This window comes from Cedecea selenatireducens, from assembly GCF_042138895.1.
Lineage (GTDB): Bacteria > Pseudomonadota > Gammaproteobacteria > Enterobacterales > Enterobacteriaceae > Cedecea > Cedecea selenatireducens.
The window spans coordinates 57,672-172,150 of record NZ_JBHIKW010000001.1; the positions used below are offsets into that span (position 1 = coordinate 57,672).

Annotated in this window: 112 protein-coding genes, 2 tRNA genes, 1 other RNA gene and 1 riboswitch (2 of these 116 cut by a window edge); of the genes, 40 read left to right on the forward strand and 75 right to left on the reverse strand. The window is 53.6% G+C overall.

The features are described from left to right. On the reverse strand, positions 1–36 hold the beginning of the coding sequence (gene tdk / locus ACE38U_RS00240; protein ID WP_176983055.1) for a thymidine kinase. 570 nt of this gene lie to the left of the window's left edge; only the first 36 of its 606 coding nucleotides appear in the window; its start codon is at positions 34–36; its stop codon lies beyond the left edge, outside the window. Positions 37–592: 556 nt separating this feature from the next. Between tdk and hns the strand changes: the two genes are divergently transcribed. Beyond that, complete coding sequence (gene hns / locus ACE38U_RS00245; protein ID WP_008454242.1) at positions 593–1,000, forward strand: histone-like nucleoid-structuring protein H-NS; 408 nt, start codon at positions 593–595, stop codon at positions 998–1,000. Between the two features lie 760 nt (positions 1,001–1,760). Here hns and ACE38U_RS00250 read toward each other — a convergent pair. From ACE38U_RS00250 to rssA, 4 genes are all read right to left on the reverse strand, one after another. Beyond that, complete coding sequence (locus ACE38U_RS00250; protein ID WP_038482478.1) at positions 1,761–3,101, reverse strand: UDP-glucose dehydrogenase family protein; 1,341 nt, start codon at positions 3,099–3,101, stop codon at positions 1,761–1,763. A 24-nt stretch (positions 3,102–3,125) separates the two neighbouring features. Further along, positions 3,126–4,034: a UTP--glucose-1-phosphate uridylyltransferase GalU gene (gene galU, locus ACE38U_RS00255; protein ID WP_038482476.1), complete on the reverse strand. Its 909-nt coding sequence runs from the start codon at positions 4,032–4,034 to the stop codon at positions 3,126–3,128. A 202-nt stretch (positions 4,035–4,236) separates the two neighbouring features. After that, positions 4,237–5,250 (reverse strand): two-component system response regulator RssB, encoded by a 1,014-nt coding sequence (rssB, locus tag ACE38U_RS00260; protein WP_038482473.1) that lies wholly within the window; start codon positions 5,248–5,250, stop codon positions 4,237–4,239. An 81-nt stretch (positions 5,251–5,331) separates the two neighbouring features. After that, the gene (gene rssA / locus ACE38U_RS00265) at positions 5,332–6,240 is read right to left on the reverse strand and encodes a patatin-like phospholipase RssA (protein ID WP_038482471.1); all 909 of its coding nucleotides are present in this window, start codon (positions 6,238–6,240) and stop codon (positions 5,332–5,334) included. Positions 6,241–6,355: 115 nt separating this feature from the next. Between rssA and ACE38U_RS00270 the strand changes: the two genes are divergently transcribed. From ACE38U_RS00270 to arsA, 8 genes are all read left to right on the forward strand, one after another. Next, complete coding sequence (locus ACE38U_RS00270) at positions 6,356–6,811, forward strand: YchJ family protein (RefSeq protein ID WP_071843002.1); 456 nt, start codon at positions 6,356–6,358, stop codon at positions 6,809–6,811. A gap of 63 nt (positions 6,812–6,874) precedes the next feature. After that, positions 6,875–7,717: a formyltetrahydrofolate deformylase gene (gene purU / locus ACE38U_RS00275; RefSeq protein ID WP_038482465.1), complete on the forward strand. Its 843-nt coding sequence runs from the start codon at positions 6,875–6,877 to the stop codon at positions 7,715–7,717. A 157-nt stretch (positions 7,718–7,874) separates the two neighbouring features. Beyond that, positions 7,875–7,959, forward strand: a tRNA-Tyr gene (locus tag ACE38U_RS00280). A gap of 43 nt (positions 7,960–8,002) precedes the next feature. Continuing rightward, positions 8,003–8,133, forward strand: a non-coding RNA gene (locus ACE38U_RS00285) — RtT sRNA. Between the two features lie 25 nt (positions 8,134–8,158). Then, positions 8,159–8,243, forward strand: a tRNA-Tyr gene (locus ACE38U_RS00290). A gap of 518 nt (positions 8,244–8,761) precedes the next feature. Next, positions 8,762–9,307 carry a sigma-70 family RNA polymerase sigma factor gene (locus ACE38U_RS00295; protein WP_038482462.1) on the forward strand — a complete coding sequence of 182 codons (546 nt, stop codon included), beginning with the start codon at positions 8,762–8,764 and terminating at the stop codon, positions 9,305–9,307. Between the two features lie 74 nt (positions 9,308–9,381). Then, on the forward strand, positions 9,382–9,744 hold the full coding sequence (locus tag ACE38U_RS00300; RefSeq protein WP_375528936.1) for an arsenic metallochaperone ArsD family protein: 363 nt from the start codon (positions 9,382–9,384) through the stop codon (positions 9,742–9,744). 19 nt (positions 9,745–9,763) lie between these two features. After that, on the forward strand, positions 9,764–11,533 hold the full coding sequence (arsA, locus tag ACE38U_RS00305) for an arsenical pump-driving ATPase (RefSeq protein WP_375528937.1): 1,770 nt from the start codon (positions 9,764–9,766) through the stop codon (positions 11,531–11,533). A gap of 44 nt (positions 11,534–11,577) precedes the next feature. Here arsA and crcB read toward each other — a convergent pair whose 3' ends face one another. From crcB to ACE38U_RS00350, 9 genes are all read right to left on the reverse strand, one after another. Beyond that, positions 11,578–11,955 carry a fluoride efflux transporter CrcB gene (gene crcB / locus ACE38U_RS00310; protein WP_038482453.1) on the reverse strand — a complete coding sequence of 126 codons (378 nt, stop codon included), beginning with the start codon at positions 11,953–11,955 and terminating at the stop codon, positions 11,578–11,580. Between the two features lie 97 nt (positions 11,956–12,052). Next, a riboswitch (Fluoride riboswitch) is annotated at positions 12,053–12,122 on the reverse strand. A gap of 36 nt (positions 12,123–12,158) precedes the next feature. Continuing rightward, complete coding sequence (gene arsC / locus ACE38U_RS00315) at positions 12,159–12,587, reverse strand: glutaredoxin-dependent arsenate reductase (RefSeq protein ID WP_176983051.1); 429 nt, start codon at positions 12,585–12,587, stop codon at positions 12,159–12,161. A gap of 10 nt (positions 12,588–12,597) precedes the next feature. Next, entirely contained in the window at positions 12,598–13,887 is a 1,290-nt protein-coding gene (locus tag ACE38U_RS00320; protein WP_375529124.1) for an arsenic transporter, read from the reverse strand. Between the two features lie 69 nt (positions 13,888–13,956). Continuing rightward, positions 13,957–14,298: a metalloregulator ArsR/SmtB family transcription factor gene (locus ACE38U_RS00325; RefSeq protein WP_038482444.1), complete on the reverse strand. Its 342-nt coding sequence runs from the start codon at positions 14,296–14,298 to the stop codon at positions 13,957–13,959. Positions 14,299–14,431: 133 nt separating this feature from the next. Next, complete coding sequence (gene narI, locus ACE38U_RS00330; RefSeq protein WP_038482441.1) at positions 14,432–15,109, reverse strand: respiratory nitrate reductase subunit gamma; 678 nt, start codon at positions 15,107–15,109, stop codon at positions 14,432–14,434. Further along, positions 15,109–15,813, reverse strand: a complete 705-nt coding sequence (gene narJ / locus ACE38U_RS00335) for a nitrate reductase molybdenum cofactor assembly chaperone (RefSeq protein ID WP_038482438.1) — start codon at positions 15,811–15,813, stop codon at positions 15,109–15,111. Before narJ ends, narI begins: the two co-directional genes overlap by 1 nt. Continuing rightward, positions 15,810–17,348, reverse strand: coding sequence for a nitrate reductase subunit beta (gene narH, locus ACE38U_RS00340; protein ID WP_176983050.1), 1,539 nt, complete (start codon positions 17,346–17,348; stop codon positions 15,810–15,812). Before narH ends, narJ begins: the two co-directional genes overlap by 4 nt. Then, the gene (locus ACE38U_RS00345; RefSeq protein ID WP_038482432.1) at positions 17,345–21,091 is read right to left on the reverse strand and encodes a nitrate reductase subunit alpha; all 3,747 of its coding nucleotides are present in this window, start codon (positions 21,089–21,091) and stop codon (positions 17,345–17,347) included. The genes narH and ACE38U_RS00345 overlap by 4 nt, the downstream gene beginning before the upstream one ends. 345 nt (positions 21,092–21,436) lie before the next feature. Further along, complete coding sequence (locus ACE38U_RS00350) at positions 21,437–22,828, reverse strand: NarK family nitrate/nitrite MFS transporter (RefSeq protein WP_375528938.1); 1,392 nt, start codon at positions 22,826–22,828, stop codon at positions 21,437–21,439. A 309-nt stretch (positions 22,829–23,137) separates the two neighbouring features. Here ACE38U_RS00350 and narX point away from each other — a divergent pair, with 309 nt between their 5' ends. Then, positions 23,138–24,931: a nitrate/nitrite two-component system sensor histidine kinase NarX gene (gene narX / locus ACE38U_RS00355; protein ID WP_375528939.1), complete on the forward strand. Its 1,794-nt coding sequence runs from the start codon at positions 23,138–23,140 to the stop codon at positions 24,929–24,931. Further along, positions 24,928–25,578 carry a two-component system response regulator NarL gene (narL, locus tag ACE38U_RS00360; RefSeq protein ID WP_038482422.1) on the forward strand — a complete coding sequence of 217 codons (651 nt, stop codon included), beginning with the start codon at positions 24,928–24,930 and terminating at the stop codon, positions 25,576–25,578. Before narX ends, narL begins: the two co-directional genes overlap by 4 nt. Positions 25,579–25,584: 6 nt before the next feature. On the opposite strand, the gene ACE38U_RS00365 is transcribed toward narL, so the two are convergent. Beyond that, positions 25,585–26,985, reverse strand: a complete 1,401-nt coding sequence (locus ACE38U_RS00365) for a YchO/YchP family invasin (RefSeq protein WP_038482419.1) — start codon at positions 26,983–26,985, stop codon at positions 25,585–25,587. 162 nt (positions 26,986–27,147) lie between these two features. Here ACE38U_RS00365 and ACE38U_RS00370 point away from each other — a divergent pair, with 162 nt between their 5' ends. The 3 genes from ACE38U_RS00370 (at position 27,148) to ACE38U_RS00380 (ending at position 29,863) form a co-directional block, all read left to right on the forward strand. Beyond that, positions 27,148–27,501, forward strand: a complete 354-nt coding sequence (locus tag ACE38U_RS00370; RefSeq protein WP_176983046.1) for a DsrE/DsrF/TusD sulfur relay family protein — start codon at positions 27,148–27,150, stop codon at positions 27,499–27,501. A 107-nt stretch (positions 27,502–27,608) separates the two neighbouring features. Continuing rightward, positions 27,609–29,396: a methyl-accepting chemotaxis protein gene (locus ACE38U_RS00375; RefSeq protein ID WP_375529125.1), complete on the forward strand. Its 1,788-nt coding sequence runs from the start codon at positions 27,609–27,611 to the stop codon at positions 29,394–29,396. Between the two features lie 221 nt (positions 29,397–29,617). Then, on the forward strand, positions 29,618–29,863 hold the full coding sequence (locus tag ACE38U_RS00380; protein WP_038482413.1) for a DUF1883 domain-containing protein: 246 nt from the start codon (positions 29,618–29,620) through the stop codon (positions 29,861–29,863). 35 nt (positions 29,864–29,898) lie between these two features. Here the strand turns inward: ACE38U_RS00380 and ACE38U_RS00385 are convergent, their stop codons facing one another. Then, a complete protein-coding gene (locus ACE38U_RS00385; protein WP_038482410.1) occupies positions 29,899–30,594 on the reverse strand; it encodes a gamma-glutamylcyclotransferase in 696 nt (231 codons plus the stop codon). Positions 30,595–31,165: 571 nt separating this feature from the next. Between ACE38U_RS00385 and chaA the strand changes: the two genes are divergently transcribed. Continuing rightward, entirely contained in the window at positions 31,166–32,269 is a 1,104-nt protein-coding gene (gene chaA / locus ACE38U_RS00390; RefSeq protein WP_038482405.1) for a sodium-potassium/proton antiporter ChaA, read from the forward strand. A 173-nt stretch (positions 32,270–32,442) separates the two neighbouring features. On the opposite strand, the gene kdsA is transcribed toward chaA, so the two are convergent. From kdsA to hemA, 6 genes are read right to left on the reverse strand one after another with little or no spacing between them, the layout of a single operon-like run. Then, a complete protein-coding gene (gene kdsA / locus ACE38U_RS00395; RefSeq protein ID WP_038482402.1) occupies positions 32,443–33,297 on the reverse strand; it encodes a 3-deoxy-8-phosphooctulonate synthase in 855 nt (284 codons plus the stop codon). 24 nt (positions 33,298–33,321) lie between these two features. Next, positions 33,322–34,131, reverse strand: a complete 810-nt coding sequence (sirB1, locus tag ACE38U_RS00400; protein WP_038482399.1) for an invasion regulator SirB1 — start codon at positions 34,129–34,131, stop codon at positions 33,322–33,324. A gap of 2 nt (positions 34,132–34,133) precedes the next feature. Further along, entirely contained in the window at positions 34,134–34,523 is a 390-nt protein-coding gene (locus tag ACE38U_RS00405) for a SirB2 family protein (protein WP_038482397.1), read from the reverse strand. 20 nt (positions 34,524–34,543) lie between these two features. Continuing rightward, positions 34,544–35,374: a peptide chain release factor N(5)-glutamine methyltransferase gene (prmC, locus tag ACE38U_RS00410; protein WP_375528940.1), complete on the reverse strand. Its 831-nt coding sequence runs from the start codon at positions 35,372–35,374 to the stop codon at positions 34,544–34,546. Beyond that, positions 35,374–36,456 carry a peptide chain release factor 1 gene (gene prfA / locus ACE38U_RS00415; RefSeq protein ID WP_375528941.1) on the reverse strand — a complete coding sequence of 361 codons (1,083 nt, stop codon included), beginning with the start codon at positions 36,454–36,456 and terminating at the stop codon, positions 35,374–35,376. The genes prmC and prfA overlap by 1 nt, the downstream gene beginning before the upstream one ends. A gap of 36 nt (positions 36,457–36,492) precedes the next feature. Next, entirely contained in the window at positions 36,493–37,749 is a 1,257-nt protein-coding gene (gene hemA, locus ACE38U_RS00420) for a glutamyl-tRNA reductase (RefSeq protein ID WP_375528942.1), read from the reverse strand. Between the two features lie 202 nt (positions 37,750–37,951). On the opposite strand from hemA, the gene lolB reads away from it, so the two are divergent. The 4 genes from lolB to dauA all read left to right on the forward strand — a co-directional run bounded on the left by lolB (position 37,952) and on the right by dauA (position 42,316). After that, complete coding sequence (gene lolB / locus ACE38U_RS00425; protein ID WP_375528943.1) at positions 37,952–38,575, forward strand: lipoprotein insertase outer membrane protein LolB; 624 nt, start codon at positions 37,952–37,954, stop codon at positions 38,573–38,575. Next, positions 38,575–39,444, forward strand: a complete 870-nt coding sequence (gene ispE / locus ACE38U_RS00430; protein ID WP_038482384.1) for a 4-(cytidine 5'-diphospho)-2-C-methyl-D-erythritol kinase — start codon at positions 38,575–38,577, stop codon at positions 39,442–39,444. Before lolB ends, ispE begins: the two co-directional genes overlap by 1 nt. A gap of 125 nt (positions 39,445–39,569) precedes the next feature. After that, a complete protein-coding gene (gene prs, locus ACE38U_RS00435) occupies positions 39,570–40,517 on the forward strand; it encodes a ribose-phosphate diphosphokinase (RefSeq protein WP_008454180.1) in 948 nt (315 codons plus the stop codon). Between the two features lie 104 nt (positions 40,518–40,621). Then, positions 40,622–42,316: a C4-dicarboxylic acid transporter DauA gene (gene dauA, locus ACE38U_RS00440; RefSeq protein ID WP_375528944.1), complete on the forward strand. Its 1,695-nt coding sequence runs from the start codon at positions 40,622–40,624 to the stop codon at positions 42,314–42,316. A gap of 15 nt (positions 42,317–42,331) precedes the next feature. Here the strand turns inward: dauA and ACE38U_RS00445 are convergent, their stop codons facing one another. Then, positions 42,332–42,541, reverse strand: coding sequence for a tautomerase family protein (locus tag ACE38U_RS00445; RefSeq protein WP_038482375.1), 210 nt, complete (start codon positions 42,539–42,541; stop codon positions 42,332–42,334). 13 nt (positions 42,542–42,554) lie between these two features. After that, positions 42,555–43,295, reverse strand: a complete 741-nt coding sequence (locus ACE38U_RS00450; RefSeq protein ID WP_375528945.1) for an SDR family NAD(P)-dependent oxidoreductase — start codon at positions 43,293–43,295, stop codon at positions 42,555–42,557. 121 nt (positions 43,296–43,416) lie between these two features. On the opposite strand from ACE38U_RS00450, the gene ACE38U_RS00455 reads away from it, so the two are divergent. Further along, on the forward strand, positions 43,417–44,328 hold the full coding sequence (locus ACE38U_RS00455) for a LysR family transcriptional regulator (RefSeq protein WP_375528946.1): 912 nt from the start codon (positions 43,417–43,419) through the stop codon (positions 44,326–44,328). Here the strand turns inward: ACE38U_RS00455 and ACE38U_RS00460 are convergent. Both ACE38U_RS00460 and ychH read right to left on the reverse strand, forming a co-directional pair. After that, complete coding sequence (locus ACE38U_RS00460; RefSeq protein ID WP_375528947.1) at positions 44,285–45,337, reverse strand: MerR family transcriptional regulator; 1,053 nt, start codon at positions 45,335–45,337, stop codon at positions 44,285–44,287. The two genes, ACE38U_RS00455 and ACE38U_RS00460, sit on opposite strands and share 44 nt — an antisense overlap. 123 nt (positions 45,338–45,460) lie before the next feature. Continuing rightward, on the reverse strand, positions 45,461–45,739 hold the full coding sequence (gene ychH, locus ACE38U_RS00465; RefSeq protein ID WP_038482363.1) for a stress-induced protein YchH: 279 nt from the start codon (positions 45,737–45,739) through the stop codon (positions 45,461–45,463). Positions 45,740–46,013: 274 nt separating this feature from the next. Here ychH and pth point away from each other — a divergent pair, with 274 nt between their 5' ends. The 3 genes from pth (at position 46,014) to ACE38U_RS00480 (ending at position 49,006) form a co-directional block, all read left to right on the forward strand. Continuing rightward, positions 46,014–46,598 carry an aminoacyl-tRNA hydrolase gene (gene pth / locus ACE38U_RS00470; protein ID WP_008454164.1) on the forward strand — a complete coding sequence of 195 codons (585 nt, stop codon included), beginning with the start codon at positions 46,014–46,016 and terminating at the stop codon, positions 46,596–46,598. Positions 46,599–46,737: 139 nt separating this feature from the next. After that, positions 46,738–47,829, forward strand: coding sequence for a redox-regulated ATPase YchF (gene ychF, locus ACE38U_RS00475; protein WP_038482359.1), 1,092 nt, complete (start codon positions 46,738–46,740; stop codon positions 47,827–47,829). A 298-nt stretch (positions 47,830–48,127) separates the two neighbouring features. Further along, a complete protein-coding gene (locus ACE38U_RS00480; RefSeq protein WP_375528948.1) occupies positions 48,128–49,006 on the forward strand; it encodes a hypothetical protein in 879 nt (292 codons plus the stop codon). A gap of 167 nt (positions 49,007–49,173) precedes the next feature. Here ACE38U_RS00480 and ACE38U_RS00485 read toward each other — a convergent pair whose 3' ends face one another. The 22 genes from ACE38U_RS00485 to ACE38U_RS00590 form a co-directional block, all read right to left on the reverse strand. Further along, positions 49,174–49,668, reverse strand: a complete 495-nt coding sequence (locus ACE38U_RS00485; protein ID WP_038482356.1) for a LuxR C-terminal-related transcriptional regulator — start codon at positions 49,666–49,668, stop codon at positions 49,174–49,176. Positions 49,669–49,749: 81 nt separating this feature from the next. Continuing rightward, positions 49,750–50,664: a hypothetical protein gene (locus ACE38U_RS00490; protein ID WP_375528949.1), complete on the reverse strand. Its 915-nt coding sequence runs from the start codon at positions 50,662–50,664 to the stop codon at positions 49,750–49,752. Positions 50,665–50,729: 65 nt separating this feature from the next. Beyond that, entirely contained in the window at positions 50,730–50,978 is a 249-nt protein-coding gene (locus ACE38U_RS00495) for an acyl carrier protein (protein ID WP_038482350.1), read from the reverse strand. A 10-nt stretch (positions 50,979–50,988) separates the two neighbouring features. Further along, positions 50,989–53,070, reverse strand: coding sequence for a hypothetical protein (locus ACE38U_RS00500; protein WP_375528950.1), 2,082 nt, complete (start codon positions 53,068–53,070; stop codon positions 50,989–50,991). Positions 53,071–53,091: 21 nt separating this feature from the next. Continuing rightward, a complete protein-coding gene (locus ACE38U_RS00505; protein ID WP_375528951.1) occupies positions 53,092–53,559 on the reverse strand; it encodes a hypothetical protein in 468 nt (155 codons plus the stop codon). Between the two features lie 20 nt (positions 53,560–53,579). Next, complete coding sequence (locus ACE38U_RS00510; RefSeq protein ID WP_176982742.1) at positions 53,580–54,686, reverse strand: IpaD/SipD/SspD family type III secretion system needle tip protein; 1,107 nt, start codon at positions 54,684–54,686, stop codon at positions 53,580–53,582. A 63-nt stretch (positions 54,687–54,749) separates the two neighbouring features. Continuing rightward, entirely contained in the window at positions 54,750–55,994 is a 1,245-nt protein-coding gene (locus tag ACE38U_RS00515; RefSeq protein ID WP_176982743.1) for an IpaC/SipC family type III secretion system effector, read from the reverse strand. A 49-nt stretch (positions 55,995–56,043) separates the two neighbouring features. Continuing rightward, the gene (sctE, locus tag ACE38U_RS00520; RefSeq protein ID WP_038482342.1) at positions 56,044–58,095 is read right to left on the reverse strand and encodes a type III secretion system translocon subunit SseC family protein; all 2,052 of its coding nucleotides are present in this window, start codon (positions 58,093–58,095) and stop codon (positions 56,044–56,046) included. A 2-nt stretch (positions 58,096–58,097) separates the two neighbouring features. Further along, positions 58,098–58,649 (reverse strand): type III secretion system translocator chaperone SicA, encoded by a 552-nt coding sequence (gene sicA, locus ACE38U_RS00525; protein WP_038482340.1) that lies wholly within the window; start codon positions 58,647–58,649, stop codon positions 58,098–58,100. 132 nt (positions 58,650–58,781) lie between these two features. After that, complete coding sequence (locus ACE38U_RS00530) at positions 58,782–59,894, reverse strand: EscU/YscU/HrcU family type III secretion system export apparatus switch protein (protein ID WP_038482336.1); 1,113 nt, start codon at positions 59,892–59,894, stop codon at positions 58,782–58,784. 12 nt (positions 59,895–59,906) lie between these two features. Further along, entirely contained in the window at positions 59,907–60,671 is a 765-nt protein-coding gene (gene sctT, locus ACE38U_RS00535) for a type III secretion system export apparatus subunit SctT (RefSeq protein ID WP_038482334.1), read from the reverse strand. A gap of 12 nt (positions 60,672–60,683) precedes the next feature. Next, positions 60,684–60,938: a type III secretion system export apparatus subunit SctS gene (gene sctS / locus ACE38U_RS00540; protein WP_006820278.1), complete on the reverse strand. Its 255-nt coding sequence runs from the start codon at positions 60,936–60,938 to the stop codon at positions 60,684–60,686. Next, positions 60,935–61,606, reverse strand: coding sequence for an EscR/YscR/HrcR family type III secretion system export apparatus protein (locus ACE38U_RS00545; RefSeq protein ID WP_038482329.1), 672 nt, complete (start codon positions 61,604–61,606; stop codon positions 60,935–60,937). The genes sctS and ACE38U_RS00545 overlap by 4 nt, the downstream gene beginning before the upstream one ends. Continuing rightward, positions 61,596–62,519 carry a FliM/FliN family flagellar motor switch protein gene (locus ACE38U_RS00550; protein WP_375528952.1) on the reverse strand — a complete coding sequence of 308 codons (924 nt, stop codon included), beginning with the start codon at positions 62,517–62,519 and terminating at the stop codon, positions 61,596–61,598. The genes ACE38U_RS00545 and ACE38U_RS00550 overlap by 11 nt, the downstream gene beginning before the upstream one ends. Then, complete coding sequence (locus ACE38U_RS00555) at positions 62,516–63,526, reverse strand: SpaN/EivJ family type III secretion system needle length determinant (protein WP_038482323.1); 1,011 nt, start codon at positions 63,524–63,526, stop codon at positions 62,516–62,518. Before ACE38U_RS00555 ends, ACE38U_RS00550 begins: the two co-directional genes overlap by 4 nt. Next, positions 63,507–63,968, reverse strand: coding sequence for a SpaM family type III secretion system protein (locus ACE38U_RS00560; RefSeq protein WP_038482320.1), 462 nt, complete (start codon positions 63,966–63,968; stop codon positions 63,507–63,509). The genes ACE38U_RS00555 and ACE38U_RS00560 overlap by 20 nt, the downstream gene beginning before the upstream one ends. Beyond that, entirely contained in the window at positions 63,952–65,247 is a 1,296-nt protein-coding gene (sctN, locus tag ACE38U_RS00565) for a type III secretion system ATPase SctN (RefSeq protein WP_038482317.1), read from the reverse strand. Before sctN ends, ACE38U_RS00560 begins: the two co-directional genes overlap by 17 nt. A 17-nt stretch (positions 65,248–65,264) precedes the next feature. Then, a complete protein-coding gene (locus ACE38U_RS00570; protein WP_038482313.1) occupies positions 65,265–65,672 on the reverse strand; it encodes an InvB/SpaK family type III secretion system chaperone in 408 nt (135 codons plus the stop codon). Between the two features lie 12 nt (positions 65,673–65,684). Further along, positions 65,685–67,736, reverse strand: coding sequence for an EscV/YscV/HrcV family type III secretion system export apparatus protein (locus tag ACE38U_RS00575; protein WP_038482310.1), 2,052 nt, complete (start codon positions 67,734–67,736; stop codon positions 65,685–65,687). Positions 67,737–67,783: 47 nt separating this feature from the next. Further along, entirely contained in the window at positions 67,784–68,905 is a 1,122-nt protein-coding gene (sctW, locus tag ACE38U_RS00580) for a type III secretion system gatekeeper subunit SctW (RefSeq protein ID WP_038482307.1), read from the reverse strand. Between the two features lie 14 nt (positions 68,906–68,919). Continuing rightward, positions 68,920–70,701 (reverse strand): type III secretion system outer membrane ring subunit SctC, encoded by a 1,782-nt coding sequence (gene sctC, locus ACE38U_RS00585; protein WP_038482304.1) that lies wholly within the window; start codon positions 70,699–70,701, stop codon positions 68,920–68,922. Then, positions 70,694–71,524, reverse strand: coding sequence for a helix-turn-helix domain-containing protein (locus ACE38U_RS00590; protein ID WP_375528953.1), 831 nt, complete (start codon positions 71,522–71,524; stop codon positions 70,694–70,696). Before ACE38U_RS00590 ends, sctC begins: the two co-directional genes overlap by 8 nt. Before the next feature lie 456 nt (positions 71,525–71,980). Here ACE38U_RS00590 and ACE38U_RS00595 point away from each other — a divergent pair, with 456 nt between their 5' ends. Genes ACE38U_RS00595 through ACE38U_RS00630 form a run of 8 tightly spaced genes read left to right on the forward strand, consistent with a single transcriptional unit; the run spans position 71,981 to position 76,764 of the window. Continuing rightward, positions 71,981–73,255: a PrgH/EprH family type III secretion apparatus protein gene (locus tag ACE38U_RS00595; protein WP_375528954.1), complete on the forward strand. Its 1,275-nt coding sequence runs from the start codon at positions 71,981–71,983 to the stop codon at positions 73,253–73,255. Further along, the gene (gene sctF / locus ACE38U_RS00600; protein ID WP_038482295.1) at positions 73,248–73,511 is read left to right on the forward strand and encodes a type III secretion system needle filament subunit SctF; all 264 of its coding nucleotides are present in this window, start codon (positions 73,248–73,250) and stop codon (positions 73,509–73,511) included. Before ACE38U_RS00595 ends, sctF begins: the two co-directional genes overlap by 8 nt. Positions 73,512–73,561: 50 nt before the next feature. Beyond that, a complete protein-coding gene (gene sctI, locus ACE38U_RS00605) occupies positions 73,562–73,885 on the forward strand; it encodes a type III secretion system inner rod subunit SctI (protein ID WP_038482293.1) in 324 nt (107 codons plus the stop codon). Then, positions 73,885–74,655, forward strand: coding sequence for a type III secretion system inner membrane ring lipoprotein SctJ (gene sctJ, locus ACE38U_RS00610; protein WP_038482289.1), 771 nt, complete (start codon positions 73,885–73,887; stop codon positions 74,653–74,655). Before sctI ends, sctJ begins: the two co-directional genes overlap by 1 nt. A gap of 20 nt (positions 74,656–74,675) precedes the next feature. Continuing rightward, a complete protein-coding gene (locus tag ACE38U_RS00615; protein ID WP_235212897.1) occupies positions 74,676–75,206 on the forward strand; it encodes an OrgA/MxiK family T3SS sorting platform protein in 531 nt (176 codons plus the stop codon). Next, positions 75,187–75,867 carry a hypothetical protein gene (locus ACE38U_RS00620; RefSeq protein ID WP_038482283.1) on the forward strand — a complete coding sequence of 227 codons (681 nt, stop codon included), beginning with the start codon at positions 75,187–75,189 and terminating at the stop codon, positions 75,865–75,867. Before ACE38U_RS00615 ends, ACE38U_RS00620 begins: the two co-directional genes overlap by 20 nt. After that, positions 75,860–76,216, forward strand: a complete 357-nt coding sequence (locus tag ACE38U_RS00625; protein WP_052049052.1) for a hypothetical protein — start codon at positions 75,860–75,862, stop codon at positions 76,214–76,216. The genes ACE38U_RS00620 and ACE38U_RS00625 overlap by 8 nt, the downstream gene beginning before the upstream one ends. Positions 76,217–76,260: 44 nt before the next feature. After that, positions 76,261–76,764, forward strand: a complete 504-nt coding sequence (locus ACE38U_RS00630) for a lytic transglycosylase domain-containing protein (RefSeq protein ID WP_038482280.1) — start codon at positions 76,261–76,263, stop codon at positions 76,762–76,764. A gap of 180 nt (positions 76,765–76,944) precedes the next feature. On the opposite strand, the gene ACE38U_RS00635 is transcribed toward ACE38U_RS00630, so the two are convergent. The 10 genes from ACE38U_RS00635 to ACE38U_RS00680 form a co-directional block, all read right to left on the reverse strand. Further along, positions 76,945–77,709: a transcriptional regulator gene (locus ACE38U_RS00635; protein ID WP_081948213.1), complete on the reverse strand. Its 765-nt coding sequence runs from the start codon at positions 77,707–77,709 to the stop codon at positions 76,945–76,947. Between the two features lie 551 nt (positions 77,710–78,260). Further along, complete coding sequence (locus tag ACE38U_RS00640; protein WP_038482277.1) at positions 78,261–79,178, reverse strand: fimbrial protein; 918 nt, start codon at positions 79,176–79,178, stop codon at positions 78,261–78,263. Between the two features lie 17 nt (positions 79,179–79,195). Then, on the reverse strand, positions 79,196–79,756 hold the full coding sequence (locus tag ACE38U_RS00645) for a fimbrial protein (RefSeq protein WP_052049051.1): 561 nt from the start codon (positions 79,754–79,756) through the stop codon (positions 79,196–79,198). A gap of 9 nt (positions 79,757–79,765) precedes the next feature. After that, positions 79,766–80,290 (reverse strand): fimbrial protein, encoded by a 525-nt coding sequence (locus tag ACE38U_RS00650; RefSeq protein WP_038482274.1) that lies wholly within the window; start codon positions 80,288–80,290, stop codon positions 79,766–79,768. Between the two features lie 10 nt (positions 80,291–80,300). After that, on the reverse strand, positions 80,301–80,825 hold the full coding sequence (locus tag ACE38U_RS00655) for a fimbrial protein (RefSeq protein WP_081948211.1): 525 nt from the start codon (positions 80,823–80,825) through the stop codon (positions 80,301–80,303). Next, complete coding sequence (locus ACE38U_RS00660; RefSeq protein ID WP_375528955.1) at positions 80,818–81,438, reverse strand: fimbrial protein; 621 nt, start codon at positions 81,436–81,438, stop codon at positions 80,818–80,820. The genes ACE38U_RS00655 and ACE38U_RS00660 overlap by 8 nt, the downstream gene beginning before the upstream one ends. Before the next feature lie 5 nt (positions 81,439–81,443). Then, complete coding sequence (locus ACE38U_RS00665) at positions 81,444–82,196, reverse strand: fimbria/pilus periplasmic chaperone (RefSeq protein ID WP_375528956.1); 753 nt, start codon at positions 82,194–82,196, stop codon at positions 81,444–81,446. An 88-nt stretch (positions 82,197–82,284) separates the two neighbouring features. Further along, the gene (locus tag ACE38U_RS00670) at positions 82,285–84,801 is read right to left on the reverse strand and encodes an outer membrane usher protein (protein ID WP_375528957.1); all 2,517 of its coding nucleotides are present in this window, start codon (positions 84,799–84,801) and stop codon (positions 82,285–82,287) included. Further along, positions 84,801–85,358 carry a fimbrial protein gene (locus ACE38U_RS00675; RefSeq protein WP_176982546.1) on the reverse strand — a complete coding sequence of 186 codons (558 nt, stop codon included), beginning with the start codon at positions 85,356–85,358 and terminating at the stop codon, positions 84,801–84,803. The genes ACE38U_RS00670 and ACE38U_RS00675 overlap by 1 nt, the downstream gene beginning before the upstream one ends. A 54-nt stretch (positions 85,359–85,412) precedes the next feature. Further along, positions 85,413–85,949 carry a fimbrial protein gene (locus ACE38U_RS00680; RefSeq protein ID WP_038482265.1) on the reverse strand — a complete coding sequence of 179 codons (537 nt, stop codon included), beginning with the start codon at positions 85,947–85,949 and terminating at the stop codon, positions 85,413–85,415. 240 nt (positions 85,950–86,189) lie between these two features. Here ACE38U_RS00680 and ACE38U_RS00685 point away from each other — a divergent pair, with 240 nt between their 5' ends. Next, positions 86,190–87,398, forward strand: coding sequence for a coiled-coil domain-containing protein (locus ACE38U_RS00685; protein WP_176982547.1), 1,209 nt, complete (start codon positions 86,190–86,192; stop codon positions 87,396–87,398). A 64-nt stretch (positions 87,399–87,462) separates the two neighbouring features. Here ACE38U_RS00685 and ACE38U_RS00690 read toward each other — a convergent pair whose 3' ends face one another. From ACE38U_RS00690 to ACE38U_RS00710, 5 genes are all read right to left on the reverse strand, one after another. Beyond that, positions 87,463–88,851, reverse strand: a complete 1,389-nt coding sequence (locus ACE38U_RS00690; RefSeq protein WP_375529126.1) for a purine-cytosine permease family protein — start codon at positions 88,849–88,851, stop codon at positions 87,463–87,465. A gap of 354 nt (positions 88,852–89,205) precedes the next feature. Beyond that, positions 89,206–89,607 carry a DUF6515 family protein gene (locus tag ACE38U_RS00695; RefSeq protein ID WP_176982557.1) on the reverse strand — a complete coding sequence of 134 codons (402 nt, stop codon included), beginning with the start codon at positions 89,605–89,607 and terminating at the stop codon, positions 89,206–89,208. Positions 89,608–89,812: 205 nt separating this feature from the next. Continuing rightward, positions 89,813–90,448, reverse strand: coding sequence for a carbonic anhydrase (locus ACE38U_RS00700; protein WP_038482255.1), 636 nt, complete (start codon positions 90,446–90,448; stop codon positions 89,813–89,815). A 157-nt stretch (positions 90,449–90,605) separates the two neighbouring features. After that, a complete protein-coding gene (locus ACE38U_RS00705; protein WP_375528958.1) occupies positions 90,606–91,484 on the reverse strand; it encodes a cycle-inhibiting factor in 879 nt (292 codons plus the stop codon). Between the two features lie 130 nt (positions 91,485–91,614). Further along, positions 91,615–92,982: a formimidoylglutamate deiminase gene (locus ACE38U_RS00710; RefSeq protein ID WP_375528959.1), complete on the reverse strand. Its 1,368-nt coding sequence runs from the start codon at positions 92,980–92,982 to the stop codon at positions 91,615–91,617. A 107-nt stretch (positions 92,983–93,089) separates the two neighbouring features. On the opposite strand from ACE38U_RS00710, the gene hutC reads away from it, so the two are divergent. Next, positions 93,090–93,851 carry a histidine utilization transcriptional repressor HutC gene (hutC, locus tag ACE38U_RS00715; protein WP_176982559.1) on the forward strand — a complete coding sequence of 254 codons (762 nt, stop codon included), beginning with the start codon at positions 93,090–93,092 and terminating at the stop codon, positions 93,849–93,851. After that, positions 93,848–94,402, forward strand: coding sequence for a HutD/Ves family protein (locus ACE38U_RS00720; protein ID WP_375528960.1), 555 nt, complete (start codon positions 93,848–93,850; stop codon positions 94,400–94,402). The genes hutC and ACE38U_RS00720 overlap by 4 nt, the downstream gene beginning before the upstream one ends. Positions 94,403–94,444: 42 nt before the next feature. Here the strand turns inward: ACE38U_RS00720 and ACE38U_RS00725 are convergent, their stop codons facing one another. The 8 genes from ACE38U_RS00725 to ACE38U_RS00760 are packed head-to-tail and all read right to left on the reverse strand — an operon-like array spanning position 94,445 to position 102,207. Next, a complete protein-coding gene (locus ACE38U_RS00725; RefSeq protein ID WP_375528961.1) occupies positions 94,445–95,206 on the reverse strand; it encodes an enoyl-CoA hydratase-related protein in 762 nt (253 codons plus the stop codon). Beyond that, positions 95,199–96,092 carry a 3-hydroxyacyl-CoA dehydrogenase family protein gene (locus ACE38U_RS00730; RefSeq protein WP_375528962.1) on the reverse strand — a complete coding sequence of 298 codons (894 nt, stop codon included), beginning with the start codon at positions 96,090–96,092 and terminating at the stop codon, positions 95,199–95,201. The genes ACE38U_RS00725 and ACE38U_RS00730 overlap by 8 nt, the downstream gene beginning before the upstream one ends. A gap of 16 nt (positions 96,093–96,108) precedes the next feature. Further along, positions 96,109–97,305, reverse strand: a complete 1,197-nt coding sequence (locus ACE38U_RS00735; RefSeq protein WP_375528963.1) for a CaiB/BaiF CoA transferase family protein — start codon at positions 97,303–97,305, stop codon at positions 96,109–96,111. After that, positions 97,298–98,857 (reverse strand): HAL/PAL/TAL family ammonia-lyase, encoded by a 1,560-nt coding sequence (locus ACE38U_RS00740; protein WP_375528964.1) that lies wholly within the window; start codon positions 98,855–98,857, stop codon positions 97,298–97,300. Before ACE38U_RS00740 ends, ACE38U_RS00735 begins: the two co-directional genes overlap by 8 nt. A 9-nt stretch (positions 98,858–98,866) precedes the next feature. Then, positions 98,867–99,751: an ABC transporter substrate-binding protein gene (locus tag ACE38U_RS00745; RefSeq protein WP_375528965.1), complete on the reverse strand. Its 885-nt coding sequence runs from the start codon at positions 99,749–99,751 to the stop codon at positions 98,867–98,869. Between the two features lie 33 nt (positions 99,752–99,784). Beyond that, the gene (locus tag ACE38U_RS00750; RefSeq protein WP_038482225.1) at positions 99,785–100,465 is read right to left on the reverse strand and encodes an ABC transporter permease; all 681 of its coding nucleotides are present in this window, start codon (positions 100,463–100,465) and stop codon (positions 99,785–99,787) included. A 3-nt stretch (positions 100,466–100,468) separates the two neighbouring features. Beyond that, the gene (locus ACE38U_RS00755; RefSeq protein ID WP_154186794.1) at positions 100,469–101,113 is read right to left on the reverse strand and encodes an ABC transporter permease; all 645 of its coding nucleotides are present in this window, start codon (positions 101,111–101,113) and stop codon (positions 100,469–100,471) included. Further along, positions 101,110–102,207, reverse strand: coding sequence for an ABC transporter ATP-binding protein (locus ACE38U_RS00760; RefSeq protein WP_038482219.1), 1,098 nt, complete (start codon positions 102,205–102,207; stop codon positions 101,110–101,112). Before ACE38U_RS00760 ends, ACE38U_RS00755 begins: the two co-directional genes overlap by 4 nt. A gap of 495 nt (positions 102,208–102,702) precedes the next feature. On the opposite strand from ACE38U_RS00760, the gene hutU reads away from it, so the two are divergent. The 5 genes from hutU to gap all read left to right on the forward strand — a co-directional run bounded on the left by hutU (position 102,703) and on the right by gap (position 108,539). Beyond that, positions 102,703–104,379, forward strand: coding sequence for a urocanate hydratase (hutU, locus tag ACE38U_RS00765; protein WP_038482216.1), 1,677 nt, complete (start codon positions 102,703–102,705; stop codon positions 104,377–104,379). A gap of 51 nt (positions 104,380–104,430) precedes the next feature. Further along, complete coding sequence (gene hutI, locus ACE38U_RS00770) at positions 104,431–105,639, forward strand: imidazolonepropionase (RefSeq protein ID WP_375528966.1); 1,209 nt, start codon at positions 104,431–104,433, stop codon at positions 105,637–105,639. Further along, complete coding sequence (gene hutG / locus ACE38U_RS00775; RefSeq protein WP_375528967.1) at positions 105,632–106,429, forward strand: N-formylglutamate deformylase; 798 nt, start codon at positions 105,632–105,634, stop codon at positions 106,427–106,429. Before hutI ends, hutG begins: the two co-directional genes overlap by 8 nt. Before the next feature lie 40 nt (positions 106,430–106,469). Then, the gene (locus ACE38U_RS00780; RefSeq protein ID WP_375528968.1) at positions 106,470–107,450 is read left to right on the forward strand and encodes a GlxA family transcriptional regulator; all 981 of its coding nucleotides are present in this window, start codon (positions 106,470–106,472) and stop codon (positions 107,448–107,450) included. A gap of 78 nt (positions 107,451–107,528) precedes the next feature. Then, complete coding sequence (gene gap, locus ACE38U_RS00785; protein WP_375528969.1) at positions 107,529–108,539, forward strand: type I glyceraldehyde-3-phosphate dehydrogenase; 1,011 nt, start codon at positions 107,529–107,531, stop codon at positions 108,537–108,539. Between the two features lie 43 nt (positions 108,540–108,582). Here the strand turns inward: gap and ACE38U_RS00790 are convergent, their stop codons facing one another. From ACE38U_RS00790 to ACE38U_RS00800, 3 genes are all read right to left on the reverse strand, one after another. After that, entirely contained in the window at positions 108,583–109,893 is a 1,311-nt protein-coding gene (locus tag ACE38U_RS00790) for a serine hydrolase domain-containing protein (protein ID WP_375528970.1), read from the reverse strand. Positions 109,894–110,429: 536 nt separating this feature from the next. Beyond that, entirely contained in the window at positions 110,430–112,088 is a 1,659-nt protein-coding gene (gene mqo / locus ACE38U_RS00795) for a malate dehydrogenase (quinone) (protein ID WP_144244076.1), read from the reverse strand. A gap of 302 nt (positions 112,089–112,390) precedes the next feature. Continuing rightward, entirely contained in the window at positions 112,391–112,951 is a 561-nt protein-coding gene (locus ACE38U_RS00800) for an NADPH-dependent FMN reductase (protein ID WP_176983240.1), read from the reverse strand. Positions 112,952–113,048: 97 nt separating this feature from the next. On the opposite strand from ACE38U_RS00800, the gene ACE38U_RS00805 reads away from it, so the two are divergent. Then, the gene (locus ACE38U_RS00805; RefSeq protein ID WP_375528971.1) at positions 113,049–113,813 is read left to right on the forward strand and encodes a helix-turn-helix domain-containing protein; all 765 of its coding nucleotides are present in this window, start codon (positions 113,049–113,051) and stop codon (positions 113,811–113,813) included. Here the strand turns inward: ACE38U_RS00805 and ACE38U_RS00810 are convergent. Further along, positions 113,777–114,479, reverse strand: partial view of an MFS transporter gene (locus tag ACE38U_RS00810; protein WP_375528972.1) — the 3' end only. 719 nt of this gene lie beyond the right edge of the window; only the last 703 of its 1,422 coding nucleotides appear in the window; its start codon lies off the right edge, out of view; the stop codon is at positions 113,777–113,779. The two genes, ACE38U_RS00805 and ACE38U_RS00810, sit on opposite strands and share 37 nt — an antisense overlap.

Here is a 114,479-nt window from a genome sequence, read left to right on the forward strand (position 1 = left end):
ATTCATTGCTGAGTAGTAAAAATAGAGTTGAGCCATTGCACCTGTAGCCTGAATCAAAAGTGTAAATTATGTTTCGGCGGATTGTACCACACTGTACGGCGTCGGTGGATTGCCGATTACCTTGCTAAACATCCGGGTTAATGGCATCAGATATATTAATAAATCCTGCTTATACAGCGGGTAATAGTTGTATACGTGAAGATATGGAACCGCCACGGCAGAAGCCTTCCCGCACGTTTAACGCGCTCTCATGAAATTATTTAGCAGCTCAATTATTATAAATTGTAAACAGCCTGCAGTGGTCATAAACATTAATACCATCGCCCGATATTTGATGATTAATGCAAAATTTCTCTCTTTTTCTGCCTGCAACAAACCCTTTTGATGCCAGGGTTGTTGTCTAAAATTTGAGTCTTAAAGTGCCATTTCGCGTGCCCTGGGAGCCAGAAATTAAGTTAACGGTATTTAAACCGCCGCATATATATCAGCAAATTTTGAATTCCTTACATTCACGGCTATTGCAGAACTTAATATAACGCTCTATTATTAGCTCAAACGTCACCCCCCCAATAATAAGTTTGAGATTACTACAATGAGCGAAGCACTTAAAATTCTGAACAACATCCGTACTCTTCGTGCCCAGGCAAGAGAATGCACCCTGGAAACTCTGGAAGAGATGCTGGAAAAATTAGAAGTTGTAGTTAACGAACGTCGTGAAGAAGAAAACGCGGCAGCCGCTGAAGTTGAAGAGCGCACTCGTAAACTGCAGCAGTACCGTGAAATGCTGATTGCTGACGGTATTGACCCTAATGAACTGCTGAACAGCATTGCTGCTGTTAAATCTGCAGGTAAAGCAAAACGCGCAGCGCGTCCTGCTAAATACCAGTACATCGACGAAAACGGCGAAACTAAAACCTGGACCGGCCAGGGTCGTACGCCAGCAGTTATCAAGAAAGCAATGGATGAGCAAGGTAAGAAGCTGGAAGACTTCCTGCTGTAATCCTCTCAGTGCTGCTTATTAAGATCCCGCTCCGGCGGGATTTTTTATTTCTGACGATCTTCACTTTTCTGTCCCGCCATACCCTTGCCTCAGCAAAACAATCATAAAACAGCTTATTTTTCTTTATTAACGAATCGACTAAATATTTTAGATACAATACCTGTCCTTAAGTACAGTTAATTTCGCTCGCTAATCATCGGGTTAACCCTGCAATGGATTTATCTGACTTTGAGATAATCCTTTTCCTGGATGTATATACTCCATTAGCGTTATCAACAAAAAATGAGACATTACGCAAAGAGTTGAATCCACGCCTGGCATAATGGTTAACCCGGTATACAACCCTCACTCAGGGTGATTATTGAGCCTGCCTTATGTTCGTTTTATCCTCCCTTAAGTAACGCACGACACATTTACTTATCGACTCCACTAAGGCGTTTTATTACTGCCGCCGCCATCCCAATATCGACGTAAACAACCCCTGGGTCATTTTAATCACCATATCATCCTGCGTTTACCGACCAACACGCCCAATGGTCAAATAATGAACGCCACATATTCGTTCCCGGCTGCATTAAAGACAGCGGCTGGCCGTCTCCAGCAAAAACATACCTCGAGGCAGGCTAAAATACCGCGCAGAAACGCAGCTGAGCGGATTTAAGGAGTCAGGGAGAATACCAGAGAGGAAACGTGACCGGCAGCGTACAGGCTTGCTGAAAGCGCTACCGTGCCGGTCACCTTAAATAACCAGGGGGGTTATTTAGACGATATTAATAGATGCACCGCGACCGATGGCGTAATAGACAAAACCGCGCTTGTTGAGTCTTTCAGGATCATAAAGGTTACGACCATCAAAGATAACCGGCTGCTTCAGCGACTTCTTCATCAGATCGAAATCCGGCGCCTTGAAGCTCTGCCATTCGGTACAGACAATTAACGCGTCAGCGCCCTGTAGGGCAGCCTCTTTGGTCCCCATCAGCCTTAAATCGCCGCGGTGGCCATAAATGCGCTGCGTTTCGTCCATCGCTTCAGGATCGTAGGCCTGTACTTCGGCCCCACGTTCCCAAAGCGCTTCGATCAGCACCCGGCTGGACGCTTCTCGCATATCGTCCGTGTTCGGCTTGAAGGAAAGTCCCCAAAGTGCGAAGGTCTTACCTTTCAAATCTTCACCGAAGTGGCGAATCACAAACTCTGGCAGTTTCTGCTTCTGGGCGTAGTTAACCTCTTCCACAGCCTGCAGAATACGTGGCGTGTAGCCAATCTGCTCAGCGGTGCGAATCAGCGCCTGTACGTCTTTAGGGAAGCATGAACCGCCATAGCCGCAGCCTGGGTAGATAAAGCTGTAGCCGATACGGGAGTCGGAGCCGATCCCCATGCGCACTTTTTCAACGTCAGCCCCAAGCCGCTCGGCCAGGTTAGCAATTTCGTTCATGAAGCTGATTTTGGTTGCCAGCATGCAGTTGGCCGCATATTTGGTCAGCTCTGCGCTGCGGATATCCATCAGAATCATACGATCGTGATTGCGGTTAAACGGCTCATACAGCTCACGGAGCAGGTCAACAACCTCTTCGTTATCCGTCCCGATGACGATGCGTTCAGGACGCATACAGTCGGCAACCGCCGCACCTTCTTTCAGGAACTCCGGGTTAGAAACCACATCAAAGTTAATCTCCAGCCCGCGAGATTTGAGGGTTTCTTCCATCACCGCACGCACTTTATCCGCCGTGCCAACAGGTACCGTTGATTTGTCGATAACGACTTTATGCGAATCCATATACTGCGCGATGGTGCGCGCAACGGCAGTCACATATTTCAGGTCAGCGGATCCGTCTTCATCAGGAGGTGTCCCCACGGCAATATAGTGCATTTCGCCATGGTTAACGCCTTCTTCAGCGTTGGTGCTGAACTGCAGGCGCCCTTCTTCATAATTCTTCTTTACCAATGGCGCAAGGCCTGGCTCAAAGATAGGGATTTCACCTTTTTTAAGGTTTTCCACTTTCTTTGCGTCTACGTCGATGCACATGACATCGTGCCCTACATCCGCGAGCACGGCGGCCTGGACCAGGCCAACGTAGCCAATACCAAATACGGTAACTTTCATCTTACCATCCTGCGTTGAATTGACTTATTTCTTCGCGCCAACGGTGGCTTCAAGCCAGGTTTTAAAATCTTCACCCAGCGTTTTATGACGAATACCGTACTCAACAAACGCCTGCATATAGCCTAGCTTGTTGCCGCAATCGTGGCTCACGCCCTTCATGTGGTAAGCCTCAACGGTCTCTTTATCCATCAGCATGGCAATAGAGTCGGTGAGCTGAATTTCATCACCTGCGCCTGGAGGGGTTTTAGCCAACAGCGGCCAGATGTCCGCGCTCAGCACATAGCGTCCTACAACGGCCAGGTTTGACGGCGCAACGTCCGCTTTTGGCTTCTCAACGATGCCGACCATCGGCACGCTGTCACCGGCAGAGAGCGATGCACCCTGGCAGTCAACCACGCCGTAGGCGGTCACATCGGCAACAGGTTCAACCATGATTTGGCTGTTTCCGGTCACATCGAAGCGGCGAATCATTTCCGCCAGGTTGTCCTGGGAAAGATCGGACTCAAATTCGTCCAGAATAACGTCCGGCAGGATAACGGCGACAGGCTCATCGCCCACAACCGGGTGTGCACACATCACGGCATGGCCCAGGCCTTTCGCCAGACCCTGACGTACCTGCATAATGGTGACGTGCGGAGGGCAGATAGACTGAACTTCTTCCAGAAGCTGACGCTTAACGCGCTTCTCAAGCATCGCTTCCAGTTCAAAACTGGTATCGAAGTGGTTTTCGATGGAGTTCTTCGAAGAGTGGGTCACCAGGACGATTTCAGTAATACCGGCGGCGATACACTCATTAACGACATACTGAATCAGCGGCTTATCAACCAGCGGCAGCATCTCTTTTGGAATTGCCTTTGTTGCCGGCAACATGCGCGTTCCCAATCCCGCAACCGGGATAACAGCTTTAGTTACTTTAGAATTAATGGCAGCCATTGAAAAAACCTCCAGGACTGTTCAAGTTTCACACTTGTCGTCAATTTAAAAACGCGGTTGAGTATATCAGCTTAAAAACAAAAACCGCCCCACGTTTACCCCGGCAGCGGCTAATTTAAGACAAATACGATTAAGTTGGTCGCGATATTACCACCGCCCGAGAGCCAGGAAAAAAGCTAAATGTAATCAGTTGTTCCGTTGTTTATTCTGCAGACAACATCAGCCGTAAACGCCCACCAGAGCCCCAGACCTGGCACTGCCACGCCTCGCACCGCTGGCTGATTTGATTGAGGTACGCGTTGCCGAGCGTCCCCAGCGGAACGCCGTTGCTGACCTGAATTTGGTGCTCGCCGGTATTTAACGTGGCGTTAAGTCCGGCAGAAACAAGAATGAGGTTTTTTAAACCGCTGTGATAATAACCAACAATCAGCGGAAATTGCCCGCTCAGGTTTGCCTGTCGCAATAGCTGATTGACCTGTTTAAGTAAATTACCCAATTCCGGCAAACGCTGCCCATGATGGGAAAGTTGTTCCTGTAGCAGCCCGTTGAATAACGCTCGTAACAACAGCGCGGCTAATACACCGTTATCTCCGGCGCGGGTAACGTCGAGACAATAAAATGCCAGGTCATTATCTGAAAGTGGTGCAATATCGAGCACCAGGCCTGGCTGATCGACCGATATTAATTGACGATAATTTATTCGACAACGGGATATAACCTGCTGCACCGGCGGCTGAAGTTCCTGCAACAGCTTTGAGGCCGCCTGAGGATCCCGCGCCAGCGCATCCCAGTCCTGAAACAGGCGCTCCTCCTCTTCGACCCGCGAATTAAACATCGTCGGATAGATACAGGACAACACCGTCTCTTTTAATCGATTAAGATCTTTAATTGGTTTCAGCAAAACGTCCTGCACGCCAAGCCGTAAAGCCTGGGCGATATCGGACATATTTTCTGTCGCGGAAATGACTAAAATGGGCGTCTGGTTACCTTCATTACGCAGGTGCTCTACCAGCTCAAGGCCGTTCATTCTCGGCATCGCCAGATCGCAAATCAGAAGGTCCGGCACCGCCTGCCCCAGCTTTTCGAGCGCGTCTTTACCATCCCAGGCAAGCAGCGTTCCCGCCCCAAGGGAAGTCAGATAACTGTCCAGCAGGGAGCGGAAAACGGGCTCGTCTTCAACAATGAGGATTTGTTTTCCTTCCAGCGGGTAACTCATGCGTTTTCCTCTGCCTGGCAATAATTCAATAGTGGCACGGTATCGCAACGAGCGCCTGTCAGAAATCGTTTAAGTACAAACTTAAACATGTGTACGAACCAGAGGTAATAGCTCATCCATTTTTTTCTCAACCGCCAGACTGCCCGCCGCAATAGCTTCTGAGGCGCGGTGAAAGTCAAGCGTAGAGATTTGCGGGCAAAACGGTTGCAGAAGGATATCAGGAGGATCGCCAGCCATTCGGTTGCGCTTAAGACGATTTTCCAGCACCTGAATAGAGGTCGTCATGATTTCCATCGCGGTCGGCGTCACGTTAGCCCGGCGATGCGTCATTTTCCCCAGACGCTCGCGCAGGCGGCCGCGCCAGGAAGTAGCCTGCGCCAACGGCTCATCGGCCGATGGCGTCATGTTCACCGACAGCAAATCTTGCTGCATCAGGTGCGCGTCATGCTGCAAATCTACCGCAATAACGATATCCGCGCCCAGGGCACGAGTCAGGGAAATCGGCACAGGATTAACTATCGCTCCGTCCACCAGCCAGTAACCATTATGAGCAACCGGCGACAAAAGCCCCGGCATGCTGCAAGAGGCGCGAATAGCCTGATGTAAATCGCCGTCGGTAAACCACAGCTCTCGCCCGGTGCTGAGGTTGGTCGCCACGGCGCCAAATCTCAGGCCGCAGCCTTCAATAGCCGTTTCCGGGATGATTTTACGAACGTTGTTGAATACGCGCTCACCGCGAAGCAGGCCCCCGCGGCTCCAGGACAGGTCCATCAGACGCAGAACGTCCCAGTAGCTAAACGATCGTACCCAGCGTTCCATTACCGGCAACCGCTGGCTGGCATAGGCGGCACCGACCAGCGCGCCGACGGAACACCCTGCCACGACATCAATCTGGATCCCTGCTTTTTTTAACGCATTGATAACGCCAATGTGCGCCCATCCTTTTGCAGCACCCGACCCTAATGCCAGGCCGATCTTTACCTGTCTCATCACGCCTCGGTCAATCTTCCCCGGTAATCACTCCGTGACGCCAACGCCACTGCTCAGTTAACATAAGCGCTGCCGTAGTGTTATTGACGCCGTTTATTTTTTTCCTGGAGATGTAATGTTGCAACTTTGTCCCTGTGGCAGCGGTTTGGAGTATAGCTTATGTTGTCAGCCTTACCTAAGCGCCGGCCAGCATCCGCAACGCCCATCACAGCTTATGCGCTCTCGTTATACCGCTTTTGTGAAACAAGATGCCGACTATCTGGTATCGAGCTGGCATGAAAGCTGCCGCCGTCCGTCATTAAATTCAGAAATATCCAACGGTTTTGGCGAGACGGAATGGCTCGGCCTGACGATATACGAAGAGGCCGAAGGCAAAGATGCCCACGAAGGATACGTCAGTTTCGTTGCTCGTTTTCGTGAGAACGGCAAGCAAAGCGCCATCATTGAACGTTCCCGTTTCGTCAGGGAAAGCGGCCAATGGTATTATATCGACGGCCTCCGCCCGCAGTTCGGTCGTAATGACCCCTGCCCTTGCGGTTCAGGTAAAAAATATAAAAAATGCTGCGGGTGATAGCCTTCACTGCATAACAGCATTATTGTTTCGCAAACACCGTTCAACAGGATTTCTCTCTTCATGCAGGCATTACAACGTAAAGTTCTCCGCACAATCTGCCCCGATCAAAAGGGTCTCATCGCGCGAATCACCAATATTTGCTACAAACACGAACTCAATATCGTTCAGAACAATGAATTTGTCGATCATCGTACCGGCCGCTTCTTTATGCGTACCGAGCTTGAAGGCATTTTCAACGACAACACGCTGATGGCGGACCTGGACAGCGCGCTGCCGGAAGGTTCGATTCGTGAACTCACGCCTGCAGGCCGCCGCCGCATTGTCATTCTGGTCACCAAAGAGGCCCACTGCCTTGGCGATCTGCTGATGAAAGCCACCTACGGCGGCCTGGACGTAGAAATTGCCGCCGTCATCGGCAACCACGAAACGCTACGTACCTTAGTGGAACGTTTTGATATCCCGTTCCAGCTAGTCAGCCATGAAGGCATGACCCGCGAAGAACATGATATGCAAATGGCCGACGCGATTGACGCGCACAAGCCGGACTACGTGGTGCTGGCAAAATACATGCGGGTACTAACGCCTGAATTTGTCGCCCGTTTCCCGAACCAGATTATCAATATCCACCACTCGTTCCTGCCGGCATTTATTGGCGCACGTCCCTATCACCAGGCCTATGAACGCGGCGTGAAGATTATCGGCGCTACCGCGCATTACGTTAATGATAATTTGGACGAAGGTCCGATCATCATGCAGGACGTGATTCACGTCGATCACACCTACACCGCCGACGACATGATGCGTGCCGGGCGTGACGTAGAGAAAAACGTACTGAGCCGAGCCCTGTACGAAGTGCTGGCGCAGCGCGTCTTCGTCTATGGCAACCGCACGATCATTCTGTAATCACACGGAAAATGAATTGGTTAGCTTTAAGGCGCTGCGCGTAAAAAATCGGCAAACGATTCATTTTCTTAAAGTGAGTGCTTTACAGCGGCGCTTCATTTGATATGATGCGCCCCGCTTCCGCAGCGAAGCAGGCCAGTTAAAAGCATTACCCCGTGGTGGGGTTCCCGAGCGGCCAAAGGGAGCAGACTGTAAATCTGCCGTCATCGACTTCGAAGGTTCGAATCCTTCCCCCACCACCATTATTCACCACAGCGATGTGGTAATACCGATGAGATGAAGCAATGTTTTCACTTATCGGGAAGGGTGAGAACCTTCGACTAAGGTTCGAATCGAGCGAAAGCGAGATAACGCTGCTAACGCAGCGGCCCGAAGGGTGAGGAGTGAAGCGACGAATAATCCTTCCCCCACCACCATTTCAATATTCAAAGCACTACCCCTGGCGGGGTTCCCGAGCGGCCAAAGGGAGCAGACTGTAAATCTGCCGTCATCGACTTCGAAGGTTCGAATCCTTCCCCCGCCACCATCTTCCAGAACAAAATCCAGACCTTCAAATTCGCACTATCTTCCAGATTCCTGTTGGGGAAGGACGAGAAGCTTCGATTAAGGTTCGACTCACGCCAGTGAGAACGCGCGCCGCGCGATCATCCTTCCCCCGCCACCATCTTCAGAACAAATCCAAAGCCAAAAGCTTACACAATCCTCCAGATTCCCGTTGGGAAGGACGAGAAGCTTCGATTAAGGTTCGACTCACGCCAGTGAGAACGCGCGCCGCGCGATCATCCTTCCCCCGCCACCATCTTCAGAACAAATCCAAAGCCAAAAGCTTACACAATCTTCCAGATTCCCGTCGGGGAAGGACGAAAAGCTTCGATTAAGGTTCGACTCACGCCAGTGAGAACGCGCGCCGCGCGATCATCCTTCCCCCGCCACCATCTTCCAGAACAAAATCCAGACCTTCAAATTCGCACTATCTTCCAGTTTGCTTTCAGCCTCGTTCCAAACTGCGTTATGCTATTTCCGTCTTTATTGAGAGGGAAAAACATGCCTGCGATAAAAGCCTTCAACACCTGCATGACGCCGTTCTGGCTTCAGCATCAGGCAGAGCTTTATCACTTCCTGCTGGCAAAAACCGCCGATCCGGACAAAGCCGCAGACCTCCTGCAGGAGCTGTTTTTAAAAGCACGGGCAAACGCAGAAACATTTTGTGAGATGGATTACCCGCTCTCCTGGCTCTACCGTGCGGCCCGAAATCTGCTGATTGACGAGCATCGTCTGGGAAAAACGTTCGTTGAAATTCCCGCAGAGCTCACTCGCGAAGATACCGGAGATGAGCCGGTGTCGTTATTAGCACCATGCCTGCCGGAAACGCTCCAGGCTCTCCCGGCTGATGCGGCATGGCTGATTGAACAGTGCGATATTTCTCGCCGCCCTCAGCAGGAAATTGCCGATGAACTGAACCTGACGCTTAGCGCGCTTAAATCCAGGCTACTGCGGGCGAGACTCAGCCTGAAGGAAAAGTTGGTCGAGCTGTGTGGCATTGAAGCGGATGAAACCTCCCCCGTCTGCTGCCATAAAAAAATGCATTAATTTTTGCATCCTTTCCTCTCTTCGTTCGTTTACCTCAGTACCACGCTTTGTGGCTTACTCTTGAGGCAAACAACATGTCCAGAATTGAAATTTATGAAGCTGCCGGGTGCTGCGCGACCAGCAGCGTGAACGTGCAGCAAACAGACCTGCAGTGGAGCGCCGACCTCGACTGGGCGAAGCAAAACGGAATTGCTCTCCAGCGTTATAATCTGGCCAAAAATCCCGCCAGTTTTATCAACAATCCCATCGTGAAAAACATCCTGAATGACGTGGGTTCGAACGCGCTGCCCGTTGTCCTGGTGGATGGCGTCCTGGCGATGTCAGGCCAGCGTCCCGCGCGAGCGGATCTGGCCCGCTGGGCAGACGTTCCTTTTTCTCAGGACTGGGAGCAGCACGGTGCGGAGCCCGGCTGTTGCACAATTCCCCGTCTGCCATAATTTATTTCAGGAGCAAATCATGCCAATGTCTTTCTTAATCGACATACCCCAGTTTATTTTCTTTACCGGCAAAGGCGGCGTGGGCAAAACTTCGCTGGCCTGCGCTACCGCCGTCCGGCTTGCCGACAGCGGCAAACGCACGCTGCTGGTAAGTACCGATCCGGCTTCAAACGTGGGTCAGGTGTTCAATCAGCAGATCGGACATCGAATCGTTGCCGTGGCACAAGCGCCGGGCCTTGATGCGATGGAAGTCGACCCGCTCGCGGCCGCACAGGCCTATCGCGACAGGGTCCTTAATCCGGTACGAGACCAGATGCCGGCAGAGGTTGTGCGCAGCATAGAAGAGCAGCTTTCAGGCTCCTGCACGACCGAAATTGCCGCTTTTGACGAGTTCACCGCGCTATTGACCAGCGAAATATTGCGCGAGAAATACCAGCACATTGTTTTCGACACGGCGCCAACCGGGCACACAATCCGCATGCTCGAACTGCCGGGCGCATGGAGCGGTTATCTGGAGGCCAACCCGGACGCGGCGGCAAACCTTGGCCCGCTGGTGGGCCTTGAAAAACAGCAGCATCAGTATGCAGATGCTGTCACCGCCCTGGCGGATGAAAATTTGACTCGTCTGGTGTTAGTCGCCCGCGCACAGACCTCAACGTTAAAAGAAGTTTCACATACCCACGACGAGCTTTATCACCTGGGCTTAAAGCACCAGCATCTCGCCATCAACGGCGTTCTCACGCCTCGATCATCTGAGCACGACCCGCTGGCGCAAAGCATTCTGGCGCGAGAAGAAAAAGCCCTGAGCGAAATGCCTGCAAACCTGATGTCTCTGCCACAAACTAAGCTGCCGCTGAAGTCGTTTAACCTGGTTGGGGTGGGTGCGCTAAGGGCATTACTGAATCCAGAGGAAGAGAAGATCGCCGGTTTTAACGCGGCGGTTCTCCCGAACGATCTCGCCCTGCCTCCGCTGTCTACTTTAGTAGACGAATTAAGCCTCGCCGGGAAAGGCCTGGTAATGACGATGGGTAAAGGTGGCGTAGGAAAAACCACTCTTGCCGCCGCGCTTGCCGTCTCGCTGGCAAGCCGGGGGCACAGCGTACATCTGACGACCTCCGATCCGGCCGCGCATCTTTCTTATACCCTTGCGGATGCGATGCCCGGCCTCACGGTCAGCAGAATCGATCCTAAAGCAGAAACCGAGCGTTATCGCCGCTTTGTGATGGACAACCAGGGCAAAGATCTCGATGAAGCAGGACGCGCCGTGTTAGAAGAGGACCTTCGCTCCCCGTGTACCGAGGAAATTGCGGTATTCCAGGCTTTCTCTCGCGTCATTAAAGAGGCGAACGATCGGTTCGTTATTATGGATACCGCTCCGACCGGGCACACGCTTTTGCTGCTGGACGCCTCAGGTAACTATCACAAAGAGATGGTTCGCCAGATGGGCAGCACCGAAGAGCGATATCTCACCCCGATGATGCAACTGCGAGATCCTGAGCAAACGAAGGTGATTATAGTCACGCTGGCGGAAACCACGCCGATGCTGGAGGCCGCTAACCTGCAGGACGATCTGCGGCGAGCGGAGATTGAACCCTGGGCATGGGTGATTAATAACAGTATTGCCGCCGCGCAGCCTACTTCGCCGCTGCTCGAGGCCCGGGCCGAAAGGGAAAGGCCGATTATTCAGGAAATCCAAAACGTTCATGCGAGGCGCATCGCCCTTACGCCGCTTCAGCATGAGGAGCCTGTCGGCATTGAACGGCTGAAGAAGCTAACCGGCCAGAACTAACCTGATAAGGAAGAACGGACTCAGGCAGCCTGAGTCCGTATTTTTTACATCACGGCATTTATCACAAAAAAGCCCACCGCCGTCATCAGAAGCGAGCCAAACACGTGGGCAAAGACGGACGCCATCGCCCAGACATAATTTCCGCCCTGCAGCAGCGAAAATAGCTCAACGGAAAAGGTTGAGAAGGTGCTCATTCCGCCGCACAGGCCGGTGGTTATCAGCAGCTTCCAGGTGGGATCAAGCTGCGGCTGGCGCAGAAAGAAAGCCAGCGCGCCGCCAATGATCAACCCGGCCAGCAGGTTGACCGTCAGCGTGCCGAGAGGCAACTGAGGAAAAAGGCCGTTAAGACGTAACGCAAGCAGCCAGCGAATAACGCACCCCGCCGAGCCACCAACAATAACTGCAAAAAGTGGTTTAACCATATTTTCCTCAAAACTATCTTATCGATACGGTCAGGGAAGCATGCAGAGCCGGGGGGGTAAACGTTGACCAGCCTGACATGCCTCTTGGATTAAAAGAGTCATACCAGGCGTCATCAGCCTCCGAACGAGGCGGTTGGGGAAGGTGGAACGCCATCACCTTGCGAAGGCATTCTACCCTTTCCTTTTTCGGTTTCAAGCGGGTTTTATGGTTTCAGCCGCTGGCCGCGCACATCCACTACCTGCTCGCCGTCCTCTTTGCTGAACGCGCCCTGCTGCACTTCAGGCAGAATATCCAGCACGCGTTCCGAAGGGCGGCAAAGTCTCGTCCCCCGCTCAGTCACCACAATCGGCCGGTTAATTAACAGCGGGTACTGCACCATAAAGTCGATCAGCTGCTCGTCGCTGAATTTCTCTTCCTCAAGCCCTAACTTCTCATATGGCTCAACATTTTTACGCAGCAGATCGCGGGCGCTAATCGCCATGTCGGCAAGCAGCCCGGCAAGTTCCTCGCGGGACGGAGGCGTTTCCAGGTAATAGATAATCGTGGGCTCCGTGCCGCTGTTGCGGATCATGGCCAGCGTGTTACGGGAAGTGCCGCAGTCAGGATTGTGGTAAAGGGTAATTTTGCTCATAGTCGTTGGCTCAGTGAGAGAAAGAGAGACGCATGGCAAGCGCGGCCAGCGTCACCAGCAGCACTGGAATGGTCATCACAATACCGGTGCGGAAGTAGTAGCCCCAGCCGATAGTCAGCTTTTTCCGGGCAAGAACGTGCAGCCACAGCAGCGTAGCCAGACTGCCGATCGGCGTGATTTTAGGGCCAAGATCGCAGCCGATAACGTTGGCGTAAATCATCGCCTCTTTGATAACGCCGCCCGCGCTGCTGCCCTCAATGGATAAGGCCCCGACCAGCACCGTGGGCATATTGTTCATCACGGACGACAGGAACGCCGTGATAAAACCCGTGCCCAGCGTCGCCGTCCACAGTCCCTGCCCGGCCAGGGTGCTCAGGACGCCGGAAAGCTGCCCCGTCAAACCTGCATTACGCAGGCCATAAACCACCAGGTACATCCCCAGCGAGAAAACAACAATCTGCCAGGGCGCTCCGCGCAGAACCTTACCGGTATTAATCGCATGCCCTTTTTTCGCCACCGCCAGCAAAATCAGAGCCCCTACTGCGGCAATCGCGCTGACCGGGATCCCCAGCGGCTCCAGGGCAAAAAAACCCACCAGCAACAGCACAAGTACGATCCAACCCGCCTTAAACGTAGCCGGATCTTTGATGGCGCTGGCCGGCGTTTTCAGCAGCCCAAGGTCGTAGACCCGTGGAATATCTTTGCGGAAAAACAGATGCAGCATGGCAAGCGTCGCCGCTATCGCCGCGAGATTGACCGGCACCATCACCGATGCGTATTCGCTGAACCCAATCTGGAAGAAGTCGGCGGAGACGATGTTGACCAGGTTTGAGACGATCAGCGGCAGGCTTGCGGTGTCGGCGATAAAACCCGCGGCCATCACAAACGCCAGCGTAGCGCCAGGGCTGAAACCCAGCGCCAGCAGCATGGCGATAACAATCGGCGTCAGAATAAGCGCCGCGCCGTCATTCGCAAACAGCGCCGCCACGGTTGCGCCAAGCAGCACAATCCAGGTAAACAGCAGCCGCCCATGCCCTTTTCCCCAGCGGGCAACGTGCAGCGCCGCCCATTCAAAAAAGCCCGACTCGTCCAGCAGCAGACTGATAATAATCACCGCGATAAACGTCGCGGTAGCGTTCCAGACGATCGCCCACACGACGGAAATATCGGCCACCTGAACCACGCCGGTTGCTAACGCCAGCCCGGCCCCCAGCATCGCGCTCCAGCCTATTCCCAGCCCGCGCGGCTGCCAGATAACCAGCACAATGGTGAGAAGAAATATTGCCCCTGCTAAAAACATATGCACTCAGTCCCCATTAACATTGCAAAATTCATATGCGAAAAAACGAATGTGTTTAGTTAAATTTTTTTACTGACAAAGCGTCATCGACCCGCTCGCTTCTATGCGTTTCAAACGTTCCAGCATTTCATGCCCCTGGCTTTGCCAGGCTTGCTCAATGACCGCCGCCGCCCACGCAGGCATATGGGGCGAGAGTCGGTAGTAAATCCATTTCCCCTCTCTTCTGTCCTGCAGCAAACCGCCCTCGCGCAGCATAGCCAGATGTCGGGAAACTTTAGGCTGCGGCTGATCCAGCACGGCGGTCAGCTCACAGACGCAAAGCTCGCTTTTCGCCCTAAGCAGCAGGGTGATTGAAAGCCGGGTCTCTTCAGAAAGGTGTTTAAAAAGCTGTAATGGCGTTAACGCAGTCATGATTGAGTCCTGTGAATGAACTCCGCCATAGTAAAACTCAGGCCGATAAAGTCAATATACATATTCGAAAAAACGAATTTGTTTTCTGTAAAAAAAGCCCGGCATGAACCGGGCTTAAGATGATGCAGAAGGACTAGCGGCGGGCGCGAACAATCTGGTATTTGCGCGTCAGGTACTCTACCGGCGCGCTCCAGATATGCACCAGGCGGGAGAACGGGAACAGCAGGAACAGCGTCATTCCCAGCACCAGGTGCACACGGAAGATAAACGCCACGCCGTCCAGGTACTCCGAAGCACCGCCGCGGAAGGTCACCACGTGCTGCGCCCAGTTCACCAGTTTCATCATTTCGCTGCCGTCCATATGCTGAGCGGAGAACGGAATGGTGCCCAGACCCAGCGCGCACTGGACCATCAGCAGGCTCAGGATCAGAATATCGGCCCCGGTGGTGGTGGCACGAATGCGCGGGCTGAACAGGCGGCGCTTCAGCAGCAGCAGGCCGCCCACCAGCGTCATCACGCCGCTGGCACCGCCAGCAAACATGGCCATTTTCTGTTTAATTTCCAGCGGTAAAAACGACTCGTACATCCAGTGCGGCGTCAGCATACCGAGGAAGTGCCCGGCAAAAATACCGAGAATCCCAAGGTGAAACAGGTTTGAAGCCAGATTCATGCCTTTGCGATCCAGCATCTGGCTGGAAGCTGCCCGCCAGGTGTACTGCCCGTAGTCATAGCGAAGCCAGCTGCCAATGAGGAAAACGGCGCCGCAAAGGTACGGATAGATATCAAAGAAGAAGACGTTGAGAAAATGCATTATTTCCCTCCTGCTATATTCAGGTACTGCGGAGCCACCGCCCCGGCAAAACGACGCTGGTGCGCGGTAATTTCAGTCTCTCCACAGCTGTCATCGGCCATAAATTTCACCTGCTCCTCTTCCCACACTGCGTCCAGCGCCTGCGGGGTGTCATCACGTGCTTCATTAGCAATCTGCTGGCGGACGGTCTCCACGCTGACGCTGCTTTCAGAAAGGGCAATCAGCAGGTCGAACAGCAGCGCATAGTCGCTTTCACGCTGCTTCAGACGGGCGCTGAGCAGGGCAAGGATTGGCGCGATGTCCTGCAGCCCGCCCTGTGCTTCTGCCCGCGTGCGCTGGGACAGATATTCCAGGTACAGCGGCAGATGGTCCGGCAGCTCGTGGCTGTCTATTTCCAGCCCCGCCTGCTGATACTGGTTCATCAGGTTAACCATCGCCTGACCACGATCGCGCGATTCACCGTGAACGTGTTCGAACAGCAGCAGCGACGTTGCCCGGCCGCGATCGAACAGTTCGCTGTAGCTTGATTGCGCATCCAGCAGCTCACGGCGGCACAGCGAATCGATGAATCCTTTCAGGGCGACACGCTGCTCGCCCGTCAATGTTTCGCTCTGCGCAAGGGCTTCATGAAGTTCCTGGTGATGCTGCCACAGGGCAGAGTCCGGATACTCCAGCAGGCGGGAGATAATCAGCAATTCAATCATGGGTGCGGCTCCGTTTTGCTTGAGACGTCGATAGCGTCAATCCGGCGGCTGTTGAACAGATTGAATTTAGTGTCGCTCCCGTGGCAGCCGTCGCCGAAGCTAAAGCCGCAGCCGCTGTGCTCAGGGAAGGTCTCTGCCGCAAGCTCGCGGTGGCTGGTCGGCACCACAAAGCGATCTTCGTAGTTCGCGATAGCCAGGTAACGGTACATCTCCTGAGCCTGAGCTTCGGTTAATCCCACTTCTTCCAGCGCGCGGGTATCCACAACGCCTTCAACCGTTTCGGCACGTTTGTAGTGACGCATCGCCATCATGCGTTTCAGCGCCAGCAGTACCGGTGCCGTGTCCCCGGCGGTCAGCAGGTTGGCTAAGTACTCAACCGGAATACGCAGGCTTTCGACGTCAGGCAAAATACCGGTATGCGGCAGCTGGCCAGCATCGCTTGCGGACTGAATCGGCGACAGCGGCGGCACATACCAGACCATCGGCAACGTGCGATATTCCGGGTGCAGCGGCAGCGCCAGCTTCCAGTCCATCGCCATTTTGTAAACCGGAGACTGCTGCGCAGCCGCGATCACGCCCTGAGGAATGCCGTCTTTCAGCGCCTGCTCAATGACCGCCGGATCGTTCGGATCGAGGAACACGTCCAGCTGACGCTGATACAGGTCTTTCTCGTTTTCCGTGCTTGCCGCCTGCTCAATCGCATCGGCGTCATACAGCAGCACGCCGAGGTAGCGAATACGCCCTACGCAGGTTTCGGAACATACCGTTGGCATCCCGGCTTCAATGCGCGGGTAGCAGAAGATGCACTTCTCTGACTTGCCGCTTTTCCAGTTGAAGTAGATTTTTTTGTACGGGCAGCCGGTGATACACATCCGCCAGCCACGGCATTTATCCTGGTCAATCAGGACAATCCCGTCTTCCTCACGCTTGTAGATAGCCCCGCTCGGGCAGGTCGCCACGCAGGCCGGGTTCAGGCAGTGCTCGCACAGGCGCGGCAGGTACATCATGAAGGTGTTTTCGAACTGGCCGTACATCGCCTTTTGCATGTTGACGAAGTTCTGGTCCTGCGCGCGTTTTTCAAATTCTCCGCCAAGCAGCTCTTCCCAGTTCGGGCCCGCTTCGATTTTGTTCATTCGCTTGCCGGTAATCAGCGAGCGAGGGCGAGCCACCGGCTGCGCTTTGCTGCCTTCCGGCGCGGTGTGCAGGTTCTGGTAGTCGTAGTCGAACGGCTCGTAATAATCATCAATGCCCGGTAAATGCGGGTTAGCAAAGATTTTACCCAGCAGCATCGCGCGGTTCCCCATGCGAGGCTGCAGCTTGCCGTTAATTTTGCGGATCCAGCCGCCCTTCCATTTTTCCTGGTTTTCCCAGTCGTTCGGGTAGCCGAGGCCCGGTTTGGTTTCCACGTTGTTAAACCACGCGTATTCCGTTCCTTCACGGCTGGTCCAGACGTTTTTGCAGGTCACCGAGCAGGTATGGCAGCCGATGCATTTATCCAGATTCAGCACCATGCCAATTTGTGAACGAATTTTCATTTTACGCTCTCCTGTACCTGGTCATTGCCTTCGCCGTCTAACCAGTTAATGTCTTTCATCTTCCGAACCACCACGAATTCATCGCGGTTAGAACCGACCGTACCGTAATAGTTAAAGCTGTAAGCCAGCTGCGCGTAGCCCCCAATCATATGGGTCGGCTTCAGCGTGATACGGGTGACCGAGTTATGAATACCGCCGCGCTGGCCGGTAATTTCAGAGCCCGGCAGGTTCATGATGCGTTCCTGCGCGTGGTACATCATGGTCATCCCGGCCGGGACGCGCTGGCTCACCACCGCCCGCGCCGTCAGCGCGCCGTTTTTGTTAAACACTTCAACCCAGTCGTTATCGGCAATACCTATCTCTTTCGCATCGGCTTCGCACAGCCAGATGATCGGCCCCCCGCGCCCCAGCGTCAGCATCAACAGGTTGTCGCTGTAGGTAGAGTGGATGCCCCACTTCTGGTGCGGCGTCAGGAAGTTAAGCGCTTTTTCCGGGTTGCCGTTGGACTTGTGGCCCATCATGCCGTCCACGGAACGGGTATCAATTGGCGGGCGGTACACCACCAGGCTCTCGCCAAAGTCTCGCATCCACTGGTGATCCTGATACAGCTGCTGGCGGCCGGACAGGGTACGCCACGGGATCAGCTCATGAACGTTGGTATACCCGGCGTTGTAGGACACATGCTCATCTTCCAGGCCGGACCAGGTCGGGCTTGAGATGATTTTGCGCGGCTGAACCTGAATATCGCGGAAGCGAATCTTCTCTTCTTCTTTTGGTCGCGCGAGGTGCGTGTGGTCGCGGCCGGTAAATTCCCCGAGCGCGGCCCAGGCTTTCACCGCCACCTGGCCGTTGGTTTCAGGCGCAAGGCTAAGCACCATTTCGGCAGCGTCAATCGCCGTGTTGATCATCGGCTGGCCTTTGGCCGGGCCGTCGGTCTTCACGTAATTGAGCTTGCGCAGGAACTCGACTTCTTTCTCGGTGTTCCAGCTGATGCCTTTCCCGCCGTTGCCCATTTTTTCCAGCAGCGGCCCCACGGAGGTAAAGCGTTCATACGTCGACGGATAGTCACGCTCAACGGCAATAATGTGCGGCGCGGTTTTGCCTGGGATCAGGTCGCATTCGCCTTTCTTCCAGTCCATGACGCCGTACGGCTGAGCCAGTTCGGCGGCGGAATCATGCTGTATCGGCAGCGTCACAACATCGGTTTCTTTCCCGAGGTGGCCGACGCAAACTTCAGAGAATTTCTTCGCGATCCCTTTGTAGATTTCCCAGTCGCTCTTCGACTCCCAGCAAGGATCCACGGCGGCGGAGAACGGGTGAATAAACGGATGCATATCCGAGGTATTCAGATCCTCTTTCTCATACCAGGTGGCGGTCGGCAGCACGATGTCGGAATACAAACAGGTGCTCGACAGGCGGAAGTCCAGGGTAACCACCAGATCCAGCTTGCCGTCCAGGCCGTTATCGACCCATTCGACCTCTTCCGGCATCAGCCCGCCTTCCTGGCCCAGGTCTTTGCCCTGAATACCGTGCTCGGTGCCCAGCAGGTATTTGAGCATGAACTCATGCCCCTTCCCGGAAGAACCCAGCAGGTTGGAGCGCCAGATAAACATATTGCGCGGGTGGTTATAGCCGGAGTCCGGCTGCTCTGCCGCAAAACGAATGCCGCCAGATTTAAGCTGATCGACGGTGTAATCTACCGGCGACATCCCGGCCTCTTTCGCCCGGTCAGCAATGCGCAGCGGATTGGTCCCAAGCTGCGGCGCAGAAGGCAGCCAGCCCATACGTTCGGCGCGAACGTTGAAGTCAATCAGGTGGCCGGTATAGCGGGATTTATCCGCCAGCGGCGACAGGAATTCGTCCGCCGTGACCGTCTCATAGCGCCACTGGCTGGAGTGGTTATAGAAGTAGGAGGTGCTGTTCATGTGGCGCGGCGGGCGCTGCCAGTCGAGGGCGAATGCCAGCGGCATCCAGCCGGTCTGCGGGCGCAGCTTTTCCTGACCAACGTAGTGGCCCCAGCCGCCGCCGCTCTGCCCGATGCTGCCGCAGAAGATAAGCATGTTGATAAGCCCACGATAGGCCATATCCATGTGGAACCAGTGGTTCACCCCTGCACCGACGATAATCATCGAGCGGCCGTGGGTTTTGTCTGCGTTATCAGCAAACTCACGGGCAATCCGCACGATATCCTGGCGAGGTACGCCGGTAATCTGCTCGGCCCATGCCGGCGTGTAGGCCTTCATTTCGTCGTAGCTGCTGGCGCAGTTTTCATCGTTCAGGCCGCGATCCAGGCCGTAGTTCGCCAGGGTGAGATCGTAAACCGTTGCCACCAGCACGCTTGAGCCGTCCGCCAGCTGCAGGCGTTTAACCGGCAGTTTATGCAGCAGCACGTCTTTAAGTTTGACGTTGTCGAAATGCTCGGTGCTTTCACCGCCAAAGTACGGGAAGCCTACCTCGGCAACTTCATCGTGGCTGCCCAGCAGGCTCAGGCGCAGCGCGGTTTCTTCCCCGGTGCTGCCGTCGCGCTGCTCGAGGTTCCACTTGCCTTTTTCGCCCCAGCGGAAGCCGATGGATCCGTTTGGCGCAACCAGCTCACCGCTCTGGTCGGCCAGCGCAACGGTTTTCCACTGCGGATTATTTTCCTGGCCAAGACTGTCGACCAGGTCTGCCGCACGCAGCAAATTCGCTGGCGCATAGAATCCATCGCGCTCTTCCAGCGTCACCAGCATCGGCATATCGGTGTAGCGACGAACGTAGTCGGTGAAGTACTGGCTAGGGTTGTCGAGGTGGAACTCGCGCAGCATGACGTGGCCCATCGCCATCGCCATCGCGGCATCCGTCCCCTGCTTCGGCGCCAGCCACTGGTCGCACAGCTTGGAGATTTCCGCATAGTCCGGCGTCACGGCAACGGTCTTGGTGCCTTTGTAGCGAACTTCGGTGAAGAAGTGGGCGTCCGGGGTACGCGTCTGCGGGACGTTGGAGCCCCAGGCAATGATGTAGCCAGCGTTGTACCAGTCAGCAGACTCAGGCACGTCAGTCTGTTCGCCCCAGGTCTGCGGAGACGCAGGCGGCAGGTCGCAGTACCAGTCGTAGAAGCTCATGCAGGTGCCGCCGATAAGCGACAGGTAACGGGTGCCCGCGGCGTAAGAAACCATCGACATAGCAGGGATCGGCGAGAAGCCTGTGATGCGGTCCGGGCCGTAGGTTTTTGCGGTGTAGACGTTCGCGGCAGCAATCAGCTCGTTAACCTCTTCCCAGCTTGAACGAACAAATCCTCCGCGCCCACGGGCCTGTTTGTAGCTTTTTGCTTTTTCAGGATCGTTAATGATAGATGCCCAGGCGTCGACCGGATCGTTATGCTGCGTTTTCGCTTCACGCCACAGCTTGATCAGGCGTTTACGCATCTGCGGGTATTTCAGGCGGTTGGCGCTGTAGAGATACCAGGAATAGCTTGCGCCGCGCGGGCAGCCGCGAGGCTCGTGGTTAGGCATATCCGGGCGGGTACGCGGGTAGTCAGTTTGCTGGGTTTCCCAGGTTACCAGGCCGCTTTTGACATAAATCTTCCAGCTGCAGGAACCGGTGCAATTCACACCGTGGGTGGAACGCACAACCTTGTCATGCTGCCAACGCTGGCGATACCCTTCTTCCCAGTCACGGTTGGTATCGAGTAGTTGGCCATGTCCATTGGCAAAGGTTTCTCCCTTCTGCTTGAAGTAACGAAACCGGTCGAGGAACTTGCTCATCGGGATACTCCTGATGTGGAGCCTGGTGGCTCTTCTGGTGAAATCGACATTGCTTGATGCCCGAAACGTTAACCCTTAGAAAGGGTGGGATTTTTGATGGCGATCAACTGCTCCTGGTGTGGTTTTCTGGTAGCCCCAGGCATCTACCCCCAAAGTGTAACCCCTGCGATTTCCATAACTTACTGAATATAAATATGAAAATGGCAGTACTTGCCGTAGAGGGGTTATAGAAATGCGCGGTTAGGGTATTAAGGGGTAGACGACGAGCTCCCGGCCCTAAAATGGCTGCGGGCAAAAAAAAGCGCGACCGAAGCCGCGCAAAGGGATAACCCAAAGGTTAAAGCGTTAGCGTGTGGATTTACGGCCGTAAACGGCCCAGGTGATAACCACACACACAATATAAAAGACGAGGAAAAGCTTCATCGCCCCGGCCGGTGAGCCGGTGAGCGCCAGGGAGGTGCCGAAGGCTTTAGGGATAAAGAATCCGCCAATCGCGCCAATAGCCGAGATAAAGCCCAGCGCTGCGGCAGTATCCGTCGCGGCCTCGCGCATGGCGACTTCATCGCTGCCGCCGGCGGCTTTCACTCTGTCCATCGTCAACTTGCGGAAAATCACCGAGATCATCTGGAAGGTGGAGCCGCTGCCCAGCCCGGCCGTCAGGAACAGCATCAGGAACACGCCGAAGAAGGCGATAAAGTTGCCGCCCTGGCCATTGGTCGGCAGCGTGGTGAACAGCAGCGCGCTGAAAATCGCCATCAGGATAAAGTTATACAGCGAGACCCGCGTGCCGCCCAGGCGGTCAGAAATTGCCCCGCCGGCAGAACGCGCCAGCGCGCCAAGCAGTGGGCCAAAGAAGGCAAAGTGCAGAATGTTCACGTCCGGGAATTGGGTTTTAGACAGCATCGCGAACCCGGCGGAAAAGCCGATAAACGAGCCAAAGGTCGCCAGATACAGCAGGCCGAGAACCCAAAGATGCCCACGCTTAAGCACCGGCAGTTGTTCACGCAGGGAAGCTTTTGACGCCGAAAGGTCGTTCATCCCGAACCAGGCCGCCAGGGTGAAAACGGCCAGGAACGGCACCCAAATCCACGCGGCATTTTCAAGGAACAGCATGGTGCCGTCGCCCTGCTCAACGCCTTTGCCGCCGAAAACGGCAAACATCGACAGGGAGATGACCAGCGGGGCCACCAGCTGCATCACGCTGACGCCCATATTGCCCAGCCCGCCGTTAATTCCCAGCGCGCCGCCCTGCTTTGCCTTCGGGAAGAAGAAGCTGATGTTGGCCATGCTGGAAGCAAAGTTCGCCCCGGCAAAGCCGCACAGCAGCGAGATGCAAATGAAGGTGTTAAACGAAGTGCTGGTGTCCTGCACGGCAAAGCCCAGCCACACGCAAGGAATAATCAAAATCCCCGTGCTGAACGCCGTCCAGCGACGACCACCAAAGACCGGCACCATGAAGGAATACGGCACGCGCAGCAGCGCACCAGAAACAGAAGGTAACGCCGTGAGCATAAACAGCTGGTCGGTGGTAAAAGAAAAGCCGACTTTATTCAGATTCACCGCCACCGCGCTGAACAGCATCCAGACGCAGAAGGCCAGCAGCAGGCTGGGAACGGAAATCCACAGGTTGCGGCGGGCGATGCGATGGCCCTTTTGCTGCCAGAACTGCGGATCTTCCGGCCGCCAGTCGGTAATCAGTGCGCCCGAAGACTTCTCGGTAACGGGAGACTGTGACATAAACACCTCATTTCGTGTGAGTAAATGCCGCAACCTTAGGGTTCCTGCGTGGAGATTAGTTGATGTAAATCAAGGGATAATCTATCTCTCCGGCGCGCAAAAATGCCCCCTCATTCTTTGTGAGTAATCTTCTGGCGTAAAAATACCGTGATTAATCACATCCCTGAGTGAGCCAGCGGCGGGGTTAATCCAACCCTCTGCCCCCTTTGGCAATTTAGGGGTAATCCTTAGTGGGTATGGGTATACTCCAGGTGTTGACTGAAAATAACGCCACTCGTCACCTTTACCGCTCCAGGAGCCCGTTCGCCAATGCTAAAACGCCTGCTTTCTCCCCTTTCGCTGGTCAATCAGCTGGCGCTGGTCGTCGTGCTGCTGGCGATTATCAGCGTGGCGGGAATGGCGGCTGCCGGCTGGCTGGCTCAGGGGATTTCGGGCAATGCCCACGCGATCAATAAAACGGGCTCGATGCGCATGCAGAGCTATCGCCTGCTGGCGGCAATTCCGCTGACGGAGCAGGATAAGGTGCTGCTTCGCGAAATGGAGGAAACCACGTGGAGCAACGATCTGCACCTTGCCGCCGAGCGCGACGGGCAGCAGGCACGGCTCCGGCAGCTGCAGGAGTACTGGCGAAGTACGCTGGAGCCAGCGCTGATTGCCGCCCAAACTCCGCAGCAGGTAAAACCCGCCGTCGCCCATTTTGTGGCCAGCATTGATGAACTCGTCAGCTCCTTTGACCGCACCACGGAGATGCGCCTGCATCACGTTATTTTGCTGCAGCAGGGTATGGCGGTATTACTCGGGTTATTGATCGTCTTTACCCTGATTTGGTTACGCAAAAGGTTACTCCGTCCGTGGCGTCAGCTGCTGGCGATGGCCACGGCCATTGGCCAGCGGGACTTCACCCGGCGCGTGAACGTTCGTGGCCGCGACGAAATGGCCACGCTTGGAATAGCGCTGAACAGCATGTCCAGCGAGCTGGCCCAGAGCTACGCCGTGCTCGAACGCCGGGTCAGAGAGAAAACCGCCGGTCTTGAGCAAAAAAATCAGATGCTCTCTTTCCTCTACGAGGCGAATCGCCGCCTCCACGCTCAGGCCCCGCTGTGCCAGCGAATCTCCCCCGTTCTGAGCGAGCTACAGGTATTAACGCCGCTGCTGGGCATCGTGCTGCGGGTTTATGAGTACGAAGATGAAGAGAATTACCAGGAATATACCTTCCAGCCGGATGCGCACTGCGATGCCCAGGGCTGCCAGCTTTGCCCGGATGCCGGTGCGGCGCTGCCGCAGGAAACCACGACGCTGAAATGGCGGCTCACGGACAACCATATTCATTACGGCCTGGTGCTGGCCCAGCTGCCTTTTGGCAAGATACTGACCGAAGACCAGCAGCAGCTTATCGCCACCCTGATGGAACAGCTGACCTCCACGCTCGCCATGGAGCGCCAGTACGAGCACCAGCAGCAGCTGGTGGTGATGGAGGAGCGCTCCGCCATCGCCAGGGAACTGCACGACTCCATCGCCCAGTCGCTCTCCTGTATGAAAATGCAGGTCAGCTGCCTGCAAATGCAGGGCGAAGCGCTGCCGGAAGAGAGCCGCACGCTGCTGGAACAAATTCGCGGCGAGCTGAATACCTCCTGGCGGCAGCTGCGAGAGCTGCTGACGACGTTCCGCCTGCAGCTGACCGAGCCCGGCCTGCGGCCTGCGCTGGAAGCCAGTTGCCAGGAGTTCAGCGACAAGCTTGGCTTCCCGGTCACGCTGGATTACCAGCTCCCGCCGCGCCTCGTCCCTTCCCATCAGGCGATCCATTTAGTGCAGATTGCCCGCGAGGCGTTGAACAACAGCTTAAAGCACGCCGACGCCAGCGCCTGCGGCATCAACGTCACCCGCCAGGGGAATCAGGTTCGTCTGGTAGTGTGGGACAACGGCCGGGGGATCTCCGGCAGCGGCGAGCGCAGTAATCATTACGGCCTTATTATCATGCGCGACCGCGCACAAACCTTGCAGGGTGACTGCCAGGTTCGCCCCCGCGCCTGCGGTGGCACCGAAGTGGTCGTCAATTTTATCCCCGAAGCACCGCTTTCTTCCGTAACAAGGAGCGAAGAATGAGCCATCAGGAAGCAGCAACCATTTTGCTGATAGACGATCATCCCATGATGCGTACCGGCGTTAAGCAGCTGATAAGCATGGCGCCAGAGCTGGCCGTGGTCGGTGAAGCCGGCAGCGGCGAGCAGGGCGTGCAGCTTGCCGAATCTCTCGACCCGGATCTGATCCTGCTCGATCTCAATATGCCGGGCATGAACGGGCTTGAGACGCTCGACTGCCTGCGCGAAAAAGCGCTTTCAGGGCGGATTGTGGTGTTCAGCGTTTCTAACCATGAAGAAGATGTAGTGACCGCCCTTAAGCGCGGCGCGGACGGCTATTTGCTGAAAGATATGGAGCCGGAAGACCTGCTCAAGGCCTTGCAGCAGGCGGCGGCGGGAGAAATGGTGCTCAGCGAAGCGCTAACGCCCGTCCTGGCAGCGAGCCTGCGGGCCAACCGCTCAACGTCCGACCGCGACGTGAATCAGCTTACGCCGCGCGAGCGCGACATTCTGAAGCTGATTGCCCAGGGGTTGCCTAACAAGATGATTGCCCGACGTCTGGACATCACCGAAAGCACGGTGAAGGTGCACGTCAAACACTTGCTGAAGAAGATGAAGCTCAAATCCCGGGTTGAAGCCGCAGTTTGGGTTCATCAGGAACGCATTTTCTAAACTGGCCTAATCGCCCGGCAGCAAAGAATAACGTTTGTCGCTTTCCGGGTTGATCAGCAGCGGTGCGGCAGTTTTGAGGACGATCTCGTTCGAGGTTACCCGCAGCCCCTTTTCGTCCTCAAGGGTGACCGCAAGGTGATATTCGTTGGCGGCCCCTTCCTGCCAGGCTGGCAAAATAATGCTCCAGCCGTCTGCGCTTCGCGCCTGAGCCGGCGGCGTCAGGCTCAGCGCCTTCGTATCGCCCTGCCATGAAAGGCTTCTGATACCATAGGTCGCTTTAACCTGCAGCTTAAGCAATACCGTTTCTCCCGGCTGCGGCTGCCACGGCGGCGTGGCCAGGAACACGGACAGCGTTTTGCGCTGGCGGAACTGCATCACCGGCACGGACTCACGCTCAACGTTATCGTAGCGGCTGCCGCGCAGCGAGCTGGTGGTTGCCACCTCATCTGCCGAGAGCTGTTTTTGCAGCGGGACACCGAAGCGGTAGTTAAGCTTAAGCCCCAGATTCTCCTGCGCGGTGCCGCTTTCCCCCTGTTTATGCTGGGCCGTTAACGTAATCAGCGGCACCGGCGTGTAGTTAATGCCCATCGTCACCGCCAGCGGATTTCGGTAGCCGGTATCGCTGTCGAAAAGCGTGACGTTGTCACCAAAATACTGTTCGAAGCTCAGGCTGGTATTGATATGCCGGTAAAACGGTAGCCAGGCCTGCGCCGTGACGTCATAGCCCCGGGCCAGGCGCTGCTCGAGCGTTTCAGTTTGCCCGCGCCAGCCGCTCAGCGGTTGATAATAATTGGCCGAAAGCCGCAGGTATTCGCCCCAGGCTTCGGCCCCAAAACCCGCGCGCTGCAGTTGGGTAGTGAGCTGGTTGTCGTAGAAGGTGTTGTACCCTAATAGCCAGCGTCCGGCTACCCAGCGCTGCCCTACGCCCAGGTTACCTGTCGCGCCCTTCTCCTGCTGGCTAAACCCGAGCTGGCTCCAGGTCAGGTAGCGATTGTTATCCTGCCAGGGCGTGAAAAGTGAGCCGCTGCTGCCCTTCCAGCTCCCATGCTGATCGACCTGCAAATTGAAGCTGGCCTTCCCCCAGGGCGAAAGCAAAGCCTGGGCTTCGTCGGTGACTTTGTCGGTTAACAAATCCCGCAGGCTGGTAAAAGCGAAAAGCTGCGCCTGCTCGCCGGCATCCAGTCCGTTATCCACCATACTGTCTTCACCAAACTTCTTAGCCATCGCGGCAATTCTACGCGCGGCGGCATCGGTTTCTGGCGCAAGGCCCATGTTCGGCAGGTCATTTGAAGGGGAAGAGAAAGGGTTTTGGGCAGCCTGAACAAAGTTATTTGAGGTACTCATTGCCCCTCCCGGACGAGGGAGCAGGCAGCACAAAGTCAAAAGCGGAACGGCAAATCTACGCATTTGTAAATTATAACATAATGGTTTTGCTCTTTACCCGGCCCATACATAGCCTGAACGCGACTCCAGGAGTAATCCGGCTTTTCTGGGCATAAATCATACCCACTCAGGGCGCAGGGAGATACACTGGACGCCTCGCTCATCGTCATTACCCAGGAGAAGCAAGTGCAGAAGATAGTCATTATCGCCAACGGCGCGGCCTACGGCAGCGAATCGCTTTTCAACAGTTTGCGGCTGGCCATTGCCCTGCGCGACCAGGAACCACAGCCGGAAGTGAAGCTATTCCTGATGTCCGACGCGGTGACCGCCGGCCTGCGTGGTCAGAAGCCCGCCGAAGGCTACAACATCCAGCAGATGCTCGAGATCCTCACCGCGCAGGGCGTGCCCGTTAAGCTCTGTAAAACCTGCACCGACGGACGCGGCATCACCGAACTGCCGCTCATCGAGGGCGTCGCCATCGGCACGCTGGTTGAACTCGCCGAATGGACTTTAGCCTCGGATAAGACCCTCACCTTCTAATTATTTCGGCGCGGGAATATTATTTGCTTATATCCCCTCCCGCGCCATCAAGTTACCTGCAGACGTTGCCGATATTTTACTTAGGACAACACAGCAGGATAATAATGATGGTTAGATCTCTTCGTACACGCATTCTTTTAGTCACGGCAGTTTGCCTGGTCTCCGCCTTATGTCTTAACACTTTTATTAACTACGCCGTCACCAGCCGCGATAACCAGCAGTCCATCAGCGACACCTTAACCAGCACCAGCCTTAGCCATTCCGTTGCCATCAGCGACTGGGTCAGCGGAAAAATGTCTATGATTAGCGCCCTGGAAAGCGCCGCGCTGAGCGAAGACCCGATCCCCGTCTTCAGCCAAATGGCAAAAGCCGGAGGCTTCACCAACATCTACGTTGGCTATGCCAATAAAACCGCAAAATTCTCAGACCCTACCGGCGTTCCGGCCGATTTCGACCCTACGGTTCGCCCGTGGTATCAACAGGTCGTAAAAGATGATGCTCCGGTCGTTACCGCCCCGTACGTGGACGCCGGGACCGGGAAGCTTGTCGTGACCTTCGCCGTGCCCATTAAACAGGATGGTAGCCTGAAAGCCGTGGTCGCCGGTGATGTCGCCATGGACAGCGTGATCGCTAACGTTCGCAGTATTCATCCAACCCCAAACAGTAGCGGATTGTTGATCAATAGCGACGGCACGCTGATTGCCGGTCAGGATCCCGCGTTGACGCTGAAGCCCTTTTCTGAGGCGGTTAAACAGGCTGATTTAACTCAGTTGCTTGGCGTCAGCCATCGCGCCACCGGCACGATTGGCGAACAAACCAAGCAGCTGATGGCAACGCCTATTGCCGGCACACATTGGTATGTCGTCGTCGCTCTGGACGAAGGCGATGCCACCTCCGGCATGCGTTCGCTGCTGAAGGCTTCGGCCCTCGCCCTGTTGGTGCTGGTGCTGATATCTGGCGCGGTGGTGCATCTTCTGATTGGTAAAGTGATGAGCCGCCTCGGCACGATTCGGGATGGGATGCGAGCCATCAGCAACGGCACGAACGATCTGTCGCAGCGCTTACCTGAAACCGGCCACGATGAGGTCACGGAAATCGCCCACGCCTTCAACGCGTTCAGCGACAAGCTGGGCGTGGTGATGATGCAGATCAGAGACTCCAGCGCGTCGGTTAAGGTGGCGGCAAACGAAATAGCCGCGGGTAACCAGGATCTCTCCACCCGTACCGAACAGGCCGCCTCAAGCCTGCGGGAAACGGCCAGCGCGGTAGAGCAAATTACCGCGTCCGTCGCAAACTCTACGGCTTCAGCCGCCCAGGCGAACACCCAGGCCCACAGCGCCAGCGAAGCGGCCGAACGCGGGGGCGAAGTCGTCTCAAAAGTCATTACCACAATGCAGGCCATTGAGCTTGCCTCCGGCAAGATTGGCGACATCACCAGCGTCATTGACAGCATCGCCTTCCAGACCAACATCCTGGCGCTGAATGCCGCGGTTGAGGCCGCCCGGGCCGGCGAGCAGGGTCGCGGTTTTGCCGTCGTTGCCGGAGAAGTACGCAATCTTGCCAGCCGCAGTGCCCAGGCGGCGAAGGAAATTAAAAGCCTGATCGACTCCACTACCGCCAGCGTAGCCGACGGTTCGGTTTACGTTCGTCAGGCCGGAGAAGCCATGGACGAGATTGAGCAGAGCGTCGGGAGCGTGCTGGTCATCATGCGTGAGATAACCGTCTCCACCGATGAACAGATGAAAGGCATTCAGGAAATTAACCACGCCGTGACCCACCTCGACGGCATGGTGCAGCAGAATGCCGAGCTGGTTGTGGAATCTGCGGCCGCAGCCGGGGCGCTACAAAGTCAGGCTGGGGAACTCGCGGAAACCGCCGGGCATTTCCGGATTTAATGATGAGCCGACGGGCGTTTGCCAACGAAACGCCCGCTAGCTGAAAGGTTTCAGGCACAATGTCATTATTGTTGAATCGTTACGGCATTTTTTGATCAGCGTCAGCATTTGCTGCCCGCCGCTCTGGTGTGATGCTTCGGGTGATTTGTGAACAATATCACTTACCGGTGCAGCACCTTTGGGGGCCTCAGGCCATGTTTAATGCGGGAGTGGAGTGAAAAATGCCAGTTGTAAAAGCCAGTCTTAAACTTTTTGGGGGCGATACCGTGGTGGTTCGCTGTTCGAATAACTGCCATATCCATTTGATGTGTGACTCAGACAAACACGGCGGCTCGGAGGCGGACGTTTTAAGCCTGCAAAACCGCCAGTCTGCCTATATTGCCGTCCCCTACAGCGGCACCTGGAAAGTGCTGATCGACAGCCATACTCAGTCGCTTGAGCATTCCATCAGCTACGTTCCGGCATAAAACACGAAGGCCACCTTCCGGTGGCCATTTTCTGACTATGCAAAACCGGGCTGCAGCCCGCTTTCGTCCTCATGCCCGCTAAGCCAGGCGCGAACCTGGTTTGCCAGCTCGGACATACGATCGTCCTGCATACCGTGCTTTTTCATCTCCTGCTCGAGAGAAAAGAGATACTGTGCATTGGTGCCCAGCGGGCCGCTCGCGGCAGCGATTAACGGCGCGATGGTTTCTGCCCTGGTATCCGCCTCATAAAGCGGATGACGCGGGTCCATGATGAACACCAGCGCGTTGACCGTGCGGCCGTCATCCAGTGCGAGCTTGCACCAGGTCGGCAAATAACACCCGGTTATCATCTCTCGCTTCCAGACAAGCGTCAGTTCATCTTCCAGAATCTCTTCCGGCAGCCGATAAGCAAGGCCGGTGGTTCTTCCACCCTCTTTCAGCGCGAGCATACGCCCCGGTCGGCAAGCCGTCCCTCGCCCCGCCGTCAATCTCAGGCAAAATGCACGATGCCAGCCCACCAGCATGCCGGGGGCTGACTCTTCAAATTCAAAAGCCGGGTTCCACATTAATGAACCGTAACCAAAGAGCCACACCGGACTTTGGTCTGGGCGACAAGCAAGCGTCGCGGCAAGAGAAGCCGAGCGCTGCTCAGGGGTCCACAATAACGATTCCTCAATGGCACCAAAAGCCGTCTTACAATCCGCTTTCATTAAGAAATCACGCGTTAACACGATACACCTCCGCCACTGCTTGCTTCCGTGCGACTACACAAGCTGCGCCTTCCCGGCTTTTATTGACAACTTTTGCTTACTAATAGAGCAACATATCAAGACCATAAGCAATTCGCCGCGCGCTGGCAAGCTTGATGACGATCACAAAACAGATAAATTGTCATTTTTCCTTGCAAGACTGGCGTGTGGTGCCGGGAATCATATAAATAAGACGCACATAATGGAGGGTTATTTTGTTCAGCATCCTCAGATAAAGGAGATTGCTCTGTTCAACCACTTTTAACTCACAGGTGAATTTCCCGCTGGGGTGATATTTTGGCGCGAATAAAGGAGATAAAAAAGCATTATTCCACAGGTTTGTTTGCTTTTATATTATTTATATCAACATGTTTTATATGAGTTAAATTCAGAATACTCACCATTTTAGTGCATTAGAACTTTTTACGCGAGAATGCCGTAAAACTAAGTAAATTTTAAGCAAAAGTAACGATTTTTTGCTAACTTATACGGGTTCAAAAACCTGACTATAATGATCAAAACAGGTTATCGCCTGCAGAGATGGAGAAGTTGAATGACAAAAACACAACATGAGGCGGTAAAAACCCGCCACAAGGAGAGTTCTCTCATTTTCCCGGTACTCGCGCTGGCGGTACTGGCGATGTGGGGGTCAAGCCAGTCCCTGCCGGCGGTTGTCGGCATCAATATTTTGGCTCTGGTAGCCATACTCAGCAGCGCCTTTAGCGTTGTACGCCACGCGGACGTGCTGGCGCACCGTCTGGGTGAACCGTACGGCTCACTTATTCTGAGCCTGTCGGTCGTGATTCTTGAAGTCAGCCTGATTTCCGCGCTAATGGCCACCGGCGACGCCGCGCCAACCCTGATGCGCGACACACTCTATTCCATCATCATGATTGTCACCGGCGGCCTTGTTGGCTTCTCCCTGCTGATGGGCGGCCGTAAATTTGCCACACAGTACATGAACCTGTTTGGCATCAAGCAGTACCTGATTGCCCTCTTCCCGCTGGCGGTGATCGTGCTGGTGTTCCCAATGGCGCTGCCGGGCGGCAACTTCTCACTGGGCCAGTCCCTGCTGGTGGCATTGATTTCCGCTGCGATGTACGGCGTGTTCCTGCTTATTCAAACGAAAACGCACCAGAGCCTGTTTGTGTACGAGCATGAAGACGAAGGCGACGGCGATGACCCGCATCACGGCAAGCCTTCGGCGCACAGCTCCGCATGGCACACGGTCTGGCTTATCGTTCACCTGATTGCGGTTATCGCGGTCACCAAGATGAACGCTAACCCGCTTGAGCACCTGCTGGACGCCGTGAACGCACCGGCGCAGTTCACCGGCTTCCTGGTCGCCCTGCTGATTCTGTCTCCGGAAGGCCTTGGCGCGCTAAGAGCGGTATTGAGCAACCAGGTACAGCGCGCGATGAACCTGTTCTTCGGTTCGGTGCTGGCCACCATCTCGCTAACGGTGCCTGCGGTGACGCTGATTGCCTGGTTCACCGGTAACGACCTGGTCTTTGCGCTGGGCATGCCGCAGATGGTGGTCATGCTGGCGGCGCTGGTGCTTTGCCAGATTTCATTCTCGACCGGCCGCACCAACGTGCTCAACGGCACCGCGCATCTGGCGCTGTTCGCCGCCTATCTGATGACAATTTTTGCCTAAGTAAACAGCAAGACTGCCTTTACAGGCAGTCTTTAGTGTTTACTCCCTCTCCACGTGGGAGAGGGTCGGGGTGAGGGCAAGAGGCCACTACAGACGCATTTCACTGCCTCCCTCAAGAGAGGGAAACAAATATAAAAAAACCCGCCGCAGCGGGTTTTGTTTTTTTGCAGCAATTAGTGGCTGGTATCCAGCGGCGCGAAGTTCTTCACCAGGTCATCAATCGCTTTAATCTGGCTCAGGAAGGCTTCGAGCTTCGCCAGCGGCAGCGCGGAAGGCCCGTCGCAGCGCGCGTTGTCCGGGTCCGGGTGCGCTTCAATGAACAGGCCGGCCAGGCCGGTCGCCATCCCGGCGCGAGCCAGTTCGGTGACCTGAGCACGACGACCGCTTGACGCTGCGCCAAACGGGTCGCGGCATTGCAGGGCGTGAGTCACGTCGAAAATCACCGGCGCACCGTTAGAAACCTGCTTCATGACGCTGAAGCCCAGCATGTCGACCACCAGGTTGTCGTAGCCGAACTGCGTGCCGCGATCGCAAAGAATAATTTTGTCGTTGCCGCCTTCCGCGAACTTATCCACGATGTTGCCCATCTGGCCAGGGCTGACGAACTGTGGCTTCTTCACGTTGATCACCGCGCCGGTTTTTGCCATCGCTTCAACCAGATCGGTCTGACGCGCCAGGAATGCAGGCAGCTGAATAACGTCAACCACCTCGGCAACCGGCTGGGCCTGGCTGGCTTCGTGAACGTCGGTGATGACTTTCACGCCGAAGGTCTGCTTCAGCTCCTGGAAAATCTTCATCCCCTCTTCCAGGCCCGGGCCACGGTAAGAGTGAATGGATGAACGGTTGGCTTTATCAAAAGAGGCTTTGAACACGTACGGGATACCCAACTTCTGGGTCACGGTGACGTAATGCTCGCAGATGCGCATCGCCAGGTCACGAGACTCAAGCACGTTCATGCCGCCAAAAAGCACAAACGGCAGGTCGTTTGCGACGTTGATATCACCAATGTTAACCACTTTTTGTTTCATATGTTCGCCTTATCAGGTGTGAACTTAATGCAGGGTAATCTGCTTGTGCGCAATCGAGTTGATTTGCGCCTTAATCATTTCGCTAATCGGATCTTCCGGGCACTGCTCAACAAAGTAGCTTAAGTCGCTGAGCGCCACGTGTTCACAGTCCAGCTGCGCATAAATCAGGCCGCGGTCGCGGATCTCGTAGGGGTCTTCCGGATTGAACTGCAGCAGCACTTCGCTGGCGCGCAGCGCCATCTCCATCTGCCGCTCTTCCATCAGCGCAGACTTGAGCGTGTCGAGCAGCTTGCGGATAACTTCCGCATTGTCGGACTCGTCAAGATCTTCGTCGAACAGCTCGGCCGTAGGGTTAATATTGCCCTTGATCCACACTTCCAGCGTGTGCTCGTCCAGCGTGTCGCCGTTAAACGGATTGATGAGCCACATTTCGCCATCCATCCAGTCGGCGCGCAGGATAAGCTGCGTCGGGAAGATAACTGGCATCAGCGGAATATCGAGCTGCCCGGCGATCCATAGCAGTATCGCCCCAAGCGAGACGGCGCTCCCCTGCCGGCTTTTTAAAACGTTATCCAGCCACAGGGCATCGGACAGGCGGTAAACGCCCCCTGAATCCTTAAAACCCCATTCGCCGTAAAAGAGTTCCAGCAGTTTTTCCAGCTGCAGGTCGGGATGTGTCCCCTGGCAAATTTCTTCTTTTGCCAGGCTGACCAGCCCCTTAAGCTGCGCTTCAACTTCTGCGGTCGGGAAATCATCCCGGATCAGCTGCGAGACTAAAATCATGCCTTCGCAGAGCGGTGCCTGATTAAATTCGAAATCGGCTAACGACTTCATACTTACCCCAATATCGGTATTTTAGTGGTGGCGAGTTTTATGATGATGTAGAGCACCACCAGCCCCAGCAGGAAAGCAAACCAACGAACCTGCTGGCTGCGCGGGCGTTTACCCAGCGCGATAAAACCTAAAGCGATATAGATGATAACGCCAAACAGCTTTTCAGTCAGCCACGTTCCCTGCGGCGTAAAAGGATAGAAATGCGTGAGAGCAACCAGCGCAAAACCGCTGACTAACAGCAGAGTATCATTAACATGAGGTACGATGCGCACCCAGCGCTTGCCGGACATCGCAGACCCGCGATATTGCCACCAGTAGCGTAAAACAAACAGGCTGATTGAAATAACGACGGTGAAAATATGCAGATATTTAAGTGAGAAATAAGTCGCCAAAATGTCTGTTCCTTAATGAGTCAAAGATAGCGTCCTGACGTCAGGCGATCGTTGTCGCCATAATCTTTGTAGGTTGCAACCTCGGTAAAACCCGCGTCCCGCAGCAGCAGCCGCACGCTTTCACCCTGCTTCCAGCCATGTTCCAGCACCAGCCAGCCGCCGGGTTCGAGAAAGCGGCGCGAATCGTTAACCAGCGTATCTAAATCGGCCAGGCCATGATTGCCTGCCACCAGCGCGCTTTTCGGCTCAAAGCGAACATCGCCTTCACTGAGGTGCGGGTCGGCTTCGTCGATATACGGCGGATTGCTGACAATCAGCGCAAAACGCTGAGCATCGAGGGCGTTAAACCAGTGACTTTGCAGCACCCTGACGTTGGCTATGCCAAGATTTTCAGCGTTCCATTGCGCCAACGCCACGGCCTCCGGCACGACATCCAGCGCCGTTACCTCGCAGTCCGGACGCTCGCTTGCCAGCGCCAGGGCAATCGCCCCTGTACCGGTGCCAAGATCCAATATTGCGCATGGCGTATCCGGCAGCCTGGTTAACGCGTGTTCGACCAGGCATTCGGTATCGGGACGAGGAATAAGCGTAACCGGGGAGACGCGCAGCGGCAGCGACCAGAACTCGCGCTCGCCCACAAGATGTGCCACTGGCTCACCGCGCTCGCGCCGTACCAACAGAACCTCAAGCTCACTTTGCTGGACGGGCGTCAGCGTTGTTTCGCCAAACGCGAGGATAAACGTGCGGGCTTTGCCTGTGACAAACCCAAGCAGGATCTCCGCATCCCGCTTTGGGCTTTCGCTCTGCGCCAGGCGCTGTACGGCCTGGCGAAGCCATAGCTGAAACTCCATTAATCCTGCTCGGACAACGCCGCGAGCTGATCGGCCTGGAACTCCTGGACAATCGGCTCGATCAGGGCATCGATTTTGCCTTCCATCACCTCGTCCAGACGGTAAAGCGTCAGGTTGATGCGGTGGTCGGTCACACGGCCCTGCGGGAAGTTGTAGGTACGGTTGCGGTCAGAACGGTCGCCGGAGCCCAGCAGGTTACGGCGGGTAGACGCCTCTTCCAGCTGGCGTTTTGCTACTTCCGCAGCGCGAATACGCGCGCCCAGTACAGAAAGCGCTTTCGCTTTGTTTTTATGCTGGGAACGTTCGTCCTGGCACTCCACCACAATGCCGGTAGGCAAGTGGGTAATACGGATTGCAGAGTCGGTGGTGTTAACGTGCTGACCGCCCGCGCCCGAGGAGCGGAAGGTATCGATACGCAGATCCGACGGGTTAATATCCGGCAGCTCCGCTTCAGGAATTTCAGGCATCACCGCCACGGTACAGGCGGAGGTGTGAATACGCCCCTGGGATTCCGTGGCCGGCACGCGCTGCACGCGATGGCCACCGGACTCAAACTTCAGGCGACCATAAACGCCGTCACCGCTGATTTTAGCAATAACCTCTTTAAAGCCGCCGTGTTCACCTTCGTTAGCACTGATGATTTCGACACGCCAGCGGCGGGCCTCGGCATAACGGCTGTACATACGGAACAAATCACCGGCAAACAGCGCAGCTTCGTCCCCACCGGTACCTGCACGAACTTCGACAAACGCATTGCGCTCATCGTCGGGATCTTTTGGCAGCAACAGCACCTGAAGCTGCTGCTCCAGCTCTTCACTGCTGGCTTTCGCTTCGGCCAGCTCTTCCTGCGCCATTTCGCGCATTTCCGGATCGCTAAGCATGCTTTCTGCGGTTTCAATGTCTGCCTGTACCTGGCGCCATTGCAGGAAACAGCGCGATACATCGCTTAACTGGGCATATTCACGAGACAGAGCGCGAAAGCGGTCCTGATCGGCAATGGTCGATGCATCGCCAAGCAGGGCCTGAACTTCTTCATGGCGCTCCTGCAAGGCTTCCAGTTTGGCAACAATAGAAGGCTTCATGGGCGGTGGTTCACCTTGTAATAAGAGTTGTGTGTGCTAATCCAGCCCGAGGCTGTTACGCAAGATTTGCAGGCGTTCATCGTCCCCGTCACGGGCGGCCTGCGTGAGCGATTTGGTTGGAGCATGGATCAGGCGATTGGTCAGTTTCCAGGCCAGATCCTGCAATACGGACTCCGCGTCGCCACCCTGCTGCAGGGCGGCCAGCGCTTTGGCAGCGAGGTCATCTCTGACCTGCTCTGCCTGGCTACGGTATTCGCGAATGGTCTCGGAGGCGCTTTGCGCACGCAGCCAGGCCATAAACTCGCTGCATTCTTGCGCCACGATGGTTTCAGCCTCAACCGCCGCCGCTTTACGCTGCGCGAGGTTGCTCTGAATAATGGCCTGCAGGTCATCCACGCTGTAAAGATAGGCGTTCGCAAGTTTGCCCACTTCCGGTTCGACATCACGCGGAACGGCGATGTCCACCAGCAGCATAGGCTGATTACGACGCGCTTTAAGCGCTCGCTCCATCATCCCTTTGCCAATAATAGGCAGCGGGCTGGCGGTAGAGCTAATGATGATATCGGCATCCGCCAGGCGCTCGTCGATATCGCTCAGGCTGATAACTTCCGCCCCGACCTCATCGGCCAGCACCTGGGCGCGTTCTCGGGTACGGTTGGCGATAATCATCTTCTCAACTTTATGCTCGCGCAGATGGCGGGCAACCAGTTCGATAGTCTCCCCGGCGCCGACCAGCAGGACGGTCACCGAGGAAAGAGATTCAAAGATTTGCCGCGCCAGCGTACAGGCGGCAAACGCGACGGAAACGGCGCTGGCGCCGATGTCGGTTTCGGTGCGCACTCGCTTGGCAACGGAGAAGGACTTCTGGAACATGCGTTCCAGCTCGCTGGAGCGCGAATGGCCTTTTTGTGAATCGGCAAAAGCTTTTTTCACCTGGCCGAGAATTTGCGGCTCGCCGAGAACCAGCGAATCCAGGCCGCTCGCGACGCGCATCAAATGGCTAACGGCGTCGTTGTCGTGGTGCCAGTAGAGACTTTTACGCACTTCCTCTTCGTTGAGGTTGTGGTACTCGCACAGCCAGCTAACCAGCCGCTCGTGCAGATTTTCCTGTTGTTCAACGCTCAGGTACAGCTCGGTTCTGTTGCAGGTCGACAGCACGACCCCGCCCTGGACCATGGGCTGTGCCAGCAAGCTGCCCAACGCCTGGTCGAGCGTGTCCGGCGAAAACGTTACGCGTTCTCGCAGCGATACTGGAGCCGTTTTATGGTTAATTCCTAGCGCTAACAGGGTCATGGAGCGGTCTGAGTAATACCGATGTTGATAAGGATTTCTGGTCGCATCATACAGGATGAGCCGAATCAATAAAAGAGAGCTTACCCTTGCGGAGTAAGTGGATGATTTATGATTTAAGACAACTTGACCGTAGACGCCCTGCCGCCCGCCCGCTAGCATGAACGGTTGACCACCAAAATGAATTTAAGGATTTGCTGCCGCTATGTTGATGCCTAAAGCCCGTCTGATGCGCCTTCTGCCCCTTGCCAGCCTGGTACTGGCCGCCTGTTCAGTCCACCAACCGAGCGGCCCGGGCAAGAGCCCTGACTCGCCGCAGTGGTTAGAACACCAGCAACAGGTGCAAAAAATCACCCAGTATCAAACGCGCGGTGCTTTTGCTTATCTCTCCGATAGCCAAAAGGTATATGCCCGCTTTAACTGGCAGCAAACTGCGCCAGACCGCTACCGCCTGCTGTTGACCAACCCGCTCGGCAGCACCGAGCTTGAGCTCAACGCGCAGCCGGACCAGGTCCAACTGACCGACCGCGACGGCAAGCGCTACATTGCGAAAGACGCGGAAGAGATGATTGGCAAGCTGACCGGGATGCCGATTCCGCTTAACAGCCTGCGCCAGTGGATCCTCGGCCTGCCGGGCGACTCCACCGACTATAAGCTGGACGACCAGTATCGCCTGCGCGAAGTGAACTACACCCAGGACGGCAAAACCTGGAAAGTGGTGTACAGCGACTACGACAGCAAAACCCAGCCTTCTCTGCCTTCCAATATGGAACTGCGCGAAGGCGACCAGCGCATCAAGCTGAAAATGGACAGCTGGACGGTGAAATAATGATCTCTCGTTGGCCTTCTCCTGCAAAACTGAATCTTTTTCTTTATATCACCGGCCGTCGCGCGGATGGCTATCACAACCTGCAGACGCTGTTTCAGTTTCTCGACTACGGCGACACGATAACGATAGAACCTCGGGAAGACGGCGTGATCCGGCTGGTGACGCCGATTGACGGCGTTCCAGATGAAGAAAACCTGATTGTACGTGCTGCCCGCCTGCTGGTTGAGCACGCCGCGGCGAAAGGCACGCTGCCCGCTGGTGCTGGCGCGGATTTGGGTGTTGAGAAGCGGCTGCCGATGGGCGGAGGCCTGGGCGGCGGTTCCTCCAACGCTGCAACGGTGCTGGTTGCGCTAAACGCTCTCTGGAAAACCGGCTGCAGCGAAGACGAGCTGGCCGCGCTGGGCATTCGCCTTGGCGCCGACGTACCGGTGTTTGTCAGGGGCCACGCGGCCTTTGCCGAAGGCGTAGGCGAAATTCTCACGCCGGTTGAGCCCGAAGAAAAATGGTACCTGGTGGCCCATCCCGGCGTCAGCATTCCGACGCCGCTTATTTTTGGCGATCCTGAGCTGCCGCGCGAAGCACCGATAAGGTCAATTACGACGTTGCTAAAATGTGAATTTGGCAACGATTGTGAGGTTATCGCAAGAAAACGTTTTCGCGAGGTTGATGCAGCGCTTTCCTGGCTGTTAGAATACGCGCCGTCGCGCCTGACCGGCACCGGCGCTTGTGTGTTTGCTGAATTTGACACCGAGCAGGCCGCCCGGCAGGTGCTTGAGCAAGCCCCGGAATGGCTGCATGGGTTTGTTGCGCGAGGCGTTAATAGATCTCCGCTGCATCAGGCCATATCCGGGCAAGCTGGGCATTGGTGACAACGTCACCTCGTTTCAGACGTTGCATCGTGCTCTTTAATACACCGCCTGGATGGGGGCTACCCCGCCCGCACATGATGCGGTAGCAACCATCCGCCACTGGACGCATGCCTGAGGTTCTTCTCGTGCCTGATATGAAGCTTTTTGCTGGTAACGCCACCCCGGAACTAGCACAACGTATTGCCAACCGCCTGTACACCTCCCTTGGTGACGCCGCCGTCGGTCGCTTTAGCGACGGTGAAGTAAGCGTACAAATCAACGAAAATGTACGCGGTGGTGATATTTTCATCATCCAGTCCACCTGTGCCCCAACGAACGACAACCTGATGGAACTGGTTGTTATGGTTGATGCCCTGCGCCGCGCTTCTGCAGGTCGTATCACCGCTGTTATCCCTTACTTTGGCTACGCTCGTCAGGACCGCCGCGTGCGCTCCGCTCGTGTGCCAATCACTGCGAAAGTCGTCGCTGACTTCCTCTCAAGCGTAGGGGTTGACCGTGTTCTCACCGTGGACCTGCACGCTGAACAAATCCAGGGCTTCTTTGACGTCCCGGTAGATAACGTCTTCGGTAGTCCAATTCTGCTGGAAGATATGCTGCAAATCGGCCTGGAAAACCCAATCGTGGTTTCCCCGGACATCGGCGGCGTGGTACGTGCCCGTGCTATCGCCAAGCTGCTGAACGACACCGATATGGCTATCATCGACAAGCGTCGCCCACGCGCTAACGTTTCCCAGGTTATGCACATCATCGGTGACGTGTCCGGCCGTGACTGCGTCCTGGTTGACGACATGATCGATACCGGCGGCACCCTGTGTAAAGCAGCAGAAGCGCTGAAAGAACGCGGCGCGAAACGCGTATTCGCCTACGCTACTCACCCAATCTTCTCCGGTAACGCGGTTCACAACCTGCGCAACTCGGTGATCGACGAAGTGATTGTGTGCGATACCATCCCGCTGTCTGACGAAATCAAAGCCCTGCCAAACGTCCGTACCCTGACCCTGTCCGGGATGCTGGCGGAAGCTATTCGTCGTATCAGCAACGAAGAATCTATCTCTGCAATGTTCGAGCACTGATCGACGTTGCTTTTAAAACCCGCTGCGGCGGGTTTTTTCGTTTTTGTACTACTCTTTTTCAATGCCTCCTTCACCTGCCTGAACGACAGATGATGCGCTCACGGATGGAATCACAAGTGAAAACCGTATCTTCTTCTCACGTAATGCCTTTCCGCGCCCTGATTGACGCCTGCTGGCGCGAAAAGTACACCCTGTCCCGATTTAGCCGCGATGCTATCGCCGGCGTGACCGTGGGGATAATTGCTATCCCTCTGGCAATGGCGCTGGCCATCGGCAGCGGCGTCGCGCCGCAATATGGCCTGTATACGGCCGCCGTCGCCGGGATTGTCATTGCCCTCAGCGGCGGTTCGCGCTTCAGCGTCTCCGGCCCGACCGCTGCCTTCGTGGTGATTCTCTACCCGGTCGCACAGCAGTTTGGGCTGGCGGGGCTGCTGGTCGCCACGCTGATGTCCGGCATATTCCTGATCCTGTTTGGGCTGGCGCGCTTTGGCCGACTTATCGAGTACATCCCGCTGTCGGTAACGCTGGGCTTTACCTCCGGGATAGGCATTACCATCGCCACCATGCAGGTGAAGGACTTCTTCGGCCTGACGCTGGAGCACGTGCCGGAGCACTACCTGAATAAAGTCGCCGCGCTGGCGATGGCGATGCCCACCGTTAATATGGGGGATGCCGCCATTGGCATTGTCACCCTGGCGGTGCTGATTTTCTGGCCTCGCCTGGGGATTCGCCTGCCGGGGCATCTGCCTGCGCTGCTGGCGGGCTGTGCCGTGATGGCTATCGTGACTTCTCTGGGCGGGGACGTGGCGACCATTGGTTCACGCTTCCATTATGTTCTTGCCGACGGAAGCCAGGGGAACGGCATCCCCCAGCTGTTGCCTCAGTTAATGCTGCCGTGGAACATGCCAAATTCGGACTTTACGCTGAGCTGGGACTCGCTGAGCGCCCTGCTCCCTGCGGCATTCTCTATGGCAATGCTGGGCGCAATCGAATCGTTGCTCTGCGCGGTGGTGCTGGACGGCATGACCGGCACAAAACATAACGCTAACAGCGAACTGGTTGGCCAGGGGCTGGGGAATATTATTGCTCCGTTCTTCGGCGGCATTACCGCCACCGCCGCGATTGCCCGCTCTGCCGCTAACGTGCGTGCCGGGGCTACCTCGCCGGTGGCCGCCATTATTCACTCGTTGCTGGTTATCCTGGCGCTGCTGGCACTTGCCCCTCTGCTTTCCTGGCTCCCGCTCTCGGCGATGGCCGCCCTACTGTTGATGGTGGCGTGGAACATGAGCGAAGCGCACAAAGTCGTGAACCTGCTGCGCCGCGCGCCGAAAGACGACATCATCGTGATGCTGATTTGTATGTCGCTGACCGTGCTGTTTGACATGGTAATCGCCATCAGCGTGGGTATTGTGCTGGCATCACTGCTGTTTATGCGCCGCATTGCCCGAATGACCCGCCTCGCACCGCTCAATAACGTGAATACGCCTGAAGATGTTCTTGCCCTGCGCGTAACCGGGCCGCTGTTCTTTGCCGCTGCCGAAGGATTATTCACTCAGCTAGGCCAGCAGGTGCCGGGCCATCACGTGGTTATTTTGCAGTGGGCTGCGGTGCCGGTACTCGACGCGGGCGGTCTGGATGCCTTCCAGCGGTTTGTAGAGAAAATGCCGGAAGGCTGTGAGCTGCGGGTGACGAACCTTGAATTCCAGCCGCTGCGCACCCTCGCACGGGCTGGCGTACGGCCGATACCTGGCCGCCTGGCCTTCTTCCCTGACGTTCAGGCCGCACTGGCCGCCGACTAGCGGCCAGTTTCACGCCTACTGAGCGGCCTCACGTCGCCGCCTGCTGGTCACGCTTTCACGGTTCACGCCCCAGTTGTCGGTGTCGACCTCGTCGATAACCACAAACGTATCGGCAGGCTTTTTATTCAGCACATGCTCCAGCAGATCGGTCACGCCCTCAATCAGCGCAAGCTTCTGCTCTGCGCTGACGCCTTCCCGGGTAACGCGAATATTAACGTAAGGCATGGCGGTTCTCCTGTTACCACACGCCAGCGGTGCTGCCGCCGTCGACGGCCATGACGGTCCCGCTGACAAATTCAGAATCCGTCAGATACAGCACGGCGTTCACCACATCCTGCACGCTGCCGGTTTTCCCGCTCGGTGACAGCGTGCTGAGAAAACCTGCAGTACCCGAGTAATCGCTATGCAGCGGCGTCTCGATAATCCCCGGCGCAACGGCGTTAACCCGCACATTATCCGCCGCCAGCTCTAAAGCCAGCGCCCGGGTTGCCTGGTTTAAGCCCCCCTTCACCATCACCGGTAATAAAGCAGGCACCTTGACGTTGGGCTGCATCGCCACGCTTGCCGTAATGTTTACTATATGCCCCGCTTTGTTTTTGCTCATATGGCTGGCGGCGAGCTGGGACGGAAACAGGAACCCTTTCAGGTTGGTGTTAATCATCGCGTCAATATCCTGCTCGCTGTACTCACTCGCCGGTTTCGGGATAAAGATCCCGGCGTTATTAATCAGGATATCGACACGTCCAAAAGCGGCGATAGCCTGCTTAAACAGCGTTTCTGCGGTTGCCTTCAGCGCAATGTCCCCGGCCACCGGCAGAAAATTCTGCGGATTACCCAGGCTTGCCGCCGCCGTCTGTAAGCGCTTCAGGGTGCGGCCATTGCCGACAACATTGTAGCCTCGCGCCAGGTAAGCCTGCGCAATAGCCAGGCCAATACCGCTTGAGGCGCCGGTAACAATAACGGTTGGGGTTGAGTTCATGATGTGCTCCAGTGTGTGAGTGTGTGTGGAGCCCACTATACTTATGACATAATGACCAATAAATTAGCCATCCGTAACATGACAAGATACCTCATGTAATAGATAAACGGGAAACCTCGCCATGAAACGCCAGTTCGAAGAGATGCAGATAGGCACGCTGGAGCTGTTTTGCCAGGCCGCAGAGCAGCTGAGCTTCAGCGCAGCTGCCAATGTTATGGGCATCACGCCCGCGGCGGTCAGCCGCTCTATTGCGCGGCTTGAAGAGCGATTAGGCGTACGCCTGTTCGTGCGCACCACCCGGCAGATAAGATTAACCGAAAGCGGGGAACGTTACTTTCGCCAGTGCCAGCAGGCGCTGCAGCAGCTCAGAGAAGCCGAGCGAGAAGTGACGGGCGCGCAGAGTGAACCTGCGGGCATACTGCGCATAAGCCTGCCCACTCCCTACGCCCACCATCGCGTGCTGCCGCTGCTGCCTGAATTCAGACAGATCCACCCGCGCGTGTCCGTTCAGGTTCACATCAGCAACCGTAATATCGATTTTGCCGACGAAAGTTACGACATTGCCATTCGCGGACGTTCGCCCGCGGATTCCTCGCTAATTGCCCGTAAGCTCGAAGACGCGGAACTGATCACGGTTGCTTCACCGGCCTATCTGGCTCGGGCTGGCATACCCAAAACGCTCGACGAATTGGCGCTGCACGAGTGCATTCAGTTTGAATTGCCCAGCACCGGGCGCAAAGTACCCTGGACATTCAGCCTCGACGGTAAAAATACCGACATTTTCACCCACGGCAGCTTCACCTGCGCAGAAGATGTACTGGGCAGCGTAACGCTTGCCAGAAGCGGCGCGGGCCTGATTCAGACCTACAGGTTCAACGTGGAACAGGACCTGGCCGACGGTTCACTGATTGAGGTGCTGCCGGAGCACGGCGGCACCTCACGACCGTTTATTTTACTCTATCCTCATGCCCGTCATCTCTCTTTGCGGGTCAGGAGCCTGGTTGATTTCTTAGTCCAGCGGCTTGGAACATAGCGCCAATCGCCTGCTGCAGCCAGGCCAGCACCTCCGGCGTCATCCAGGTTCCTTTGGCCAGTTCGGGCTCCTGAGCCATTGCGGCACGGAATTTTTGCTGTGTCAGCGGTGAAGTCCCGGCAAACGACTGAAACAGCTCCAGCCAGCGGCGAGCAAGCTGCTGCGCCTGCTCTGAGTCAGCTTTCACGCCCTGTGCATTAGCCTTTCGCACCTCCGCCACCAGCGGCGGCCACTCCTGCATGCGGTCGAAATAGTGGCTGCTGGTGAAAGCAAACTCTTCCTCGTTGAGGTAACGCCGGTAAATATCCAGCTTGCCGTGGCCAAATGCGCGGGTCACGTAGTCGGTCATCTCCGCTGAGATCCCCGTCTGCCGGGCCATGTCAGGCTCGGCCTGATGCATTTTGTTCAGTCGAACCAAAAAGTCAGGTTCACCCGCCGTGTCGCGCTCCAGCATTTCCATCCACTGCGTTGCTAACCGCTGTGCCCGCACGTCGGCAGGCGATACGCCCTGCTGGCGAAGCGCGGCAACTTGCCCCACAAGCTGCTTCCATTCATCGTCACGGTGGCTGTCAGCCTGCGCAAAAGGCAGGCGCTGTAACTCTTCTTTTGAAAAATAGCGATCGTACATCGTCATTAACTCCAGCGTAGTAAGCCATTCCTCGAGGTCAGGTTCTGCGCCGCTGCGAAGGGTTTCCCGCAGCGTAACCAGGCGCTGACGCAGCACGGCAATTTCCGCCAGCTGGCCGTCCAGCATTGAGATCTGCGAATCCAGGATCTCCTGGAGCGACAGCGCCTGACGCTCAAGACAGTCGCGCACCTCGTTCAGGCTCATCCCCATTCGGCTTAGCGCCTGAATATGGTGCAGCCTGGTGATATCCTGCCGGTTATACAAACGGTAACCGGCGGCGGTGCGGGCAGAAGGAAGCAGCAGGCCCATCGCTTCGTAATGGTGTAGCGTGCGTACCGTGATACCGGCGCGCTTTGCCAGTTCGCCTACTTTAAACAACATGTCCTGCTCCTTTTGGCTTCTGCTGAGGGGGAGTTTGCAGCCTCACGTTACGTGAGGGTCAACCCCGTAAGCATAAAAAAAACGGCCCCTGAAAAGGAGCCGTTTCTTCGAATCTGCTAAATATTAGCTGTGGCGATGATGCTCATCCCGGCGGCAGCGCTTGTCGTAGTGGCGAACCCACCAGTAACGGTCACAAACCTGCTCGCGCCCGCCGATACGTGCCCCAGCGAGCCAAAGTACGGCCCCGACGAAAATGCTCATCACTGCACCGTGGGCGAAAAATTGAGGCAAATTTAGCTGCGGGAGCTGGTTCAGAACCGAATAGCCCACGCCGACCACCATCACAACCAGTCCCAATCCCATGAGGACATTACCGAGTAACGAAGCGTTTCTGCGTTTCATATGTCACCTCCGCAAGTATACGGGTCGGTGGGGAACATCCCCTTTCCTTGTGACTAAAGTATAGACAATGCCCCTAAAGAGCATGTGCGTGGGCGATCACAATTACGAACGAAAGCTCTACAAAAGTTTACAAATAAGCGCCTGAGTTACTTGAAATTCTAATGGTTCAGATCGTCAACTATTCAAGAATGTGTCGGCGCGGGGATTGCGCTTTGTCAACGCCGCCGTCGCGCAGTAAACTACGCCGCTGTGAACGGTTTTCAGGAATTTAAACGTGAGCATCAAATTAATTGTCGGCCTGGCTAACCCAGGCGCTGAATACGCCGCGACCCGCCATAACGCCGGGGCCTGGTATGTGGATTTACTGGCCGAGCGTCATAACCAGTCGCTGAAAGAAGAAGCGAAGTTTTTTGGCTATACCGCCCGGATTAACCTCGGCGGTGAAGACGTCCGGCTGCTGGTTCCGACCACGTTTATGAACCTCAGCGGGAAAGCTGTCGCGGCCATGGCCACCTTCTTCCGCATCGCGCCGGATGAAATTCTGGTTGCGCACGACGAGCTGGATTTGCCTCCGGGCGTCGCGAAATTCAAGCTTGGCGGCGGCCACGGCGGGCATAACGGCCTGAAAGATATCATCAGCAAACTGGGTAATAACCCGAACTTTCATCGGTTACGCGTTGGGATCGGTCATCCGGGCGATAAAAACAAAGTTGTCGGCTTCGTGCTCGGTAAACCGCCGGTCAGCGAACAGAAGCTGATTGACGATGCCGTGGACGAAGCGGCGCGCTGCACCGAGGTCTGGCTGAAAGAAGGTCTGACAAAAGCGACCAATCGTCTGCACGCCTTTAAAGCACAATAATCCGTTCTTCCGCCCTGCTGGAAAGGATTTCCGCGCCCGCTGACGGCGGTTTAAGTGTATAATGCGCAAAGTTATCTACATTTTTTCAATGAAAACGTTAAAATTCATTGATTATCAAGCAATTAAGGTGATTTAAACCATGGGATTCAAATGCGGTATCGTCGGCTTGCCGAACGTTGGTAAATCCACTCTGTTCAACGCGCTGACCAAAGCGGGTATTGAAGCGGCTAACTTCCCGTTCTGTACCATCGAGCCGAACACGGGCGTTGTACCTATGCCGGACCCGCGTCTGGACAAGCTGGCCGAAATCGTTAAACCGCAGCGTATTCTGCCGACCACCATGGAGTTCGTGGACATCGCTGGCCTGGTAAAAGGCGCGTCTAAAGGTGAAGGCCTGGGCAACCAGTTCCTGACCAACATCCGTGAAACCGAAGCTATCGGCCACGTGGTGCGCTGCTTTGAAAACGACAACATCATCCACGTAAATAATAAAGTGGATCCGGCTGACGATATTGAAGTTATCAACACCGAGCTGGCACTGTCTGACCTGGATACCTGTGAACGCGCTATTCACCGCGTGCAGAAGAAGGCCAAAGGTGGCGACAAAGACGCTAAAGCCGAGCTGGCCGCGCTGGAAAAATGCCTGCCACAGCTGGAAAACGCCGGTATGCTGCGCGCGCTGAACCTGACCGAAGAAGATAAAGCCGCCATCAAATACCTGAGCTTCCTGACCCTGAAGCCAACCATGTACATCGCCAACGTTAACGAAGACGGTTTTGAAAATAACCCGTACCTCGATAAAGTTCGCGAAATTGCTGCAGGCGAAGGTTCCGTCGTGGTTGCCGTGTGTGCTGCGGTAGAATCCGACATCGCCGAGCTCGACGACGCTGACCGTGACGAGTTCATGGCCGAGCTGGGTCTGGAAGAGCCTGGCCTGAACCGCGTGATCCGCGCAGGCTACGAGCTGCTGAACCTGCAAACTTACTTCACCGCTGGCGTGAAAGAAGTGCGTGCGTGGACCATCCCTGTCGGTGCTACCGCCCCACAGGCCGCGGGTAAAATCCACACCGACTTCGAAAAAGGCTTCATCCGCGCGCAGACCATCGCCTATGAAGACTTCATTACCTACAAAGGCGAGCAAGGCGCGAAAGAAGCCGGCAAAATGCGCGCCGAAGGTAAAGACTACGTTGTGAAAGACGGCGACGTGATGAACTTCTTGTTCAACGTCTAAATAAAATCTGCTGTCTCATGAGGTTTCACTGAATCTCATAACAACGGCAAAATCCTATAGAATCCACGCAATTGCGTGGATTTTTTTCATTTCATAGCGTCTCAGGCAGTTTCGTAGAAGCGCAATCAAATATGAGTATGCAGGTGAGTACATTTTTTAATCAAGTGGTAATTGATATAGCGGCTGTGCCCGCACTTGATATTCCTCTTTTTTGAAAGAAATCTACGAAAAAACCATTATCATGGGTGGAAGCTAACATCCTTCCCATTCACTAAACCTATGATTAGGTGATATTAATATGATTAGTTTCTTTAAAGAAAAAATAAATATTCACTCTGATAATTTACAAAGTGCCATTAATAAAAAAACAAACAATACATCGCTATCTAGCAAGTCGTTGGAAAAGTTAGTGAGTATAGTAAACACTCAGTATGAATTTAAAAATAGAGAGGCTGAATTTATAATCCGAGGTACCCCTTGCAGTACCAATATAAATTACAGAGAGGTTTCAAAATTAATCAAGGAAATAAAAACCATTAAATCTTTCAAAGATGATTCATTTATCAACTCTCAAATTCACTCCTGGGAAGCCAATGCTAAAAAATTATTAAAAACAAATTACATTCCTGATGATGAGAAGCAATTATTGGGTAAGGGATCAAGAGGAACTGTATATAAAGATGGTGAATCTATTCTAAAGAAAACGAAAAACTTAACAGTAAATGAAATTTTTCATGAAGCAAATATGTGCAATGAATATCATATAAAAATACAGAGTTTTAAAAAACCAGCCACTATAGTAGAAAAATGTATTGAAATGCCATTCATCAACGGCAAGACTCCAAATTTCCAGGACACACTAACAGGCGTCAACGATCTATTTAAAAATGGATTTTTTATGGGTGATGCAAAACCATCTAACTTTTTGAAAACGTCAATAGGCACCGTCGAACCCATAGATTTCGGACTTGTATTTAAGCGTGATACATTAGAATTTATTGACGATGAAGTGAAAAAAAACATAATCTCCGACTATATTAAAGGTGGGTTCAGATACATTCCAAATGAAATCAAGAAAGAATATCATTCATGCATTGCACAACTGGATGATATGCTTGGGAAAGATAGCCCCACAAGAAAAATAAATATTAAAACACTATCAAAAGCAGGGCTTTAAATTGCACCCATGAAAACCTCATATCTTCATCCATAAAAAACCTTAAAATCAAATATATATCAAATGATGGTATGATCATGAAGAAAAGTTATTGCTTGCAGCAATAATATATAAAAATAATCCACGCCCCGGCGTGGATTTTTTTATGAATGCGACGGATTTTACAATTACGAGTCCGGAAGAATTGCCGGTAATACAGCCTGCCAGGCTTGAAGAATACGGTGTAGCGTATTGGTATTTTTCACGCCTAGCTTATGTAACCCTCTTCTCGTATGCGTGCTAACGGTCTTTTCGCTGATGCTAAACATCTCGGCAAGATGCTTACGGTTAGAGACTTTGTATAACGCCTTAATTATCATCTCTTCTCTGCGGGTCAAAATAGCCATTGTCTCGTCATCGAAGTCCTTTTCAGGACTCGCTTGAAGGCGACTGGCATATGCGTTGAGAGTAGCATTTTTGCTTAAAAAGGCATGGCTGCAATATACCAGAGCGCTGAATGAATCATTGATATCTGCATGGCGTAATTTATCACCATGGAAAATATAGACGTACTCGCTGCCCGCATCAAAAACTATCATTCCGGAGGAATTACTGATATCAAGTTTTTCAATTAATGAACGCACACCAAGAATAAAATAATTATCGCAGGAATAAATCTGCACAACACCATCCGTTCTCAAGCTGAAATATTTAATTAAAAGGCCTGCTAAGCAGGCCTTGAGTATGCTGACAGAGCGGGGGGATTAGTTGGCGCGCATAAAGACCGGTTTCGGCGGCACGCCCGGAGGGCAATGGTCCAACAGCGCCGTAAATGCCGTCAATGCCTCATCTTTTTCTTTGTTACGCATCGCAATCTCTGCAGGGGTTGTGGCAAGCATTAGATTTACATCCAAATCAAATGTTTGTGCGATACCCATAATCCCAACAACGCTAGGGTCGTGTTGACGGCTCTCCATATTGATGTTTGCTAAAGATATTTCTTTATATGAACGCATGACAGAAAGTAGCGAAATAAATTTATCTTTATTCTCCCGGCCGTTAGCATCAGCTGAATTAAATTTACTTTCAAAAATTTTATTCACTTCGGCTTTATTATCCTTGCTGGCCATCAGCGCCCTGCGCTCTTCAGGAGAAAATTTATTACCCGCCAGCGTTTGCCCCATCCATTGCTTAATCAAAAAACCTGCTTCAACATTGTTAACTTCATCACTTTTGATCGCCTCCAGAAATGCAGTCTGGTCGGTCAAACGCTGATTAAATTCGCTAAGTTTGATCGCTGGACTCTGTCGAAACATACCATTTATAGAGCCAGGGTCAGCTTCCATTTTCCGCACTAACTCCTGACAGAATATCCTCGTGTCGGCTCCCGAGATAGGATTAAGCGTAGCCACAGGCGGCGTTGACACAGGAGATGTTGACGCAGGAGATGTTGACGCAGGAGCGTCAGTAGCCGAGGGACTCATCCTCTCACTAAGGCGATGGAAACCTGCAACGACCGCATCTTTCATCGCTACCAGCGAGTTGTATACTTTTGTCACGCAAGAAAGAAATCCCTGCTGGACGCTATTCATGGCATTCCCTGCGGCCGTGGCGGCTTTAGCACTGGCGCTGGCCATCGCCTGGTACAGTTCAGCAGGCGGAATCGGCATTGTAATCATTAGATAGTTTCCTTATTAATTTACTGTCGCACTCCCCATGTTCAGGCGACATTGAACGAACTGCGTTATGCACTTTCCTGCACGCGCTGGATAATATCCGCAACGGTTAGGCTGCTACTGATATCGGACTCCGGTATCGTGACGCCTATCTCTTCGAGTCGCATCAGGAGGTCTATAAGCTCAACGGAGTCCATTGCCAGGTCGGTAATTAAACTATCCTCCAGTTTAATATTTCCTGGTAGAACGCCGTTGACCTGATAAATGAGATTAGCCACCAGCGAAGCTACCGTTTTATCAATCACTGTTTCATTCATGGTTAATAACCTATTGCTCGCGTCGGCTTATGAACTCCGCTAACTTTTCCTGAAAAGGAAGTTTTTCTTTGTCCTGCTCAACACTCTTATTTTCCAGAGCATCGAATTCAGATTGATCTCTTGGCCTTAACTTCGAAATCACCGCATCCAGTTCGGCTAAGTCAGATTGGGAACCCTTAGGAACGAAACTCACCGGCTTCGGCTCCCTGTTCCATGAATTCACAGTGCGTACCGTTGTGTAAACATACTCGTTGCTAAACCTATTCCCGGGCATATTTACGGCGGCAGCATTAATTCGCGTTGGCTGGAAACCATCAGCTGCAGATTTACGGCTAACCTCTTCACCATGCTTGCGAAGCATTCCGCCATCAGTTGAATCCATGCCTGGATTGGCAGTTTTGACACCTGCGGGTGCCCTGTTAGCCGCCGAACCGTCACTGCGCACCTGAGGATTTAGTGAGGGTTCAGGTTCAGGCCTTATCAGGCTATCCGTTAAGTTCTTCTCAACGTCATGATCCGCTGTTAGTTTTGCCTTTTCTTCTTCAGACGCCACGGCACCGTTTTTATCCAGGTGAGCGAAGGCTGAAGGAGCCCTTTGATTCAAAGCTTCAAACTTATCCGCCAGCGTTACGACTTTTGCGCTTGCCCGCTCAGGTGTAGTCTCTGGCCCAAGGGGTATAAAATGCTTCGGCGTTGAAGTTCTGCGATTCAACGGATCGATGTTGCGCGTGGTGGTGTAAATAAAATCACCGCTTGATAAAGAAGTGCGGCCGGATGGCTCATTTTTCTCGCGCAGCACGACGCCATCGACGTTGTCCGCTTCCAAATTTTGCGCATGCTGCATTTTGGACGCCTCGCCGCCGAACGCCGTCTTCAGCCTGTTTTGTTCAACCACAATGGTTGGCTGTTGCTGAACTTTGGGCTCAGGACCAGGGCTCGCATCGTTAACAGTTTCCGTTTCAGTCGCACCCTCAGTTTGAGTAGCGATGCTCTTTAATTCACGCGTTGGCGTCTGGGTTTCAATTTCCCGCCTGGCAACGTTTTGCTGCGGAGTGTCGACAGCTGGCTCTTGCCTGTAGCCCTGTACGCCAGCCAGATTTCCAAGGAAGTTGCTCCCGCCTCCAATGCCAGCATTAAACAGGTCTTTAATGAGACCCACCTTTTCAATATTGGTAAGACCTGAATCGAGAATGTGCTTAACAATCGCAGAATTAGAGTCCGCGGGCGCGGTATTCGCCGCACCAACTGAATGGGTAATATCGCCAACACTCCCCCCCTGGCTGGTGATATTCAGGGTAATGCCGCCCTGCCCTGGCCCGGTTGGAATAAATACTCGTTGGTTATCTGCACCACCGTCGGGGTTAGGATTCAGCGTCTCCGGGCCCTGTGGTGCAGGGGTCACCGGTTCCGCATCATAAAATGTCAGCGTTTTCGAAATAGCGGCACAGTCATTGACGAAAAAGTTCAGCTTCTGGGCCATCGTTTCCCATGGCTGATCGGGCTGTGTCAGACCTTCCACGTCGTGCTTCAGCGTAGATTTGCAAACATCCAGACATTGCTTGAAGATGGCCTTGTCGTGAGTATCCACTGACCTCGCCTGGTGATGATCTTCCCAGGCTTCCATGCAGTGTTCAATATACTTGTTGATGACCTTTTCAAAAGCACCCTCGCTGTATTTTGAAACCAGGCCTGAGAGTTCCTTTGTTACCTTCTGCTCTTTATTTTCATTGCCGTTAGCTTCGGCAAGTTTCTTACAAACTTTATCAAGTTTGGCTATATCGTCTGCATTACCGCTATCCTGCACATCCTTATAGATAACACCGATAAGCGTTCTGATCTTATTTCCTTCTGGGCTTAAATCCTTTTGAAGGAAATCGGCGGGAAGGTTTTTTTGCGCCTCATGCAAAACAAGCTGTTTTGCATTAACGGTCTGATGCGGGTGTTGTCTAAATAGGGCTATCGGATCGTTTCTACCTTCTGCAATCAGATTGATAAAAGCGGGTCTGTCGGTCGCGCATGCAGAGCTATCCATGCCTCTGGCATGGATAGATTGAATATCCTGTCTGACTGCACCATTAATAGATCCAGGCATAATAATAGCTCCTCAACTGTCCTATGTTTTGACTTTGATACAGGGCATAAAGCACCGGGTTAGGAAATTTAACAGCCGCTGAATGACCGTTTTTTTTGGCTCATCACTCGTTTCTCGAGAGCGACTTTGAATTTGAGGCTGCTCGATTAAATCTTGATCGGCACGGTCATTATTGTGCGAAGACGCTTGTTTTAGGGTATCTGCTCGCATATGAAAATAATAACGTTGTGCGGCACAAACCCCTTCACCGGGCAATGAATGATGTTCTTCTAATGCAGAAGCATAGCCAAAATGGTCTTTAAAACTCCCCTGCGAGCTGTTAGACGACTCACTGTTCATACGTCTTAAAAAAGTGTCTGGTTCCGCAAACTTAACCTGCAAGCCCGAAACGCGGCAGGCGAATGCACCATAGGTTTCATTTACTCCCTGAGTCAGATAAATATCTTGTCTTAAACTTTCTTGCGATGCGAACCTGTAGATGCCGTCCATATAACCCACTCAGTAAATTTTTAACCTAAGGCTTTAAGAACGTCTTTTGCACTTTCCGCAAGGGACGCGATCGCACCACTCAATACTTTATTCAAATTATCGAAGGTGCTGTTTGCCTGGCTATACCGTTGGGCAAAAGCCTGCATATTACTTTGCAGGGCGCTGCCGCCTGCATTAAAGGAGGCAAGCCACGCCTGGTAGCTGGCCGTAGAAACTTTGCCACCGCTAATACCTGATGGATAATTAGGTGCGGCGCTATACTGATCGAGGTTGAATTCGATTTCACCGCTATTGTTTACTTTAAAGGCAGGCGCAAGCGTGGTTTCCATACTTTTACGCTCTTCCGGCGTCATTTTATCCCAGTTTTTTACACTGCCCAGGTCGATACCGTTAACTTCTTTCCTGAAGTCGTCATACCCTTTTTTCATGACGGTGGTATCGAACTTAACATTATTACCGTCATCACCTGTGGAAACGGCTTTGGATGCCGCCCCCTGCACGTGCGTATTATAAGCTTCGTACATTTCCGTATACTTCTGCATCAAATCGGCATAGAAATCTACGTAATCGCCTTTAATTTCTTTAATAGCGAGGGCCATTCTGGCCCACAGCTCGGCATAGCTGGTGTGGGTGGAAATTTCGTCATCACCGCTCTTTGGCTCCGGTGCAGGTTCCTGCGCCGCTCTTTGTTTCTCAGCCGAAAACTGACTTAACGAATAGTTCGCCTTAGTACGATTTGTAACGATCTCGCGTTGGATATCCGATAACGCCTGAGCGCTACTCTTTACAAGCTGTTTCTGATTGGCGACCATATCTGCAACGTCATCTGACGGTTGTGCGCCGTCATTGGCCGTTTTGAGACGCTCTAATGCGGCAAGCAGTTTGCTGTTATTAAAATCTTCGCCGCTGGTATCCAAACCATACTGACCAAGCAGTGCCCTAATTTCATCAAACTTATCTGCCTTATTAGGGGTGTCCAACTGGGCAATAAGCTCTTTTATTAGTTTCGTGTTCAGTTCCGAAGTTGAACCTGCGTGAGTTTCAGCCATCGGCGCAGCCTGGGTAGCGTTGGTATCAGCGGGATAGTAACTAACGGGGTTGGGTAGAGCATTATTTACGTTAAGCATGGCGATATTCCTTTTGAGCAACGTATGCCGGGTATCCCTGCATACGTTGCTTATTCTTCAGATTTAGCGTGTACGTTCCGCGATGGAAGATACCGCGCTGTTATTAGCGTTGAGTATGGTGTCGGTCATACTCCGGATGGCCGCATTTGTCTCTGCGGCCTTCTTGGCCGTTTGACTTTGGGTATTGGCCAGTTCGTTGTTAACATCGCGGTCGGCGCGGGCCAGCTCTGCCTCTTTCTGCTTCTCAGCGGCTGATACGCCAAATGCCCCTTCAACAGCCCCCTGCCCGGAACGAATGCCCTGGTTAGCGTACTCGGCGGTAACACGGCTCTTCTGCGTCGCAAGCTGTACCGAATTGTGGGTATCGCGCTTAAGCGAGCTGGCGTGCATATCAGCAGCCTGCGGATGTGTCATGGTGGCCTCAACATCGCCAGACAGCTTTTTGTTCTGATGAACCATGCTATCTTTGCCACTCTTAATCGCGGTCTGATGCTCGCGAACGCCAAGCTCAAGGTTGCGGGCCGGTTTCAGATTCTTGGTGATGGAAGTGCCTTCTTTATTTAGCGCCTTCATCTGGGTCGCGGTCGTCGCTCCCTGGCCTGCAATACCCAGCGCACCGGAGGTGATTGCCCCGTTGAGATTCTGTCGAGCAGCCTCAATGGTTTTATTACCTGCGCGAGCCGCCGCATCTACGCTGCGGTTTGTTGCCGCCGCCGCCGCTTTGTTGGCATCTCGTTCAGCATTTAGCATTACGGTGGTGATGGTATTGCTCACCTCGAGCTGCTTCATGGAACCCACAACGTTGATGAACCGTGGTCCCGCGGCATCTGCGGCGGTGATATCAGTACCGCCTTCAACAGCGGGCTGCGAACGAGCTTGACCAGCGGAAGACGAAGCGTTGCTTACGGTTGACTGACTGTCACTTTTACCGATATCTGCCGATTTATTATTTGGCTGCGTAATATTGATCTGTGACGTTAATACGCCAGGCACGGAGGCTGCCAGGCGCTCTGCTTTATTTGCATCCCCTTCCCCTGCGACGGATAATTTCACCGTTTTAGCCGGGGTATCAGTTTCAATATCTCCCCCTTTGCGTTTCTGTGCCGCAGATGATGCCTGAGTCGTATCGGTACGCAGACTCTGTTTTTCCATCATCAACGACAGCATGCCCTCTTTTTTGGCGAGATCGGACATGTCCAGGACATTTCTTTTCTCTTCCTGAATAACAACACTTTTTGTTTCGGTCTGAACGTCTTGCACGCGTAAATAACGTTCTGACGCACCAGTACCAATAATTGGATCGGACATAATTAATAAAACTCCTTTATATTATTGCGGGTAATAATAGTCCCGCCGTTTATCCGGCAACTGCACTCATCTGTTTAGTAATATATTTACCGGCCTGCGCCTGGTTTTCCGCAACCGTTGAGATATTGCGCACAATCTCACTGACCGATTCCATTCGATGGGTAAAGCTATCGATGGCGCGATTCATCATTTCGTTAAGTAAATCCTGAAGCGCTGCGTCCTTCATCATTTCAGCTCTGATCTTCGACGCTTCCAGCAGCATACTGGCCGCAACAATCCCGACAGCCGCCTGGCTTGAGGTATTGACCACGCTCAGACCCACCACAGCCTTCTGGCTGTAATTAGACACCTTGGCCATTTGCAGCTCGTCCGCACCCAATGAACGGCCAAAACCTTTGCTTAGCCGCTTAATAACCTGGCCGATGGCACTGTCCATCAATTTTTGCATGGTCGATTTTGTGGCTTTTTCAGCCACTTCTTGCGCTACCTCTTCCGCAACTTCCTTCACCGCGGTGCGCACCACGTTTTTGGTGACGTCCTTAACGACCTCTTTTTCCACTTCAACAGCAACATTTTTGGCCATCGTCTTGCTGGCTTCTTCTGCCACGTCGACACCAATCTTTTTCATCACCGTGCCAAAAACTTTGCTCATCACGCTACCCGCCACCATTACACCGGCGACAAGTACCGCCGCCGCCGCGATCGCGCCGAGGATTTGTCCCACCATATCTGCCGTGTCTTTATCGACCCCGAAGGATTGAAGAATGGCTGAGAATATTTTGCCCATCATCTCCATCAGCGGTTTCACGATCGCATCCATCAGCGGCTGCATCGCATCGGCCATAAACGAACGGCCGGTCACGGCCTGGCTTATCTCATCACCAATGGCCAGCGCTAGCCCAACGGCCGCCAGTGCCAAAGAAGCGCCACCGGTGAATGCCGCAGCGGCAAAGCTTACCGCCGTGACAATCCAGCCCAAAACCTTGCCAATGCAGCCCATCGTCTTCTGCATTTCTTCAGCTTTACGCACTTCCTCTTCGTATTCCTTGGCCTTTTTCTCCGCATCCTTGGCCGCCGCTTCCGCCAATTTCTGCTTCAGCTCCGCGGACGCCTGAAGATCGTCGCTGGAACTTTTGTTAATCAGCTGCGCCATCAGGGCCATGAGGAACGTCAGGGTTTTAGACTCTGCATCTGCCTCCTTACGCCGCTGTTCAATGGTGCTTTGCTGTTGCGGGCTGAACGAATCAACCATTTTCTGCGACTTAGCCTGCGTCGCATCTAATGCCGAACGGGAGCTTTTCTCCGCAGCTATTGCAGGATTCAACGTCTTATTAGCAAAGTTGTTATAGGTGGTTGTGGCCTGGGTGAGGTTAGCCTGCGCAGCGTTCACCGCCGTTTTAGCAGCATCAATTTTACCCTGCAGTTCTTCAGAAACCGGGTCTTGTTTAGCGGCTTCGGCCTCAAGCGCGGCTAATTTTCGTTGCGCGTCATCAAGCGCAGATTGGGCCTTTCCAACATCCTGTGAAAGCGCATCCGCCTGCTGTTGCGCAGCTTTAAGCGCATCAGCATCGCTGGCCCACTGCGTCCCCTGCTGCTCTAACTGGGCTGCCATCTCGGAATAGGCATTCGCGGCACCATCCATCATGGCGTTGATGCCCTGCAGCTGAGCGAGCAGGTTACTCATCGACGTTTCATTCGTGAGCTGCATGACTTTCCCGAGCAATGCCGTCGCCCAGGCCGAAGCAGAAAGCTTCGCTTCGCTGCCGCTTTTTGCCGTGGCGGGCTCGCGGCTCACCGGAGATTTAAGCTGAGGAATGTCCTGGTTATCTAAGTTCGTCCTGGGGGTATTCCCGTTGACGGTATTGATAGTCGATTTCAACAGTTTGAGCAGTTGATCGGGCTGCAGGGTTTGCAGCGCACCCTTAACAGAATTCAGCTGCGGATGACTCTTTAACTCCGCATTGCCGAGGCGTTTTGCCTGTGTGGTTTGTTTTTTTAACTCAACATCGCCGGCTTCCATCCCCGCCTGATGTTGGTCTACCGGCTCTTGGGTCGCTTGCTCCAGAATGACTGGCCGCGCCACCTGCCTGATTATCTCCATTATTATTCCTCATTAAGTTTCTCCTCTTCAGGAGTATCGGTCTTGTCATTATTTATTTTATTAAGCGCGGAAATGTAGGCTTTCGCCTTTTCACTTAATAACGCGTCTTTACACCTGCTAATAACAATATCGAAGCATTTACGAGCCTGTACACTCTGTCGCAGCATCAGGTTACATTGACCGGCATAAAACATTGGCCTGAAGTCTTCTTTAGATAAGGAATAAGCAAGTGCATAAAATTCGATAGCTTTGGCATAATTCTTTTTAAGCTGATAGACCGCCGCAAGACCCATTGCATATTCAGGGTTATAGAAATCATAAATGCACAGAAAACGGAACAAAGACTCTGCATCGTCCAACTTTCCATGATGATAAAAATCGTAAGCCAGCTTATAAACGTCCTGCATGGTGTCATTAGGTACGGCATAGACATCCTTAAGCGTCGCCCCGTTTTGAATGGCATCCAGCAGGCTTTCAGCATAAGCATCAAGTTGCTCATCACTTTTAAATTCTTCTTCGTCGCTGAGTAAATCCAACATATTTTTATTAGCCATTGCAGCCTCTTTCCTTATTATTTGTTAACATCTAAAAACAGCCAATTAACCCAAAGGCGAACAGTGAAGAAGATATAGTCATCATACTGTTGTGCCCCGGTAGTTAATACAAAAAAACCGCACAGGTGTCTGCTACGATTGGTCCGTTGGCGGTTGCTGACTTTCCGGTAATGTAGATTCGGCCTCCACGTCGGCCACCGCCATTTGGGTCATGCCCGCGGCTTCGACCTGACGCAGCCAGATAAGAATGTCCATAACGTCAATCAGCACATCATCATTTAGCGAAATGAAGCTGTACTGGCTGTAGGTGCGATACAGCCTGCGGGTAAGCGGAATATTGCGTACTACCGGCACGCCGATTTTTTCCGCATAGGCAATCGCCGCTTTGGCTTTCATGTTGGTGCAACGCAGGGCAATAAAGGGCAGCGATGCCACTTCCGGGTTAAAATAGATCGCCATCGCGATATGCGTTGGGTTCGCCATCACTACCTCGGAATTTCTGACCGCCGCCATTTCCTCCCCGGAAAGTATCTCCTGGTGCGCTCGCCGTCTGGCACTTTTAATCTGTGGATTGCCGTCGCTCTCTTTACGCTCCTGTTTGACCTCATGTTTATCCATTTTGAGATCTTTGAAATGGAGAAAATATTCAACAATAAAATCTGCAATCAGCACAAAAACAGACCAGCCGATAAACACCAGCACGGCCTTCAGCGTCAGCGAAACCCAACAAGCAATAAGCCCGGCTATATCGGTCCGATAAAGCGTTAATGCCTGGCGAAGGTCGTTGTGAATCAGGCTATAGCAGGTCACTGCAAATACAATGAGATAGCAAACTGATTTCACCAGCTCTTTTACCGTGCGCATGCTGAAGATCTTTTTTACCCCTTCCACCGGGTTTAGCGCTTTGAAATTTAGCTTGATGGCTTCGGTTGCGATAGAAAACCCAGTCTGCAGCAAGGTTGCGGCCATACCCACAAGTGCACAGAGCGCAATAAATGGCAGGCTAAGCAGAAAGAAAATACGCATTAAGCCCATGAGGAAATCATTTATTCCAATCTGGGTGCTGTACAGCAGGGTCATGGAGTAAAATTGAGTGAAGTCACTGAAACTCATGCCATAGGCCAGGTAAAAGATCCCGGCAAGCAGTATCACCGTGGTAATAAGATCCTTACTTTTAAACGTCTGGCCCTTTTTGGACGAGTCCCTGCGCTTTTTACTGGTAGGCTGCTCTGTTTTTTCTGCCATAGAAATATTTCCTCAGGGAAGGAATTGCTGAAAACCTGAAAGCGAGAACATGTGCAGCGGTTTCTCAGACAGCGAGTGAAAGCCGTAGAAAAGGAAAACTGCGAAGGCGATAAAGCTTTTAATGGTTAGAGACAGTGAAAAAGGGTTGAGCTGCGGGCAATAACGCGCAAACACGCCGAGCAACATTTCGGCGATCATCATCACTAACATCACCGGCGCAGCAAGGAGAATGCTGTTTTGCATCAATACCACCAGCAGGTGTCCGGCCTGTTCCCAGTGAACACCTTCTAAGGAACTCCCTCGTGGAAGCATTTGATAGCTTTGCACCATCACTTCCATAAGTAGCCGCATGCCTCCGCTGGCAAAAAAAATAGCACCGAAAGCAAAGTTTAGAAAACCCGATAATATCGAGCTTTGCACCCCGTTAACCGGGTCGATACTGTCACTGATGGTCGCGCCGCGTTGGTTATCAAGAATTTCACCGAGGCCGATGACTACCCAGAAAGGCATACACAGCGTAAACGCTAAAATTAACCCGATAATACATTCTTTAATTATAATAATAAGCCAGCCCTGCTCCGGGCTTACTACCGTTTCAAAGCAGGGCCAAAGACCGATAATCGTCAGAGAGATAATCGTGTTTTTAATAATCAGATTTGATAGAACCCGTTCGCCCAGTACCGGAAGCATATAAAAGACGATTGCCAACCGCGCGTAAACGATGACAAAAGTCAGCACGCTGTGCTGAAAATTAAGATAGAACGCCACAAACAGCATATATTTTCCGTTTTAACGAAAAGCCATATAAAAAGCCTGAGTGGCGAAATTCATCATTTCGGCTGAAAACCACTCCATCAGCATAAAAATGCTGGCAAATACCGCCAGCATTTTTAACCCAAAAGGCAGCGTTTGTTCCTGAATTTGCATGATGGTCTGAAACAGGCCAACGATAATGCCAACGATGGTAGCAAAGGCGATAGGTACCGCCGTTAGCTTCAGCACAACGAGCAGCGCGGAATTGCCAATAAATAATACATTACTCATGATGTCATCAGATCGGCGTACTGGGCGATCAGTCCTTTGGTTAACAAACTCCAACCGTTCATTGACACGAACAGTATGAGCTTAATAGGAATCGAAATGGTCACCGGGCTCATCATCATCATCCCCAACGCCAGCAGGATGCTGGAAACCACCATATCGATGACCACAAACGGGACGTAAAGATAAAACGCAATTTTAAATGCGCTTTGAATTTCGCTTAGCGCATAGGCTGGCATCAGGGTCATGAGCGGCAGGTCCGTTAATTCATGGTCTTCCACTTCAGGCTCCGGCTCACCGGTTCTTTGCTGCTGTACTTTATTAAAAAAGCGGATTAAGTCATGATCGGAATAATTCACCAGATACGCCCGGTAACTTCCCAATCCCTGATCCATAAGTTGCGTTACCGAACTGCTGTCATTGAAGTCGATATGGTTTTCTTCTATATAGCCGGAAATTTTCTGACACACCGGCATCATGACAAAAGCGCTTAAAATAAGCGCTACACCATTTAAGGTTAAGGTCGAAGGTACCTGTTGGATCCCGAGGGCATTGCGCACCATCACCAGCACAATGGAGAACTTAATAAAGCAGGTTCCCCCGGCAATAATAAAAGGCAATAAGGTGAAAAACGACAATAACGCAATTAAAGAAATATCATTACTCAACATCAGGCTGTACCCTGTTACCTGGCAGAGTCGGGTTCACGTGATTAACCTCCACCGCCAGAGATCCGTTCTCCAGAGCTACCAGCTCACCGCGGGCAAATAGCTTTTTGTTGAGGTAGATTTTAATATTCTGTTCCGCTTCTGGGGTCAGCGCCAATGACGTGCCCGGCGTTATTGTATCTAATTCCGCCAGGGTCACCGTCCGGCCATCCAGCACAAATTCAATATTGACGGGCAGGCTTGTCCAGTCGTGCAAAACCTCATCTTCATAATATTCCTGGTACTGCTCTTCTAACTGCTCTTCCACAATAACCTCCCGATCGGGGTAATAACTCAGTTTAAAAAGTCGGCGATCGCCTACCGCCAGGTGGGGCAATTTCTGTTTTATCAGCAGCAAATCCCCTGCAGCCACGTCTGCTAACTGGGCAAGGGAGAGCTGGCTGAATCCCAACACGTAGTTCAGCTGGAAAGGCACCTGATTGGCAGAGATGGCCGGGACATGCAATACGCGGTCCCCGCTCTGTGGCCAGTCAAGACACAGCAGTTGGCAAGGCTCTGCGGGGATCGCAAGCGCCTTTTCCGGCAGGGCGCCGGCGGGTAGCGCAATATGTACCGCATCCCACACCTGCTCCTCGACCAAAAAGCTCAGTTCGAGATGGTTTAACCAGCGCGTCAGATAGTTGAGGGGAACCTCCGACCAGGGGATATCGGGCAGGTGGGCATCCATATATTCGAGCCAGGCGTCAACGCTAAGCCAGGCCTGCGCCCGGCTGCCCTGCTTATCCTCAAGCTGCACCTGCAGGTAGCGCTCCTGCCCGCTAAACTCAGCGATCTCGCTGCCGGGGTGATGGTTACGCAACAGCTCAAGCGCCAGCTGGCGGCCGTCAAGCTTGCGTAAATGACCTCTCAAACTCATTCCTGATCCTCATCCTGCTGTTGCTGCTGCCGCCGCTGCTGTTGCTGTTCATCTCGATCCTGCTGTGGGCGTAGGAGGTCGGGGCTGAGACTCGTCAAATGGCCCATATTGCGGAGCAGCACATCCGCTGCACGAGCATCGGAAGGAAGCAAAGTGACATTCCCTTCCCGGCGTGCTTCGGTTGGCACCGAAATTCTGACCGAATGGTCGCCGGACCAGCGTTGAAACTGGTAGTTCACTTCGAGCGTCTGGCCTTCGTTTCCGCCTTTCACCCCGCTTTCCAAACCGGCCTGAGTCTTCAGCTGCTGGAGCGTTGCGGGGCTATTTCTGCTTTGTGCCGCTGTTTCGCCCTGCTTTGGCACCACGTTCTCCGGCTGCTTCGCCCCCTGCCAAAGCGGCCTTGCTTCGCCAGAATCTTCCTTTATTCGTAACGGCTTGTCCTGGCGGCCCGCTTCAGCCTCCGGGGCAGATGTAGTGACGATGCCCGGGTTTACTACGGCCGCAGCCTGAGGGTGCTGAGCCGTGGTGGATTGATGAAGTTTTGTTGCAACGTTTACGGCGACAGGCGTGGTGGATTGCCCCTCGGGTCTGGATGCGCTCGCCGCAGCCCTGCTGCTTAACGGGCCGGTGACCTCGCCTTTTTGGACGACGACGGAGTTTTTGCCTGCGTTCGGCGTAGCCATCTGGCCAGCAACGGCCAACGCCACCTGCCGACGCAGGCCATCGCCCTTCTTCGTCTGACGTGCATCGGCTGCAAGGCCCAAAGAGGCGGCAGCGACTTCTTTTGCCGCCTGCTTTTCGGTTTTCTGCAGGCCTCCCCCCTGCGCTAAGGGCGTTGTTAACCGAACCAGCGCCCCCGGCGGTAGCATGGCGGCCAGCGAAATATTCTCACCGCCCTCAGCCTGCTTTTTCTTTTTCGCAATATGTTTTAACAGCGCGTTGTCATCCGGCGTTGAATCCCCCTTCATCGCAACGCTCATACTGACTTCAGAAACTTTTTCTACCATAACCCGCAATCTCCTGAATTTCGTTTTCTGCATTATTGTCGCAGCGACGTATATATTCGCGGCGCAGCGGCTGCAAATAATAGGAAAGCTTGTAGTGCTTTTTATCCAGCAGGCTCATTGCGACGCGATGCTGTTCAAGGTTGTTCTCCAGATTATATTTTTCATTTTCCAGCTGATTTATTTTATGAAGAACCAACTGCTGGTGAGTCAATAAAGCCCCCTGCTGTCTTATTCCCTTATAAATATCCGCACGGCTGTGTAAGCCGGAAGGGGTTAACATTTTTATCTGCTGGTTGATATCCGCGCATTCCTGCTGATGCTCTGCAATTGTCAGCCTTATTTCCGTTAACCGGTTTTCCGTTTTTACGATATCGCCCTGCAGAATTTGTTGTTTGCGCTCTAGCAGGGAGACAAATTCGCGCCCTTTACGCCACGCTTCCATATAACCTTTCCAGACAGGCCTGCATGTCGGTTTTTTCGTCCATGCTTTGTTGGAGAAAAGCTTCCATCTGGTTTTTGCGATCAAAAGCGGCATCGTTTTCCGGATTCTCACCGCGTCGATATTCGCCGAGATCCAGATAGAGCTGCATCTCTTTTTGACGTACCAGATATTCACGAAAGCGTTTTGCTAGCTGACGGTGTTCCGGGTCGGTTACCTGTAAAAATACTCGGCTAATGCTCTGCATAATATCAATCGCCGGATAGTGTCCCTTCGCAGCCAGCTTTTTGCTGAGATAAATATGCCCGTCAAGAATCGAGCGAACTTCATCGCCAATGACATCCGACTCTTCCTCATTTTCAATCAGCACCGTATAAAAGGCGGTGATGGAACCGGTTAAAAACCGTCCTGGCCGCTCCAGTAATTTCGGCAAGGCCTCAAATACGGATGCCGGGTAGCCTCTTCGGGCGGGCAGCTCTCCCATGCTTAGCGCCACATCACGCAGCGCTCGCGCATAGCGGGTTATCGAGTCTATAAACAGAAGTACGTTTTTACCCTGCTCGCTAAAGAATTCGGCTATCGTCGTGGCAATTTGCGCCGCGTTGTAGCGCTCAACGCAGGAACGATCTGACGTTGCGTAAACCAGCACGATCTGTGAACAGCGCGACGAACGCTTCAGCTCTTCAACAAACTCGGTGACTTCACGTCCACGTTCGCCAATAAGCCCGATGACGTAGATATCCGCTTCGGAATGTTCAACGATCATGCTCATCAAAGAGGTTTTGCCGCAGCCCGCCGCCGCAAAAATCCCCATACGCTGCCCCTGGCCGCAGGTCAGCAGGCCATCAATTGCCCTGACGCCGGTCGCCAGAGATTCATCGATAGGCTTACGCTGGGTAAAATCTTTAGGCGCCCCGCAGGCCTCCAGGCTTTGCGCACCGGTCAAACTCTGCTGTACGGCGTTGTCCAGGCGCCCGCGAACAGTACCGGTTGCGTCAATGATTGCCCCGGCGATATTTTTATGAACATCGATACGAAAAGGCTTGCCGGTCGGCAGCAGGACATTGCTGCGTGAAAAGCCCTGATTATCATTAAGCAAGCTCAGTAACGTATGCTCCTTATTGAACCCAATCACCTGGGCCGTCCCCAGCACTTCGGGTTCAAGTAATGATTTCTGAATCTCGCATATCTCACCGATGCGCGTCCCCGGCAAATGCGCTTCAATCACATTTCCCTGAATACGTAACGGGTGTGCCAGATGAACCAGGCATTGGGCTACCATTGTGTGAACCTCAGTAATTAAACCAGAACAGCGCGGTATTCCTGCAAAATACTCAGGTAGTTATCCAGCATCGATAAAAAATCATCCGGCGCCTGCAGGTATTTTTCTTTCACCTGAGCACGCAGTTCAATATTGCCGTCAACAGGGTATAAACACGGCTGTCCGGTGTAAAAATACTCTTCGTTATGATTAAGCATCAGCGGCAAAAGGCTCGCGCTGCAATAGCTTAAAGAGGCTGGAGCCTGCTCAACAATTTTCGCCCACACCCATACCTCATCATCTTCACTTCTGACGTGAATAGTTGGAATATCATCTTTCATATTCAGAGAGATGGTTGAGTGGTTGCTCAGATCGCTATCCAGAATATCAGCCATCCCGGCATCGTTAAGCATGGTGGAAAGCAGTGCAACAACGTCGTATTTCATTTATTACCTCAATTAATTTTCTAACGAACCAATGACATCAACATCCACGCCGGATGCAACATCGCCATAAGAGAGCACTTCCATTTCCGGATAGCTTCCTTCAATGATTTTTTTCACAAAGCGACGAATATCCAGTGACACCATCAAAATAATATCGCGAGCGTTAGCGCCATTGCTGCTAATGCACTGCTCGAGGCTTCTGATAATACTTTCAGTTTCCGGTGGCGGCAGATTGATAAATGTCCCGCCAGAAGTTTGGCGAATTCCACCACGAACCAGGCTTTCCATATCGTGCGACATAACCAGGGTACGAATCTGCCCGTTGGCCGCAAAGCGGTTAGAGATATAACGTGATAACACGCTGCGAACGTGCTCCACCAGCATAATAGGGTCCTTTTCCTTAGGCGCCCATTGAACTAAGGCCTCAAGAATCAGACGCATATTGCGGATAGAAATACGCTCCTGTAATAGCCGCTGGAAAACTTCGGTAATACGCTGCACGGTATTATTTCGATAACATTCTTTGAGTAACTCAGGATATTTTTTCTCCAAATCGTCAAGCAGCGTTTTGGCCTCCTGAATGCCGAAGAACTCGGAAATATTGTGCACCAGCAACGTTGAGACGCAGGCATAGAACTCATCGATCGCCATTCTTGAATAAAAACCAAGCTGTAAGGCGGTTTCACTCCGTTCTTCAGGTATCCAATAAGCGAAACCCTGAGCCGTTTCTACCGCCTGCACGGTAGAGTCAATAACCTGCAGCTCGTCACCACGCATCAGCACTTTGCACATGCCCGGTAAAATGTCATACGTGGCAACCTGAATTTCATTGATTGCAACCGTTAGCTTGCCGCGCACCATTTGCTGGTCGTAGTTCATCACCACTTCCGGCAGACGAACGCCGTACTCAATAAAGAAATTACGTTTGAGCAATGAGCACAAATTATGCTCCTGGAAATAGTCCTCGTAGCCTTTCCAGGCGGTAATGATGAGCGGAATCGTTTCTGGAATATACTCCCCGTCGATCATCACCGGTTTGCTTCTCAGTACCGGTTCTTCATCTTCCTCTACAGAATTAACTGTCGGCTTTTTACCTTTTTTAGCATCAAGCTTATCCTTGATGAATATGCCTAATAGTAAAGCTGCCAGCAGAACGAAGACCGGCAACGGAAAGCCCGGCAATAGCCCCAGAGCAATAGCCAATACGGCCGTAACAAGCAGGATAAATTTATTATGAAACATATCCTGCAAGATTTTTGCGCCGAGGTTCGTATTCTCACTGTTATTTACGCGGGTGACGATCAGGCCGCCGCTTATGGAGATTAACAGCGCCGGAATTTGTGCAACCAGAGCATCGCCGATGGTCAATAAAGTAAACACAGACATCGCATGAGATAAATCCATGCCGTGCTGTAATGTGCCTACCGCTATTCCACCCAATAAGTTCACGAAGATTATAATGATCCCCGCGATGGCGTCGCCCTTAATAAACTTCATCGCACCATCAAGCGCGCCGTATAACTGGCTTTCAGCTTCAAGATCGCTGCGGCGACGCTTGACTTCTTTTTCATCGATAACCCCTGCCTTGAGGTCAGCATCAATGCTCATCTGTTTGCCCGGCATGGCATCTAAAGAGAAGCGAGCAGCCACTTCCGCGATGCGCTCCGACCCTTTAGTGATGACGATAAACTGCACGATAGTCACGATAAAGAAGATAACAAAGCCCACCACCAGGTTATCCGCAATGACGAACTCCCCGAAGCTGGCAATAATTTCCCCGGCGTCGGCATCCGCCAGCACCAGACGACTGGTACTGATAGAGATTGCCAGACGGAATATCGTACTAATGAGCAGAATTGATGGAAAAGTCGAAAAATCCAAAATCCTTGTAATATAAAAAGAACCCAAAAAAATCAGCAGTGCCATCGTCAGGTTAAGTCCAATAAGGAAATCAACCAGGTATGTCGGCAACGGGATAATCAACATCACCACGACCATAACCATTATCGTTAAGATAATAAGCTCTGGCCTGTTACGAATTTCGAGAATAAATCTTCTAAGCATGAGTAGTTGCACATCTATCCATGGCAGACAAACTAGTTTGCCTGCGACTATTTGTAATATTCATTCCAGATGCCGGTATTTTTCTCTTTTTCGAGCATTTTACGCAGCAAAGCAGCCAGATGATTGACAATAACTTCCCGATATAGCGTATCGACGAAGAGAAACTCAGGCGTCATATTATAAACATTGCGCAGTTCTTGAATGACCATCGACCGCTGCTTGAGCAGCAGCAATGACATAAAGTTTTTACTGAACTCTTTTAACGCCAATTTAAAGTCGTCAGTATCCACCAGGCCCGCTATATAAAGCCCTACAATATCCGCCTCGCCCAGCATCAGCTGATTGTTTCTCATCTGTCCCCGAAATGGGAACTTAGCAAAACTTTCATTTAGCAGCTGGTCCAGCGTGTGGAGCAGGCGTGCATCGGAGAGTTTTGCGCTGAGTGGGCCAAATTCAGAAGAATGAATACCGGGTTCATTGGCCTTCATATCAGCAATCAGCGCCGACAGCGTGAAGGCCAATAAACGCGTTCTGTTCTGATAACCGTAAACATCAATCCAGTCTTTGTAGATAAAGCCTGCGGGCATCTCTAGTTCAAGAAAATTAAGATAGCTATTGCGCAGGTCCTTTGCCGACAGCGGTCTGTCACCGCTACCGTCACTGAACCGTTTTGCCAGGCGACCTACGTTCATTCCTGACTGCATTTTTTTGGTGTCGCCAAATTTTTCTAAATCGGCGATCGCTTCTTTGATTTTCTTCTTCTGAAGTTCAGACAGCTGGCGGCTCAACAGCATTTCACGCAGCGCGAGCATTAAATCGCTGTCATTCGGGAAAAGCTGGCGGGCGAAGTTCAATAGGTTATTGAGATCACGCAGTTTGGCCACATGCTTAATTAATGTGTCCAGCTTTTCATCTGCCAGATCCTCAAGCATAGAGGAGACAAAATCGTTATCTGTGCTGTCGTTTTTACGCCCGGCTTTGCTAAAGCGACCAAATGCGCTGAGGAGATCGGCCATTTCCTCTGCGGCATTACTCATCTCTTCCTGCAAATTAACAGGCAGAGCTTCTTCGCCCGCATCAAATACGGGCTGGCCTGCGGCGCTACGATTTTCCGGGATTTGCGGTTCAATGCGATTAAAGTCAACGCCAGCAACAGAACGAATGTCCATAACTCACCTGGTCCTTAATTGTTTTTCATCGTTTCACGTAACATGGAGACCGTCGATTTCAACGTGACCTCGTTCCCCACCCATGTTCGGCCCAGCACGGGGTTATTTTCCTCCGGTCCCCGACCCTGCCAGGTTTCGCCGCTTGCCAGTAAACCTGGCTGAATGAGGAATAAGCGAACCATTTTCTTGTGGCTGGTATAGCTGTAATCAAACAGCTTGCCCAACACAGGAATGTCGCGCAGGAGCGGGATGCCCACGCTGTGATGTTCATCCTGGTTGCGGCTGTAGCCACCGACCAACAGGCTATATCCCACGGGCACGCGCGCCTCGGTACTTATCTGGGTGTTATTCACCATTGGCAGGCTGTCGACATTTTCGGTTTTACCCTCAGAGTTGAGAGGCAGGCCGCCATCCTGAATATTCAGGATCATCTCAATCTCCTGCTGGCGCTGCGCCAGACGCGGCAATACGCTAATCATGGTGCCGTAGGTAATCTTTTCGAGTGAGGAGTTACGCTCACCTACCAGCTTGGCGTAAAAGCTGCTGTTATTATCAAATAGCGCCGGAACATTTTCCTGAGTCAGGATCTCCGGACGTGAAACCACCTGCGCATTGCCTTTTTGCGCAAGTGCGGATACGTCCGCCAGAAAATGAATGCTGTTTTCCGGAGTCAGCGAACTGGTATTAAAAGTCACCCCGGTATTGCCTATTTTTGCCGCACCCTGCCAGCGAATCCCCAGCTCGTTAATATCATCCTTCGAAATATCAATGATCCACAGCGACAGCTGTATCTGCTGTTTAGGGACATCAATTGCGCTGACTAAATCCTCAACAAAACTCACCTGCCTTTCGGAACCCTGAATGAGCAAGCTGTTGGTATCCGAATAGCCGACAATATTGATCGACGATTGGCCGAGGGAATCTGACTCGTACTCCCGCTTCGCCGATGACCCCGAATTAAATGAAGGCAACGGCGGAAAATTTCCCTTTTGTGTGGCCGAAGCGGCCTCAAGCGCGCCTCGCGTATCATTATCTACGGTGATGTTCGCCCCGGCCGGGGCTGAACGTCCGCCACGGCTATCGCCTGAATTATTCAGCAGCTGGTTCAGCACCGTCGCAACGCCCGGCACGGTGATAGGGCTGTCGCGCTGGGTAAAAGTGCGATCGTTCACAAAAGTGTTTTTAAGCTTGATCACGCGGATCGTGTTTTCACCCGTGCCGGGACGGGCATAGGTTGCATCAATATACTTTGCAGCCGCCGCGATAAGTTCGACATAGACCGGCGGCCCTGAGACATAAAAAGAGCCAGAACGCCCGTCTGAACGCAGCGGGAAACGAGCGTCGTACAGCCCTGACGACTTGATAAATGCAACCAGCCGGTCAAACGGCGCATAGGACAAGCGCACAATGCTGCTTTTGATTTCGCTGGCATCGTAAACGTACACGGAGCTGCCATCGTCATACCAGATAAGCCCGGTACGTGACGCTAAGGTATTTAACAGCGCCTTCGGCTTACTAAGATCGAAATTCCCTGAAACCCGCTTTTTGGCCGCCTCCGTACTGACAACAAAAGGTTTATTCAGCGCGCCACCGATCACAAAAAATAGCTGTTGAACGCTGTTATTACTGGCGACATAGGTATTTTCGTCATCCCGCGAACCGTTACGGACATCGACTGGGCCACCCGAGTAATCCTGGGTATCCAACAATGCGCCGACCGCCGAATTACAGCTCAATACTCCCAGCAATAAATACGGCAGATAGCGGACCGGCAATTTCGCAACCATCTTATTCATGAAGCAAGCCTTCCAATTTTTTAAACTCCCTCGGCGTAATGCCAAACAGTGATTTTATTTCACTCGAAAAATGAGACGACGACGCATAGCCGTTATTTCCTGCGATAGCCGCAATTGAGTGATCTTTTTCAATCAACTGCAGGGCACTGTGCGCCGCTCGCCAAAGGCGTAACTGTTTTTTTGGCCCCCGGGTAAAAGCATGGTGGCAAAGCTTCCTGAAATAGGATTCAGATACGCCGTAGATCTTACTGGCATTACCAATCTTATGACTGTCACTCTCTTTATCTTCATTCATTACCTGAGATAACAGGAAATGGGCAATCCAATAGCTTTCGACATTCCTGACAAACGAAAAGAGATTTTCCAGGCGGCGATCCTGGGGCTTTAATAATGTAAAAATCAACATCCCCATCAGCGATTTGCATTCATCGCCCACTAAAATTGCCAGATTCCGCTCGGTATGCATCAGTAACGAAGTATTCGTCTCCCCCACGCGCGCCTCGGTGTTAACGCTGCGAGATTTAGCCTGATAATCCAGGAATGAAAACAGCGTGGTGGCCTGTGACATCGACAGTATTTCAACCATCCAGTCACCCCGGAATGCAATCTCCATGTTATCCAGGGTCGATAGCACAATGGGTTGAAGAATATTATTCAGACGATCGTCATAGTTCTCCCTCAGTTCACCTGAGGGAGATACGCTCATAATGGACTCACTATTTAGCGGTCGAGCAAACAACACGCCGTTATTTAAATCGATACATGCGTCACTCACGTAAAGCGGCATTTCCGCATTTGCGCTATCATTTACGCGTTGCCGCATTATGGTTTTCTGATGGCATTGAGCATTGCTAACTAGCATAGTTTTCTCTTACCTCAGTTTGTGTTTAGAAATAATATTTAAGCACTCTAATACAGCGCCTCTAAGTGCCGGTGAATTTATCAGAAAATTCTTGCTCGTCAACGCAAGTCGAAAGAGATAAAAAAAGAATAAACACCATAAAGAAATCTTCAACAAAAAATCAACAAACAACATTGAGTTTAATAATTAGTAGCGCTACAGTGCGTCACCTGAACGGATGTGTGTTATCCATATACTGTCAAATAAACCCATCGCTATGGAATAATGTTTTTCATTCGCGAGGCACTTCATTGCTTTTCAAATCGTTTCTATTAAATGGAACGGCTTAGCATTAGGAAGTTGTAGTGCAGATTAAAATAAAATCACACGAGGCATGCTCGTACGATTGCTTGTTTTACATTATTAATGGCCCTTTCTATGAACAGCGACATGAACGAATTAAACGATGATATGCCTGTACCAGAGGCACTGAAAAAATTCACCCTGAAGGTGCTGTTTGGACCCATGTTTGGCTGTGAACTCCACCTTCCAGCAGACGATTACTTTCTCATCATCAACCCGGGGCTTGCACTCCAGGATAACGCCACGGGAACGATGTCGCCCGGAGAGCATGCCGCAGCCTACACGCAGAATACGCTTTACCTACCCTGTGATATGCCGTCACCCAACATTATCTTGCGTTTGTCGGCTCTTTTCCAGGATGAAGAATCGGAAGAAGGATATCGTCTTGAAGTACAGGGGGTCGATAGAAGCTACCCGGCGCTGCTAAAGGAAAATGAAGTTTTCGTGCATGAGCACATCCGCTTTGCCATCAAACGTAGCGAAGATGAGTGGCCTGAAGATATTAAAAACTTCAATCTTCCCCCGACCCTCGATGCTGAATTCAGCGAACAGGAAAAGCTGGAAGAGTTTAATGCAAAAAAAAATCATGCTCTTGTTTTCGGTTCAATTATTCTCTTACTCCTTGTGATTACCGCAGGCGTTATCTGGTATAAAAAACTGGAAAGCGATCGCCAGGTTTTAACATTAAATGAAGCACTGGCGGGCGCACCGATGCCTGTGGATATTGTTCGTGGCCGTGATAATAATCTTATCTACGTTCTTATTCAGAACTTTCAGGCAATGGAATGGACGCGGGAAGCACTGTTCAAATTGCAGGGCAAGGACAGCGTGGTTCCTGTTTGGTTAACGCAGCAAAGAAATGAAGTCATTACGCAGCTGGCGAATGCGGGTTACCCCGTTTTACAAATTGACTATTCCAAACCTCAGCACCCGACAATTGCACTTTACAGAGGATTAACCCTACAGGAAGAAAAAAACTTCAAGGCTATTGTTTTACAAAAAATCCCTTTTGCTCTCGACATCAAAGTCCTGGTAAAAACTAAAGCTCAGTTATTACAGGAAGCTCGCCAGGGCCTTGATCGTTTGCATATTTACTACCGCCAAATCAATTCCACTAGCGGTTATGCTTTGGTGGTTCGTGATGCCCTGAGCGACAGCGCTCTACGTTCTTTGCAGCATTTCATTAAACAGTTCAATCACCAATGGGGAAACCGCGTGATTAATTTTTCAATTAATCTCGACGAAAACTGGTTACAGGATAAGTCATATATTGACTCTTCTAATGGCTATCTGTTTTTGAACCCTCGTCATTGGTACTTTCCCCTAAAACAAGGAGACTTAAATGGCTAACACAAACGCGTCTACTGTGGATAACAATGGCTATTATCTGGATGAAGTATCTGCCGGCTTCGAAGCAGGTGCTAAAAAAATGATGGACGAATTAGCTAAAGCTGAAATTGAATTAAAAGCCGACCCGTCTGATCCAGCCGTATTGGCCAATTATCAGTCGAAGCTACAGCAATACACGCTGTTTCGTAACGCCCAGACAAGTACCGTAAAAGCCTATAAAGATATTGGCGCGGCCATTATTCAAAACTTCCGTTAATTAACCCGGGTACGTGTCGCTCTCGTACCCTTTTCTACCGTGGAGTAATTATGAGTCAATTTAATGAAGCCCTGTCGGCATTAACCCGGCTCTCGCCAAATACCATCAACCCTGAAGATAACCTATCCGTAAGCGTTCACGATCGAAATTTTAATAATTTAGTGTCCAGCACGTTTACTAAAGTCAGCGAAACCGACGCGCAGTTTAAAAATGTGATTAATACCCTTAGCCAATCTCCGCATTACACCAGCAATCCGGAGAAGCTACAGATGCTACAAAACTATATTGGTGAATACAGTAACTACGTTTCCCTGGTGAGTACTCTCGCACGCAAGGCGGTGAGCACCATAGAAACCCTGGAAAAATCGCAATAATGATGAACAAATATTTACGCGTCCTCGCTGCCGTGCTGTTAACTTTTATGCTTAGCGCCTGTAATGACGAGAACCTACTCTTCAACCTTACTCAGGAGCAGGCCAACCAGGTTCTGGCTATTCTGCAGCAGCATAATATTTCAGCGAAAAAGGACGGCAATCTTAAGGCTGGCTATACCGTCTCGGTCGGGGAGTCTGAAAGTACCGCCGCGCTGTCTATCATTAATCAGTACCAGCTGCCGTGGGCCGCTGACGTTCAGATAGGGCAGGCTTTTCCGGACAGCTCTCTGGTTGCTTCACCCAACGCCGAGCAGGCTCGCGTACTCTCATTACAGGAGCAGCGGCTTGAGCAATCGCTGCGCATGATAGCTCAGGTCGTTAATGCGCGCGTTCACGTCAGCTATCCCCCCTTTAATAACGATACGAGCGGAAAAAAAGCCACCGGCCACGTCGGCGTGCTTATTTCCTATAAAGGCGAGATTGACGATAATTTGTTTATCTCGCAGATCAAAACGTTAATCAAAAATAGTTTCGATGACGTGCGCTACGAGAATATTTCGGTAGTTCTGTTCCCCGCCCCGGTTATCCAGTACGTTGCGCCGACCAAAGTACCCGCCAGCATCCCTGCCCTGTGGATTATCCTCTTTTCCGCGATGGCTTTGTGCGCAGCCGGCACGGCGGGCTTCATGCTCTATAAGCTTAGCCGCCGCCCGCCTTCAACCCAGGATAACGCTGCCGAATTGATTGAAGACGAGGCCGCAAAATCATGAGAGTCGGAGATCCGCGCATAATGTCCATTTTATACGCCCCGGCAAGCTACACGCATCGCAGCCACCTGCCGGAGATATTCCGGGCGAGTGAAATCCGAGCGGAAAGGCTACTTAATTTCTGGCTGCTGAGGCACGGCAAACTCTCTGACCTACCCGCACGCTGGCAGCCCGACGAAGCCACGTGTTCGCTATTGCTTTCGCACTGGCATCTGATCCCCCTTGCTGCACATTTGGTTGGTGGCTATCTGCAGCGGAACAGACTGCCTGAAATGGGCGCTGTGCTGATGTCTGATCCACGTCTGCTGGCCTTTATCTCTTTGCCGCTGCTTCACGAGGTAACGCTTGATGAAGCCGATACCCCGTTTGATACCGCTTCCTGCGGCGCAACGTTCCTTCTGGGGCAGTTCCCAGGGTTACCTGCCGCGCTGCGACAGCGTCTGATGCTGCACTTCCCTTCCGGCATGGCGCTTGCGCAATTCGCGGCCCCCAAAACGCTAAACCACATTAATTTGCTACGAATGGCCTTCATCTATGCGCACCATTATTATTAATGAGTTACCCGAAGATCTGCATCGCCTCGCGGTGATTAAATCTTCTGAGCGAACCCGCCATCAGCAGATGACCGTGGCGCTGGAACGTACCCTAAATCGCTGCAGTGAAATTCATGCCGAGTATGAGTTACAGACGGTCAGGCTGCGTGAAAGCTGTGAAAGGCAAGCGTTCCAGACCGGCTTTGAGCTATTTTTCTCGCAGCTGGTGACGCTGCTTGACGAGTATCAGCGCCAGCAGCAAAAGCGGCAGGAGGTTTTTCGCCAGCAGATCGCCACGGCGCTCAATCAGTCCCTACACGATCCGATGATCGTTGAGCGCATTATCCATCACCTTCAGGAACAGTGCGGGCATCAGAAAGCGCTGCGCATCATTATTCCCCGAGCGGTAAAACTGCCGGACGGCGCGGATATCTCGAACTACCTGTATACCGATGATAATCACATCACCGTGCAAAATGACATGGATGCGGTGCGCTTTCCTAGTGAAACGCTTTGCCGTACGTGGCTACAGCAGGCGGATGAAAAGACCGCCGGTTTTAATGAAACTATCAACAACCTGACGCCCGACATGCTTCGCAATCTGGCTGGGAAACTCATCGCTATGAGCCACCGGATGCCTTCAGAAACCGTCAACTCAGATAAGGATGAAAACAATGAGTAGCATCAACAGTATTGCCTCTTCCTCACCGTACGTTAAAGACGGTGAATCGTCGGAGGAGAGCTTTAACGATAAAGTGCTCCACTATTTCCAGCAAAATAAGCCCGACGACAAGCTTAGCGATATGATGGATCAAATGCGGGCACTTTCCCCCGATAAGAACGTATCGATGCATCAATTGAACGAGGCGTTGCTCTATTCCGATACCTATTTGCGCAATACCGATGAGTACAAAGATTATGCGAACAACGTGCTGGACAAGCGCACCTTCCAGCTGCTCGGCGTGAATATGTTTTTTAATAATATGATGTATAAAAGCTTTACCGAGACCGACAGCGATCCGTCGTTATAATCTTCTTTGCTATTAATCCCGGCATAGTGCCGGGCATACAAATCATGAAAATAAAATCATTTACGCCCGTTGCTTTAACCTTGTCTCTTTTGTTCTCCCCTTTTGCTACAGCACAAAAGGTTGATTGCATTGTCGAAGCCGCGCAGTGCTTCCAGATTAACCCTCTGCTGATTAAGGCTATTATTTGGCAAGAGTCCAGAAACCGTCAGCAGGCTATGAATCGCAATACAAACAGCACCGTTGATGTTGGCATTATGCAAATTAACACGGTGCATTTTAAGGCCTTAAAGTCACTGGGCATTGATGAAACGTTGTTGCGAGAGAATAGCTGCGCTAATGTTTTTTCAGGTGCCTGGGTGCTCAAGCAAAGTATTGAGCGCTATGGCTATACGTGGGATGGAATCGGTAACTATCATTCTAAGACGCCGGTGCATCATGACAGGTATGTCAAAAAAATCATTTCCCTGATTGCACATCAAACAGCGGTCATTGATAAAATAGAAGTGGCCAGACAAGAAGGCATCCGCGAGCGTTTCGTCTGTCGATAACGAGGAGTAAGAAATAACGCAAGCATCTTACTTGCGTTTTTGCATCAGAATGATGAGGCAGCAAAGTCGATAAACTTCAACAGGTGAACGACTAAAAAACCACTGACAAAAAAAGTTCATTGCGCTGTTTAATTGTTGTCTGCTAATAAATTTCAAAACAATAATATCTAACGTTATTAATTATTTTGAAGGTATTTCTTGTAGCGTGACGCATTGGGCGCTTAACAAATTCTCTTTAGGATGGCAGATTGCTCCTTCAGCCGAATTGCAACAGTACAAAAAATTATTGCCAACCGGCGAGACAAGGTTAGCTAATGGCATCTGGTCAATATAATTATGATTTTTAATAAAATCCAACGGGTTACTTCTTGCTGTCATGGCAACAAAAATAAGACTAAAAAAAAGCGCAGCTACTGCACTTAAAAATAACGCCTGCGGCGAAAACTTCTTTCTGTCTGGCACCACCCTGGGAACAGAATAAGGGATAACCGACATCGAATTAGCACTCACGGGAATGACGTTAATCATCGACTGGGTTGAAAAAGAAACGTTATCTACTTCGATGTTTCCGGGAAAAGATGACTCAAAGCCAGGTTTATCGGGTTCCGCTTCAGGCTCTTCCCAGCAGGGTTCGGCTGTGAGTTGATACCCCAACTTTGGGATAGTGAAAATAATACTTTTCGTATCATCTCCCAGACTTACTCTTAAAGAACGGATCATCTGTGCTATACTTTGCGAAGTCACATAACCGCCCCCCCATACTTCAGCAAGAAATTCAGCCTGAGAAACCGGTTCAGGATATTTTGCGCAAAGTAATGCAAGCACATCTGACTGCTTTTTCCTTAATTGTATAACGGTATCGTCTTGTTGCAGCGTTCTGGATTTTGGATTAAATGTGAAATTAAGAAAGTAAATTTTTCCTGCATTTACTACGCATTTTTTCATTTTAAATCCCTTTGGCGTTTAGCTTTGTGAGTGAAGGTACCTTCAGGAAAACGCATGAGTGAATTTCTCAATCCATGATCTTAAATATCTCCTGCCAAACTTTTCAGATGACAAAAACCCAACCTATCGATAACTTTAATTTAACAAATTGGCGGGAAATAACGTCTTCTTCATCACGATGTAGACAACAGAATTGATCTCGATGCGAATTTACAGTGAATGCAATAATACAGTACCATTCAAATCATAACATGTGAAATTGTTTTCAACGATCGATGTATATTAGCCAATAGCCAAAACAAATCACTCGGTTTATTTTAGGAACATATTTTTAGTCAATTCATCCTTATAAGAATCATTGGAAAAGGACGTCCCTGTCGCCACTGAAAGTAAAGTTTTCACGTTACATGAACATTTACTTTTTCCTGAATGATAACTAACAATATGAATATTTATTATGAGAAGGAAATACTTAATACACCCTCTTTTTTGCAGGCAGCAAAATAACACGCGCTGGCAGGACGCTCTATCAAAAAACGCTTCAAGCGATCCTACTGTTGCGTGATGATCAATGTTGCCGAAGCATTAAAAGCACCTGTTTTTATATCTTCATAACTGACCGAGGTAGGTTTCACTGGTGTAAAACTCAGTGGTACCGAAATACTGCCATTTACCACACTGAGCTGCTGCGTGTTACCATTGGTAACGATATTCCCGTTCCAACGCATGACGACCCCGAGATTATTGTTACTGGTAGTAATAGCATTATTATTCCAGGAGGTAGGAGTTGTGTTCATCTTTACCTCAAAATCAACTTCATGGGTGACATCACAGGTTATGTTGAGGCTTTTTTCCACCGTCTGTGCGGAAGTTCCTGAGCTTTGAATCTCACTTCTTTCAAGCTCTCCCAGTTCAACTAACAACATCTCTCCGGAGAGGATTTTGCACGTTGACGTGTTTATATCAACATCGTTCGCTGCAATGAAATACCAGATGTAATAGTTTTGCGCGCCGTGGTTATTTCTCTGGATAAACTTAATCTGCGCAAGCCTGTCTCCCCGCCTGATCTGCAACGACTTCCCCATGCTGGTTAGCTCGAAATAAAGCTCTACGGGTAAGCTCTTAGTTTCCTGGGCATTGAGACTAAAAATCTCAACTTCAGGTACAGGTTCCGGATAAACCTTTCCTGAAATGATAACGCCGCCTTTAAGATCCTTGAAGATGGCGGAATTGAGGCTCATTCCGTTACTGGCAAGCCACATGGAATCGACCCAACCGCCGTCTACAGAGTCGTTCTTGCAGCTGATCTGCGAACGGAGATCGACAATCTTGTTTCTACCGGTATTGACGTCCGGGCTGACGTTTACGTTAACGTCAGCATCTCCGCCGTTCCAGCCAATGGAATTACACGAGTAGGCCCATGCGCCCTGATGCACCGCCAGAAGCATAATAAATAAGGGTAATTTCATATCTGAATGTGATTCTCCTAGGGATAATTAAGCTCGAATGTCGCCAGCGCCTCAAATGCTCCACGACGCAAGGTATGTGCGGCCAGCGCGGAAGGTTCTCCAATAACGTAACCGTACAGCACAAGGTCGTTGGTTCCGCCGGCGAGCGTGAAAGCGGTCACGGTCTTATTGAGCGGCAAAGGTGTGCCGTCCTTCTGCTCCAGGCCAATCGCGATGCCGCTGGCGGCCGAGTTGCTAAGCGCCAGAAAACCCGGTAATTCCTTGCTCTGCGTCCCCTTAAACGTGACCTCTACCTGATTACCCAGGCTCAGATCGCACTCCAGAAGCCTGAGGGTGAAGGGCTGCGCGTGGGTGCGGGTGTTAAGGTATAAATAGGTATCGATTACCGTGCCGAAATCCAGGGTAATATCCGTCGTATTCGGATCCAGCTCGCAGGGATCGGCCACCAGCGTCCCGTCAAATTTCAGGTTGTCGCCGGTGACTTTCAGGCCACCGTTTCCTGCCGCCGCGTGCCCGGTTAAAGCCATCATAAACAACAGCATACCCACGCTGCGTCCGGCTAACGTTCTACTCCCCATTTCTGCTCCTTATAAATACTCGGCCAGCAGCGTTGCCGTAGCGGAAAACGCCCCTTCGCCCAGCTCATCGATGCCGGGATCTTTTACCGGCACAGCCTCAAGCGTGGGCGGATGCTGATAAAGGATGTCGAGGGGTTTGTTAATCTCCATCGGCTGACCGTTCTGTTTAATCTGGATCCCTAGCCCACGGATATTGGTGGCGAGCGCGCTACGGTCAAAGGACGTTGCGCTGCCGTTTACCGCAAGGGTCAGGCGCCACGCCGGGTCAACATCGTCACAAATCAGTTGCCAGGCGATAGCCTGCTGGTAACGCACCCCGTCAACCTTATGGATGCCAACATTGTCAAAGTGGATGTTTACATCGCGATCGTTATTGATGTGGCACGGATGGATCCTCAGCGTACCGTGAAAGGAAATGTCGTTACTGTCGCCGGTTGCTGTGGCATGCGCCGACGTGAGCTGAACGCCTGGCCCGGACAGCAGTAGCGCCAGCGCCAGGCTCCTTCCGCAGCCGCCGTAAACTTTGTTCTTCACCCTGATTGCCTCAGTTATAAGCCACTTTTAACGTGGCGCTGGCGTTGAATGCCTGTCCGTCCTGAAAACGTGCGCCGCTCTGTTTTTCCAGCACGGCATACAGCGAAGGCTGGCTGGCGTTATCGAAGTTGAACCATTGATTTACCGGCAGCGTTTCGCTTCCTTTAAGCAATTTGATGCCAAGCCCGCTGGCATCGGTTTTTAGCTGTTTCCCATCAAAGCTGGCGGCGCTACCGGCAATCTGCATTTGCAGCGTTTTACCGTCCGGATCGCCTTTGCAGGTCACCTGATAGGGAACAGGCTGTTTATAGGCCTCACCAATAATTTCATTGATATAGACGTCACCGAATTCCACCTTAATAGGGTCAGATCCGCTAAAAGTACACGATGCGGTCGCCACCACCGTGCCGGTAATGCGAACATCGAGATTACTGGAGCCCGCCGCTGCCGCATCACCCGCCAGCAGCATTCCCGTCATTGCGAACAGGGCCATGGCTCCCCATCGGGCAAATATCATCTTTGGATCCTTAGTCATAATTCAGCCTGAAGCCGACCGTAGCCTGCCATGTCCCCGCCGTTAAAGGGGCCGGAGTGCGTTCGGGCTGCACGTAGTAGACCAGTGCATCATTGGTCGGGGTGACAAACTGCGGCAGCGTACGCTCGCCTAATCGCACGTCACGCCTGGCGCTATCGGCGATCCTCAACCCCAGCCCGGTGAGGCCGTTCACCTGCACCAGCTCGGGGCTATCGGCATCCCCGGGGGCCAAAAAAGTCACGCTGACGGCCGGCTGAAGCGAATCCCAGCTGCTGTTCCCGCTCCGCGTATTGAGCATCTCTGACCCGCTGCGCACGCAGTCACGCAACCTCAGCGTAAAGGCTACCGGCTCACCACGATCGCCCGGGTTTCGCAGCGCCTCGGTCGATGTGTTGCCGAGACTGACTTCCTGAGTTTGAGAAGTCATGTCGAGGCGGCACGCCCCCTCGACAAAATCGCCCGAAATATGCAGTGCCCCGTTTACGCCTTCAACGTTCCAGTTGTCGGGCAGCGCCCAGGCCGCCTGCGGCAGTACCAGCGTCAAAGCCAGGGCGCTGGCGGCGCGGTTGCACCCTACCAGAACGTGGTAATTCCACTTGTTTTGCTTCTCCATCAGCCTCACCCGGCTTTACTCCCGGTGACCCGGCAAACGTTGCCCGCGCAATTGAAGATAAGCTTCGGTCGCCCGCCGTAGTCGTTAATCCATGCCAGCATCGGTTTCTGTCCCAGCGTCGATGCCTTGATGTTCAACAAAGCATCTGAACGAGGGGCAATCATCACCGGATCGAAGCCGGCAATCGGGGGGCCGTCCGGGTGTTTGTATGCCCCGGCCAGGGTCACGTAATAGGGGCCGGGATTAATAACGCGGTATTTATCGCCTTCTCGCTTAAGCGTAATTTTTCCCTGCCACACGCTTTCGCCTTCGGATCTATTGATTTCAATGGATTCCGGCCGATAGAACAGCTTGATTCGCGTCTGCAGGGCAATCTGCAAGGTATTGGCTTTCGTGCTTTTGGGCGGGATTTCACGCAGATTAAAGTAAAACAGCGACTCTCTATCCTGAGGCAGCGTGCTGGCATTGCCTATCAGCTGCAGTTTCACCTGGCCTTTTGCCAACGGCTCTACTCGCTGTAGCGGCGGAAGCGCGGTCAGAGGCTGGGTGATTTTGTTACCTTGCTCATCTTCTACCCATGCCTGGGCCAGATAGGGCAGCATTTTATTCTGGTTGGTGATATTTAAACTGATCGATTTATTTGCACCGTTAAAGACGGCACGCGTACGGTCAAGAGCAATGGCCGCCGTCGCGCTTTGGCCGCTCAGTACGGCAATCAGGGCGGTGGAGGTCATCGTCAAATAAGAAAAGTTTTTCATCAATTGAAACTCGCTTTGCAGGATGTCGCCGTGCCGTCTTGCGCGGCGACCGAATTGTCATTCACGCTTTTGCCTGATAGCGGGAGGCTTAAGCCCGTACGCTTTGGCACAGCAGCCTTAGATTGTCGGTAGCCGTGGGCAAGGGTTTCGGCAGACTCAGCTCGCACTGGGTTTTCCCGTCCCATACCACGCGCATCGCTTCTCCGGCATTCATTCCGGTTAGCCAAACCTGGCCGCCATCGTTAACGATCCCAGCCTGATGACCGCCCAACCCCATCACTACTGCACCAAACGGCGGCGTAGTGCCGTCCGCAAGACGGACGGTGACCATCGCTTTTTCCCCGGCGATAACGCCGAAGCGACGCAGACCGATCGCGCCTTCGGTCAGGGTGCCCTGCACCACCGAGCGCGTAGCCTCAACGTCATCCGCCAGCTTGTTAACGTCCACGCTAACGCTGCTTCGGTAGTAGCTGCTGATGTCCGACACGACGGCTTTGCCAAACCGGTTAGTCTCGGTAACACCCCCGTATCCCCGCACCGGAACGCCGCTGACGCCCGAGGTATCGACCATCATTCGCGTTCCCCCCATTGTGCTTACACGGTGTAACGCAACGCCTTCCGTGGTGCCGGTGATGCCGCCCTGAGCAGAAAGGCCGACGGAGTGATAGCGGCTACCTTCGTAGCTGGCGTTGACGCTCATTTCCGCGCTATTCCCCTGATGGGTGAAGTAACCGCTGCCCACCGCATTGCCTCTGCTGCCCGCTCCGGCCTTGACCCGATAGCTGTTATTGCTATCGAGGCGGTCGAAATACCCCACCGTAGTGCTATTACCCGTGCTGCCCGCCTGGCTGTCGAAATTCAACGTGCTGCTGTTACCCCACGGCAATGACAGGCTGAGATACATGCCGTCATCGCTGGTGTTGTTATAAAGCGTTCGATAGGCCGACAGATTGAGGCTGACGTTTTTAAAACGCCAGGCATCGAAATAGCGCGATAGGGAGAGGTTGTAACTATCGTTATCCGGGCGGTTCCAGTAGGTTTGGTGGCTATAGTTCGCATAGGCACTCAGGCCCAGACTGCGGAACTGCTTGTTAAAAGCGATGGTGTACAACTCTTTATTGTTGTTACCAACGATGCCGTGATAGCGCACGTTCAGATATTCGCTCATGCTCATAAAATCGCGCTGAGAAAAGCGATAGCCCGCAAAGGTGACCTGGCTGTCGTATTCGTCAAAACGTTTGGAATAGCTAAGACGCCACGAGCTGCCCGTTTTGGTGTTGTCCCCTGGCAGTTCCGCATGGGACTGAGTGACGTCAAATGAAAGCGCCCCTAACGCCAGCAAATCGCGGCCAATCCCTGCCGCCAGCGCGTGATAGTCGTCGGCCAGCAAACTCCCGCCGTACAATGACCAACCGTTATTCACCCCCCAGGAGAATTCGCCGGTGGCAAACCCCGGCCCCTGGCTATCGTGCCGGTAATCTGAAGGTTTACCCAAGGCGAGTTTGTAACGCACGCTGCCCGGGCGCGTAAGATAGGGAATGTTTGCCGTATCCACCTGAAAACTGTGCGAAGTGCCATCCTGCTCCTGAACCTTCACATCCAGCGTGCCTGAAACGGCGGTGTTCAAATCCTGAATCCGAAACGGCCCTGCGGCGACCGTAGTTTCATGGATAACCCGTCCCTGCTGGCTAACGGTCACTTTAGCGTTGGTTTTTGCCACACCGACGACTTCCGGCGCGTAACCGCGCAGGTTTGGTGGCAGCATATTGTCATCAGACTCCATGCTGGTTCCGGTGTAGCGGAAACTGTCGAACATGCCGGAATTGAGGTAGTTCTCACCGAGCATCAGCTTCGATTTTAACGAGGGGATCGCCCGCCAGGCGTAGTAGCGGCTCCACTGCCAGTCACGCTGCGTGTTGTTCATGGCGCCACGGGTATCGTTGTACTGCCCCTGCCAGTCGGCGCGAAAACGCCAGGCCCCCAGGTTAAATCCCGTGGTTCCGTTGCCGCTGAGCGACTGGACATCCCTGCGGCTCGCGCCGGTAAAACTCGACGACTGTCCGTTAAGGTTGTAATCAAAAATGCCCCCGGCAATGCCGTCATCCCAGCGAGCAGGCGGATCCCAGTTGTCAGCGGTATATTCCAGATACGCCTGGGGAATATTCAGGTAGAGCGCGCTTTCGCCTAAATCTGCACGTGCGGTTACCCCCGGCAGGCTCGCGGTATCCAGACATTGCCCGTTGTGCCACCACCTGAGATCGCGCAAAGCAGAAGCTTTTAAACCCAGTTGAGCAATGACCTGTGGCGTAAGGCACACCTGGCTGCCCTGAGGATCGTTGTCCGGTTTAATAAAGGCTAACGTTTGCTCCGGCAGCTCGGCTTTGTTCAGACGGATAACCATCTGATACTTACCCGGCATGATGTACCCTGCCTGAGAAAACTGGCTAAGGTCAATGTGTGAACGGTCACTAATATCGAGGACATCCGTATTGAATTCTATTGCCTCTTTCGCGTATCCCTTTGCCCCCGGAAAAGCCAGCGCTACCACCAGCGCTACAGGACAACGGCGCAGCCCTGCGCCAGCTTGGTATAAAACCTGCCTCATCAAAAATAATCCAGTTTAAAACGCACGGTAGTGGAGTAAGCCCCGGCCCGTAGTTTTTGATGGTTGCCCACCAAACGTAGTGAATAATCAAGGCGCATGGCGCCAGGCTGCAGCAAGCCCGCCTGCGAAGCAATGCCGGGCTGCATACGGTTTCCTGTTGCATCAGAAATCTCTAACCCGATACCTCGAGCGCCACCGTGGAGGGCAAACAGCTCGCCGTCGGTAACGGGACCATCAAAGGTCACCATGAAATGCGACCAGTCCTGCTGGTTAGGAATCAGCTGCTCAAAGGCACAATTTTCCAGATGAATACTGAATGGCTTAGAAGGGCCAGCACCGTCACGAATCACTTGTTCCAGTGGGATAGTAATCAGATCAATCGCCTGCTCCCGACTGGCCACGGCGATCGCGCAAGGCGTGTCGATGATCGAACCCTGCATGCTTACCTTTCCATGTCCCTGATCCGCCGCATTCTTCGCCAGCGCGCCTGGAGAGGCCGGGGATAGCACAAGCCACACAAACAGGGAGGGCACTACAAACGAAGCACTGCTATTCATAGGTATCTCACAAACGAAAACCGTATAGAAAAACGCAGGAGGCCTGCTGCTTGCTTACTGATAGGCCAACGTAAAATTGGCAACCGAGGTGAAGGATCCCGGCACGACCGCTGTGCTCCCGCCGTTTCCTTTGAGGTAGGCAGAGTAAGTTAGCGTGTTATCACCCTGCTGTGTTTTTGTCGCGGAGCTGGCGGTACCAAGCGGAATGTTGGTACCCTCATCGTTGGTAATACCGATAGCCGCCCCGCTGGCGCTGCTGCCGACAATAGCCAAATAGCCGGGCTGAGCGCTAGATTCCGGTCCTGTGAAAGTAATGGTGACGGTTTTATCCGTAAGCCCCGAGAGATCGCAGCTTTCCAGTTTGATATCAAACGGACGTGGGTTGGACTTCCCGCCGTTGAGCAGAGATTTATTGGAGATTTCACCCAAATCGACGGTCTGCTCAATGGTTTCAGGGGTAATTGAACATGGGGCATCAATAATACTGCCGGTAAACTTAACCGTGCCGTGGCCCTGATCGCTTGCCTGTGCCTGGCCTGCCAGTACGGCAGCCCCCATACCAAAGGCCCAAACCAATTTGGTTAATTGCATTTACTCATTCCTTTATAAGTTTCTTACTAGCGTTCTTCACAAGAGCCTCGTTACCACGACTGCGCAACGGGAATAATCTAATTTACGCTAGTGCTTTAATCACTGATATCAAAAACCGCCTCAACCCCACCAACGAGCGAAATATATAAAAAGCGTTTTTTAGAAGAAAGTCCCTGGGGGGTTCTATACGATTTAGCACATTGTTAAATCATCTACTAAATCGACACTCGGAACTAAATAATGTCTAACTCATTAAGCATACGCGACCAAAACAGCTTTATTTCAGCCTATAAAAACTTACTTAACGACAGTGACAATCGCATTCATAAAGGTGATGTCAACACGCTGAACAGAATCCTCAATAAATGCGATAAAGTTGAGGTCGGCCAGCTGCTAATGACAAAAATGGAATCATATCCAAAAGACCCTGTCGCGTTGAAAGATACTTTCAGCAAGTTATTTGACAAGCTTGAAGCACAGGACTCCAAAATGCATGACAAGAAAGAAGAGAAGCTTAAACACATTCAACAGAAGCTTGCTCCGGTCGTGCAGGACATTCACAAAAATGAAATAAATGCTCACAATGCAAAAATAAACGGCGAGATTAAAGATCTTGCCAATGGTCTCCAGCTCATTTCAAAAAATATTTATCATGAAAAAAATGAGATCACCACACTTCAGGGAAATATTGACAACGCTGAAGCGCAAATTAAAAAGCTGCATAATGAGATTAAGCCTCTGGCCGATGCGTTAAAGAATACCTCACCGAAAGACTTTGCGGCCAAAGATGCCGAGCGCTTAAAAAATACTGAAGCAAAAATCAGTCAACTCGTGGCCAAACAAAATGCCGAAATCAGTACATTAAATAAAAAAATTGCCGCGCATGAAAATAGTCGTGCGGTGCTACTCGATTTTGCAAGAAAGCACGGTGTAAGCAGTGCCGAGCAGGATCTTAAAAAAGCTGAGGATGGCTATATTTATGATAAGCGAGATACGGGGTTTGGCACCACCAGTTGGAAGGATCATCTGGGCAGCGATAAATATGCCATCAAGAACTTCGGTTACGATTTAAAAGAAGGCCGCCGTCAATATTCTGACCTCATTAAAGTGCCTAATCATGAGGGCAAACAGTGGCAAAAACTGATGCAGAACTTCGATAACGCGCCAAAAAACATTAAGGCTCTGCAAAGGGAAATATCGCAGCTTAATAATGAATATAAAAGAGATATCAATCAGGTTAAGCTTGAAAACCGCCTTTCTGCCAAACTGGAGATTGAGCAGAGAATTAATTCTAAACAAGAAACCATTCGCTCATTAGAAAAGAATAAGGAAATTGCATCAGGCGAAATCAAATCATCCTATGACTATATATCTGTGCTAGAAGCCAGGAAGAGCCCGCTCATAGCGAAAATGGACGAGCTTAAGTCCCATATAAAACAAGACAGCTAAGTCATTCTATTTCTCAGAAGCTAAAATCCACGCTCCGGCGTGGATTTTTGTTTTCAGCACAAGATCAGCGAGCCGAACTATTAGGGTAAACCGTCGCCGCCGGCAAAACGCGTTTATCCAGGCGGTGCAGGCCATAATAGAGAATCGCGGTAGCAAACCAGCCGATAATCCACGACACGTCGTTGCCGTCGAACAGCCACGTCAGCGAGCCGTGGAAGAGCGGGTTTTCGATAAACGGCAGCTGAATCAGTACCCCGACGATATACACACCAATACCAAACAGGTTCCAGCGGCCATAGCGTTTATCGGCATCAAACAGCGCGGGAATATCAACGGCGCGGCACGAAATAAGATAGTAATCGGTCAGGCCAATCGCGCTCCAGGGCACAAAGAAAGCCAGTAAGAACAGCAGGAAGTGGGTGAAATGTTTCAGGAATGCGGGTTCGCTCAGCAGCGCAATGATGCACGAGGCAGCCACCATCAGCACCACAAACAGAATGCGATTTTTTTGGCTGAGGGTAACCTGTTTGCGAAAGCCGGAAACAATGGTCGTCAGTGACATAAAGCTGCCGTAGGCGTTCAGCGTGGTGAAGGTGATTTTGCCGAAGCAGATCGCGAAATAAATCAGCATCGCCATGGTTTCGGTTTTGCCCAGCCCCACAATGTAGCCAACCTCGTGGCCGGAAAACGCGCTCCCGGCAATGGCGGCGGTGATAACGCCCAGCGTCATGGATGCCTGAGTCCCCAGCACGGTGCCGCTAAACACCGAGAAGAACACTTTCGGCCCCGAGACGTTTCGCGGCAGATAGCGTGAATAATCGGAAACGTAGGGGCAAAAGGCGATTTGCCAGGAGGAAGACAGCGACACCGCCAGCAAAAACATCGGCATCGAGAAATGGTTATTTTGCATAATAGCCGTGAGATCGGTATTGAGCAGCAGCGAACCAAACAGCCAGGCAAAAGCCAACACGCCGACAATACTGGCGACCTTGCCAAGCTTATGGATCACGCGATAGCCGAGCACCGCAATCACGATGATAATCGCGCTGAACAGGATCATCCCGCTGGCGTCACTTATCGACAGCAGACGGGCCATCGCCTGCCCCGCCAGCACCGTCCCGCTCGCGGAAAAACCAATGTACATGATGCACACCAGCACCAGCGGTATCACCGCGCCGTAAACGCCAAACTGTGCGCGGGTGATAATCATCTGCGGTAAGCCAAGCCGTGGCCCCTGCAAAGCGTGGAAAGACATGATCGATGCGCCCAGAATCTGCCCGACGAATAGCCCCACCAGCGACCAGACCACATCCCCGCCCAGAACAACGGCCAGCGCGCCGGTGACAATCGCGGTTATCTGCAAATTACCGCCGAACCAGAGGGTAAACTGGCTGAAAGGATGCCCATGACGTTCGCCGTCGGGGATGTAATCGATAGAACGGGACTCGGTCAAACGCGAGCCTTTCCTGGACTGTTCTTCTGCGGATGAAAATGAAGACATAACAACCTCGCTAAAGCTGATTAAACGCCGGAAAACCCACCACACATCAAATGACCACTCATGTATATACAAGCAAAAAACGCATTCCACACCCTGCTGATAATGAATTTGCGAACTAAGTTGTAGATTTTATGTAACCAAATTGATGTGCAGATGTACCAATATGAAAAACTGATGGCTGCTGCGGCGAGGAGTAAATCAGGATGAACGTTGCAGGGACGGTCAACGTTTGGGCCGCGGAAAATTAAGGCGTAAATTCATGCCATAAGAAACCCACGCTGACGGTGGGTTTCTTATGCTGTTGATTTACAGCCCGGCGGGGCGCGGCACCTCGAAATAGTTACCGTTAATATCCTTCTGGTAATAGCTGCCGTTACGCACGTAATAACGCTTGCCGTTGTAATCCAGAACGCTGATGCCGCCCCCTGGGCTTGACGGCGTTTCAACCCGAATGTACTCCGCACCCTGACGCTGGTAATAAATACCGTTGACCACGTAATAGGTCAGCCCGCCGACGATAATGGCCGTTGCCAGCCCCGGCAGCACGGTCAGACGCGGTCCCGGATAGAAGTAATGCGGCCCGGCGTAATAACGAGGACCAGACCAGAACCCCGGCCCATGACCGAACCAGGGGCCAGGGCGTGCCTGCGCCAGCGACGGGACAATCATCAGCGCAGACATTGCCAAAATAGACAGAGACTTTTTCATCTTAAACACTCCTGACCTGCGGCTGAACGCGAGCTTTGGCCCGCTTTATGTCGATTATAATCCCGCGCCCAGGGGCATTACCGTAGGGGAATGGTAAATCCCTGAAATCTCCACAATCCCGCGTCTGGCACCTTTATTTATCCTTAGATGTAAAAAATCCACGCAAAGCGTGGATTTATTTGTCTGCAAGAATGCTGGCGTTATTTTATTCGAAACAAACGTCAGGATTATCCGCCAGAGAAACAAAGGTCTTGCTGTTTTTATCCAGCGTGCGAATTTCGCCGCTTTCGATGTCGTAAACCCAGCCGTGCAGACGCAGGCCGTTATTACGCAGGCCAACGGCCACGGAAGGATGCGTTTTAATGTTGTTCAGCTGCGCGATGACGTTTTCTTCTACCATGGCGTTGACCTTGTCGGTCTCGTTATCCCAGGTTTTCTTTTCGACTACCGCTTTTGCCGCATCGGAATAGTGCAGCCAGTGGGCCACGGCAGGCATCGGGTCCAGACACTGGCAGGAGGCAATGGCTTTCATCGCGCCGCAGTTAGAGTGCCCGCAAATCACAATATCCGTCACGCCAAGCGCCACAACCGCATATTCGATGGTAGCAGACACCCCGCCCGGCTCCGGGCCAAAGGAAGGCACGATGTTACCGGCATTACGAATAACGAAGAGCTGCCCCGGCTCCTGCTGGGTAACCAGCTCCGGCACCAGGCGGCTGTCGGAACAGGAAATAAAAAGCGCTTTAGGATTTTGGCTGGACGCCAGGCTGCGAAAGAGCTCTTTGCGCTGCGGAAAAATCTCTTTCTGGAAGTTAAGGAAACCTTCGATGATATGTTGCATAGCACATTCTCTTGTTCTGTAGTGACCACGATATGATAGAGATCACATTGAGTTAGTCCAGTCCCAACGCGCCAAAAGGGCATTTTTCTTACCTTGTTAGTCAGCAAAAAAGCCCATGCATTTCATGGGCCTTCTCGGCACTGCACCAGGCAAATCCTCAGCCGCATCGAGCTTTAATCGCCGAAACATTTCTTTCCAGGTTCGCCGGGTCGTATTCCGATAGCTGGAAATTAAAGCCATGGTTCTTGCGTAAATCAAGACGCTCCGGACGCAGCATCTTCGGGTTACCGTCGACGTCAAACAGCTTAGCGATATGCCCCGGGTCGACCCTGCCCTGCGACATATTCATAAAATGCGTGTTGATATCATTCAGCGACAGCGGATGAGCGGCTTTCTTGCTCATCCAGTCGTCAAGCCGAAGCGGACGGGTTGCGCCGTCGCCTAAATCAGACTGATAGATAAACGCATCGCGCCGTGGTTTAGCGCTGGCGGGAAGGTCTATCACGTACGCATGCCCAAGGCCCGCATCATTCACCCGCAAAATGAAATTCTTATGGGCAGGTAAATTCGCCAGTTGATGCTGAAGCTGCGACAAAGACATCGTATGCCCGTGTTCAAAAGCGTAGCTGAAGTGGTCCGTATCCAGGAACAGCTTCATCACGTTATTCGCGGTGACGCCGCAAACTGGCTCATTGATGCGCTTGCTGCTGCCCAGCATCGCCTCCACCTCATGCTTCGGCATTCCCCAGTCTCGCGCCGTATTCGTGATGTTATCGTCTATCGCCTTCAGCAGCGCCGAAGGGCTTTTATGGTGAATAGGCGTGGAATTGTCATCGCTGTTAAGCAGCACGTTTGCTCTCAGGTTTTTGGCGCTTAGCTTCGCGAAGTCCTGCACCATGCGGGTTGACGGGTTATTGACGCTGCGGGACGAAGAAGCCGTGGCCGACGTTCTGGCAGTCCGACTTTGCTGGCTATTTTGCGCCTGCAGGCGCGGATCTGGCTGTGCAGGACGGAAGGTATTAAGCAGGTTTCTCATCTGAGGGTATTCCACTCGTTGGCTATTTGAGGCTGAGTGGTAATGACGAGATTCAGGTTCCCGAAGGAGTAAAAAAACCCACGCCTGAGCGTGGGCTGGAGAGTTTTTTCAGCCGATCATGAAAAAACGGTTAAGACGTTAGCTGTTTTAGCACCTGAGCAAAACCGGCCTTAACCTCTTCATCTCTGGCATGCCGTCCGTCGCGTATGACCCATTTCCCGCCGGTCATCACTTCTTTTATTGGGTTAGAAGAGCAGGCAAAAATCCAGCGGTTCAACAGTTCATTGTCTTTCGCCGTCGCCAGGAACGGATCGTTGCCGTCCAGCACCAGCCAGTCAGCTCTTGCCCCCACGGCCAGCTCGCCAATGTTTTGCCCCAGCGCCATTCGCCCGCCGTGCAGCGCACCCTGATAAAGCACGTTGCCGACATAAGGCTCGGCCTCGAGGTGAAGCAAGTTGCGGCGGCGGTTATTGAGGCGCTGGCCATATTCAAACCAGCGCAAATCCTCGCTCACGCTAACGCTAATATGGCTGTCGGAACCGATCCCCCAGTTACCGCCCTGCCGCAGGAATGCTTGCCCTGGGAAAATGCCGTCACCCAGGTTTGCCTCGGTGGTCAGGCATAGCCCGGCTACGGCGCCAGACTCAGCAATAAGGCGGGTTTCACTTTCGGTGATGTGGGTGGCATGAATCAGGCACCAGCGCTCATCAACCGGCATATTTTGATACAGCCATTCCACAGGGCGCAGGCCGGACCAGGCCAAACAATCCTCAACCTCTTTGCGCTGCTCGGAGATATGAATATGCACCGGCTGAGGCTGCGGCTGGCTTTCCAGCACGATACGCATTTGTTCCGGCGTAACCGCACGCAGCGAATGGAAGCACAGCCCTGCGCGCTGCATCGGTTCCGGGGCAAGCGCCGTGGCAATGCTGTCGTACAGTTTCAGGTAGCTGTCGGTATCGTTTATAAAGCGGCGCTGCCCTGCCGAAGCGGGCTGCCCGCCGAAGCCAGAGTGCGAGTAGAGCACCGGGAGCAGCGTCAGGCCAATGCCGATATTTTTTGCCGCGTGGGCAATGCGCAGCGCCAGCTCGGCAGGCTGCGCGTAAGCCTTACCGTCAACGTCGTGGTGCAGGTAGTGGAATTCGGCCACCGAGGTGTAGCCGGCCTTCAGCATTTCGATATACAGATAGCTGGCGATAGTCTCCAGCTGTTCGGGGGTGATTTTGCCCACCAGGCGGTACATCAGGTCACGCCACGTCCAGAAGCTGTCCGCCGGGTCGCCAACCACTTCCGTCAGCCCGGCCATCGCCCGCTGAAAAGCGTGTGAATGCAGGTTCGGCATGCCCGGCACCACAACCCCCTCAAGCCGGATATCGTCGGCCCCCGGCACGCTGTTGCATTCCAGGGAACTAATCACCCCCTGCGGCGAAACGCCCAGTTTGACATTCTCCGCCCAGCCCTGCGGCAGAAGCGCTTTTGCCGCGAAATATACCGCCATATCAGCACCCCGGTTTGATGTTAATCAATTGTATATACATGCATGTATATATACATCCAAATAGGGGTAGAGTAAACTTTAAAGGATACCCGGGCGAGGAATGATGAATGGCACAAAACGACGTTTTTAAAGCAGCGGCAGAGACCGAAAATCTGGACCAGCCGGCCCCTTTTTATGAAAGAGTCAAAATCATTATTAAGACCAACATTCATAGCGGGCTGTGGCCGGTAAACTACCGCGTGCCATCGGAAAGCGAGCTGGTGAATCAGTTCGGCTATAGCCGCATGACCATCAACCGCGCCCTGCGCGAGCTGACCGCCGAAGGCCTGCTGGTTCGCATGCAGGGTATCGGGACATTCGTGGCCGAAGTTCGTGGCCAATCCGCGCTGCTGGAAATCAACAATATTGCCGACGAAATCGCCAGCCGCGGCCACCGTCATCACGCTCGCGTGCTGGAGCTAACCCAGGTCTATGCCGACGCGCAGCAGGCGATGGCGTTCAATTTACCTAAAGGCAGCCGCCTGTTCCATTCGCTGATTTGCCACTACGAAAACGGCGTGCCGGTGATGCTGGAAGACCGCCTGGTGAACTCGCTGATCGTCCCGGACTACTTCCAGCAGGACTTCACGCGCATCACGCCCAACGCCTATCTTTCGTCCATCGCGCCTATCGTTGAAGGCGAGCACATTATTGAGGCGGTGAACGTGCCTCGCGAAGAGTGCGCGTATCTGGAAATCGACGAGCATACGCCCTGCCTGCAGGTTAATCGCCGTACCTGGACCGGGCGGCAGAACAAAAAAATCGTCACCAGCGTGCGCCTGGTTTACCCCGGCTCGCGCTACCGCCTCGAAGGAAGCATGCATAAATGATCCAGCTTCTGCCCTACGAGCAATGCCCGGAAATGCCATGGAAAAACGGCCAGGGCGTAACGCGGGAGATTTACCGCAGCCCGGCAACGAATGACTACGACTGGCGTATTTCGGTGGCGACCATTCGCCATGACGGCCCCTTCTCTCGCTTCCCCGGCTACCTGCGCAACATCAGCGTGCTGGAAGGTGAAGGCATGTATCTCACCGTCGACGGCGAAAAGAGCCCGCTCATCCCACCGTTCCAGGCCACCGATTTCAACGGTGAAAGCGACGTCTCCTGCATTATTCAGGGCGGCCCGCTGCTGGACTTTAACGTCATCTATAAGGCAGACACCACAAAAGCCGCTGTCAGCTGGCTGCGGGAAGGCACCTGGACTCACCAGCAGGGCACGCAGCTGCTGTTTAATGCGGGCGAATCGCTGGAGATTGACGTCAGCGGAGAACGACACGTTTTGCAGCCCTACGACAGCCTGTTGATTAGCGCCCCGGCGACAATCCGCGTGGTTTCCGCGGCTCCTTCCCTTTTTGCGCGCGTCACCCTTAGCGCATAAAAAAACCGGCAGACTGGCTGCCGGTTTCACCTCTACTTCAGCTTATCGCCCCTTAAACTCAGGCGACTGCTTATTTTTAAACGCCGCCAGCCCGGCCGCCCTGTCCTCACTGTCGGCTATCAAAGCAGAGAGCGATCTTTCATAGGCCACGCCTGCGCTGAGCGGCATTTCATAGCTCGCCGCCACGGCTTTTTTAATCATCATCGCCGCCAGCGGCGCGGCTTTAGCCACCTGATTAGCCAGCGTTAACGCCTGCTCCTCAAGAGAATCCGTCACTCGGCTGACAAGCCCGGCACGCAGGGCTTCCTGCGCGTCAATTCTTCTGCCGCTCAATAGCATGTCCATCGCCAGCGACTTGCCGACGGCGCGCACCAGCCGCTGCGTGCCGCCCGCGCCGGGAATAATCCCGATGTGGCTTTCCGGCAGGCCGAAGACCGCGCTTTGGTTGGCGATAATCATGTCGCACAGCAGCGCCAGCTCCAGGCCACCGCCGAGGGCGTAGCCGGAGACGGCGGCAATCAGCGGCGTTTCGATTTCCGCGACCCTGTCCCACTTCTCGCTAAACCCACTGCGCCACAGCGTCGTTGCCGAAGCGGAAGCCAGCGTGCCGGTATCCGCTCCGGCAGAGAAGGCTTTGGGGGAGCCAAACAGAACTATCGCTCTGACGTCCGCTCGCCCGTCCAGCTCCTTTAGCGTGCTGACCAGCTCATCCAACATTTCAGCGGTTAGCGCGTTATATTTTTGCGCCCTGTTGAGGGTGACCACGGCAACCGCGCCGTCCACGCGGGAGAGAATATCACTCATGCTCATCGCTCCCGGTCAGGTGCCTGACCGTTTCATCACGCTTGCGCATTGCGGCTGAGGCTGCCTCAGCGGTCCAGGCATAAAAGCCCTCGCCGCTTTTTACGCCGAGTTTGTTGTCGGCCACCTTCTCTTTCAGCCAGGCAGGTAATTGGCTGCTGTTATCCAGCGCAGGCAGCAAGATCCCGGCGACTTTTTCCACCGTATCCAGCCCGGCAAAATCCATCAGCTTCATCGGCCCCATCGCCGCCCAGCGCGGAGCAAGGGTTCTCTGCACCGCACGGTCGACATCCTCCACAGAACCAATCCCGGCATCCACCAGATAAAGCGCCTCGCGCAGCATCGCGTACTGCAGCCGGTTGATAATAAACCCCGGAATATCCTGATTAACGGTGATCGTCTCTTTGCCCAGCTGCTGGCAAATATCCCGCACCCGCTGGCAGACCTCGTCCGCCGTGTTTTCACCGCGCACAATCTCGATCATCGGCATGGTGTCCGCCGGATTAAACCAGTGCATGCCGATCAGCCTCTGCGGCTGGCTCAGGGCCGACGCCAGCAGCGTGATGGACACGCTTGAGGTGTTGGTGGTTATCACGCAGTCAGCGCTAACCTGCTGTTCGATGTCATTCAGCACGCGCTGTTTCAGCGCCACGTCCTCGGCCACGTTTTCAGAAACCAGGTCAGCGCCGGCCAGACAAGCCTCCAGCGACGTCGTGAATGCCACGTTTTCGCTGGCAGCGAGCGAGTCCACAATAGTTCGAGCTTTATCAAGCGTTGATTCAGAACGCGACCACAGGCTAACGCGGTAGCCCGCCCGCGCCATAACGACGGCGATTCGCGCGCCCATCGTTCCGGCCCCAACCACCGCCACTTTCTTTATTTGCACCATTTACGTTCTCCGCCGGTTAAATTACGCCCTGCGCCTTTAACTGCTTAAGCGTTGCCTCGTCGATCGCCAGTAATTCTTGCAGCACGCTTGCCGTATGTTCGCCCAGCGCAGGCGGCACCAGCGCGGGCTCTGCCGTCATGGCGCTCATTTTCACCGGCTGCGGAACAATAGAGATGTTGCCTGCCGTCGGGTGTTTCACCTGCTTAACAAGCTCGCGCTCTCGCGCATAATCACTGGTAAGGATTTGATCGAGGCGCAGAACGGCGGAGGCCGGAACGCCTGCGTTGTCGAGAATGGCCTGCGCATCATTGACGGTTTTATCAGCCAGCCAGCGCTCTATTTCTACGCGAAGCGGCTGCTGGTTAGCCAGGCGCAGCGGGTCCGTGAGATAAAGCGGGTCGCTCGCCAGCTCGGGCTTTTCCATCGCCGAGCAAAGCTGGCGGAACAGCTTGTCGTTGGCGACCGCAATCACGATGTGGCCATCCTGAGCAGGATAGCTGTCCATCGGGGCACTGATAGGATGCGCGTTCCCGAGCCGCCCGGCGGGAGGCTGGCCGCCAATCCACTGGGTAAGGGAAACCATTTGCATCGTCACCATGGTATCCAGCATCGAGACATCAAGATGCTGCCCCTGGCCGCCGATCCCGCGCTGCAGCAGCGCGGCAAGCACCGCCCAACTGCCGTACAGCCCGGCGACCACGTCACCAATGGCATCGCCAACTCGGGTTGGCTCCCCTTCCGCCCAGCCGGTGACCTGCATAATGCCGCCATAGGCCTGCACGATGTGGTCGTAAGCGGCTTTGTGCGCCATCGCCCCTTGCTGCCCAAACCCGGAAATGCTGGCATAAACCAGCCGCGGATTAATCTCCTGCAGCGTCGGGTAGTCGATGCCGAGGCGTTTGGTTACGCCCGGCCGGAAGTTTTCCACCAGCACGTCGGCCTGCGCCACCAGCTGCTTGAGGATGGCTAACCCCTCCTGGGCTTTTAAATCCAGGGTGACGCTTTTTTTACCGTGGTTAAGCTGCATGAAGTAGCTGCTTTCCCCGGCAATGTGGGGGGTGAAGCTGCGGGAGTCATCCCCGCTGCCCGGCATCTCAATCTTGATGACTTCGGCCCCCAGATCGTTCAGTAAGGAAGCGCACCACGGGCCGGCCAGCACGCGGGATAGATCAAGCACTCTGATGCCTTTTAGCGGCTGCAAAGCTTCACTCATGTTCTGACTCCTCAATCAGGGAGAGCAGCCTTTGGCTCAGCTCGCCTTCGGCAATCAAATCCCGCACGGCATGCATGTCCGGGTACAGCGCGGTGTCCGTCTCGCGGAACGGCACAAGCTCGCGCACCATGCACAGCGTCAACTCCGCGCCGACGGAGGCACGCAGCGGACGATGGAACTCCAGCGCCTGGCTGGCACACAGCAGCTCGATGGCAACGATATCCACCGCATTGCTCACCGCCTGCAGCGCCTTGCGAGCCGAAGAAACGCCCATGCTGATATGGTCTTCCTGCCCGGCGCAGGTGGTGACGGTATGCACGCTGGACGGCGCGGCCAGGCTGCGGTTATCCCCTGCCAGCGCGGCGGCAACGTAAGGCGGGATCATCATGCCGGAGTTAGCGCCGCTTCTGCCAACCAGGAACGCCGGCAGGCCGCTCAGGTGCACGTTGGTAATACGATCGGATCGAGCCTGAGACGCCGTGCTGACCTGGGCAATGGCTATCGCCAGAGAATCCAATGCCAGCGCCAGCGGGGCACCGTGGCCGTTGCCGCCGGGAAGAATAACCAGCGCGTCGTCTTCGATAAGGAAGACCGGGTTGTCGGTGACCGAGTTCAGCTCGATGGTGACAATCTGGCGGCAATGGGCGAGCTGGTCGCGCACCGCGCCGTGGATTTGCGGAATACAGCGCAGGCTCAGAGCATCCTGTACGCGGTGGTCGCGGTAGCGGGCAAAGATCTCGCTGCCGCTCAGCAAGCGGCGCAAAATCGCGGCGGTTTTTTGCTGCCCGTCGTGCGGACGCAGGGCGTGCAGCCTTGCGTCGTAGCCACGGGTGTTGCCCTTCAGCGCTTCAAGGCACATGCCCCCCGCCATATCCGCCACCGGCAACAGGCGCTCAAAATCATGCACGGCCAGGCACGCCAGCCCGGTGATTTCATAGGTGCCGCTTATCAGGGCATGACCTTCACGCGGGCCAGGGATCCGAGGGGCAATGCCCGCCTTTGCCAGGGCTTCGGCGGACGGCAAAAGCTCGCCCTGATACCAACACTTCCCTTCCCCAAAGAGAGAGAGGCCGATATGCGCCGTCGCAATTAAATAGCCAACCGAGCCGCCCGCAGGCGACCAGGGCGTGACCTGGCGGTTAAGCATTTCGGCCATGCGTTTCGCCAGCCCGGCGCTAACGCCGCTGTAGCCCTGCAGCAGCGACTTCAGCATCACTGCCATCATCGCGCGCACTTCACGCCCCGACAAATCTGGCCCCATTCCACAGGCGTGGCTGCGCAGCATGTTCAGCTGCACGCTGGCAATCTGATCGGCAGACAGGCGCTCCGTCACCAAATCACCCACCCCGGTGGTCAGCCCGTAAATTACCTGCCCTTCATCTATTGCCCGGCGAATATAGCCGCTCACGCTGTCCATGTTCGCCAGCGCTTCTTCGGCCAGCGCGACCGGAGCCCCGTCGGCAATGCGCACTAACTCTTCGATAGTGGTCTGCGCTCTGCCCAGGGTCACGGCCTGATGCAGGTGAGCGGAGGAGCCAGTTTGTCTTGTCATTGTGCGCCCTTACTTGCTCAGGCCATGTTTAACCAGCCACTGATGAGCCACGTCATCAATGCTGGCGAATTCGGCAAGCTGCCCGTTCATGGCAATCAAATCTGCGGTGGTTAGCTGCGCAGACACTTTGTTCAGCGTGTTCTCAATCGCCGGGTTCAGCGTGGCGGTGGCGACAATCGGGACGATGTTTTGTGCCGCAAACAGGTTTTTCGGATCGGCAAGCGCCACCAGATGATCTTTCTGAATTTCCGGCGTGGTGGACGTTAAGTCAGCCGCCTGGATTTGATTATTTTTCAGCGCGGTCAGCGTCAGCGGGCCTGCGACATCCAGCACTTTGAAGCTCTTGAAGTTCAGGCCATAGACTTCTTTCAGCCCCGGCACGCCTTCATGGCGAGTTTTCCATTCGGCCGGGCCACCCAGGATAAGTTCTGCCGCATGAGGCTTCAGGTCATCAATCGTTTTGAGCTGGTATTTATCCGCCGTTTTTTTGGTCACGGCGATAACGTCGCTGTTTTGCGCCACGGCGGTGTGCAGCATTTTCACTTTTGCCGGCAGCTTCGTCGCCAGCGCGGTCGCCACTTCATCAGAGCTGTGCGCTTTATTATTGGCGTCCAGGTAGCTCAGCAGCGCGCCGCTGTATTCAGGGATAACGTTAATGGAGCCGTCGAGCAGAGCCGGAATGTAGACTTCGCGGCTGCCGATATTCAGCTTCTTCTCCACCGGGATGTTTTGCGCTTCCAGGGCTCCGGCATAAATCGTCGCCAGCAGCTGGTTTTCCGGGAAATCAGCCGAGCCAATAATCACCTTCTGGCCCGAGTCCGCCGCCCACGCGGAGGAAACAACGGACAGCATCGCGGCACTCAACAGCGTCAAACAACGTTTCTTCATATTCATCGCGTTCACCTTGTGTAATTAACGGGCTCAACATCACTGGGTTTTGATACGTCGGGAAATACCGTGGGAAACCACGTACTTCACCGAAAGGGAAAAGAACACATCCACAAGCAGCGCCAGCACGGCAACCAACACCGCGCCGGCGGTCATCTGCGCAAAATCGTTGGCCGCACGGCCATCGATAATTAATCGGCCAAGGCCGCCCAGCGAGACATAGGCCGCGATGGTGGCGGTAGAGATAATCTGCAGCGTGGCGCTGCGAATGCCGGAGAGAATGAGCGGCGTGGCGCACGGAAGCTCAACCTGCGTCAGCACCTGGAACGGCGTCAGGCCAATGCCTTTGGCGGCATCATGCACGCTCGGGTCAACGGAGCGGATGCCCGCATGCACGCCGAGCGCTATCGGCGGCAGCGCCAGCACCACCAGCACGATGATGCACGGCAGAATAAAGGCCATATCCGACTCGAAATAGCCCGCCATCAGGATAACCAGCAGGATAATCAGGCCAAACGAAGGCAGCGAGCGCAGCGCGTTGGTGGTGCCAATCAGCAGCGCTTCACCCTTACCGGTATGGCCGGTGTAGCAGCCCACCGGAAAAGCAATGGCAATCGCTATCGCCAGCGCCACGGCGCTGTAGCCAATGTGCTGTGCCAGCAGCGGGAGAATACCGTCATCGCCATACCAGTGGCTGAGCGTAAAGAACCAGTCAGACATACATTATCCCCTTATTGGCTGCCAGCGGCTTAAAGAGCGGGTGACGGCGACGACCACGCAGTCAAGGACGAAAGCCAGCACGATACACAGCACGATGCCGGCAATAATCGGCGTCAGAAACTGCAGTTGAAACCCCTGGGTAAACAGCGACCCCAGCTGCGGGGCACCTATCAGCGCGGCGACGGAAACAATACTGACGTTGGAAACCACGGCCACGCGCATCCCGGAACCAATGACCGGCACCGCCAGCGGCAGGTCAACCTGGAAAAACTGATGTATCGGCTTATAGCCGAGGGCAAAAGCGGACTGCCGGGTGTCAGTGGGCACCGAGTCCAGCCCGTCACACACCGTTCTGACCAGCAGCGCAAAGCTATAAATGGTCAGCGCCACCACCACGTTAATCGGGTCAAGGATTTGCGTATTGAGCAACGGCGGCAGCAGCACAAACAGCGCCAGGGACGGGATGGTGTACAGCAGCCCGAACAGGTTAAGGATGACGCCCTTTACGCGCGGCATGCTGCACACCAGCCAGCCAGCGGGAATAGCCAACAGCAGGCCAATCAGGATTGGCGTGACCGAGAGGTAGAGGTGCCACAGCAGTAAATGAAAGATTTTGTCGCTTTGCGCCCACAGCCAGTCAAATTTCATACCGCCTCCCGCGCCATGGATTTACACGCGTCCAGCACGTGATCCAACCCCAGCGTGCCCAGCACTTCGGCTCGGTCGTCAATCACCACGGCGCGGTGGCACGGTGAGCTGAGCGCGGAGTCCAGCATCTGGCGCAGCGTGCCGCTTTGCGGGTAGAAGGTAGCGCCCAGATTAATGTGCTCGGGGACAACAGCCTCGACCTGCTGATGGGTGTCAAACCAGCCGCAGGCTTTACCTTCGCGGGTCACCAGCAGCCAGCGCTGCACCGCAATGTTGCGCGCCATTTCAATCGGCGTGCCGACCTCGGCAGTCGGCTCCGTCTGCATCGACGCCAGCGGCCCTGAATTGTAGAAACTCAGCTTGCGGTAACCCCGGTCACGGCCAATAAAATCGGCCACGAAATCACTTTGTGGCGCGTTAAGCAGCTCCCCCGGCGAGGCCATCTGCCCCAGCTTCCCGCCGGGCTTCAGCACCGCCACCAGGTCGCCCAGCTTCATCGCCTCATCGATATCGTGAGTCACCATAATGATGGTTTTGCTGACTTCTTTCTGAATGCGCAGGAACTCTTCCTGCAGCTGATCGCGCACCACCGGGTCCACGGCGCTGAAGGGTTCATCCATCAGCATAAACTCCGGGTCAGCGGCCAGCGCACGGGCAACCCCCACGCGCTGCTGCTGCCCGCCAGAAAGCTGCCACGGATAGCGCTTTGCCAGCTGCGGAGCCAGGCCAACGACCTCAAGCAGCTCGCCTGCTCTTGCGCGGGCTTTGGCCTTGGCCATGCCGTTGAGGATCGCCGTGGTGGCGATGTTGTCGATAATGTTTTTGTGAGGGAACAGGCCCGCATTCTGAATAACGTAGCCGATGCGCCGACGCAGCTGCACCACGTCCATTTCTGCGGTGGACTCACCGTTAAGCAGGATTTCGCCGGAGGACGGCTCAATCAGCCGATTAATCATCCGCAGTGACGTCGTTTTCCCACAGCCTGAAGGGCCTACCAGCACGGTGATTTTGCCGCCGGGTGCGGTCAGGTTCAGCCCATCCACCACGACCGTTCCGTCGTCGTAAAACTTGGTCACATTGTTGAAAGTAATCATCGCTACGCCTCATGGTCATCTGGCTGCCGAAGAAATGAACGGCTGCGTAAAAAAGCTATGTATAGCATTGTATGTACAATCTGCAAAGCCTGTGCCATAACAAAAACGCAACATTGAAATAAAGACAATTTATTGTTTAAAAACAAATATATATTCATTTTATTAAATTTTAAACGTGATCTAACCGTGATTTTTATCAGGATTAAAGGGTGCCTTCCGAGCGGTTTACCAGCTATCTGAACTGCTCTTTTTGCCCTAAAAAGGATCAATCGCTTTGTAAAGAGCGCCAAAAGAGTGCATCCAGGCGAGTTTTTAGCGGGATATATGATGTAACTATTGGCACCAATAACAATAATTCATTGATTTTAAATATAAATAAATTCAATGTCGCGCCTGGCATCAAATATGCTAATCATGTATATACAAGCAAACGAAAAAATGACATGGTATTTTTCGTGAGCATTTCTCCGTTATCTCAAAACAAGGTGAACCCCCATGAAGAGTGAGTTTTCTCGTTATCGTGATGTTGAAATCAGGGCGCCACGCGGCACAAAGCTGAATGCAAAAAGCTGGCTGACGGAAGCCCCGCTGCGCATGCTGATGAATAATCTCGATCCGGATGTGGCTGAGAACCCGAAAGAGCTGGTGGTCTACGGCGGCATTGGTCGGGCAGCGAGAAACTGGGAATGCTTCGATAAAATGGTGGAGGCGCTGAAAGAGCTGAATGAGGACGAAACCCTGCTGGTGCAGTCCGGCAAGCCGGTTGGCGTCTTTAAAACCCACGCCAACGCGCCGCGCGTATTGATTGCTAACTCAAACCTGGTGCCGCACTGGGCAAACTGGGAACACTTTAACGAGCTGGACGCTAAAGGTCTGGCGATGTACGGCCAGATGACCGCCGGATCGTGGATTTACATCGGCAGCCAGGGCATCGTGCAGGGCACCTACGAGACCTTCGTCGAAGCGGGCCGCCAGCACTACAACGGCTCGCTGACCGGGCGCTGGGTGCTGACCGCAGGCCTGGGCGGCATGGGCGGCGCACAGCCTCTGGCCGCCACGCTGGCCGGTGCCTGTTCACTGAACATTGAATGCCAGCAGTCACGCATCGACTTCCGCCTGCGCACCGGTTATGTAGACGAACAGGCGAAAGATCTGGACGACGCCCTCGCCCGCCTCAAACGCTACACCAGCGAAGGTAAGGCCGTTTCTATCGCCCTGCACGGCAATGCGGCAGAAGTTCTGCCGGAGCTGGTAAAACGCGGCGTTCGCCCGGACATGGTGACCGACCAGACCAGCGCCCACGACCCGCTCAACGGCTACCTGCCCGTGGGCTGGAGCTGGGAAGAGTACCGCGAACGCGCCGCCGTTGAGCCTGCCGTGGTGACTCAGGCGGCGAAAGCTTCGATGGCAGAGCACGTGAAAGCGATGCTCGCCTTCCAGCAGCAGGGTATCCCAACCTTCGACTACGGCAACAACATACGCCAGATGGCAAAAGAGATGGGCGTGAGCAACGCGTTTGATTTCCCGGGCTTTGTTCCGGCCTATATTCGCCCGCTGTTCTGCCGCGGCATCGGGCCTTTCCGCTGGGCCGCGCTGTCCGGCGACCCGGAAGATATCTACCGCACCGACGCCAAGGTCAAAGAGCTGATCCCGGACGATAAACACCTGCACCGCTGGCTGGACATGGCCAAAGAACGCATCAGCTTCCAGGGCCTGCCGGCGCGTATCTGCTGGGTCGGCCTGGGCCAGCGCGCCAGGCTGGGGCTGGCGTTTAACGAAATGGTCAGAAGCGGCGAGCTGTCTGCGCCTATCGTCATCGGCCGCGATCATCTTGACTCCGGCTCGGTGGCAAGCCCGAACCGCGAAACCGAATCAATGCAGGATGGCTCCGATGCGGTGTCCGACTGGCCGCTGCTGAACGCCCTGCTGAACACCGCCAGCGGCGCGACCTGGGTTTCCCTGCACCACGGCGGCGGCGTCGGCATGGGCTTCTCGCAGCACTCCGGCATGGTTATCGTCTGCGACGGCACCGACGAAGCGGCAGAGCGAATCGCCCGCGTGCTGAATAACGATCCGGCCACCGGCGTCATGCGCCATGCGGATGCGGGCTATGATATTGCTATTGAGTGTGCAAAAGAGCACGGCCTGAACCTGCCAATGCTGGCGAAGTAGTTCCTCTGTGGCGCGGCACTCGCCGCGCCCTGTCCTGATGAGAGAGATCTTATGCGGATTTTATGGCGCAATTGCCACATCACCACCATGGCCAACGGCCAGTACAATCTTATCGAAGATGCGGCTTTGCTAACCGAAGGCGGCAAAATTGCCTGGGTGGGCCCCTATAGCCAGCGTCCCGACCTGCCTTATGACGAAGAACGCGACCTGCACGGCAAACTTGTCACTCCCGGTCTTATCGACTGCCACACCCATAGCGTATTCGGCGGTAACCGCAGCCAGGAGTTTGAAATGCGCCTGAATGGTGCAACCTACGCTGACATTGCCGCGGCAGGCGGCGGCATCGCCAGCACGGTGAAGGCCACGCGTCAGGCGAGCGAAGCCGACCTGCTGAAAAGCGCCGGCCGCCGTATTAATGCGCTGCGCAAAGACGGCGTAACCACGCTGGAAGTGAAATCAGGCTACGGCCTCAGTTTTGAAGACGAACGCAAAATGCTGCGCGTGATCCGCCAGCTGGCGCAAAGCCTGCCGCTGACGATTTACAGCACCTGCCTGGCTGCACACGCTCTGCCCCCGGAATACAAAAACCGTAGCGACGACTTTATCACCGAGGTGTGCGAGAACTGGTTACCCGCTTTGCATAACGAAGGGCTGGTCGACGCCGTGGATGCCTTTTGCGAACATCTGGCGTTTTCCGTCCCGCAGGTGGAACGCGTCTTTATGAAGGCCCATGAACTCGGGCTGCCGATCAAGCTTCACGCCGAACAGCTTTCGCTGCTGCACGGCGCGGGGCTTGCCGCCCGCCATAATGCGCTTTCTGCCGACCACCTCGAATATCTCTGCGAGGACGATATTGTGCTGATGGCCGGGCACGGGACGACCGCCGTCCTGCTGCCCGGAGCATTTTACTTCCTGCGCGAGACGCAAAAACCGCCGGTTTCGCTGCTGCGTAAACATCACGTGCCGATGGCTATTTCCAGCGATCTCAACCCCGGCACGTCGCCGGTACAGTCGCTGCGGCTGATGATGAATATGGCCTGTACGCTGTTTGGCCTGACGCCTGAAGAAGCGCTGGCGGGCGTGACGCTCAATGCGGCGCGAGCGTTGGGCATTAGCGATAAAGCCGGGTCGCTCGAAGCCGGTAAAGAAGCAAACTTTGTTGCCTGGGAGATAGAACATCCCGCCGAGCTCAGCTATTGGCTGGGCGGCTCGCTCTCCAAACAGGTTATCTATCAAGGTAAAGAGGTGTGGAATGATTAAAGGCTTTGAGCTTCATCAGGGTAAGCTGCCGCTGCTGATCAGCATGCCGCATCCCGGCACACAGTTAACGCCGGAAGTGGCGAACGGGCTGACCGGGCGGGCAAAAAAACTGGAAGATACCGACTGGCACATTCCAAAACTTTACCAGCCGATACGCGATCTGGGCGCCAGCATGCTCAGCGCCAACTACTCCCGCTACGTGGTTGATTTGAATCGCCCGTCAGACGATAAGCCGCTTTACACCACCGCCACCACCGGGCTGTACCCGGATATCTTTTTCGACGGTGAGCCGCTGTTTGAGGCCGGAAAATCTCCCAACGAGCAGGCCAGAGCCGACATCCTGACCAACATCTGGCAGCCTTATCATCAGGCGCTTGCTCAGGAACTCGCCCGACTGAAAGAAACCTTCGGCTATGCGATTCTGTGGGACGCACACTCCATCAAGTCCGTAGTTCCTCGCCTGTTTGAAGGCCGCCTGCCGGACCTTAACTTCGGTACAGCAGACGGTGCCAGCTGTAACCCGGCGCTGAGCGCTGAACTCCTGAAAACTAGCGAGCATTTCAACGGCTACAGCAAAGTGCTTAACGGGCGCTTCAAGGGCGGCTACATTACGCGCCACTACGGCGCACCGGAGCAAAACATTCATGCCGTGCAGCTGGAAGTGGCGCAGGGCTGCTATATGGACGAAGAGAGCTTTGCCTGGTCAGACGATAAAGGCGCGCAATTTCAGCGCTTGCTGACCCAACTGATTGAGACGGCGCTGGACTGGGGAAAACGTCACCACGGCTAGCCCTCTTGACTTAATTTGTTAAAAGCGTACTTTTCAGGACATGAAAACTATTCTGATCATCGTTCCTGACGGCGGCATGCTGTTCGAAGCCGCCGGTATCGCCGATATTCTGATGCAGGCCAATCGCCTGCATACGGAGGCCCTCGCCGAACCTCGCTACCGCATCAGCATCGCTACCACGCAGCCTCATCACGTTGTGCACGGCATGTCCGGGCTCAACCTGCTGGCCGATCACCGGCTGGCGGACCTCGATCCCGACGAGCCCCGCGATACCATAATGATTACCGGCAAAGGCCAAAGCGAGCATGAAGGCAGCGCCGTGGTGGAGTGGATACGCCGCGCGGCATCCAATGCTGACCGCATCGCCTCCGTCTGTGGCGGCGCGATGCTTCTGGCCCAGGCGGGGATACTGGACGGCCGCAGGGCAACCACCCACTGGCGAATGCTTGAGGAACTGCAGGCCAAATGGCCGCAAATTAAAGTTGAAGCTGGCCCGCTGTACATTCAGGACGGGCCGGTGTGGACGTCAGGCGGCGTGAGTTCCGGTTTCGATCTTACGCTGGCGCTGGTGGAGTCCGATTACGGTTTCACCCTCGCCCGCGACGTCGCTCAGGATTTAGTGATGTATTTACATCGCCCAGGCGGGCAGCTGCAGTTCAGCCGCTATCATCTGCGCCAGGCCGCCAACACCGGGCCTATAGGCCAGCTACAGGACTGGCTGCTGGATAACCTGGCGGACGATTTGTCGGTAGAGAAACTGGCAGAACGCGTTGCCATGAGCCCAAGGAATTTTACCCGCGTCTTTACCCGTGAAACCGGCGTTACGCCCGCTCGCTACGTGGAAGAGGCAAGGCTTGCCGCCGCGCGTCATCATCTTGAACAGTCAACGGACACCCTGGAACGGGTCGCTGCTGCAGCGGGCTTTGGCAGCGCGATCAATCTGCGCCGCGTTTTTGAGCGCCAGCTTCACCTTACGCCCGGAGAGTACCGCGAGCGCTTCCACTGCCGTAAATTGGCGTGAATTGATCCTTTTTTGTCATTTACGCCATTCCCCCCTGAGCATACTCTGACCCCAGACATTCAAGAGAAGGAGTGAATCATGGTTAAGGTCGGGATTAATGGTTTTGGCAGGATCGGACGTAACGTGCTGCGCGCCGCGCTGGGTAACCCGGAGATTGAGATTGTTGCTATCAACGATCTGACGGACAGCAAAACCCTCGCACACCTGCTCAAACACGACTCGCTGATGGGCAAACTACCCGCGCCGGTAGAGGCCTCCGAAGGGCTGCTCCACGTTGACGGCAAGCCGGTTCGCGTCTTCAGCGAAAGAGATCCGGCGCAGATTCCGTGGCGCGAAGTTGGCGTAGATATCGTTATTGAAGCCACCGGATTTTTCACCAGCCGTGAAAAAGCAGAGGTTCACATTACCCACGGCGGCGCAAAACGCGTGATTATTTCCGCCCCAGGTAAAGATGACGACCTGACCATCGTGCTGGGCGTGAACCACGACAGCTACGATCCGCAGAAGCACTTTGTGGTCAGCAACGGCAGCTGCACTACCAACGGCCTCGCCCCTGCCGCTCAGGTTCTGCATCAGGCTTTTGGGATTGAACACGGGCTGATGAACACCACCCACGCCTACACCAACAGCCAGGCGCTGCACGACCAGCCGGAAAAAGACCTGCGCGGGGCGCGTGCGGCAGCCCTGTCGATTGTGCCCTATTCCAGCGGCGCGGCTAAAGCCCTCGGCAAAGTTATTCCTGAACTGGACGGCCGCCTGACCGGGTATTCCCTGCGCGTGCCGGTGCCGGTGGTGTCTATCGTCGATTTAACCGTCACGCTTAAACGTGATGTGACCGCGGAGGAAGTGAACGCGGCGTTCCGTAAGGCAGCAGAATCAGGCCCGCTGAAAAATATTCTGGGCTATAGCGATGAACCGCTGGTGTCCAGCGATTATCAGGGCGACCCGCGATCTTCGATTATTGACGGGCTGTCTACGCTGGTGATTGGCGGTAACCTGGTCAAAATTCTTGCCTGGTACGACAACGAATGGGGCTTCTCGAATCGCCTTGTTGACCTTGCGTTACTGATGGATAAACGCGGCCTGTAAGGCCTAAAAAAGTAAAAAGCCAGCCTTTCGGCTGGCTCTTTTATTACTTAAGCGAGTTCGCTATAGCGTTGAACATCAGGGAAGCTTCCAGCGGCTGCGCGTTGAAAGACGGCTCGGCCTTCGGCCAGGTAGACCACTGGACAATCACCAGCTTCTCTTTCTGGTTCACCATGATCATCTGCCCAAAAATCCCCAGCGCCCACATCGAGTCTTTACTTTCCAGGCCGTGCTTCGGCCCTACATCGCCCGCATTCGCCGGAACGCTGTTGTTCCACCATTCAAAACCGTAGCTGCCGTCCGGGTGCGCGGCGGTGACGGATTTTTGCGCTTTATTCCAGTCACGAGCCTGTGACACCCAGCCATCAGGCAGCATTTTCTTGCCGTCCGGCAGCACGCCGTTGTTCATAATAAACAGACCAAATTTACCCCAGTCTTCGAGCGTGGCGTTAAAGCCATGTGCGCCGACATCATGCTTGCCTGGCTGATAGCTGTGCCACACGCCGTCGTGCGTCATGCCGTAAGGCTGCCAGATGGCCTCCTGAAGGTTTTGCGCCAAAGATTTGCCGGTCGCTTTTTCCAGCGTATCGCCCAGCAGCCAGGCTCCGCCGGAGGAGTAAGACCAGGCCTCGCCGGGCTTAGCGTAAGCTTTACGCTGCGGGTCTTTCACCAGCTTATTCACGCAATCGTAGGTATCGCTGTTCGCTTCGCACTGCGTCAGTTGGGCAAAGTCGGACTTCGGATTGGTGTAATCCTCACCCCAGCTGACGCCCGAGGTGTGCTGCAGCAGTTGCCGCACCGTGACGTGTTCCCAGGCGGTGCCTTTAACATCAGGGTTGTACTTAACAATCTCGTCGTCGAGCGAGGTGATTTTCCCCTCTTTTACCGCCACGCCAACCAGCGTGGAAACCACCGATTTCCCCACCGAGCGGGATGTCCACAGCGTGGTCGGCGTGTTGCCTTCGCCGTAATAATCCCAGACGATTTTACCGTCCTTAATCACCATCATGCCGGTCACGCTGTTTCGCTTCAGGTATTCCCCCAGCTTAAAATCGTGTCCGTCGTACTGGTAGCTTACGCCCGAGAGATCTTTTGCTGCGCGTGGGACAGGCACAGACTGCCCGGCTTTGAAAACATCGCCCTCATAGGAACGGTAATCATTACGAAAGCCCACGACGCGCTGCTGCTGGTTCCAGGTCAGCATGTCTTTTACGTCAGGCAGTTTCGTGTCCGTGGGAGCGGGACAAGTTGCGAGCTGGAGCGTCTGGCAATCCGCAGTTACGGGAGCGGCGTTCACCTGCAGGGCGGCACCAAGGCAAAGGGTAAGCAGGCAAATTCCGGTATTCAGTTTAGTCATCGTGTTTTCCTTGAAAGTGGCGTTATCGCCTGTCAACACGCGGACTGTAGGGCATATTTCTCAATATGAGATATCGGTTATCGGGGGAATATCCCCCACTAGAGAGTTTTAACGGTGATGTCTGATTATGAGGGGTCGGCCGTAGTTCCGTTCACTTCCAGGTCTGTTTTATATGCCATCACCGAACCGGTGAACGACTCGGGAGAATCACCGTCATTCCCCCGAGACCCCGGACTCCCGGCCAAATAAATCGACCGCTGAAGCGGCAAACCTCCGTTTTATCTCCCAGTCCTGGGTCGGCTGAGACGCGTTCCTGACGCTCTCAGCCTCCGGCCGTTCCCGACGTCCGGACCCTGGCCAGTCGGAGAGAAAACGGAGGCGATTTAAGCCGGAACCAGGACCTCGCTGAAAATTTGCAACTCTTCTTATCACTGACGTTGCTGAATGTATTCAACGATCTTTTCTGGCTTGACGAAAAAGGCAAAAAAAAGCCCCTGCGCTGGCAGGGGCTGATTTACTGATTGAACGCGGGAAGCTTACAGCGCCATATCGTGTTGTGGAGAAGCCTCGGCTTTCGTTTCGGCAGGTTTAGCGACCGGCGTAGCGCTCTGGTCATTCATTTCAATGACCGGCGGCTTGGTCAGCTGCAGCGTGGCCGCAGTGTCATTCCAGACTTTCTGAGTCAGCGCCGCATTGCCGTTCATCTCCTGACCGTAGCTTGGCACAACGGCACGGATCTTGTTCTGCCATTCCGGAGAGTTGAACTGCTGCGGGAACATCTGCTTCAGCACGTTCAGCGTGATTGGTGCGGCGGTAGAAGCACCTGGAGATGCGCCCAGCAGCGCAGAAATGGTTTTCTGCTGGTCAACAACGACTTCGGTACCGAGCTTCAGCACGCCGCCTTTGTTCTCATCTTTCTTGATGATCTGTACACGCTGGCCGGCCTGGATCAGTTTCCAGTCTTCTTTACGCGCCTGCGGATAGTACTCTTTCAGCGCTTCAAAGCGGTCTTCATCGCTCAGCATAACCTGACCAATCAGGTATTTAACCAGGTCGAAGTTATCCAGACCTACGTCGGTCATCGGCATAAAGTTGCTGGTCGTGGTGGTGCTCAGCAGGTCAAAGAAGGAACCGTTTTTCAGGAACTTAGTAGAGAAGGTCGCGAACGGCCCGAACAGCACCACGCGCTTACCGTCGATGAAGCGAGCATCAATGTGCGGCACGGACATCGGCGGTGCCCCTACGGACGCCTGGCCGTACACTTTTTCAAGATGCTGGCTGGTTACCGCCGGGTTTTCGGTCATCAGGAACGAACCACCTACCGGGAAGCCGGCATAGTTTTTCGATTCCGGAATACCGGTTTCCTGCAGCAGCTTCAATGCGCCGCCGCCGGCACCGATAAAGACATATTTCGCGTCGATGGCGTGTTCTTTCCCGCTATTCACGTCTTTAATGGTGACGTGCCAGGAATTATCGCCATTGCGCTTGAAGTCGGTCACTTCAGAAGAAGTTTGCAGGGAGAAGTTCTGGCTTTTTTTCAGGCTGCCGATCAGCTGACGGGTAATTTCACCGTAGTTGACGTCGGTGCCGACCGGCGTCCAGGTGGCCGCCACTTTTTGATTCGCATCGCGCCCTGCCATGACCAGCGGAGCCCACTGCTTAATTTGCTCATGGTTGGTAGAGAATTTCATGCCCTGGAATAGCGTCGTTTTCTGCAGCGCGTCATAACGCTTGGTCAGATACTCGACGTTTTTATCGCCCCAGACAAAACTCATGTGCGGCGTGGAATTAATAAACGAATGAGGGTCGTTCAAAATACCGCGCTGAATTTGCGCAGACCAGAACTGACGAGAAATCATAAACTGTTCGTTAATTTCCAGCGCTTTACTGACATCAATAGAACCGTCCGGGCGCTCCGGCGTATAGTTCAGTTCCATATTTGCCGAGTGCCCGGTACCGGCGTTATTCCAGCCGTTAGAGGACTCAAGCGCCACGCCGTCGAGCTTCTCAACCATGACCTGTTTCCAGTCCGGCTGCAGCTCCTGGAGCCACGTCCCGAGAGAGGCGCTCATGATACCGCCGCCAATCAGCAGGAAGTCGGTTTTTTGCGTGGAATCCGCGTTAGCGTAGCTAGCAGAGCTTACGAATAACGCCAGTGTTGTCAGAGAAATAATTGTCTTTTTCATTGCAGGCATAATAATTATATTGCATCGCAGGTGAATGAAGTCCCTCTATGTTAACCCACTTTCACGATATTTTAAAATCTCATTCACATCTTCATTAATCCATACAATTAATGCCAGTGATTTTTTTAATTAAAAAAACCAAATAAAATCAAATCTGATGGAATTTATATTCCAACAAAATACAGTCACTATTCTCAAAATTACTGTCGGTAATTCGCTTATTTATCGCGATGTTATTGGCAAAAGAAATCCATGCCTGCGCATGGATTCTCTCATCTGCCCGATCGCGGTCTCAGGGCATAATCTTGCCGTTAGCGGTTTGTGCTATTTTGCTCAACCACCTTTATAAAGACGTTCAGCTGGCGGCGAATATACTCCGCCGTTACCGGATCGGTTAAGCGCCCGTTCTCCGTTTTCTGATTGGCAAAACTGACCGCCATCTCCGGCAAAGGCACCATATTACACAGCATCGAAGCCAGGGTTTCACGCAGCTGATATTGCGCCCTGACGCCGCCGAGCGCGCCGGTAGATTGCGACACAAAAAAGACGTATTTGTCCATCATGCAGCTGGCCCTGACCGGCCGTGAAAGCCAGTCGAGCGCATTTTTCAGCACGCCGGGCATGCCGTGGTTGTATTCCGGTACGGTAACGATCGCCGCATCGGCCTCTGCCACCAACCGCCGGGCGGTCGCCACGGACTCGGGCAATTCGCCCTTTTCCAGGTCCTGGCAGTAATGTTCCATGGCACCGATATCAAGTGCAGTAAAGTGGCTCTGCTCCGGCAGCATTTCGCTAATGCTGTTCAGCAACGCGCGGGAAGCTGAGTCATTGCGCAGACTGCCTGCAATACCTACGAAACGTAATGTTTTCATCTTGTTCTCCTCTTAATCCGTCGATGCACGTATTATCAGGAAAAAAATAAGATGATTCTTTCGCTAATCAGCCAAATCCCTTCTCAGGAGTGCCAATATGTCAGATCCCGCATCCGTCGCCGTTGTAGCTTCCGACATGGCGCATCTCCGGGGTGACGATGTGACTTTTCACCGCCATTTGCAGGGGCAGCTTAGCGTGACGCTGGCGGGCACCCTTCGACTGCAAACCGAATCAGGCTGGTGGCTGGCAACGCCCGGCAACGGCATCTGGGTGCCGCCGGGCGAACTTCACCGCGCGCTGTACACCGAGCGCTCGCGGCTGATTAACCTGCGTTTCAGACAAGGATTTGAACAGCAGCTTCCGCAGCACTGTTCCCTTATCGTCGCCTCAAATTTGCTGACCGAGCTTGCAAAAGAGGCATTAGCCGTTCAGCGGGGATCTGGCGAACAGCTAGAGCTCATCGCCCAACTGATGCATTTTCAACTGCGCAAGCAGGTGCTGAAAACAGACTTGTTCGTGCCTGAAGGAAACGATAAGCGCCTGAAGAAAATAACCGGCCTGCTCAGGGAAGCCCCTGCCTGTAATAAGACGCTCGAGCAGCTAGCCTCGTTAGCCTTCACCAGCCCAAGAACGCTGGCGCGACTGTTTGAAAACGAAACCGGGATGAGCTTCACGCGCTGGAGAGAGAGAATGCGGATTATCAGTTCGGTGGAGAAATTAATCGTCGGCGAACCGATAACACGGGTGGCCTATGATATGGGCTATCAAAGCGCCAGCAGCTTTACCACTGCTTTTACCCGCATTATCGGCATGCCGCCGGGACGTTATCTTAAAGAGACTTTCACGCCGGATAAAAGCTGACGGCGGGTGACGGCCGCCACGGCAAGCGCCAGCATCATCACAATTTCAGCGGCCAGGAAGCCTATCATTGCCACCGAGTAATCCCCGCTTTGGCGCTGCAGATGCAGGAACAATGCCCCCAGCACGGCAGGCCCAAGCCCCAGGGCCGATTGCTGCAAGGTGCTCAGTATGGCGCTTGCCGCTCCGGCATCGTTCAGGTCGATATCGCGCATGCCGATACGATAGAAGCTGTTCACAATCAGCGCCTGCCCGTAGCCGGTCACCAGCGTGGCAGGCGCAATAGCCAGCGGGCTGGCGTGGGTGCCAAAATGGTAGAGTGTAAATATCAGCCCCAGCAGGCCCACAACCTGAATCGCGATCCCGCTCAGTAGAATAGTGCTGAGCGAATGGCGCACGATAAGCCTCGGCGCAAACCACGCTGAAACAAAATAAGAAATACCCATCGCAATAAAACTGTTCCCGGACTGCCACGGCGCCATGCCCATCCCTGACTGTAGCGTCAGCGCCATACAGAACATAAAACCCGACCAGCAGGTAAAGAACAGCAGCGCGATAAGCAGGCCAAACCGTATGCTACCCAGCTTCAACAGCCTTGGCGGCAACAGCGGCTGTAGCCCACGCTGTTGCTGGCTTAGCGCTCCGACGCGCATCAGGTAACCCAGCGGC

Coding starts and splice junctions, on each gene's coding strand:
- ACE38U_RS00720 (WP_375528960.1), top strand. CDS start 93,848: ATGATCCAGCTTCTGCCCTACGAGCAATGCCCGGAAATGCCATGGAAA.
- ACE38U_RS00590 (WP_375528953.1), bottom strand. CDS start 71,524: ATGCGGCAACGCGTAAATGATAGCGCAAATGCGGAAATGCCGCTTTAC.
- hutG (WP_375528967.1), top strand. CDS start 105,632: ATGATTAAAGGCTTTGAGCTTCATCAGGGTAAGCTGCCGCTGCTGATC.
- sctC (WP_038482304.1), bottom strand. CDS start 70,701: ATGAATAAGATGGTTGCGAAATTGCCGGTCCGCTATCTGCCGTATTTA.
- ACE38U_RS00805 (WP_375528971.1), top strand. CDS start 113,049: ATGTCAGATCCCGCATCCGTCGCCGTTGTAGCTTCCGACATGGCGCAT.
- ACE38U_RS00735 (WP_375528963.1), bottom strand. CDS start 97,305: ATGAGTGAAGCTTTGCAGCCGCTAAAAGGCATCAGAGTGCTTGATCTA.
- ACE38U_RS00665 (WP_375528956.1), bottom strand. CDS start 82,196: ATGAAAAACTTTTCTTATTTGACGATGACCTCCACCGCCCTGATTGCC.
- crcB (WP_038482453.1), bottom strand. CDS start 11,955: ATGGTTAAACCACTTTTTGCAGTTATTGTTGGTGGCTCGGCGGGGTGC.
- ACE38U_RS00460 (WP_375528947.1), bottom strand. CDS start 45,337: ATGTTGTTTAAAGTAGGCGAACTGGCAAAGCGCGCCGGTATCACGGTA.
- ACE38U_RS00375 (WP_375529125.1), top strand. CDS start 27,609: ATGGTTAGATCTCTTCGTACACGCATTCTTTTAGTCACGGCAGTTTGC.
- ACE38U_RS00740 (WP_375528964.1), bottom strand. CDS start 98,857: ATGACAAGACAAACTGGCTCCTCCGCTCACCTGCATCAGGCCGTGACC.
- ACE38U_RS00490 (WP_375528949.1), bottom strand. CDS start 50,664: ATGATTACAATGCCGATTCCGCCTGCTGAACTGTACCAGGCGATGGCC.
- kdsA (WP_038482402.1), bottom strand. CDS start 33,297: ATGAAACAAAAAGTGGTTAACATTGGTGATATCAACGTCGCAAACGAC.
- ispE (WP_038482384.1), top strand. CDS start 38,575: ATGATCTCTCGTTGGCCTTCTCCTGCAAAACTGAATCTTTTTCTTTAT.
- ACE38U_RS00480 (WP_375528948.1), top strand. CDS start 48,128: ATGATTAGTTTCTTTAAAGAAAAAATAAATATTCACTCTGATAATTTA.
- ACE38U_RS00595 (WP_375528954.1), top strand. CDS start 71,981: ATGAACAGCGACATGAACGAATTAAACGATGATATGCCTGTACCAGAG.
- hns (WP_008454242.1), top strand. CDS start 593: ATGAGCGAAGCACTTAAAATTCTGAACAACATCCGTACTCTTCGTGCC.
- ACE38U_RS00730 (WP_375528962.1), bottom strand. CDS start 96,092: ATGGTGCAAATAAAGAAAGTGGCGGTGGTTGGGGCCGGAACGATGGGC.
- ACE38U_RS00755 (WP_154186794.1), bottom strand. CDS start 101,113: ATGAAATTTGACTGGCTGTGGGCGCAAAGCGACAAAATCTTTCATTTA.
- ACE38U_RS00645 (WP_052049051.1), bottom strand. CDS start 79,756: ATGGGGAGTAGAACGTTAGCCGGACGCAGCGTGGGTATGCTGTTGTTT.
- ACE38U_RS00625 (WP_052049052.1), top strand. CDS start 75,860: ATGAGTAGCATCAACAGTATTGCCTCTTCCTCACCGTACGTTAAAGAC.
- ACE38U_RS00790 (WP_375528970.1), bottom strand. CDS start 109,893: ATGACTAAACTGAATACCGGAATTTGCCTGCTTACCCTTTGCCTTGGT.
- ACE38U_RS00515 (WP_176982743.1), bottom strand. CDS start 55,994: ATGTCCGATCCAATTATTGGTACTGGTGCGTCAGAACGTTATTTACGC.
- ACE38U_RS00500 (WP_375528950.1), bottom strand. CDS start 53,070: ATGCCTGGATCTATTAATGGTGCAGTCAGACAGGATATTCAATCTATC.
- ACE38U_RS00450 (WP_375528945.1), bottom strand. CDS start 43,295: ATGAACTCAACCCCAACCGTTATTGTTACCGGCGCCTCAAGCGGTATT.
- ACE38U_RS00270 (WP_071843002.1), top strand. CDS start 6,356: ATGTTGCAACTTTGTCCCTGTGGCAGCGGTTTGGAGTATAGCTTATGT.
- narH (WP_176983050.1), bottom strand. CDS start 17,348: ATGAAAATTCGTTCACAAATTGGCATGGTGCTGAATCTGGATAAATGC.
- ACE38U_RS00745 (WP_375528965.1), bottom strand. CDS start 99,751: ATGAATATGAAGAAACGTTGTTTGACGCTGTTGAGTGCCGCGATGCTG.
- ACE38U_RS00800 (WP_176983240.1), bottom strand. CDS start 112,951: ATGAAAACATTACGTTTCGTAGGTATTGCAGGCAGTCTGCGCAATGAC.
- ACE38U_RS00640 (WP_038482277.1), bottom strand. CDS start 79,178: ATGAAATTACCCTTATTTATTATGCTTCTGGCGGTGCATCAGGGCGCA.
- ACE38U_RS00345 (WP_038482432.1), bottom strand. CDS start 21,091: ATGAGCAAGTTCCTCGACCGGTTTCGTTACTTCAAGCAGAAGGGAGAA.
- sirB1 (WP_038482399.1), bottom strand. CDS start 34,131: ATGAAGTCGTTAGCCGATTTCGAATTTAATCAGGCACCGCTCTGCGAA.
- ACE38U_RS00725 (WP_375528961.1), bottom strand. CDS start 95,206: ATGAGTGATATTCTCTCCCGCGTGGACGGCGCGGTTGCCGTGGTCACC.
- ychH (WP_038482363.1), bottom strand. CDS start 45,739: ATGAAACGCAGAAACGCTTCGTTACTCGGTAATGTCCTCATGGGATTG.
- ACE38U_RS00675 (WP_176982546.1), bottom strand. CDS start 85,358: ATGAATAGCAGTGCTTCGTTTGTAGTGCCCTCCCTGTTTGTGTGGCTT.
- ACE38U_RS00710 (WP_375528959.1), bottom strand. CDS start 92,982: ATGGCGGTATATTTCGCGGCAAAAGCGCTTCTGCCGCAGGGCTGGGCG.
- ychF (WP_038482359.1), top strand. CDS start 46,738: ATGGGATTCAAATGCGGTATCGTCGGCTTGCCGAACGTTGGTAAATCC.
- arsA (WP_375528937.1), top strand. CDS start 9,764: ATGCCAATGTCTTTCTTAATCGACATACCCCAGTTTATTTTCTTTACC.
- ACE38U_RS00615 (WP_235212897.1), top strand. CDS start 74,676: ATGTCCATTTTATACGCCCCGGCAAGCTACACGCATCGCAGCCACCTG.
- sctW (WP_038482307.1), bottom strand. CDS start 68,905: ATGGACATTCGTTCTGTTGCTGGCGTTGACTTTAATCGCATTGAACCG.
- ACE38U_RS00530 (WP_038482336.1), bottom strand. CDS start 59,894: ATGGCAGAAAAAACAGAGCAGCCTACCAGTAAAAAGCGCAGGGACTCG.
- ACE38U_RS00695 (WP_176982557.1), bottom strand. CDS start 89,607: ATGAAAAAGTCTCTGTCTATTTTGGCAATGTCTGCGCTGATGATTGTC.
- sctS (WP_006820278.1), bottom strand. CDS start 60,938: ATGAGTAATGTATTATTTATTGGCAATTCCGCGCTGCTCGTTGTGCTG.
- ACE38U_RS00575 (WP_038482310.1), bottom strand. CDS start 67,736: ATGCTTAGAAGATTTATTCTCGAAATTCGTAACAGGCCAGAGCTTATT.
- narX (WP_375528939.1), top strand. CDS start 23,138: ATGCTAAAACGCCTGCTTTCTCCCCTTTCGCTGGTCAATCAGCTGGCG.
- sctE (WP_038482342.1), bottom strand. CDS start 58,095: ATGGAGATAATCAGGCAGGTGGCGCGGCCAGTCATTCTGGAGCAAGCG.
- ACE38U_RS00680 (WP_038482265.1), bottom strand. CDS start 85,949: ATGCAATTAACCAAATTGGTTTGGGCCTTTGGTATGGGGGCTGCCGTA.
- ACE38U_RS00660 (WP_375528955.1), bottom strand. CDS start 81,438: ATGGAGAAGCAAAACAAGTGGAATTACCACGTTCTGGTAGGGTGCAAC.
- ACE38U_RS00555 (WP_038482323.1), bottom strand. CDS start 63,526: ATGGTAGAAAAAGTTTCTGAAGTCAGTATGAGCGTTGCGATGAAGGGG.
- ACE38U_RS00700 (WP_038482255.1), bottom strand. CDS start 90,448: ATGCAACATATCATCGAAGGTTTCCTTAACTTCCAGAAAGAGATTTTT.
- ACE38U_RS00560 (WP_038482320.1), bottom strand. CDS start 63,968: ATGGAAGCGTGGCGTAAAGGGCGCGAATTTGTCTCCCTGCTAGAGCGC.
- ACE38U_RS00380 (WP_038482413.1), top strand. CDS start 29,618: ATGCCAGTTGTAAAAGCCAGTCTTAAACTTTTTGGGGGCGATACCGTG.
- ACE38U_RS00320 (WP_375529124.1), bottom strand. CDS start 13,887: ATGTTTTTAGCAGGGGCAATATTTCTTCTCACCATTGTGCTGGTTATC.
- ACE38U_RS00685 (WP_176982547.1), top strand. CDS start 86,190: ATGTCTAACTCATTAAGCATACGCGACCAAAACAGCTTTATTTCAGCC.
- ACE38U_RS00295 (WP_038482462.1), top strand. CDS start 8,762: ATGCCTGCGATAAAAGCCTTCAACACCTGCATGACGCCGTTCTGGCTT.
- ACE38U_RS00655 (WP_081948211.1), bottom strand. CDS start 80,825: ATGACTAAGGATCCAAAGATGATATTTGCCCGATGGGGAGCCATGGCC.
- ACE38U_RS00495 (WP_038482350.1), bottom strand. CDS start 50,978: ATGAATGAAACAGTGATTGATAAAACGGTAGCTTCGCTGGTGGCTAAT.
- ACE38U_RS00300 (WP_375528936.1), top strand. CDS start 9,382: ATGTCCAGAATTGAAATTTATGAAGCTGCCGGGTGCTGCGCGACCAGC.
- ACE38U_RS00325 (WP_038482444.1), bottom strand. CDS start 14,298: ATGACTGCGTTAACGCCATTACAGCTTTTTAAACACCTTTCTGAAGAG.
- ACE38U_RS00510 (WP_176982742.1), bottom strand. CDS start 54,686: ATGCTTAACGTAAATAATGCTCTACCCAACCCCGTTAGTTACTATCCC.
- sctI (WP_038482293.1), top strand. CDS start 73,562: ATGAGTCAATTTAATGAAGCCCTGTCGGCATTAACCCGGCTCTCGCCA.
- ACE38U_RS00545 (WP_038482329.1), bottom strand. CDS start 61,606: ATGTTGAGTAATGATATTTCTTTAATTGCGTTATTGTCGTTTTTCACC.
- rssB (WP_038482473.1), bottom strand. CDS start 5,250: ATGAGTTACCCGCTGGAAGGAAAACAAATCCTCATTGTTGAAGACGAG.
- ACE38U_RS00250 (WP_038482478.1), bottom strand. CDS start 3,101: ATGAAAGTTACCGTATTTGGTATTGGCTACGTTGGCCTGGTCCAGGCC.
- ACE38U_RS00365 (WP_038482419.1), bottom strand. CDS start 26,985: ATGCGTAGATTTGCCGTTCCGCTTTTGACTTTGTGCTGCCTGCTCCCT.
- hemA (WP_375528942.1), bottom strand. CDS start 37,749: ATGACCCTGTTAGCGCTAGGAATTAACCATAAAACGGCTCCAGTATCG.
- ACE38U_RS00505 (WP_375528951.1), bottom strand. CDS start 53,559: ATGGACGGCATCTACAGGTTCGCATCGCAAGAAAGTTTAAGACAAGAT.
- ACE38U_RS00630 (WP_038482280.1), top strand. CDS start 76,261: ATGAAAATAAAATCATTTACGCCCGTTGCTTTAACCTTGTCTCTTTTG.
- ACE38U_RS00670 (WP_375528957.1), bottom strand. CDS start 84,801: ATGAGGCAGGTTTTATACCAAGCTGGCGCAGGGCTGCGCCGTTGTCCT.
- sctJ (WP_038482289.1), top strand. CDS start 73,885: ATGATGAACAAATATTTACGCGTCCTCGCTGCCGTGCTGTTAACTTTT.
- ACE38U_RS00550 (WP_375528952.1), bottom strand. CDS start 62,519: ATGAGTTTGAGAGGTCATTTACGCAAGCTTGACGGCCGCCAGCTGGCG.
- sctF (WP_038482295.1), top strand. CDS start 73,248: ATGGCTAACACAAACGCGTCTACTGTGGATAACAATGGCTATTATCTG.
- ACE38U_RS00760 (WP_038482219.1), bottom strand. CDS start 102,207: ATGATTACTTTCAACAATGTGACCAAGTTTTACGACGACGGAACGGTC.
- purU (WP_038482465.1), top strand. CDS start 6,875: ATGCAGGCATTACAACGTAAAGTTCTCCGCACAATCTGCCCCGATCAA.
- prfA (WP_375528941.1), bottom strand. CDS start 36,456: ATGAAGCCTTCTATTGTTGCCAAACTGGAAGCCTTGCAGGAGCGCCAT.
- ACE38U_RS00620 (WP_038482283.1), top strand. CDS start 75,187: ATGCGCACCATTATTATTAATGAGTTACCCGAAGATCTGCATCGCCTC.
- narJ (WP_038482438.1), bottom strand. CDS start 15,813: ATGATTGAATTGCTGATTATCTCCCGCCTGCTGGAGTATCCGGACTCT.
- ACE38U_RS00780 (WP_375528968.1), top strand. CDS start 106,470: ATGAAAACTATTCTGATCATCGTTCCTGACGGCGGCATGCTGTTCGAA.
- narI (WP_038482441.1), bottom strand. CDS start 15,109: ATGCATTTTCTCAACGTCTTCTTCTTTGATATCTATCCGTACCTTTGC.
- hutI (WP_375528966.1), top strand. CDS start 104,431: ATGCGGATTTTATGGCGCAATTGCCACATCACCACCATGGCCAACGGC.
- ACE38U_RS00705 (WP_375528958.1), bottom strand. CDS start 91,484: ATGAGAAACCTGCTTAATACCTTCCGTCCTGCACAGCCAGATCCGCGC.
- galU (WP_038482476.1), bottom strand. CDS start 4,034: ATGGCTGCCATTAATTCTAAAGTAACTAAAGCTGTTATCCCGGTTGCG.
- ACE38U_RS00570 (WP_038482313.1), bottom strand. CDS start 65,672: ATGAAATACGACGTTGTTGCACTGCTTTCCACCATGCTTAACGATGCC.
- mqo (WP_144244076.1), bottom strand. CDS start 112,088: ATGCCTGCAATGAAAAAGACAATTATTTCTCTGACAACACTGGCGTTA.
- lolB (WP_375528943.1), top strand. CDS start 37,952: ATGTTGATGCCTAAAGCCCGTCTGATGCGCCTTCTGCCCCTTGCCAGC.
- sctT (WP_038482334.1), bottom strand. CDS start 60,671: ATGCTGTTTGTGGCGTTCTATCTTAATTTTCAGCACAGCGTGCTGACT.
- prmC (WP_375528940.1), bottom strand. CDS start 35,374: ATGGAGTTTCAGCTATGGCTTCGCCAGGCCGTACAGCGCCTGGCGCAG.
- chaA (WP_038482405.1), top strand. CDS start 31,166: ATGACAAAAACACAACATGAGGCGGTAAAAACCCGCCACAAGGAGAGT.
- sctN (WP_038482317.1), bottom strand. CDS start 65,247: ATGGTAGCCCAATGCCTGGTTCATCTGGCACACCCGTTACGTATTCAG.
- ACE38U_RS00445 (WP_038482375.1), bottom strand. CDS start 42,541: ATGCCTTACGTTAATATTCGCGTTACCCGGGAAGGCGTCAGCGCAGAG.
- narL (WP_038482422.1), top strand. CDS start 24,928: ATGAGCCATCAGGAAGCAGCAACCATTTTGCTGATAGACGATCATCCC.
- arsC (WP_176983051.1), bottom strand. CDS start 12,587: ATGAGCAAAATTACCCTTTACCACAATCCTGACTGCGGCACTTCCCGT.
- rssA (WP_038482471.1), bottom strand. CDS start 6,240: ATGAGACAGGTAAAGATCGGCCTGGCATTAGGGTCGGGTGCTGCAAAA.
- dauA (WP_375528944.1), top strand. CDS start 40,622: ATGGAATCACAAGTGAAAACCGTATCTTCTTCTCACGTAATGCCTTTC.
- ACE38U_RS00635 (WP_081948213.1), bottom strand. CDS start 77,709: ATGAAAAAATGCGTAGTAAATGCAGGAAAAATTTACTTTCTTAATTTC.
- hutU (WP_038482216.1), top strand. CDS start 102,703: ATGAAGAGTGAGTTTTCTCGTTATCGTGATGTTGAAATCAGGGCGCCA.
- ACE38U_RS00455 (WP_375528946.1), top strand. CDS start 43,417: ATGAAACGCCAGTTCGAAGAGATGCAGATAGGCACGCTGGAGCTGTTT.
- sicA (WP_038482340.1), bottom strand. CDS start 58,649: ATGGCTAATAAAAATATGTTGGATTTACTCAGCGACGAAGAAGAATTT.
- hutC (WP_176982559.1), top strand. CDS start 93,090: ATGGCACAAAACGACGTTTTTAAAGCAGCGGCAGAGACCGAAAATCTG.
- gap (WP_375528969.1), top strand. CDS start 107,529: ATGGTTAAGGTCGGGATTAATGGTTTTGGCAGGATCGGACGTAACGTG.
- ACE38U_RS00350 (WP_375528938.1), bottom strand. CDS start 22,828: ATGTCACAGTCTCCCGTTACCGAGAAGTCTTCGGGCGCACTGATTACC.
- ACE38U_RS00750 (WP_038482225.1), bottom strand. CDS start 100,465: ATGTCTGACTGGTTCTTTACGCTCAGCCACTGGTATGGCGATGACGGT.